111 protein-coding genes, 2 tRNA genes, 1 pseudogene, 2 riboswitches and 3 other annotated features (1 of these 119 running past the window's edge) are annotated in these 115,343 nt (G+C 33.1%); of the genes and pseudogenes, 92 read left to right on the plus strand and 22 right to left on the minus strand.

Annotated features, from left to right (window positions below; genetic code table 11):
• The 6 genes and pseudogenes from ACX6U0_RS17520 to ACX6U0_RS17545 all read left to right on the plus strand — a co-directional run.
• A pseudogene (locus tag ACX6U0_RS17520) lies at nt 1-816 on the plus strand (collagen-like protein); the annotation flags it as partial.
• 230 nt (nt 817-1,046) lie between these two features.
• Nucleotides 1,047-1,928 (plus strand): glucose-1-phosphate thymidylyltransferase RfbA, encoded by an 882-nt coding sequence (rfbA, locus tag ACX6U0_RS17525; protein ID WP_464961162.1) that lies wholly within the window; start codon nt 1,047-1,049, stop codon nt 1,926-1,928.
• Between the two features lie 66 nt (nt 1,929-1,994).
• The gene (rfbB, locus tag ACX6U0_RS17530) at nt 1,995-2,951 is read left to right on the plus strand and encodes a dTDP-glucose 4,6-dehydratase (RefSeq protein WP_464961163.1); all 957 of its coding nucleotides are present in this window, start codon (nt 1,995-1,997) and stop codon (nt 2,949-2,951) included.
• On the plus strand, nt 2,948-3,790 hold the full coding sequence (gene rfbD, locus ACX6U0_RS17535; RefSeq protein WP_464961164.1) for a dTDP-4-dehydrorhamnose reductase: 843 nt from the start codon (nt 2,948-2,950) through the stop codon (nt 3,788-3,790). Before rfbB ends, rfbD begins: the two co-directional genes overlap by 4 nt.
• Entirely contained in the window at nt 3,790-4,248 is a 459-nt protein-coding gene (locus tag ACX6U0_RS17540) for a dTDP-4-dehydrorhamnose 3,5-epimerase family protein (protein WP_464961165.1), read from the plus strand. The genes rfbD and ACX6U0_RS17540 overlap by 1 nt, the downstream gene beginning before the upstream one ends.
• 62 nt (nt 4,249-4,310) lie before the next feature.
• Nucleotides 4,311-5,687, plus strand: a complete 1,377-nt coding sequence (locus tag ACX6U0_RS17545) for a glycosyltransferase (RefSeq protein ID WP_464961166.1) — start codon at nt 4,311-4,313, stop codon at nt 5,685-5,687.
• 32 nt (nt 5,688-5,719) lie between these two features.
• Here the strand turns inward: ACX6U0_RS17545 and ACX6U0_RS17550 are convergent, their stop codons facing one another.
• Nucleotides 5,720-6,781: a glycosyltransferase gene (locus ACX6U0_RS17550; protein ID WP_464961167.1), complete on the minus strand. Its 1,062-nt coding sequence runs from the start codon at nt 6,779-6,781 to the stop codon at nt 5,720-5,722.
• An 87-nt stretch (nt 6,782-6,868) separates the two neighbouring features.
• Nucleotides 6,869-7,957 (minus strand): glycosyltransferase, encoded by a 1,089-nt coding sequence (locus tag ACX6U0_RS17555; protein ID WP_464961168.1) that lies wholly within the window; start codon nt 7,955-7,957, stop codon nt 6,869-6,871.
• Nucleotides 7,958-8,080: 123 nt separating this feature from the next.
• Nucleotides 8,081-8,301 (plus strand) — a binding site (T-box leader).
• A gap of 45 nt (nt 8,302-8,346) precedes the next feature.
• Between ACX6U0_RS17555 and argS the strand changes: the two genes are divergently transcribed.
• Entirely contained in the window at nt 8,347-10,035 is a 1,689-nt protein-coding gene (gene argS, locus ACX6U0_RS17560) for an arginine--tRNA ligase (RefSeq protein WP_464961169.1), read from the plus strand.
• A gap of 411 nt (nt 10,036-10,446) precedes the next feature.
• Entirely contained in the window at nt 10,447-11,043 is a 597-nt protein-coding gene (locus tag ACX6U0_RS17565) for a nitroreductase family protein (RefSeq protein ID WP_464961170.1), read from the plus strand.
• 93 nt (nt 11,044-11,136) lie between these two features.
• Here the strand turns inward: ACX6U0_RS17565 and ACX6U0_RS17570 are convergent, their stop codons facing one another.
• On the minus strand, nt 11,137-12,693 hold the full coding sequence (locus ACX6U0_RS17570; protein WP_464961171.1) for an ABC-F family ATP-binding cassette domain-containing protein: 1,557 nt from the start codon (nt 12,691-12,693) through the stop codon (nt 11,137-11,139).
• 275 nt (nt 12,694-12,968) lie between these two features.
• On the opposite strand from ACX6U0_RS17570, the gene ACX6U0_RS17575 reads away from it, so the two are divergent.
• Both ACX6U0_RS17575 and ACX6U0_RS17580 read left to right on the plus strand, forming a co-directional pair.
• Nucleotides 12,969-13,586, plus strand: coding sequence for a hypothetical protein (locus ACX6U0_RS17575; protein ID WP_464961172.1), 618 nt, complete (start codon nt 12,969-12,971; stop codon nt 13,584-13,586).
• A 76-nt stretch (nt 13,587-13,662) separates the two neighbouring features.
• The gene (locus tag ACX6U0_RS17580; RefSeq protein WP_464961173.1) at nt 13,663-14,277 is read left to right on the plus strand and encodes a PH domain-containing protein; all 615 of its coding nucleotides are present in this window, start codon (nt 13,663-13,665) and stop codon (nt 14,275-14,277) included.
• Nucleotides 14,278-14,659: 382 nt separating this feature from the next.
• Here the strand turns inward: ACX6U0_RS17580 and ACX6U0_RS17585 are convergent, their stop codons facing one another.
• Entirely contained in the window at nt 14,660-15,109 is a 450-nt protein-coding gene (locus ACX6U0_RS17585) for a PH domain-containing protein (RefSeq protein ID WP_464961174.1), read from the minus strand.
• 9 nt (nt 15,110-15,118) lie between these two features.
• Entirely contained in the window at nt 15,119-15,559 is a 441-nt protein-coding gene (locus ACX6U0_RS17590) for a DinB family protein (protein ID WP_464961175.1), read from the minus strand.
• 124 nt (nt 15,560-15,683) lie between these two features.
• On the opposite strand from ACX6U0_RS17590, the gene ACX6U0_RS17595 reads away from it, so the two are divergent.
• Nucleotides 15,684-15,956 (plus strand): hypothetical protein, encoded by a 273-nt coding sequence (locus ACX6U0_RS17595; protein ID WP_464961176.1) that lies wholly within the window; start codon nt 15,684-15,686, stop codon nt 15,954-15,956.
• Between the two features lie 59 nt (nt 15,957-16,015).
• On the opposite strand, the gene rnhC is transcribed toward ACX6U0_RS17595, so the two are convergent.
• Nucleotides 16,016-16,945, minus strand: coding sequence for a ribonuclease HIII (gene rnhC, locus ACX6U0_RS17600; RefSeq protein WP_464961177.1), 930 nt, complete (start codon nt 16,943-16,945; stop codon nt 16,016-16,018).
• Nucleotides 16,946-17,019: 74 nt separating this feature from the next.
• On the opposite strand from rnhC, the gene zapA reads away from it, so the two are divergent.
• From zapA to ACX6U0_RS17630, 6 genes are all read left to right on the plus strand, one after another.
• Complete coding sequence (zapA, locus tag ACX6U0_RS17605) at nt 17,020-17,328, plus strand: cell division protein ZapA (RefSeq protein WP_464961178.1); 309 nt, start codon at nt 17,020-17,022, stop codon at nt 17,326-17,328.
• Complete coding sequence (locus ACX6U0_RS17610) at nt 17,321-17,848, plus strand: CvpA family protein (protein ID WP_464961179.1); 528 nt, start codon at nt 17,321-17,323, stop codon at nt 17,846-17,848. The genes zapA and ACX6U0_RS17610 overlap by 8 nt, the downstream gene beginning before the upstream one ends.
• A 41-nt stretch (nt 17,849-17,889) precedes the next feature.
• On the plus strand, nt 17,890-19,623 hold the full coding sequence (gene polX, locus ACX6U0_RS17615; protein WP_464961180.1) for a DNA polymerase/3'-5' exonuclease PolX: 1,734 nt from the start codon (nt 17,890-17,892) through the stop codon (nt 19,621-19,623).
• Nucleotides 19,624-19,635: 12 nt separating this feature from the next.
• Nucleotides 19,636-21,990, plus strand: coding sequence for an endonuclease MutS2 (locus ACX6U0_RS17620; RefSeq protein WP_464961181.1), 2,355 nt, complete (start codon nt 19,636-19,638; stop codon nt 21,988-21,990).
• 661 nt (nt 21,991-22,651) lie between these two features.
• Nucleotides 22,652-23,524, plus strand: a complete 873-nt coding sequence (locus ACX6U0_RS17625; RefSeq protein WP_464961182.1) for an alpha/beta hydrolase fold domain-containing protein — start codon at nt 22,652-22,654, stop codon at nt 23,522-23,524.
• Between the two features lie 14 nt (nt 23,525-23,538).
• On the plus strand, nt 23,539-23,997 hold the full coding sequence (locus ACX6U0_RS17630) for a GNAT family N-acetyltransferase (protein ID WP_464961183.1): 459 nt from the start codon (nt 23,539-23,541) through the stop codon (nt 23,995-23,997).
• A 54-nt stretch (nt 23,998-24,051) separates the two neighbouring features.
• On the opposite strand, the gene ACX6U0_RS17635 is transcribed toward ACX6U0_RS17630, so the two are convergent.
• Nucleotides 24,052-24,501: a hypothetical protein gene (locus ACX6U0_RS17635; RefSeq protein ID WP_464961184.1), complete on the minus strand. Its 450-nt coding sequence runs from the start codon at nt 24,499-24,501 to the stop codon at nt 24,052-24,054.
• Between the two features lie 91 nt (nt 24,502-24,592).
• Here ACX6U0_RS17635 and ACX6U0_RS17640 point away from each other — a divergent pair, with 91 nt between their 5' ends.
• The 5 genes from ACX6U0_RS17640 to ACX6U0_RS17660 all read left to right on the plus strand — a co-directional run bounded on the left by ACX6U0_RS17640 (nt 24,593) and on the right by ACX6U0_RS17660 (nt 27,997).
• Entirely contained in the window at nt 24,593-25,132 is a 540-nt protein-coding gene (locus tag ACX6U0_RS17640; protein WP_464961185.1) for a hypothetical protein, read from the plus strand.
• Between the two features lie 120 nt (nt 25,133-25,252).
• Nucleotides 25,253-25,609: a hypothetical protein gene (locus tag ACX6U0_RS17645; RefSeq protein ID WP_464961186.1), complete on the plus strand. Its 357-nt coding sequence runs from the start codon at nt 25,253-25,255 to the stop codon at nt 25,607-25,609.
• 2 nt (nt 25,610-25,611) lie between these two features.
• Complete coding sequence (locus tag ACX6U0_RS17650; RefSeq protein ID WP_464961187.1) at nt 25,612-26,862, plus strand: glutathionylspermidine synthase family protein; 1,251 nt, start codon at nt 25,612-25,614, stop codon at nt 26,860-26,862.
• Nucleotides 26,863-26,895: 33 nt separating this feature from the next.
• The gene (locus ACX6U0_RS17655; RefSeq protein ID WP_464961188.1) at nt 26,896-27,297 is read left to right on the plus strand and encodes a DUF350 domain-containing protein; all 402 of its coding nucleotides are present in this window, start codon (nt 26,896-26,898) and stop codon (nt 27,295-27,297) included.
• 169 nt (nt 27,298-27,466) lie between these two features.
• Complete coding sequence (locus ACX6U0_RS17660; RefSeq protein ID WP_464961189.1) at nt 27,467-27,997, plus strand: GNAT family N-acetyltransferase; 531 nt, start codon at nt 27,467-27,469, stop codon at nt 27,995-27,997.
• A 222-nt stretch (nt 27,998-28,219) separates the two neighbouring features.
• On the opposite strand, the gene ACX6U0_RS17665 is transcribed toward ACX6U0_RS17660, so the two are convergent.
• Nucleotides 28,220-28,543, minus strand: a complete 324-nt coding sequence (locus ACX6U0_RS17665) for a MazG nucleotide pyrophosphohydrolase domain-containing protein (RefSeq protein WP_464961190.1) — start codon at nt 28,541-28,543, stop codon at nt 28,220-28,222.
• A gap of 274 nt (nt 28,544-28,817) precedes the next feature.
• Between ACX6U0_RS17665 and ACX6U0_RS17670 the strand changes: the two genes are divergently transcribed.
• Both ACX6U0_RS17670 and ACX6U0_RS17675 read left to right on the plus strand, forming a co-directional pair.
• Nucleotides 28,818-29,702, plus strand: coding sequence for an ABC transporter ATP-binding protein (locus ACX6U0_RS17670; protein WP_464961191.1), 885 nt, complete (start codon nt 28,818-28,820; stop codon nt 29,700-29,702).
• The gene (locus ACX6U0_RS17675) at nt 29,703-30,929 is read left to right on the plus strand and encodes an ABC transporter permease (protein WP_464961192.1); all 1,227 of its coding nucleotides are present in this window, start codon (nt 29,703-29,705) and stop codon (nt 30,927-30,929) included.
• A gap of 185 nt (nt 30,930-31,114) precedes the next feature.
• Here the strand turns inward: ACX6U0_RS17675 and dat are convergent, their stop codons facing one another.
• Nucleotides 31,115-31,999 carry a D-amino-acid transaminase gene (gene dat, locus ACX6U0_RS17680; protein ID WP_464961193.1) on the minus strand — a complete coding sequence of 295 codons (885 nt, stop codon included), beginning with the start codon at nt 31,997-31,999 and terminating at the stop codon, nt 31,115-31,117.
• A gap of 133 nt (nt 32,000-32,132) precedes the next feature.
• Here dat and ACX6U0_RS17685 point away from each other — a divergent pair, with 133 nt between their 5' ends.
• The 6 genes from ACX6U0_RS17685 to ACX6U0_RS17710 all read left to right on the plus strand — a co-directional run bounded on the left by ACX6U0_RS17685 (nt 32,133) and on the right by ACX6U0_RS17710 (nt 38,458).
• Nucleotides 32,133-32,939 (plus strand): sugar nucleotide-binding protein, encoded by an 807-nt coding sequence (locus ACX6U0_RS17685; protein WP_464961194.1) that lies wholly within the window; start codon nt 32,133-32,135, stop codon nt 32,937-32,939.
• Nucleotides 32,940-33,080: 141 nt separating this feature from the next.
• Nucleotides 33,081-34,784 (plus strand): AMP-binding protein, encoded by a 1,704-nt coding sequence (locus ACX6U0_RS17690; protein ID WP_464961195.1) that lies wholly within the window; start codon nt 33,081-33,083, stop codon nt 34,782-34,784.
• Between the two features lie 414 nt (nt 34,785-35,198).
• On the plus strand, nt 35,199-35,810 hold the full coding sequence (locus ACX6U0_RS17695; RefSeq protein ID WP_464961196.1) for a TetR/AcrR family transcriptional regulator: 612 nt from the start codon (nt 35,199-35,201) through the stop codon (nt 35,808-35,810).
• Between the two features lie 12 nt (nt 35,811-35,822).
• Nucleotides 35,823-36,593: an enoyl-CoA hydratase gene (locus ACX6U0_RS17700; protein WP_464961197.1), complete on the plus strand. Its 771-nt coding sequence runs from the start codon at nt 35,823-35,825 to the stop codon at nt 36,591-36,593.
• A gap of 56 nt (nt 36,594-36,649) precedes the next feature.
• Nucleotides 36,650-37,423 carry an electron transfer flavoprotein subunit beta/FixA family protein gene (locus ACX6U0_RS17705; protein WP_464961198.1) on the plus strand — a complete coding sequence of 258 codons (774 nt, stop codon included), beginning with the start codon at nt 36,650-36,652 and terminating at the stop codon, nt 37,421-37,423.
• Between the two features lie 57 nt (nt 37,424-37,480).
• On the plus strand, nt 37,481-38,458 hold the full coding sequence (locus ACX6U0_RS17710) for an electron transfer flavoprotein subunit alpha/FixB family protein (RefSeq protein WP_464961199.1): 978 nt from the start codon (nt 37,481-37,483) through the stop codon (nt 38,456-38,458).
• Between the two features lie 90 nt (nt 38,459-38,548).
• Here ACX6U0_RS17710 and ACX6U0_RS17715 read toward each other — a convergent pair whose 3' ends face one another.
• The 3 genes from ACX6U0_RS17715 to ACX6U0_RS17725 form a co-directional block, all read right to left on the minus strand.
• Nucleotides 38,549-38,767, minus strand: coding sequence for a hypothetical protein (locus ACX6U0_RS17715; protein WP_464961200.1), 219 nt, complete (start codon nt 38,765-38,767; stop codon nt 38,549-38,551).
• A 428-nt stretch (nt 38,768-39,195) separates the two neighbouring features.
• The gene (locus ACX6U0_RS17720) at nt 39,196-39,354 is read right to left on the minus strand and encodes an FbpB family small basic protein (protein ID WP_464961201.1); all 159 of its coding nucleotides are present in this window, start codon (nt 39,352-39,354) and stop codon (nt 39,196-39,198) included.
• A gap of 152 nt (nt 39,355-39,506) precedes the next feature.
• The gene (locus ACX6U0_RS17725; protein ID WP_464961202.1) at nt 39,507-39,989 is read right to left on the minus strand and encodes an N-acetyltransferase family protein; all 483 of its coding nucleotides are present in this window, start codon (nt 39,987-39,989) and stop codon (nt 39,507-39,509) included.
• A gap of 168 nt (nt 39,990-40,157) precedes the next feature.
• Between ACX6U0_RS17725 and trxA the strand changes: the two genes are divergently transcribed.
• The 3 genes from trxA to ACX6U0_RS17740 all read left to right on the plus strand — a co-directional run bounded on the left by trxA (nt 40,158) and on the right by ACX6U0_RS17740 (nt 42,793).
• Nucleotides 40,158-40,475, plus strand: coding sequence for a thioredoxin (gene trxA / locus ACX6U0_RS17730; protein ID WP_088003600.1), 318 nt, complete (start codon nt 40,158-40,160; stop codon nt 40,473-40,475).
• A gap of 201 nt (nt 40,476-40,676) precedes the next feature.
• Nucleotides 40,677-41,117, plus strand: coding sequence for a MarR family winged helix-turn-helix transcriptional regulator (locus ACX6U0_RS17735; protein WP_464961203.1), 441 nt, complete (start codon nt 40,677-40,679; stop codon nt 41,115-41,117).
• 68 nt (nt 41,118-41,185) lie between these two features.
• Nucleotides 41,186-42,793 carry an MDR family MFS transporter gene (locus ACX6U0_RS17740; protein WP_464961270.1) on the plus strand — a complete coding sequence of 536 codons (1,608 nt, stop codon included), beginning with the start codon at nt 41,186-41,188 and terminating at the stop codon, nt 42,791-42,793.
• Nucleotides 42,794-43,435: 642 nt separating this feature from the next.
• On the opposite strand, the gene ACX6U0_RS17745 is transcribed toward ACX6U0_RS17740, so the two are convergent.
• Nucleotides 43,436-43,849: a hypothetical protein gene (locus ACX6U0_RS17745; RefSeq protein WP_464961204.1), complete on the minus strand. Its 414-nt coding sequence runs from the start codon at nt 43,847-43,849 to the stop codon at nt 43,436-43,438.
• A gap of 149 nt (nt 43,850-43,998) precedes the next feature.
• Between ACX6U0_RS17745 and uvrC the strand changes: the two genes are divergently transcribed.
• From uvrC to ACX6U0_RS17760, 3 genes are all read left to right on the plus strand, one after another.
• Nucleotides 43,999-45,771: an excinuclease ABC subunit UvrC gene (uvrC, locus tag ACX6U0_RS17750; protein ID WP_464961205.1), complete on the plus strand. Its 1,773-nt coding sequence runs from the start codon at nt 43,999-44,001 to the stop codon at nt 45,769-45,771.
• 141 nt (nt 45,772-45,912) lie between these two features.
• Nucleotides 45,913-46,086, plus strand: a riboswitch (Lysine riboswitch).
• A gap of 111 nt (nt 46,087-46,197) precedes the next feature.
• The gene (locus ACX6U0_RS17755; RefSeq protein WP_464961206.1) at nt 46,198-47,439 is read left to right on the plus strand and encodes an aspartate kinase; all 1,242 of its coding nucleotides are present in this window, start codon (nt 46,198-46,200) and stop codon (nt 47,437-47,439) included.
• A 124-nt stretch (nt 47,440-47,563) separates the two neighbouring features.
• Nucleotides 47,564-47,764, plus strand: a complete 201-nt coding sequence (locus tag ACX6U0_RS17760) for a DUF4083 family protein (RefSeq protein WP_464961207.1) — start codon at nt 47,564-47,566, stop codon at nt 47,762-47,764.
• 30 nt (nt 47,765-47,794) lie between these two features.
• Here the strand turns inward: ACX6U0_RS17760 and ACX6U0_RS17765 are convergent, their stop codons facing one another.
• Nucleotides 47,795-48,241: a YslB family protein gene (locus ACX6U0_RS17765; RefSeq protein ID WP_464961208.1), complete on the minus strand. Its 447-nt coding sequence runs from the start codon at nt 48,239-48,241 to the stop codon at nt 47,795-47,797.
• A 303-nt stretch (nt 48,242-48,544) separates the two neighbouring features.
• On the opposite strand from ACX6U0_RS17765, the gene ACX6U0_RS17770 reads away from it, so the two are divergent.
• From ACX6U0_RS17770 to ACX6U0_RS17800, 7 genes are all read left to right on the plus strand, one after another.
• Entirely contained in the window at nt 48,545-49,180 is a 636-nt protein-coding gene (locus tag ACX6U0_RS17770) for a succinate dehydrogenase cytochrome b558 subunit (RefSeq protein ID WP_464961209.1), read from the plus strand.
• 12 nt (nt 49,181-49,192) lie between these two features.
• Nucleotides 49,193-50,959, plus strand: a complete 1,767-nt coding sequence (gene sdhA / locus ACX6U0_RS17775; protein WP_464961210.1) for a succinate dehydrogenase flavoprotein subunit — start codon at nt 49,193-49,195, stop codon at nt 50,957-50,959.
• A 7-nt stretch (nt 50,960-50,966) separates the two neighbouring features.
• On the plus strand, nt 50,967-51,728 hold the full coding sequence (gene sdhB / locus ACX6U0_RS17780) for a succinate dehydrogenase iron-sulfur subunit (protein WP_464961271.1): 762 nt from the start codon (nt 50,967-50,969) through the stop codon (nt 51,726-51,728).
• A gap of 184 nt (nt 51,729-51,912) precedes the next feature.
• Nucleotides 51,913-52,362 carry an acyl-CoA thioesterase gene (locus tag ACX6U0_RS17785; protein ID WP_464961211.1) on the plus strand — a complete coding sequence of 150 codons (450 nt, stop codon included), beginning with the start codon at nt 51,913-51,915 and terminating at the stop codon, nt 52,360-52,362.
• A 427-nt stretch (nt 52,363-52,789) separates the two neighbouring features.
• Nucleotides 52,790-54,706, plus strand: coding sequence for a threonine--tRNA ligase (thrS, locus tag ACX6U0_RS17790; RefSeq protein ID WP_464961212.1), 1,917 nt, complete (start codon nt 52,790-52,792; stop codon nt 54,704-54,706).
• A gap of 275 nt (nt 54,707-54,981) precedes the next feature.
• The gene (locus tag ACX6U0_RS17795) at nt 54,982-56,640 is read left to right on the plus strand and encodes a DUF2339 domain-containing protein (protein WP_464961213.1); all 1,659 of its coding nucleotides are present in this window, start codon (nt 54,982-54,984) and stop codon (nt 56,638-56,640) included.
• Nucleotides 56,641-56,657: 17 nt separating this feature from the next.
• Complete coding sequence (locus tag ACX6U0_RS17800) at nt 56,658-57,164, plus strand: GNAT family N-acetyltransferase (protein WP_464961214.1); 507 nt, start codon at nt 56,658-56,660, stop codon at nt 57,162-57,164.
• A 264-nt stretch (nt 57,165-57,428) separates the two neighbouring features.
• On the opposite strand, the gene hmpA is transcribed toward ACX6U0_RS17800, so the two are convergent.
• Nucleotides 57,429-58,646 (minus strand): NO-inducible flavohemoprotein, encoded by a 1,218-nt coding sequence (gene hmpA / locus ACX6U0_RS17805; RefSeq protein ID WP_464961215.1) that lies wholly within the window; start codon nt 58,644-58,646, stop codon nt 57,429-57,431.
• A 172-nt stretch (nt 58,647-58,818) separates the two neighbouring features.
• On the opposite strand from hmpA, the gene ACX6U0_RS17810 reads away from it, so the two are divergent.
• The 6 genes from ACX6U0_RS17810 (at nt 58,819) to ACX6U0_RS17835 (ending at nt 63,329) form a co-directional block, all read left to right on the plus strand.
• Complete coding sequence (locus ACX6U0_RS17810; RefSeq protein WP_464961216.1) at nt 58,819-59,259, plus strand: RrF2 family transcriptional regulator; 441 nt, start codon at nt 58,819-58,821, stop codon at nt 59,257-59,259.
• A gap of 256 nt (nt 59,260-59,515) precedes the next feature.
• Nucleotides 59,516-59,625: riboswitch (TPP riboswitch) on the plus strand.
• A 128-nt stretch (nt 59,626-59,753) separates the two neighbouring features.
• A complete protein-coding gene (locus ACX6U0_RS17815; RefSeq protein ID WP_464961217.1) occupies nt 59,754-60,743 on the plus strand; it encodes an ABC transporter substrate-binding protein in 990 nt (329 codons plus the stop codon).
• Nucleotides 60,744-60,768: 25 nt separating this feature from the next.
• Nucleotides 60,769-61,059 (plus strand): thiamine-binding protein, encoded by a 291-nt coding sequence (locus ACX6U0_RS17820; RefSeq protein WP_464961218.1) that lies wholly within the window; start codon nt 60,769-60,771, stop codon nt 61,057-61,059.
• Nucleotides 61,059-61,820, plus strand: coding sequence for an ABC transporter permease (locus tag ACX6U0_RS17825; protein WP_464961219.1), 762 nt, complete (start codon nt 61,059-61,061; stop codon nt 61,818-61,820). Before ACX6U0_RS17820 ends, ACX6U0_RS17825 begins: the two co-directional genes overlap by 1 nt.
• A gap of 2 nt (nt 61,821-61,822) precedes the next feature.
• A complete protein-coding gene (locus ACX6U0_RS17830; protein ID WP_464961220.1) occupies nt 61,823-62,593 on the plus strand; it encodes an ABC transporter ATP-binding protein in 771 nt (256 codons plus the stop codon).
• The gene (locus ACX6U0_RS17835) at nt 62,562-63,329 is read left to right on the plus strand and encodes a TatD family hydrolase (RefSeq protein WP_464961221.1); all 768 of its coding nucleotides are present in this window, start codon (nt 62,562-62,564) and stop codon (nt 63,327-63,329) included. The genes ACX6U0_RS17830 and ACX6U0_RS17835 overlap by 32 nt, the downstream gene beginning before the upstream one ends.
• Before the next feature lie 516 nt (nt 63,330-63,845).
• On the opposite strand, the gene ACX6U0_RS17840 is transcribed toward ACX6U0_RS17835, so the two are convergent.
• On the minus strand, nt 63,846-64,070 hold the full coding sequence (locus ACX6U0_RS17840) for a helix-turn-helix domain-containing protein (protein WP_088003658.1): 225 nt from the start codon (nt 64,068-64,070) through the stop codon (nt 63,846-63,848).
• A gap of 201 nt (nt 64,071-64,271) precedes the next feature.
• Here ACX6U0_RS17840 and ACX6U0_RS17845 point away from each other — a divergent pair, with 201 nt between their 5' ends.
• The 14 genes from ACX6U0_RS17845 (at nt 64,272) to yihA (ending at nt 79,398) form a co-directional block, all read left to right on the plus strand.
• Entirely contained in the window at nt 64,272-65,324 is a 1,053-nt protein-coding gene (locus tag ACX6U0_RS17845) for a GerMN domain-containing protein (RefSeq protein WP_464961222.1), read from the plus strand.
• Between the two features lie 151 nt (nt 65,325-65,475).
• Nucleotides 65,476-66,213, plus strand: a complete 738-nt coding sequence (gene rph / locus ACX6U0_RS17850) for a ribonuclease PH (protein ID WP_464961223.1) — start codon at nt 65,476-65,478, stop codon at nt 66,211-66,213.
• Between the two features lie 30 nt (nt 66,214-66,243).
• Nucleotides 66,244-66,861 (plus strand): XTP/dITP diphosphatase, encoded by a 618-nt coding sequence (locus ACX6U0_RS17855; RefSeq protein ID WP_464961224.1) that lies wholly within the window; start codon nt 66,244-66,246, stop codon nt 66,859-66,861.
• A gap of 2 nt (nt 66,862-66,863) precedes the next feature.
• The gene (locus tag ACX6U0_RS17860) at nt 66,864-67,373 is read left to right on the plus strand and encodes a metallophosphoesterase (protein ID WP_464961225.1); all 510 of its coding nucleotides are present in this window, start codon (nt 66,864-66,866) and stop codon (nt 67,371-67,373) included.
• 215 nt (nt 67,374-67,588) lie between these two features.
• Nucleotides 67,589-67,662, plus strand: a tRNA-Gly gene (locus ACX6U0_RS17865).
• Nucleotides 67,663-67,665: 3 nt separating this feature from the next.
• Nucleotides 67,666-67,739: transfer RNA gene (locus ACX6U0_RS17870), tRNA-Arg, on the plus strand.
• 253 nt (nt 67,740-67,992) lie between these two features.
• The gene (locus ACX6U0_RS17875) at nt 67,993-69,291 is read left to right on the plus strand and encodes a protoglobin domain-containing protein (RefSeq protein ID WP_464961226.1); all 1,299 of its coding nucleotides are present in this window, start codon (nt 67,993-67,995) and stop codon (nt 69,289-69,291) included.
• A 141-nt stretch (nt 69,292-69,432) separates the two neighbouring features.
• Nucleotides 69,433-69,987, plus strand: a complete 555-nt coding sequence (locus tag ACX6U0_RS17880; RefSeq protein WP_464961227.1) for a DUF4240 domain-containing protein — start codon at nt 69,433-69,435, stop codon at nt 69,985-69,987.
• Between the two features lie 143 nt (nt 69,988-70,130).
• Complete coding sequence (locus tag ACX6U0_RS17885) at nt 70,131-71,114, plus strand: hypothetical protein (RefSeq protein ID WP_464961228.1); 984 nt, start codon at nt 70,131-70,133, stop codon at nt 71,112-71,114.
• 286 nt (nt 71,115-71,400) lie between these two features.
• On the plus strand, nt 71,401-72,681 hold the full coding sequence (tig, locus tag ACX6U0_RS17890) for a trigger factor (RefSeq protein WP_464961229.1): 1,281 nt from the start codon (nt 71,401-71,403) through the stop codon (nt 72,679-72,681).
• A 356-nt stretch (nt 72,682-73,037) separates the two neighbouring features.
• Nucleotides 73,038-74,315, plus strand: a complete 1,278-nt coding sequence (gene clpX / locus ACX6U0_RS17895) for an ATP-dependent protease ATP-binding subunit ClpX (protein WP_464961230.1) — start codon at nt 73,038-73,040, stop codon at nt 74,313-74,315.
• Nucleotides 74,316-74,536: 221 nt separating this feature from the next.
• On the plus strand, nt 74,537-76,237 hold the full coding sequence (gene lonB / locus ACX6U0_RS17900; RefSeq protein WP_464961231.1) for an ATP-dependent protease LonB: 1,701 nt from the start codon (nt 74,537-74,539) through the stop codon (nt 76,235-76,237).
• Nucleotides 76,238-76,492: 255 nt separating this feature from the next.
• Nucleotides 76,493-78,817: an endopeptidase La gene (lon, locus tag ACX6U0_RS17905; RefSeq protein WP_464961232.1), complete on the plus strand. Its 2,325-nt coding sequence runs from the start codon at nt 76,493-76,495 to the stop codon at nt 78,815-78,817.
• Nucleotides 78,814-79,398: a ribosome biogenesis GTP-binding protein YihA/YsxC gene (gene yihA / locus ACX6U0_RS17910; protein ID WP_464961233.1), complete on the plus strand. Its 585-nt coding sequence runs from the start codon at nt 78,814-78,816 to the stop codon at nt 79,396-79,398. Before lon ends, yihA begins: the two co-directional genes overlap by 4 nt.
• Nucleotides 79,399-79,444: 46 nt before the next feature.
• On the opposite strand, the gene ACX6U0_RS17915 is transcribed toward yihA, so the two are convergent.
• A complete protein-coding gene (locus tag ACX6U0_RS17915; protein ID WP_464961234.1) occupies nt 79,445-80,476 on the minus strand; it encodes an ion channel in 1,032 nt (343 codons plus the stop codon).
• Nucleotides 80,477-80,529: 53 nt separating this feature from the next.
• On the minus strand, nt 80,530-81,012 hold the full coding sequence (locus ACX6U0_RS17920) for a LiaF transmembrane domain-containing protein (protein WP_464961235.1): 483 nt from the start codon (nt 81,010-81,012) through the stop codon (nt 80,530-80,532).
• Between the two features lie 224 nt (nt 81,013-81,236).
• Here ACX6U0_RS17920 and hemA point away from each other — a divergent pair, with 224 nt between their 5' ends.
• The 8 genes from hemA to ysxE all read left to right on the plus strand — a co-directional run bounded on the left by hemA (nt 81,237) and on the right by ysxE (nt 90,617).
• The gene (gene hemA / locus ACX6U0_RS17925) at nt 81,237-82,589 is read left to right on the plus strand and encodes a glutamyl-tRNA reductase (protein ID WP_464961236.1); all 1,353 of its coding nucleotides are present in this window, start codon (nt 81,237-81,239) and stop codon (nt 82,587-82,589) included.
• A 9-nt stretch (nt 82,590-82,598) separates the two neighbouring features.
• On the plus strand, nt 82,599-83,432 hold the full coding sequence (gene ccsA, locus ACX6U0_RS17930; RefSeq protein ID WP_464961237.1) for a cytochrome c biogenesis protein CcsA: 834 nt from the start codon (nt 82,599-82,601) through the stop codon (nt 83,430-83,432).
• Between the two features lie 13 nt (nt 83,433-83,445).
• Entirely contained in the window at nt 83,446-84,378 is a 933-nt protein-coding gene (hemC, locus tag ACX6U0_RS17935) for a hydroxymethylbilane synthase (RefSeq protein WP_464961238.1), read from the plus strand.
• Entirely contained in the window at nt 84,371-85,138 is a 768-nt protein-coding gene (locus ACX6U0_RS17940) for a uroporphyrinogen-III synthase (protein WP_464961239.1), read from the plus strand. The genes hemC and ACX6U0_RS17940 overlap by 8 nt, the downstream gene beginning before the upstream one ends.
• Before the next feature lie 29 nt (nt 85,139-85,167).
• Nucleotides 85,168-86,154 (plus strand): porphobilinogen synthase, encoded by a 987-nt coding sequence (hemB, locus tag ACX6U0_RS17945; protein ID WP_464961240.1) that lies wholly within the window; start codon nt 85,168-85,170, stop codon nt 86,152-86,154.
• Between the two features lie 6 nt (nt 86,155-86,160).
• Nucleotides 86,161-87,450 (plus strand): glutamate-1-semialdehyde 2,1-aminomutase, encoded by a 1,290-nt coding sequence (gene hemL / locus ACX6U0_RS17950; protein WP_464961241.1) that lies wholly within the window; start codon nt 86,161-86,163, stop codon nt 87,448-87,450.
• Between the two features lie 294 nt (nt 87,451-87,744).
• Complete coding sequence (locus ACX6U0_RS17955; protein ID WP_464961242.1) at nt 87,745-89,502, plus strand: LysM peptidoglycan-binding domain-containing protein; 1,758 nt, start codon at nt 87,745-87,747, stop codon at nt 89,500-89,502.
• A gap of 86 nt (nt 89,503-89,588) precedes the next feature.
• Complete coding sequence (ysxE, locus tag ACX6U0_RS17960) at nt 89,589-90,617, plus strand: spore coat protein YsxE (protein ID WP_464961243.1); 1,029 nt, start codon at nt 89,589-89,591, stop codon at nt 90,615-90,617.
• Nucleotides 90,618-90,785: 168 nt separating this feature from the next.
• Here the strand turns inward: ysxE and ACX6U0_RS17965 are convergent, their stop codons facing one another.
• Nucleotides 90,786-91,532: a sporulation protein gene (locus tag ACX6U0_RS17965; protein WP_464961244.1), complete on the minus strand. Its 747-nt coding sequence runs from the start codon at nt 91,530-91,532 to the stop codon at nt 90,786-90,788.
• 228 nt (nt 91,533-91,760) lie between these two features.
• Nucleotides 91,761-92,004 (plus strand) — a binding site (T-box leader).
• Nucleotides 92,005-92,055: 51 nt separating this feature from the next.
• On the opposite strand from ACX6U0_RS17965, the gene ACX6U0_RS17970 reads away from it, so the two are divergent.
• From ACX6U0_RS17970 to ACX6U0_RS18030, 13 genes are all read left to right on the plus strand, one after another.
• Entirely contained in the window at nt 92,056-94,698 is a 2,643-nt protein-coding gene (locus ACX6U0_RS17970) for a valine--tRNA ligase (RefSeq protein WP_464961245.1), read from the plus strand.
• Nucleotides 94,699-94,772: 74 nt separating this feature from the next.
• The gene (locus ACX6U0_RS17975) at nt 94,773-96,074 is read left to right on the plus strand and encodes a bifunctional folylpolyglutamate synthase/dihydrofolate synthase (RefSeq protein WP_464961246.1); all 1,302 of its coding nucleotides are present in this window, start codon (nt 94,773-94,775) and stop codon (nt 96,072-96,074) included.
• A gap of 28 nt (nt 96,075-96,102) precedes the next feature.
• On the plus strand, nt 96,103-97,821 hold the full coding sequence (locus ACX6U0_RS17980) for a sensor domain-containing diguanylate cyclase (protein ID WP_464961247.1): 1,719 nt from the start codon (nt 96,103-96,105) through the stop codon (nt 97,819-97,821).
• Nucleotides 97,822-97,982: 161 nt separating this feature from the next.
• Nucleotides 97,983-98,936, plus strand: coding sequence for a hypothetical protein (locus ACX6U0_RS17985; protein WP_464961248.1), 954 nt, complete (start codon nt 97,983-97,985; stop codon nt 98,934-98,936).
• A 339-nt stretch (nt 98,937-99,275) separates the two neighbouring features.
• The gene (locus ACX6U0_RS17990) at nt 99,276-99,836 is read left to right on the plus strand and encodes a Maf family protein (protein WP_464961249.1); all 561 of its coding nucleotides are present in this window, start codon (nt 99,276-99,278) and stop codon (nt 99,834-99,836) included.
• Between the two features lie 21 nt (nt 99,837-99,857).
• On the plus strand, nt 99,858-100,544 hold the full coding sequence (gene radC / locus ACX6U0_RS17995) for a RadC family protein (protein ID WP_464961250.1): 687 nt from the start codon (nt 99,858-99,860) through the stop codon (nt 100,542-100,544).
• A gap of 133 nt (nt 100,545-100,677) precedes the next feature.
• Complete coding sequence (locus ACX6U0_RS18000) at nt 100,678-101,709, plus strand: rod shape-determining protein (protein WP_464961251.1); 1,032 nt, start codon at nt 100,678-100,680, stop codon at nt 101,707-101,709.
• 154 nt (nt 101,710-101,863) lie between these two features.
• Complete coding sequence (gene mreC, locus ACX6U0_RS18005; protein ID WP_464961252.1) at nt 101,864-102,715, plus strand: rod shape-determining protein MreC; 852 nt, start codon at nt 101,864-101,866, stop codon at nt 102,713-102,715.
• 7 nt (nt 102,716-102,722) lie between these two features.
• Nucleotides 102,723-103,241, plus strand: coding sequence for a rod shape-determining protein MreD (mreD, locus tag ACX6U0_RS18010; protein WP_464961253.1), 519 nt, complete (start codon nt 102,723-102,725; stop codon nt 103,239-103,241).
• A 47-nt stretch (nt 103,242-103,288) separates the two neighbouring features.
• Nucleotides 103,289-103,975 (plus strand): septum site-determining protein MinC, encoded by a 687-nt coding sequence (gene minC / locus ACX6U0_RS18015; RefSeq protein ID WP_464961272.1) that lies wholly within the window; start codon nt 103,289-103,291, stop codon nt 103,973-103,975.
• Nucleotides 103,976-103,977: 2 nt separating this feature from the next.
• Nucleotides 103,978-104,772: a septum site-determining protein MinD gene (gene minD / locus ACX6U0_RS18020; RefSeq protein ID WP_464961254.1), complete on the plus strand. Its 795-nt coding sequence runs from the start codon at nt 103,978-103,980 to the stop codon at nt 104,770-104,772.
• Between the two features lie 98 nt (nt 104,773-104,870).
• The gene (locus ACX6U0_RS18025; RefSeq protein WP_464961255.1) at nt 104,871-105,641 is read left to right on the plus strand and encodes a peptidoglycan DD-metalloendopeptidase family protein; all 771 of its coding nucleotides are present in this window, start codon (nt 104,871-104,873) and stop codon (nt 105,639-105,641) included.
• On the plus strand, nt 105,634-106,494 hold the full coding sequence (locus tag ACX6U0_RS18030; protein WP_464961256.1) for a site-2 protease family protein: 861 nt from the start codon (nt 105,634-105,636) through the stop codon (nt 106,492-106,494). The genes ACX6U0_RS18025 and ACX6U0_RS18030 overlap by 8 nt, the downstream gene beginning before the upstream one ends.
• A gap of 248 nt (nt 106,495-106,742) precedes the next feature.
• Here the strand turns inward: ACX6U0_RS18030 and ACX6U0_RS18035 are convergent, their stop codons facing one another.
• Nucleotides 106,743-106,898: a hypothetical protein gene (locus ACX6U0_RS18035; RefSeq protein ID WP_464961257.1), complete on the minus strand. Its 156-nt coding sequence runs from the start codon at nt 106,896-106,898 to the stop codon at nt 106,743-106,745.
• 526 nt (nt 106,899-107,424) lie between these two features.
• Between ACX6U0_RS18035 and ACX6U0_RS18040 the strand changes: the two genes are divergently transcribed.
• From ACX6U0_RS18040 to obgE, 7 genes are all read left to right on the plus strand, one after another.
• On the plus strand, nt 107,425-107,727 hold the full coding sequence (locus ACX6U0_RS18040; protein ID WP_464961258.1) for a hypothetical protein: 303 nt from the start codon (nt 107,425-107,427) through the stop codon (nt 107,725-107,727).
• Between the two features lie 133 nt (nt 107,728-107,860).
• Nucleotides 107,861-109,300 (plus strand): Rne/Rng family ribonuclease, encoded by a 1,440-nt coding sequence (locus ACX6U0_RS18045; RefSeq protein WP_464961259.1) that lies wholly within the window; start codon nt 107,861-107,863, stop codon nt 109,298-109,300.
• Nucleotides 109,301-109,377: 77 nt separating this feature from the next.
• Nucleotides 109,378-109,451 (plus strand) — a sequence feature (ribosomal protein L21 leader region).
• 14 nt (nt 109,452-109,465) lie between these two features.
• Nucleotides 109,466-109,774 carry a 50S ribosomal protein L21 gene (rplU, locus tag ACX6U0_RS18050; protein ID WP_088004124.1) on the plus strand — a complete coding sequence of 103 codons (309 nt, stop codon included), beginning with the start codon at nt 109,466-109,468 and terminating at the stop codon, nt 109,772-109,774.
• 9 nt (nt 109,775-109,783) lie between these two features.
• Nucleotides 109,784-110,119 (plus strand): ribosomal-processing cysteine protease Prp, encoded by a 336-nt coding sequence (locus ACX6U0_RS18055; protein ID WP_464961260.1) that lies wholly within the window; start codon nt 109,784-109,786, stop codon nt 110,117-110,119.
• Between the two features lie 16 nt (nt 110,120-110,135).
• Nucleotides 110,136-110,426 carry a 50S ribosomal protein L27 gene (rpmA, locus tag ACX6U0_RS18060; RefSeq protein WP_464961261.1) on the plus strand — a complete coding sequence of 97 codons (291 nt, stop codon included), beginning with the start codon at nt 110,136-110,138 and terminating at the stop codon, nt 110,424-110,426.
• A 238-nt stretch (nt 110,427-110,664) separates the two neighbouring features.
• Nucleotides 110,665-111,207 carry a Spo0B C-terminal domain-containing protein gene (locus tag ACX6U0_RS18065; RefSeq protein WP_464961262.1) on the plus strand — a complete coding sequence of 181 codons (543 nt, stop codon included), beginning with the start codon at nt 110,665-110,667 and terminating at the stop codon, nt 111,205-111,207.
• Nucleotides 111,208-111,221: 14 nt separating this feature from the next.
• Nucleotides 111,222-112,508 (plus strand): GTPase ObgE, encoded by a 1,287-nt coding sequence (gene obgE / locus ACX6U0_RS18070; RefSeq protein WP_464961263.1) that lies wholly within the window; start codon nt 111,222-111,224, stop codon nt 112,506-112,508.
• Nucleotides 112,509-112,543: 35 nt separating this feature from the next.
• Here obgE and ACX6U0_RS18075 read toward each other — a convergent pair whose 3' ends face one another.
• Both ACX6U0_RS18075 and ACX6U0_RS18080 read right to left on the minus strand, forming a co-directional pair.
• Nucleotides 112,544-113,083, minus strand: a complete 540-nt coding sequence (locus ACX6U0_RS18075; RefSeq protein ID WP_464961264.1) for a 3H domain-containing protein — start codon at nt 113,081-113,083, stop codon at nt 112,544-112,546.
• Nucleotides 113,080-114,231 carry an IscS subfamily cysteine desulfurase gene (locus ACX6U0_RS18080; RefSeq protein ID WP_464961265.1) on the minus strand — a complete coding sequence of 384 codons (1,152 nt, stop codon included), beginning with the start codon at nt 114,229-114,231 and terminating at the stop codon, nt 113,080-113,082. The genes ACX6U0_RS18075 and ACX6U0_RS18080 overlap by 4 nt, the downstream gene beginning before the upstream one ends.
• Before the next feature lie 139 nt (nt 114,232-114,370).
• Here ACX6U0_RS18080 and nadB point away from each other — a divergent pair, with 139 nt between their 5' ends.
• Nucleotides 114,371-115,343: the 5' portion of an L-aspartate oxidase gene (nadB, locus tag ACX6U0_RS18085; RefSeq protein ID WP_464961266.1), read on the plus strand. Its footprint extends 509 nt past the window's final position; 973 of the gene's 1,482 nt are visible here — the first part of the coding sequence; the start codon lies at nt 114,371-114,373; the stop codon falls past the right edge of the window.

Below are 115,343 nucleotides of genomic sequence, written 5' to 3' on the forward strand. Positions count from 1 at the left end.
GCAACAGGAGCAACAGGAGCAACAGGAGCAACAGGAGCAACAGGAGCAACAGGAGCAACAGGAGCAACAGGAGCAACAGGAGCAACAGGAGCAACAGGAGCAACAGGAGCAACAGGAGCAACAGGAGTAACAGGAGCAACAGGAGCAACAGGAGCAACAGGAGCAACAGGAGCAACAGGTGAAACAGGAGCAACAGGGGTAACAGGAGCAACAGGAGCAACAGGAGCAACAGGGGTAACAGGAGCAACAGGAGCAACAGGTGAAACAGGAGCAACAGGGGTAACAGGAGCAACAGGAGTAACAGGAGCAACTGGAGCAACAGGGCCAAGTGTCCTTGCTGAAGGTTTCTCTGCCTTTATTCCAACAGTTAATACTGCTGCTAGTACGCAATTAACTAACTGGAGTGTAGCTAATCCTCATTTCAATGCAACTACATTTGATCCTACAACAGGTAATTTTACTGTACCTGCAACAGGTAGATATGTTTTTGAAGCAACGATTAACTATTCTACAACTGCTACTTTATCTGTAGCAACTGGACCAGGTGTTAACCCGTCATTTGTCATTAGAAGAACTTCACCTACTACAACGGATTTAATTGGTGGTTTAGTACCAATTTTAGACGTAAATATTGCTTTAGTTCTAACTTTAAGAGCAATTCTTGGAGATGGTACAGTGACAATAACTGGTGATCTAGAACTTACTGCTGGGGATGTTATTGGTCTCTTCTATGAAGCAGATGGATTAACAGTACCACTTACTCTTGGAGGAAATAATACAGCAGGTATCACTTGGTCAGTTCATCGTATTGTTTAATATTAAATTTTAGAAAGAAATAGTACAAGCCTCATATTTTAATAATCCTCATTTATTATTCCTATAGTTATCTATTTGAATAATAATGAGGATTTCTTTTTTTATAAAGTTTTTGATTGAAATTTATGAAAGTAAGCTTTTAATACTAACAATATAATCTGATTGTGAATATGTTAAATAATGTTATTTATTCAAATTTTAGAAGAAGTATTTTAGGGATGTGTTGTTTATTGAAAGGAATCATTCTAGCTGGAGGAAATGGAACCAGATTGTTTCCGTTAACAAGAGTCATATCAAAACAGCTGTTACCTATTTATGATAAGCCTTTAATTTATTATCCACTTTCGATTTTAATGCTTGCTGGCATTAAGGAAATATTAATTATTTCTACACCACAAGATGTTCCTCGGTTTGAGGAACTATTAGGGGATGGCTCTAATCTTGGCATTACTTTATCGTATATTGCTCAAGAAAAACCTGAGGGTATTGCACAGGCATTTATTATAGGAGAAGAATTTATTGGTGATGAATCGGTTGCTTTAATTTTGGGTGACAATATATTTTATGGTCATGATTTTACGAAGATACTAGAGCGAGTAGCCACATTAAACGAAGGGGCAACGGTATTTGGCTATAACGTTAAGGATCCACAAAGATTTGGCGTTATCGAGTTTGATGATGATGGAAATGTCATTTCAATAGAAGAGAAACCTATAAATCCAAAGTCGACCTATGCTGTTACTGGATTATATTTTTATGATAATAAAGTAATCGATTTTGCTAAGCAAATTAAACCCTCTGATAGAGGAGAGTATGAGATTACTGATTTGAATGAAATGTATTTAAAAAAGGGCCAATTAAAGGTAGAGATACTAGGTAGAGGTTTTGCTTGGTTAGATACTGGTACACATGAATCACTAATTCAAGCGTCTACTTTTATAGAAATGATTCAAAAAAGACAAAGCTTACGAATATCTTGTATTGAAGAAATCGCATTTAGAAAAGGCTATATAACAATTGGACAATTAGAAAAACTTACGGAGCCTTTAGCTAATAGTGATTACGGTAAGTATTTATTAAGTGTCATTTCAAATGTTAAAAAAAGTAAATAAACGTTCGAAAGTGAGACTGTAAATTGTGGGAAATCTGTTTGGAGTCTTTGTAAAGGAGGGTATTGATTGAACATTTTAATTACAGGTGGTGCGGGGTTCATAGGGTTAAATTTTGTAAACTTCATATTAAAAAATACTGATTACGATATTACGATATTAGATGCATTAACTTACGCAAGTCATCCTGAAGAAATAAATAATTTAGTTAAAAATCCAAGAGTACGGTTTATTCAGGCAAATATTATCAATAGGGAAGAGATAAAGCCGGCTTTAGATCGGGTATATGAGGTACTTGTTCATTTTGCTGCAGAATCTCATGTTGACAGAAGTATTAAGGATGGAGAAATATTTATTCAAACAAATGTAATTGGTACGTTTAACATGATCCAAATTGTCATGGATGGATTTGCAAAGAAAATGATTCATGTTTCTACGGACGAGGTTTATGGAACACTTGAAAAAAATGAGAAACCTTTTACTGAATATTCTCCTATCGCTCCTAATAATCCTTATTCCGCATCAAAAGCAAGCTCGGATTTAATTGTACGTTCATACTATCAGACGTTTGGTTTACCACTTATCACAACTAGATGTAGTAACAATTTCGGTCCATTTCAAAATAAGGAGAAATACATTCCAACCATCATTTATCATGCACTACAAGAAAAGAAAATTCCAGTTTATGGAGATGGCTTGCAAATTAGAGATTGGTTATTTGTAGAAGACCACTGTAGAGCAATTGCAAAAATAATTGAAAATGGAAAATATGGTGAAGTATATAATATTGGCGGTGGCAATGAGAAAACAAATATTGAGGTAGTTAAGCAAGTATTAGCAATTATGGGCAAATCAGAGAGTTTAATAGATTATGTAACAGACAGAGTTGGTCATGATCGTAGATACGCAATTGATTCCAGTAAACTTCAATTAGAATTAGGGTGGATACAGCAACATACTTTTCAAGAATCTTTAGAAGAAACGGTGAAGTGGTATATTGAAAAGTTTGGTGACAAGAAAATATGAAAATATTAATCACTGGCGCTGACGGTCAGCTTGGTAAAGAACTTCAGAATCTATTTGTTGAAGATGGAATTGAAATCATTCCATATGGCAAGAAGAACTTAGATATTACGAATAGGAAAGAAATTAATGCCGTATTAAATCAACATCAACCGAATGTAATGATAAATGCAGCTGCTTTTACAAAAGTTGATTTATGTGAAGTAGAGGTTGAAAAGGCTTATCTAGTAAACGCAATAGGACCATTTAATCTTGCATTTGAAGCAAAAAAAATGAATTGTCGATTTTTTCATATTAGTACAGACTATGTTTTTAATGGTGAAAAAAATATTCCATATGAAGTGAATGATATCAAGTCTCCAAATACAATGTATGGCAAAAGTAAGAAAATTGGAGAAGAGCTGGTACTGGCGATTAATGATGAAAGTACCATTATTCGTACATCTTGGTTATATGGACATAAAGCGGATAATTTTGTGAGTACAATCGTAAATTTATCAAATAAATTAGATGAGATCAGAGTCGTTGATGATCAAATAGGGTGCCCAACATATACGAAAGATTTAGTCCTAATTCTTAAGTCACTCTTATATGAGAAACCAGGTATATATCATGTGACAAATTTAGGGGAATGTAGTTGGTATGAGTTTGCATGTGAAATTCTCCATTTTTTAAATCGTAAAACAAAAATCACTCCGGTAACAACGAAAGAATATGGTACTAAAACGCCAAGACCAATGTATTCAGTATTAAGTAATAAGAAGCTTGTTGATTTACAAATTCAGCAAAGAGATTGGAAAGAAGCATTACACGAGTTTTTAAGAAAGGAGTTTGGTAATTAATGCAAATTGAAGGTGTCATAACGAAAAAACTAACCAAACATTGTGACGATCGAGGTTTTTTTGCTGAAGTTTTAAGGGATGATGATGAGTTATTGACAAATTTTGGACAATTGTCATGGTCAACAACATATCCAGGTGTGATTAAAGCTTTTCATTACCATGAAGAACAAGATGATATTTGGTTTTTTCCATCAGGGAATGCACAAGTAGTTTTATATGACTTAAGAGAAAATTCAACAACAAAAGGCAAAACAAATGTGTTTTATATGGGAGAAAATAATCCTATGATATTACTAATACCTAAAGGAGTAGCACATGGATACCGGGTAATCGGTGATCAGTCTGCAACAATTATATATTGTACAACAAAATCATATAATCCAAATCTACCGGATGAAAAAAGAATTCCTTGGAATGATGAGACAATCGGATTTAATTGGGAAACTCAAAATAGGTAAATATAAACTACGATTAATGTTTTTTATTGTGGGGACTTAAGCAAAGGATAAGTAGGTGTAAAATGAAAACTAGCATTATTCTGTTAACATATAATCAGCTAGATGTTTCTAAAAAATGCTTTGAAAGTCTTGAAAAATATACAAAAAATGACCAAGTTGAAATTATTGTTGTAGATAACGGTTCTACTGATGGGACACGTGAATATTTAAAAAGTAAATCTTCGTTTATCACAATTTTAAATGAAAAAAATATGGGGTTTGCTGGTGGCTGTAATCAAGGGATTGAGGTTGCTACTGGAGATAATTTATTATTTTTAAATAATGATACAATTGTTACTGATAATTGGCTAGATGCAATGATCAATCTATTATATAGTAATGATCGTATTGGTATGGTTGGTCCAGTTAGTAATTATGTAAGTGGACTGCAAAGAATTGATGTAGATTATCAATCGGATGATGAGATAAACGAGTTTGCGTTAAAATATTGTGAAACAGTCAAAGGAAAATCCAAGCAGGTACTACGATTAGTGGGTTTTTGTTTATTAGTCAAACGCGAGGTAATAGAAAAGCTAAAAGGTTTTGATGAAAGATTTAAATTCGGTTCATTCGAGGATGATGATATCTGTTTAAGAACGGTTCTAGAAGGCTATGAGTTGCATATTGCATTAGATTCATTTGTACATCATTATGGTCATGTAACTTTTAAAGGAAATAGTGATATTAATATTACCCAGCTTTATATAGAAAATCGATTTCGTTATATAGAAAAATGGGGCAATCATTTAATAGATACTGCTTATCCAAAACTGGATATAATTGATATGGTACCAAGTAATGTGAAAAAAGTATTGGAGATTGGCTGTTCGGCCGGCGCAACAGGATTAGAGATTAAAAATAGGTATTCTTGTGAGCTATATGGTACTGAAAAGAATCCAGCATTGGCATCAATTGCTTCACAATTTTACGAAAAAGTTGATATTGTCAGTTGTGATGAGACGAATTTATCCTATGCAAATGATTTTTTTGATTTAATTATTCTTGATCAAACAATCGAACATATTTTTGACCCTTGGAACTATATAATTGAAATTAGTAAACTATTAAAACCATCTGGAAATATTATTTGTAGAGTTCCAAATGTATCTCATGGTGAAGTACTTTACCAATTGTTAAATGGTAGTTGGAATTATCTAAATGCGGGAATATTGGATAAAGAGCATGTAAGATTTTTTACGCCTAAAACAATGAACTTACTATTTCCTGCTCATATGTTTGATATCATTTTTAACAAGAATGAAAATATCGATGTGAATATAAATATAAAATTATTTTTTGAAGAAGTAGTTCACTTAGCACATAAATTTGGTATAACACTAGATGAGTTAATGACAAATTTGGAAATCTACCAAATGCTTGTACTCGTAAAGAAAAAATAATAAAAACGGCGGTTGAGAACTTCAACCGCCGTTTATTTATTTAATAAATTTGAGAAATACTGTCTATTTGATAATATGCTAGCATGAGTTGGATGATAGCCATATGCCAATTCATTATGTTCATTTGCTAATTGGTGTTTACCAATTCGATCATAGCATACGGCTAATTGAAGATGTGGCATCCATGTTGAATATGAATATTGAATGTTAGATAGTTGCTCTTTATTTTTATATGAAGTAGCTTCTTCATACCAGAAAATCGCTGAGTCATAATTATTGTTTTCTAAAAAATAATAACCAATCCTACAACATGTTTCGGGCTGAGGTTTCTCAAATTGAAGTGAGTGAAGTAGCCAATTTTTTTCTAATTCAAATAAATGTAGGTGATGATAATTATCGGCTAAATAATAACAAGCTAGTATATTATGCTCACTAAATGGTTGTTTTTGTCTTAAAAACTTAAGAAAATATTGAATCGATTTATCATATTGATGATTTTCACTTAATTCCTTTGCATAATAAAATAAATCTCTCGGTGAAAAGTCGATATTCTCTTCAATCATTTTTTCAATTATTTTTAGGTTATTATGTGGATCATTTGTGTATGGTAGGGAGTGGATTACTATTTCTGAATCTACCACCACACCAGAAACATTAATTTGAAAATCTTTGGATTCACCACTAATGGAATATGAACTATTCCTTCTAACTAATCTTGTGGTCATCTTTTGATTACTTTCATTCAAATTCGTTAGCAGTTTCATTGAAATTCCATCAATATTTGAATTGATTGACTTCTTTAGTTGTACGAATTTTTTACTCTCGTTTTCGAACAAAATATCATTAGGGGTTAAGAATAGAATAAATTGTTTTGTAGAGAGGTCAAATAAGTAACTTAATGCATCTTTTTCATGCTGATCTGCTTCAAAGGAGTAAATATTTTGGGTAAACGTGCTTGCAAGCTCTCTCGTTCTATCCGTGGATCCTAAATCAACAATGATCACTTCATCTACCAAGTCGGATACTGATTTTAGACATCTTTCAATAACCGCCTCATCATTTTTAACAATCATACATAAGCTAACGGTAGTCAAAATATCACTCTTTTCTAATGTAATCGCATGCTAAGAAATCTATTTTAGATATTACAAATTAAACAATGAGGGGACACCGAAGTGGTATTATTGCTCATTTAATAATGAGTTAAAATACGCTTGATTATGCTTAACCGAAGGGTTATTTGGAGAAAAACTAGCTGCAATGTCATTATGTTTTTTAGCTGTCACTTGGTCTCCTAAAAGACTATAGGATAGGCATAATTGTAAATGTGGAAGCCAAGTATAACACGCAGTATTAATAAATGGGCTTTTTTGTTCGGGAATATCAACGAAAGTAGCTATTTTATACCATGAGATTGCACGATGATAATCTTCTTGTTGAAGATAGATATAACCTAATCTGCAACAATTTTCTCCACGAGGACCATCGTAGGTGAATGATTTTAGACAACTACTTATTGCTAATTCCCATTCTCCTAAATTTAAATAACAATCAGCCATTTTACCGCAAGCTTGAATATTATCTTCAGACCAACCTTTTCCTTCATCTAAAAATTTGTTATACCATTCAATTGCAGTTTCATACTTCCCGTGATCTAAACATTCATTAGCATAATAATATTTATCTCTTGGATTTAATTCTTTACCTGAAGCAATTGCTTCTTCATAAATTGTTAAATTTCGAGTAGAGGAGTCTTTATCTTTATGATGGATGACGGCAGCATCTGAATGAATAATATTTCCATATACTTCTAAATATTCATGTACGAAACCAATCCATTTAAAATTATTTATACGTTTAACAATCCGATTCCGTATAGAGCTGAATGTTGGATTTCCATCTACATCAAAAGAAAGATGATATTTCATTGCTACAGCATCGACTTCATTTGTTAAAGTTTTCTTTAGTTCAATTAATTTTTTTGCATTTTCTTCTGTGATTACATCATCTGCATCCAACCACATAATATAGTCCTTAGTTGCTTTCGAAAATGCAAAGTTCCGAGCCGCAGAAAAATCATTGATCCATTTAAAATCATAAACACAATTTGTAAATTTTTTTGCTATTTCTTTTGTTTGATCGGTTGAACCTGTATCAATTATGACGATTTCATCTACAATAGTAGAAACGGAAGAAAGACATCTTTCAAGTACATTTTCTTCATTTTTTACAATCATACAAAGACTGAAAGTAATTGAATCTTTTTTCATTAATTCCACCTCAAATTTATGTTATTAAGGTTGTCAATAAAACGTTCATCCAAATATTGAAATTTTTTTATAAGAAGGTTGTTATTCAGTTTTGTATATGTTTAAATATGTAAAAGGAATATTGGAAATTTTATGATAAAGAGAGTAGTCTTATATAGTTTTTAAGCGAGTTAGGGATGGTGGAAGCCTAATAAAACGAATAAGATGAAGCGCACTTTGGAGAAGTAAATCCGAAATAATAGTAGGGTTTACCGGGGATTGAACCTCGTTAATAAACTTAAAGCTGGTTCAATATAATTTGAACAATTAGAGTGGTACCGCGGAACTTAAACCCCGTCTCTTTTTTTAGAGGCGGGGTTATATTTATTTTAGGAAGGGAATGAAGGAAGATGAACTATGAATTATTGTATAGTGAGTATTTAGAAAAAGCATTAAATGGTGCATTAAATAAAGTAGAAATTAATGCGCTGATTGAAAAACCGCATTATGCAGATCAAGGTGATTTAGCATTCCCTTGTTTTCAGCTAGCAAAGTCATTAAGAAAGTCCCCAGTTAGTATTGCGCAAGAAATTGCACCGCTAATTCAACATGAATTATTTGAAAAGGTTGAGGCGAATGGGCCATATGTAAACTGCTTCTTAAATAAGAAAATTGTCAGTAAACATATTATAGAGACTGTTTTAAGCGAAGGAAAAGATTTTGGAAATCATATTACTGACGAAGAAAAAACAATTGTGATTGATTGTTCATCACCTAATATTGCCAAACCTTTTTCAATGGGGCATATTCGTTCAACAATGATTGGAAATGCAATTGGAAACATTGCTCAAAAAAATGGTTATAAAGCAATTAAAATCAATCATCTCGGAGATTGGGGAACACAGTTCGGGAAATTGATTGTGGCCTATAAACGTTGGGGTATAGAAGAAAAAGTAAAATTAAATCCAATCAAAGAATTACTAACACTATATGTTAAATTTCACGAAGAAGTTGAGAAGGAACCACAGCTTGAAGAAGAAGCAAGAAGCTGGTTTAAGAAATTAGAAGAGAAAAATGAAGAAGCGCAAGAATTATGGGATTGGTTCCGTGAAGAATCACTGAAAGAATTTATGATGGTGTATGATTTACTAGGTGTTAGCTTTGATAGCTTTAATGGTGAAGCTTTTTATAATGACAAAATGGATCGAATAATTACCATACTTGAAGAGAAAAAATTATTAGTTGAATCTGAAGGAGCTGAAGTTGTAGACCTTTCAGAAATAGAATTACCTCCGTGTTTAATTAGAAAATCGGATGGAGCTACTTTATATGCAACCCGCGATTTGGCAGCTGCAATCTACCGTAAAGAAACATACGATTTTGATAAAGCTGTATATGTCGTAGGTGGAGAACAGGCACTACATTTCACGCAAGTATTTACTGTTTTAAATAAGATGGGATATGAATGGTCTAAGAATATGGAACATGTACCATTTGGTCTGATTCTTCAAAACGGTAAAAAAATGTCAACTCGAAAAGGGAAAATTGTATTACTTGAAAAAGTTATTGAAGAAGCAATTAGTTTAGCTAATAAAAATATTACTGACAAAAACCCTAATTTAAAAAATAAAGATGAAGTTGCAGAAATGGTAGGAGTTGGAGCGATCATATTCCAGGATTTAAAGAATGATCGTATGAATAATTTCGAGTTTTCTCTAGAGCAAATGTTAAAATTTGAAGGAGAAACTGGACCATATGTGCAGTATTCAATTGTTAGAACGAATTCAATCTTAGAAAAAGCGAATGTAAAAGAATTCCATCATCAAGATGGCTTACATGATGAGTATAGTTGGGAAATTATAAAAAACATTCAAGCTTTTCCAGACAAAGTAAAACGTAGCTTTGAGCAAAATGAACCGTCAGTAATAGCGAAATATACAATTGATTTGGCGCAAGCGTTCAATAAATATTATGGAAATACACATATCCTTACTGATGATCAGCAGTTAATTAGTAGATTAGCCTTAATCAAAGCTGTTTCAATTGTATTAGAAGAAGGACTTAGATTATTGGGTATTCGCGCACCAAAAGAAATGTAATCAAAAAAGTATGAAAAGAACTTTTTCTTTTCATACTTTTTTTTTCTAAAGGCTCATTTTCAAAGTGATTATAGCTTTAAAACGAAATAGATAGAACTTGAGGTGCGAAGACCATTGGAGATGCAGGAAGGCTAAAAACCCCCAGTAGGCACACAGGATATAGGGGCACGCATGCGTTACAACAGACGGCGTGTTTTAGGGTGGATCAGATTTCGCCCCACAGAAAGGGAGCATCCTGTAGTTGTGAACAACTTTCGCATTCTAAAATAATAAAGATGGATAAAATGATTATAATTTTCTTCTTAGTAAATCTTAAAGTTTACTAAGAATACTTATTTTTATTGAAAATGATTATCAATTACATTTATAATAATAGATGAATTGATTCCAATTAAGGAGATTGACAAATAAATGACAATTTTAAATACAATCAAAAATAGAAGAACTGTAAGAGATACAAAAAAAGACCCGATTTCTGAAGGAATTTTGATGGAACTTCTTGAAGTAGCTTCATATGCTCCATTTCATAGCAAAGAAGAGCCTTGGCAATTTATCATGATTTCAGAAGAAAATGAAAAAGCATTTTATGCTTCAAAAATCGTCGATAGTTATGAAAGAATGGAGTTAACAGAAACCTATACAGTTGAAAAAATAAAAAAATCTGTAGAGTTTTTTAAATCATATATTATTGATACACCAATGCATTTAATTATAACAACAGATCATTCTGATAATGAAAAAAAGAATTTAGAAGCAATTGGTGCAACTTGTTCATTTGTTCAAAATCTACAATTAGCTGCTTGGGAAAAAAATATTGGGATGGTTTGGCGTACAAATCCATACATTTTTGACCAACAATTTTACAAAGAAATGGGCATCCCAGTAAACAGAAAAATATTGGGCGCACTTCATATCGGTTATATTAAAACAATGCCAAAAGTTTCTAAGAAACGAAAAAATCCTAGAGAATGGACGACTAAACTAGGTCAAAACATTACAATTTCTTAATTAAATAATAAAAAAGGGAGCTAATTAACAAATTACGTTATTAGCTCCCTTTTTATGTTTATCTAGTTTAGAAATTCAGTTTAGCTACTCTAATTAAAATACTTTCGTAGTCCAATTTTCACCATTCCATACGTCTGTTACTAATCCTTGGTAAAATTCAGGTTCGTGACAGATAATTAAAATACTACCTTTATATTCTTTCAGTGCTCGTTTTAATTCTTCTTTTGCATCAACGTCTAAGTGGTTTGTCGGCTCATCTAGTACAAGTAAGTTTGATTCATTATTCATTAGTTTACATAAACGAACTTTGGCCTTTTCGCCACCACTTAAAACAGTTACTTTACTTTCAATATGCTTTGTTGTTAAACCGCATCTCGCAAGCGCAGCGCGAACTTCGTATTGTGTAAATGAAGGGAATTCATCCCAAACTTCATCAATACATGTTTTATTGTTATCACTTTTCACTTCTTGTTCAAAGTATCCAATATGAAGGAATTCACCGCGTTCAACTTCACCTGAAATTGGTTTAATATCACCAAGTAAACTACGCATTAAAGTTGTTTTACCGATACCATTCGCACCAACTAAAGCGACTTTTTGACCGCGCTCCATTCGAAGGTTTAAAGGCTGTGAAAGTGGCTCGTCATAACCAATCACAAGATTTTTAGCTTCAAATATTAGTTTTCCAGAAGTACGAGCTGGTTTGAAATCGAACTCTGGTTTTGGCTTTTCCCTTGCAAGCTCGATAATGTCCATTTTATCAAGTTTCTTTTGGCGTGACATCGCCATGTTACGTGTAGAAACACGAGCTTTATTTCGAGCAACAAAGTCTTTTAACTCTGAAATTTCTTGCTGTTGACGTTTGTAAGCTGATTCAAGTTGTGATTTTTTCATTTCATGAATGCTCATGAAATTATTGTAATCTCCAACGTAACGGTTTAATTCCTGATTTTCCATGTGATAAATTAAATTAATTACACTATTTAAGAATGGAATATCATGTGAAATCAAAATAAATGCATTTTCATATTCATTTAAATATCGTTTTAACCATTCAATATGTTGCTCATCTAAATAGTTCGTTGGCTCATCAAGTAATAAGATATCTGGTTTTTCTAAAAGAAGCTTAGCTAAAAGAACTTTTGTTCTTTGACCACCAGATAATTCAGTTACATCACGTTCAAGACCAATATCTTCTAGACCTAAACCACGAGCAATTTCTTCTACTTTCGCATCGATAATATAAAAATCGTTATTTGTTAATGTGTCTTGTAGTACGCCAACGTCTTCAAGCATTTTCTCCATTTCCTCTGGAGTAGCATCGGCCATTTTCACATATAAATCATTAATTTCATTTTCCATATCAAACATATATTGGAACGCACTTTTTAAAACGTCACGAATTGTCATTCCTGCTTGCAATACTGCATGTTGATCTAAATAACCAACACGAACTTTTTTAGACCATTCAACTTTACCTTCATCAGGTTGAAGCTTTCCTGTTACTATATTCATGAAAGTTGATTTACCTTCACCATTTGCACCAATTAGACCGATATGTTCTCCCTTTAATAATCGGAAAGACACATCATTAAATATTGCACGATCACCAAAGCCGTGGCTTAAGTTTTTTACAGTTAATATACTCATTGATCTACACCTTTTCTATTTTTTTCGTTATATTAAATGTTCTAATTAGAACGTAATTTAAACAGTCACTTATTAATTATAGTCTGCAACTAGGTAAGTGTTCAATGGTAAATTAATGTGCTGACAGAAAAGAAGGGATCACATGATGAAGTGAGGAAAATTCAGTCATCAGTCATTACGAAAGGACTTTATGAAAACATGTCTAAAAGAGGAATACTTAAAGCTTTATTGAATAACCATATTTTAGTTAATGAAAGTTTAGAGGTGGGGAAAAAGTGAGGAAAATCACTTATCTATTATTAGTAGTTATTTTTTTAGTAGGTTGCAACAAAGATGAAAATTTTAAAATAGTAAATGAAAAAAAGAGTATTGTGGAAAATTATAAAATGAACAAGTCTGAAATGAATACACTGCAAATGCTTGGTGAGGATCGTCAAAAATTAGCGATTTATAAATTGAAGCTAAATGATTCAACAGATATACAGTCATTGGAAGCAAAAATTAAAGTATACTCTAAAGGTAAATTAGTACATACAATAGGTGGTATTACAATCACTATTCTAAAAGATGATGATAAAACTTACTATCTTACATTTAAACGTCAACTTCAGCTTGAAACGAAAAATACATATGAATGGGACATCATTTTTACAAATAATAATGGTCATTATACCGGTCAATCATTATATAAACAACCAGATCAAACCAATATGTCACTTATTGAACATATTGAAGGCAAACATGAAATAGTAAAAGGAAAAGAAATGGCACTTGGAGCATTTGTGGAAGGGAACGATTCGATGGAATCAGCTAGTATCTCCCCAAATATAAAAGATAATGAAAGACTAATAAAAAATAAATATGTATACTTATTATGTCTAGAAACTAAATAAAGTAATAAGGTAGGATAGCGGAGAAAACACTCATTCTCCTAATTTCACTAATCTTATCTTTTGAGGAGGAAATTACATGTTTGGTAAAGTTGCAGCAGATATGCTTGGTTTAAGTGATGTAGGTAGTGTCATTGAGCCTAAAAACTATGACAAGGTCGATTCTGATGATTACGTAATGCATGAAGATGATGAGAAAATCTTTTTTTTAATTAAGTCAAAAACGGATGAGTACTGTTTTACAAATAAAGCATTAATTCATTTAGACGGAACTAGTGCGATTAGTAAAAAACGTACACTTCATCGATACAATTATCATACTTATAAAATTTCTCAAGTTGTTCTAGAAACTGCTGGTACAATTGATTTAGATGTTGAAATTAAATTCAATATCGGTGGTAAAGAGTTCTCGATTGATGTACATAAAAAACATATTGAAGAGTTAAAAGATTTATATAAAGCATTATTAATGATTGCTGAGATTTGTCATGAAAACGAAATTAAACTAGGTTTCGCTAAAGAAAGTATTGAATTAGCATCTACTACACTAAGTCGTGTAGCAAGTAATGAAAACAGTGTAGTAAATAATTTTAAAGAAATTAATGAAGCGGCATTTGAGTGGCTAATGAAATCTAGAGAGCAATATAAAGTTAAAGATTTTGGTTATGTTTTTGAGAAGTATATTAATAACTAAAAAAAGAACCCACAGAGTTTGTGGGTTCTTTTTTATTGTGTGGCAGTTCAAAAAAAGATTGTTATTATTTAAGAATGTGTTAGCTGATTTTCACTCCAGGATGCTCCCTTTCCGTGGGGCGGAGCTGAGCATCCTCGGCAGGCCTGCGGGGTCTCAGCCTTCCAGCAACTCCCACAGGAGTCTCGCACCTTCCATTTTAATCAACCTCTGTCTTAATGTTTATAAATTCTTAAAGTAACAATCTTAAGGAAAAGAGACTATTTAAATAAGGTATGAAAAAAATAAACGATGATATCTCGAGTTCAGTCTAAAAAAGAGATAACTTTTAAAATTTTCTAATGAGTTTAACTGTGTAATTTTATTAAACTTAGGTTTCATTTACTTATATAGAATACAGATTACCATTACGATCATAAATTTCCGCTTGTGGACATCGTTTTTGGAGCACGCTTAAGAATAGTTCTTCATCCTTTGGGAGTGATAACAATATGAATTCAAATCTTTTATATTCGATTTTCAAACGTTTAAATGTCCAAGCTGGAGATGACATTGGGTTTAATGAAAATGCTACTTTTTTAATTTCATGAAATGGAATCCTTATTTTGATAAAGCCAAAAATTGAAATAAACTCAGTATCCGAAAATTCATGGTAAGAATGAAATAACGCCCAACCCAGTACGATGATGACTGGAGAAATGAGAATAAAAATAACGATGCTCATTATTTCTCCATCACCTTCTATGAAACTTCCAATTGGGACCAGGAGAATAATTGGGATTAAACAAAGGATTAGTGCGACTAAAAATGGGTTTTTCTTTATCTGAAATTTCATATTTACACCTTATTTCTGATTAAAGATTTGTTTTAAATGATGCTTTAAGTGTTCTACATAATCCGAATATAACCATTCTAACGTCACTTTCTCATTTTCGGTGACGATATATTTTAATGCCAATTTTTCAGTAGTTATGTTTTTCATTGTTTTTACAATCCGACTATTTAAGGAAATCCAAAGAGATAAAACTTCATCTATCGAATAAGAATGTTGATAGTCGTTACACTCGACCCAATGATTTTGTTTGTAAAGTTCAAGTTTAATATCTTCATTTGAATAAAGTCTGTCAATAAATCTTTTATGGTTCATTGTTGCAGAATCGCATAAATGTCCAAGAATTTCTTTTTTAGACCATTTTGAAGAATTCGGTTTATCGTCAGGATTATGTAAAGCTAAAATATCCTGAGAAACGGTTTGTATAAGACTTTCTAATTCGCTAGTAATCATTCCTAGCATCAACTCCTTAATCTATTTATTTATGTAATGCATATGAATGAAGATTTTTCATTATGTGTCCTTAGACAAGCAGTATATGAATAGTTTAATAGTAGGACAATCTTGGAGGTGGAAGATGTTTCTTTTTCTACTGTATATTGGATTACTAATTGGTTTATTAGTCGTTTACAAAGAGGCAATTAAAAGAGATGTAAATAATCTAGGTTTTCAAATGATTGGATATTATGTAATATCTTCATTACCATTTCGCCTGTTTTGGCTACCGATTCCATTTGGATTTCTAATTTGTTTATATTTTTTATCAAGACCTTCTCTTCGATATAAGAAGCAAAAACAACTAGCTAGTTTACTAGGGTTTATTTTCTTTATCGTAGATGCTGTATTCTAAGTGAAATCATCATTTAGAATACAGCTTTTTTGTTTTTTTGTTTTGGCTATAAACAGAGCCTATTTTTTAGCAATTTTCAATGCTTTCTCAGTGTTGGCGAAATGTAGCTTTGTAAAGCTTCTTAATGCTTCAAAGCCTTTTGAACGTATGAATTTGGCAGCTGCTTGATCAACCTTTGCCCCTGCACCCTTTGGTAGTGTCATACCAGCTTTTTCACTTAGTTGATCCATTTGTTGTAAAAAAGAATAACGTGCAAGAATTGATGAAACAGCGACGGATAGATGAATCCCTTCTGCTTTCGTTGCAAATTGAACTTTGTCTCGAATCACTTCTTTTGTACCTTTTAAGTATCCAAAATATAAGTTAGGTGGCGTAAATTGATCAATCAATATCGCATCATAATGTTGGTTTTCTAATTTACTGATAATATTTCTAATTGCTTGATTATGTAGAAGGGCTTTTAATTTATTCATATTGTAGCCTTTTTCTTGCATATCATTGTATTTTTCATTGTGTAAAACTAAAAGACTATAAGTCACAACATGGATTATTTTTTTAGCAATTTTACAAATTTCATCATCGTTTAGTTCCTTCGAATCTTTAACCCCAAGTTCCTTTAATAACTCAAATTGGCTAGGTTCTACGAAGGAAGCTACAACTGTCATTGGACCAAAATAATCTCCGGTACCTACTTCATCACTTCCGATTACTGAAAGGCTTGAAAAGTTACTAGGTAAGTTATGTTGATTCGAAGGCATTTTTTTTGCAGCGGTTGGGACGGCTGATTTACCTTGCCATTTACTTACTTCTGTCTCGCAATTTGAACCTTGGAACATGACCTTTCCAGATTTATAGGCTGTAATTGTGCATCCATTCGTTTTTGCTAAAAAAACACCACCTTGTGGTACTTTTGGTTGAATACCATCTTTGTAATGTTCCTGCATCTTTAATAGAGTTTCTCCTGAAACTGTAAGAACAGTGTTTGCCATATATTTCTCCTTTATCTTGTAATATTGCCAAAACTTTCACTTGCACATGAGTTCATGTTATAGTTTAAGTTAGAATGTTTAACAGAAATGGAGGTAAGAAGTTGTCCAATTCTTCATCAAAACAAAAACTGAATGTAACAATTTATGGGCAACAATATTTAATTACTGGTGACGAATCAACAGAACATATTCGTCATGTTGCCTCAATTGTAGATGAAAAAATGAAAGAAATAAATCATAAAAATCCATTTTTGGATACAAATAAATTAGCTGTATTAACAGCAGTTAATATAGTAAGTGATTATGTTAAATTAAGAGAAAGAGCGGAACATCTCGAAACATTACTTAAAGAAGCTAAAAGTGAGAAGGAAAACAATGATTGATATTATTTTAATTGTATTATTTATACTCGGCATATTTACAGGCTGGAGAAGAGGATTTATTAGTAGTCTAATTAGATTATTAGGTTTTTTATTATCATTATACATAGCTTATCATTATTACGAGCAGACTGCTATCACACTAAAAAAATTATTTCCTATTAATATAACTAGTAATCAAATCGTTAATTTTGAACAATTCATATATGAAATTGTTGCGTTTGCATTACTGTTTATTGGAACCCGCTTAGTCATTTCTTTCTTAGGTTCATTATTAAATGGGGTATTCCAATTACCATTATTAAAACAAGTAAATTCTCTTTTAGGCGGTATTTTAGGCTTGATCGAAGTCTATTTATTTTCAGTACTAGCACTTTTTATTGCGCTCATTGTACCCGTTGAAGCGCTACATACTTTATTACACAATTCAAAGATAGCTTATTTTATCGTTCAAAATACGCCTTTTGTTTCTACACAATTAATGGATCTTTGGAATGGAATGACTAATACGATGATTTATTAAATGAATGAAGTTAGTTAAGATTGCATTAAAAAATTAAGTAGGTGAATGGGATGCACAAAAAAGAACTGATAAAGTTATTAGAACAAATTGCAACTTATTTAGAATTAAAAGGTGAAAATGCCTTTAAAATATCAGCCTTCCGTAAAGCGGCGAATGCTTTAGAAACAGATGAAAGAAGCTTAGAACAGATTGATGATTTTACAGCGATAAAAGGAATTGGAAAAGGAACATCAGCGGTTATTGAGGAGTACATAAAAACTGGAAAAAGCACAGTACTAGAAGAGCTACAAGAATCACTTCCAAAAACATTATTACCATTATTAAAACTGCCTGGTTTAGGTGGGAAAAAAGTAGCCAAGCTTTATCAAGAGTTGAAAATTGAAAGCATGGAGCAATTAAAGGAAGCTTGTGTAAATGGTAAGCTTCAAGGACTTGCTGGATTCGGGAAAAAAACAGAAAAAAATATTTTAGACTCTATTGAAGAGTTCGGAAAACAACCTGAAAGATTGCCACTAGCAGATGTATTACCAATCGCAGATAAAATTGAAGCATACTTATCAAAGATGAACGATGTAGACAAATTCTCTCGTGCTGGTAGTTTACGAAGAGTTCGTGAGACAGTTAAGGACTTGGATTTCATTATTGCTTCAAATCATCCAGAAAACGTAAGAGAACAATTATTAGCGATGCCAGAAATTGTTCGCGTAATTGCAGCTGGAGATACAAAAGTATCGCTCGTCTTAAAAGGCGTTGAATATGAAATCTCAGTTGATTTCCGAATTATTCAACCGAAAGAGTTTGCTACAACATTACACCATTTTACTGGATCAAAGGATCATAATGTTGCCATGCGCCAATTAGCAAAAGAACGTGATGAAAAAATAAGTGAATATGGTGTTGAAGACGTAAACACTGGAGAGGTTCGGACATTCGAGAATGAAGAAGACTTCTACGCTCACTTTCATTTACCTTGTTTTCCACCAGAGATTAGAGAAGATGGTAAAGAGGTAGCAAATTTTACAAAAGACTATCCTTTAATAAAATTGGAACATATCAGATCAGATATTCATATGCATTCTACTTGGAGTGACGGTGGTTTTTCAATTGAGGAAATGGCTGAAGCTTGTAGAGCAAAGGGCTATAAATATATTGCAATTACTGACCATTCTCAATATTTAAAAGTAGCCAATGGATTAACACCTGAACGCCTATGGAAACAAAAGGAAGAGATTCAACGTTTAAATGAGAAATACACTGACTTTACGATTCTTCATGGGGTTGAGATGGATATTTTGCCTGACGGATCTTTAGATTACGAGGATGATGTGTTACGTTCAATGGATTTTGTCATTGCTTCCATACACTCAAGTTTTAGTCAAGATGAAGAAACAATCATGATGCGATTAAAAAATGCAATGAGAAATCCTTATGTAAGTATGATTGGGCATCCAACAGGTAGAAAAATTGGTAGAAGAGCTGGTTATAAGGTGAATGCTGAAGAATTAATTTCAGTCGCAAAAGAAACAGGTACTATTTTGGAGCTAAATGCAAATCCAAATCGCTTAGATTTAAATAAAGACATGTTAATCATGGCCCAAGAGGCTGGCGTTAAAATCTCGATTAATACAGATGCACATAACATCGATATGTTAGAGCATATGACGATTGGAGTAAGCGCGGCTAAAAAAGCTTGGTTGAAAAAAGAGAATATAGTAAATACATTTGAATTACATGAACTTTTGCGTTTAATTGAAGGGAAACGTAATCGTATGTAAGGAGGTTACCTTATGCAACGAACATTACGAGTATTAGAGTACGATAAAATAAAAGAACAATTATTAAAACACGCATCTTCTTCACTTGGTAAGGAACGAATTCGGAATTTAATGCCAAGTACTGATTACGAGGAAGTCGTAGAATTACATGAATCAACGGATGAAGCAGTAAAAGTTATTCGATTACGTGGAAATGTACCGCTTGGTGGATTATCTGATATAAGAATGCAGGTAAAAAGAGCGGAAATTGGTGGTACTTTATCACCTTCTGAATTAATTGCCATATCAGGTGTAACGTATGCTGGAAGACAAATGATTCGTTTTATAGAGGGTTTATTAGAGAATGAAGTAGACATTCCTTATTTAGAATCATTAAGTAATCAAATCATTCCACTATTAGAGCTTGATAAAAACATTAAAGCAGCGATTGGCGATAATGGAGAAGTGTTAGACGATGCAAGTGTAACGCTACGATTAATACGCCAGCAAGTTCGAACTGCTGAAAGTCGTATTCGTGAAAAATTAGAAAGTTTAACTAGAGGAAATAACGCGCAAAAAATGTTATCAGATTCAATTGTGACAATTCGTAACGATCGTTTTGTTATTCCGGTTAAACAAGAGTATAGACATGTTTATGGTGGAATCGTTCACGATCAGTCATCCTCTGGGCAAACATTATTTATTGAGCCACAAGCTGTCGTTACATTAAATAATAGTCTTCAAGAAGCAAAAGTAAAAGAAGAGCAAGAGATTGAAAAAATCTTGATGCAGCTTACAGGTGAAGTTGCAGAAGCTTCAACGGATCTATTACAAAATGTTGAAATTTTAGCTGAAATGGACTTTTTATTCGCAAAAGCGAATTACTCTCACCACATAAAGGCTAGTAAACCAATTTTAAATAATGACAGATATTTTAAATTGAAAAAAGCACGTCATCCGCTAATACCTAGAGATGTTGTCGTAGCCAATGACATTGAATTAGGTAAGGATTTTACAACAATAGTGATAACAGGACCAAATACAGGTGGTAAGACGGTTACCTTAAAGACGATTGGTATTTGCGTATTAATGGCACAATCCGGTTTACAAATTCCAACGCTTGATGGTTCAGAGATTTGTGTATTTGAACAGGTATTTGCTGATATTGGTGATGAACAGTCAATTGAGCAAAGCTTAAGTACGTTCTCATCTCATATGGTAAATATTGTTGATATTTTAAAACATGTTAATCATAATAGCTTAGTTTTATTTGACGAGCTTGGAGCTGGAACTGATCCCGGGGAAGGTGCTGCTTTAGCAATTTCAATTCTTGACGAAGTAAGCGATTATGAGGCAAGAGTTGTTGCAACTACCCACTATCCAGAACTAAAAGCCTATAGTTATAATAGAGAACATGTAATGAATGCTAGTGTAGAATTTGATGTAGAGACGTTAAGTCCAACATATCGATTATTAATTGGCGTTCCTGGTAGAAGTAATGCTTTTGAAATTTCAAGAAGATTAGGGCTATCAAATCATGTAATTGATAAAGCTAGAAATCATGTAAGTGAAGAAAGTAATGAAGTTGAAAATATGATTGCGTCACTAGAAACGAGCCGAAAAGGTGCAGAATCCGAGTGGAAAGAAGCGGAAGACTACCGTAAAGAATCGGAACGTATTTTCAAGGATTTACAAAAGCAAATGATGGATTTCTATGAGCATCGTGATGATTTATATCGTGAAGCACAGGAAGAAGCGAAAAAGAGAATTAGAACTGCTCAACAAGAAGCTGAAGATATTATAAAAGAGCTTAGAGAGCTTAAAAACCTTGAATTATCTTCAATTAAGGATCATGAATTAATTCAAGCTAGAACTCGTTTAGAAGGTGCAATTCCTTATGCTCCTAAGAAATCTGTCCCACAAGCTACACCAAAAAAACAAAGAAAACTTCGTGAAGGTGATGAAGTAAAAGTAATCAGCTTTAATCAAAAAGGTACACTACTTGATCAAATAAGTGATGGTGAATGGCAAGTTCAACTTGGTATCATTAAAATGAAAGTAAAAGAAAGTGATATTGAGTTTGTCAGCTCGCCAAAAGTTGTTAAAGAACGTACAGTTACAGCTGTTAAAGGAAAAGATTTTCACGTGAATCTTGAACTGGACTTAAGAGGCGAGCGTTATGAAGACGCATTAATCCGTGTAGAAAAATATATTGATGATGCATTACTTGCTGGTTATCCACGAATAAATATTATTCATGGAAAAGGAACAGGTGCATTAAGACAAGGTGTACAAGACTATCTAAAAAATCATCGATCCGTAAAATCCTATCGTTATGGTGCTGCATCTGAAGGCGGTATCGGAGTAACAGTAGTAGACTTAAAATAAATACAAGATTTATTCAGATTTAAAAGGGGATCAAAGATGGAAAAGTTGGCGAAAATATTATTTGTTGTATGTGGGATATTTCTACTAGTGGGAATTTTATATCTTACAGTAATTAAATAAATAAACAATGAGGTTTGCTTAATGATGTTCTCTCAGGTGTATTATGTAGATGATTAATTAAATGAACTACATAATATGGTGAGTAAAGGCATGGTTGAGTTAGCCTCTTTTTATTTTATGGCTCTGTTAAAAAGGAATGTTGATTTCCATTCCAAGTACTTCGCTTTCCATGGGGCGTGACTTGAGCCTCCTGGGTCCACACGATGTGGATCATGCATGCGTTACGACAGGACGTCGTGGTTTTAGCATGCCCTCCTTACTTGGCCTCCGGGGTCTCAAGTTTCCCGCATTTCTCATAGGAGTCTTCGTACCTTCCATTTCAATTAGTCTCGAATTTAACTAAAATCAACAATTAAAATTAACAGAGCCTATTTTATTAAAAAGCTTGTGATTAAATTTAGTAAAATTCATTGTCATTTTTAAGCGGATGAACTGAGTTTTCTTAGCCGAACACTAGGTTTTTTGAACGGACGGTATATAAGTAAAAGTTTTTTGGGTTTTTCTTGAGCCTTTAAGAAAAATGAGAAGGGTGAATAGAAGTTTGAAGAAAGCTACAATTTTTGGCATCATCTTTGCGATCACTTTCGTATGTATAAGAATGTTTCAAGATGAATCGATGAAACATCCAAAAAATAAAATAGAATATACAGTGCAGAAAGATATTCTGTATACAGATCCTGCCCGACTTCCTCAAACCTTTGATTTATACAAGTCAGTCAATCAGCGTGGTCCATCACCTGCATTGATTTTTGTTCATGGCGGTTCGTGGAAGCATGGTAGTAAGGAATTAAATAAAAGATGGAAAACTGTTTTTGAAGAAATTGTAAAAGAAGGTTATAACGCTATTAGTATTGATTATACGCTCTATTCACCAAAGGATTATTCTTATAATGATCCTGTCCGTGATGTAGAAACAGCTATTAACTTTGTTTATAAAAATGCGAAAAAGCTTGGGATTGATCGGTCACGAATTGGTTTAGCGGGAGCTTCGGCAGGCGGTCATTTGGCGTTGTTAACAGGGCTCAAATCTGATATACAGCCAAAACTTAACTATATCATTGCTTGGTATCCAATATCTGATTTAACAACGATGAATCAATCACCTTCTTCAAGGAGCACAGAGATTGTTGAACGATTTATGAATAGTACAGCGGGGCAAATGGCCGATGAATATAATAGGATGAGTCCTATTCAATACGTGAAACATGCAAAAATTCCAATCTTTATCGTTCATGGTACAGGAGATACACTTGTTCCATTTAGCCAATCTGAGGAATTTGCACGCAAAAATCCAAAGATGGTCACATTAATCGCCTTAGAGCATGGTAATCATGGCTTTACAAATCTGTCAATTCAAGCATCAACTAATGATACCATTAACTATTTAAAAGCAAGGTTGAAAGAAAAAAAATAAAGTAGGTACGATCGATGGTCAACTTTTCTGAAATAAAAACTGTTACTGAGGAACATTGGAAGCTGTTATTATTAGCCGATCCATCAATAGAAATGGTGGAACGTTATATAATAAACGGAAAAGTTTATATATTAATGGAGCATCTAAACATTGTAGGCATTATTGTATTAGTTGAAACTAGTCCGTATGAAATAGAAATTAAGAACATCGCAGTAGACCCAAAATATCAAGGAAAAGGGTATGGAAAGAAGTTCATTCAGTTTGCTATTTCGAATTCAAAGATGCTTGGTTATAAGAGACTTGTAATATGTACAGGTAATTCCAGTATCTATCAATTAACTTTATATCAAAATTGTGGTTTCCAAATAGTTGACACGATTATTGACTTTTTTGTACATAACTATGAGGAAGAAATTTGGGAGAATGGCATTCAATGTAGGGATTTAATTAAGCTTGAACAAAGCCTACTTTAAAAAAGGAGCTACCAATATAAAATGGTTGCTCCTTTTTTGTCTTCATTTACTTCTTTATTCTACTTCTTCAATAAATGGTTTCACATACATTACATATGTATCTCGATCTTGGTCTACCTCGTTTGAAGTTTGCTCATAAACCTTACCATTAATTGTAATATAAGTTGATTGTAGCCAAGAAAATAAATCTAACTCATCTCCACTTTCATAAAAGTGAATTTCATCAAATGAATCGACATCTCTAATTTCAATACCTAATGGTCTTTTTAAATGATAATATGGCGTATTTTCTAAATCAGATTCAATGACTTCAATTACATATCGATCATCTTCATGGTAGGAGCCCTTATTTTCATACACAAACCCATTTAGTATAAAGTAATCGCAATGTCTTCTTGTAAAGATTTGGACCTTTGATAAAAAAGGAAAGTGATAAATTGGTCGTGTAAAATCACCATCAAGTAATCGATATTCAAGAACAAATAGGTTGTTTGTTTTAAACATTGTTCAAACTCCTTCATACTTTGTATATACATAAGATATAACACAGTTTAGGATATAAGAATACGAATTTATTTCTGAATAGGAGAACAATATGTCAAAAACGAAAGAATTAATGAAAAAAGTTAGTATTGCACTAACAGGTGGAATTGCCATCAGTACGTTAGCAAGCTGTGGTTCTCAACCATCGTTTGAACCAACTGAAGAAGTTTATTATGAAACTAGTCATTCTAATAATGAATATGAACAATCAACCGACTCTAATGAAGAAGTTTATGAAGAAGAGGTCTATGATGAGGAAGTTTACGAAGAAGACGTATATGAAGATGAGATTTATGAAGAAGACGTATATGAAGATTATACATATTCTCCAGAAGAAATGCCTTATGACGAGAATTGTGTTGATTGGTCATTAGACGAGGAAGAGAATGTATGGATGTGTAATGATCATTCTAGTTCTTATTATGGAAATTACTTCTTTTTGGGTACGTACTTTGCGACTAAAAATATGTTATACAGTAATAATCAATTTAAGGAATATCAATCAACTGGTTTTGTAAGTGGAACAGGAACTTCGTCATCATCCAAAAAAAGTGGGTTTGGAAGTGGGGTATCAGGTGGGTTCGGTGGATAATACAGACTTTCGTTAAAAGTTAAGATTTCGTTAAAATTAATCATATATTTTGTATACTTTGAGCGTATAGATAGATTAGTATAAGAGAGAATGATTATATTTCACGAAGAGGAGATCCGTATGTCAAAAACATCAGTATTAATGAAAAAAGTTAGTATTGCACTAACTGGAGGACTAGCAGCAAGTACGTTGGCTGGCTGTGGTTCTACACAAACTGTGAATATACCTGATCGACCGCAAGATGAGAATTGCCGTGATTGGGAATTTGATGATGACGAAGGTGTTTGGGTTTGTGATGATAATGATAGTTCTTACTATCGTAGTTATTATCATGGTGGAACATTTTATAAGTCGAAAAAATTATTGCATGGTAGTAGTTCTTATAAAAGTTATAAATCTTCTAGCAGTTACGCAGGTGGAGGTTCTTCATCAAAAGGTGGGTTTGGTAAAGGCTCATCTGGAGGCTTTGGTGGTTAAGAATGGACAATGCAGATTTAATAAAACATCAGCGCCTTCGTCATGAATTGTTTCAAAAATTGCCAGATTTTTGGGCGGATTTACAAAGTTCCTATTATGCACTTCTTGACATTTACAAGTTTACTAAAAAAGAAGTAGATGAGATTCATATAATTACAGAGCAAATTGGTGGGATTTATGATAAAACAGCTCGTCTAATGAGGCAACTTCCTGATGATGTTTTTTCTATGCTCGGTTATTCAAAGCAGGTCATTCCTTACTTACGTCAGAAGACGATTCAAAGTGAAGGGATTATCAGAAGGATTGATCTTGTTCAGACAAAAAATGGTTGGAAACATTATGAGTGTAATAGTGATACACCAACATTTATTATGGAAACCCATCGTGTTAACGGGTTGGTAGCGGATTATTTTAAAGTAAAGGATCCAAATAGTGAGAGTGAATTACAGTTATCTCAAGTTATGAATCAAGTAATAAACAATTCGATTAAAGGACTTGAAAAACCAATCATTGTTTTTACAGCGCATGGTGATCATGAGGAAGATTGGAAAACAGCCAAGTATATTCAATCACTTTATAATGGAGAAAGCCAACTAATCAGTTTAGATAAACTACAAATTATAGAGAATGACGGACTATATACTCCGAATGGAGAAAGAATCCATATTCTTTATCGTCAAACATATCCTATTGAGTATATGGAACTTGATAAATCAGTAGATGGGACTATGATTGGTCTTGCGTTACTTGAGCTTGTTGAAACTGGAAAATTAATTATGTTCAATCCAATTTCTGCATTTTTACTTCAATCGAAAGCCGTTCAAGCACTTATATGGAATTTACATGTCGACAATTCTGATGTGTTTACTGAAGATGAACATGACATAATTGAAAAATATTTTTTACCAACTTATTTAGAGCCGGATTATTTTATTGAACACTATATCTCGTATGTAGAGAAACCGTCATTTGGTCGAGAAGGGGATACAATTAAAATAATTGATGGTGAACAAAATCAACATAGTCTACAGAATACTTACCTGGATCAGGTTATGGTTTATCAAGAATTTTCACCATTACCTAAGAAAAAGGTAATGACGCCTGAAGGACCATTAGAATTGCATATTTTAGTAGGTAGCTTTTTAATAAAAGAACAACATGGTGCAATTGGTATTCGAGCGGGAAATATCATTACAGGTAATGAGAGCTGTTTCTTAGCGGTAGGAATGATAGATGATCTGGAAGAGAAATAAATAATAAATATCAATTGGGAGATGAGAAATTTAATGGAAAGTATAGTAAGTACATTACTTTATTTAGGATCAGGACTTTTAATTTTATTTATTGGATTTTTAGCATTTACTTTTACAACTAAAATGAACGAACAAAAATTAATTTTAGAAGATGGAAATATTGCTGTTGCACTTAAATTAGCTGGTAAGTTAGTCGGTTTAGCAATCGTCATTATGTCGGCTGCAAAATACTCTGTTGATATTAGTGATTTCATTATTTGGAGCTTTATCGGAGTGATTGCGCAAATGATTACATATTGGATTGCAGAATTTCTTTTATTTCCAAGAATATCTTTTGCTAAAAAGGTGGAAGAAGGAAATATCGCAGTTGCAATCTTGTTATTTACATTAAGTGTAACTGTTGGTTTATTAATTTCAGGAAGTATTTCATTTTAATTTACGATAAAAAGGAAAAACAACGAGTCATCCTTCGTAGTTTTTCCTTTTTTTATACCACAATAGATAATAAAATAGAGTGGCTCTTTTGTGGATGAAGTTTCACACAATAAGTCTATTACACAACTAAAATAAGAAATTTCTTATTTTATTATAGGGGGAGCTTATATTGATAAATGGTGAAAGAATCTTTTTACGTGATATAAATGAAAACGATTGGTCTGATGTCCATCAATATGCTTCCCAAGCAATTGTATGTAAATATCAACCTTGGGGTCCTAATACAATCAAAGAATCTCAAACATTTGTGAATGAGGCAATAGTTGATTTGAAAAAAAATCCTAGAACAAGATTTGTGTTTGCCATTATTGTGAAACAATCAGAAAAGATGATTGGTGTCGTAGAACTGAATATTAGAGATGGAGTCAATAGAAAGGGCGAAGTCGGATATATTATTCATCCCGAATACTGGGGACAAGGTTTTGCAACTGAAGCTGCTAAACTCATTGTTAATTATAGTTTTACTCAATTAAACATGCATAGGATCTATGCAACCTGTGACCCAAGAAATTTAGGGTCATCAAAGGTATTACAAAAAATAGGGATGAGCTTAGAAGGAACTATGAGACAAGACCTATTATTAAAAGATGGCTGGCGTGATTCGCTTTTATACAGTATTTTAAAACACGAATGGCAATAATTTAATACACTACTTCTAGTTTGTAAACCAAATTCCAAAAACTAAGAGATCAAGACTGACTGAAAACGCTTGTCTTTCGAGGCGCAAGCCGGATGAGGGAGTTATTAGACGGTAATGAGTACCGCAAGCAACGAAGAAAGCGAGCGTTTGGCTGGCAGTCTGACACTACTTCTATATTGAAGTAGTGTCAGTTTTGTAGACAAAATACAAAAACCAAGAGGTTTAGTCTGTGTTTGAATAACGTTTAGAAAGCTTTTCTTTATGGCTTTTGAATACATCCTCTAATGGAATCTCATATTTATTTGCAATGACAATTAAGTTTCCAAGCACATCGCCTAATTCTTCTGTTAACTCTTGTTTATTTTCCTCAAATGAACTAGTAGTTTCATCAGGTCGATCTCTACCAATTTCTAATGCTCGTATCGCACGTGCAACCTCACCTGTTTCTTCAGCTAAAAAACCTATCCGAATAAATATATCTAAATCGGACCAACCTCTAGTTTTATAATAATCTTTTATCCAATCCTGGAATTCATTTACGTTCATAGTCTCCCACCTTTTAAGTGTTATCATTTACATTTTAACAAAACAAGATAAAAAGAATATATTTCAAAATACCTAGTGCATATGCTAGTAGATAGTGGAAGTTATAATATTTTTAAAGGAAGAAGAATATCGTAAATGTTTCATACTTATTTCAGAAAACTTACATATTTTACCTTTTATTAAAAGAAGATTAAAGGTATGCTTAAGATGTACATTATAACTAGATACATAGAAATAAAGAAAAATGGAGTCGAATGTTAAGGGAGGAAAATGTATGACATTAGAAGTAAAACAGCTGTCTAAATCGTTTGGTGAGACAAATGCAGTTAATCAATTGTCATTAAATTTGCCAACAGGTAGAGTACTAGGCTTATTAGGAAGAAATGGTGCGGGTAAAACGACTACAATTAAAATGCTTTTAGGATTACTAACGCCTACAAGTGGTGAAATGACTTGGAATGGCACAACATTCCATTCTTCAAAAGTAAGAATTGGTTATTTACCAGAAGAAAGAGGTTTATATACAAAAAGTAAGGTAGTTGATCAACTTAGATATTTTGGTAAATTAGAAGGAATGTCGCAAAAAGAGGTTGATGAAGCGATAACTTATTGGTTAGAACGTTTAGAAATTCCACAGTATCGTCATAAAAAAGCGGGAGAGCTTTCAAAAGGTAATCAGCAAAAAATTCAGTTAATCGTTACATTGTTGCATAACCCTGAATTAATTATTTTAGATGAACCATTCAGTGGATTAGATCCTGTAAATGCTGAATTAATGGCCTCTATTATCACTGAAGAAATTAATAAAGGAAAGACAATTGTATTATCTAGCCATCGAATGGATCAAGTTGAAGCATTCTGTGAATATGTTTGTATTTTGAAAAATGGAGATGTCGTTGCAGAAGGTAACTTAAATAAATTAAAAGAAGAGTACGGATATCGTAATTTAATCATTGAGGATACGGAAGCGAATAGAACGGTATTGGATACAAATCAGATTGATTTTGAGAAAAAACAACATGGAATCTACGTAAAAGTAAAAACAGAAGATGAAGCCTTTACGATATTAAATCGAATTAAGTCAGAAACAGGTTCGATTCGTAAGTTTCAATTATTAGAGCCGACACTAAACGATATCTTTATTGAGAGGGCGAGATAAATGAATAAATTTAAAACTGTCTTTTTCTTTCATTTACGTGAAGGGCTACTTGCAAAAGCAACACTCATTATGAGTGCGATTCTTTTTGTATTAGTCGTAGGGATGTTTGGTTTACAAAAATATATTGCTTCTTCAGAACAAAATGAAGAAAAAGATAAAATTGTCATCATGAATGATTCCACACAATACTCAATAGACGAAACAATATTAAACCAGTCACTAAAAACAGCAACATTAAAACAAGTTAGTTCATCAAAATTTGAAGAAGTAAAAAAGCAAGTGAATGATGAAACAAAAGACGGATTAATTGTTATTTCCGAAAAGAATAATATACCTGTTATCAATTATACATATAAGAATTTTGCTAACAATGAAGTTCTATCAATCGTTAGTAGTACTATGCAGCAAAATTACTTAAATAAAACATCTCAAGATCTTAAGCTATCTTTAGAAGAAGCTACAAAATTACTACAAAATGTTGAAGTAAATGAAGAAGTAATGAAAGATCCTATGGCAACGTTCGGAATCGCGTACTTTTTCGGATTTTTACTGTACCTATTTTTAATCGTATATGGTAATTCAATTGCTACTGGAATCGTTGCAGAAAAATCTTCTAGAGTAATGGAAGTACTATTGCCTAAGGTAAATCCAGTTATGACATTATATGGAAGAGTATTTGCTGTATTTTGCGTAGCATTCGTTCAATTAGTTGTTATAGGATTAGGGTTCTTATTTGCGTATCTTGTAGGATTCGTAAATCTTGATTCTCTATCATTGTTTGGAATGGAGATTGATTTAGACTCTCTAAGCATTACGACGATTGTCGCGTTCATTGTTTATTTCCTACTAGGTTATTTAATTTATGGTTTACTGTATGCTGCAATCGGCTCTGTTGTTTCAAGAACAGAAGAACTTCAAACAGTCTTGATGCCAGTTACATTTTTACTGATTGGTGCATTCTTCATTAGCATTAATGCATTAGTGAATCCGGATGGTACTTTTGTACAAATCAGTTCATACATTCCATTCTTTGCACCACTTGTTGCATTTTCTCGATTTGTATCAGGTGAAATGAATTTTATGGAAGTAAGCACAAGTATTTTAATCTTAATCGTTACAGTCTTCATTTTAACGAAAATCGCAAGTCGTATTTACGTAAACGGAGTAATGTACTACAGCGATAAAGTGAAATGGAAAGACGTTGCTCGTCTCTTAAAAAGACAATAATGTAGATTGTTAAAAGATTAATCATATACTCCTCATTTGTGGTAAGCTTTCACAATAAAATGAGGAGTATTATTTTGTATGATCTATAAATTGAATATGTATTTAATCTTAAAAAAACTCGTTTAGAACGAGGGCATTTCAAACAAAAACGACTGTCAAACCAATGACAGTCGTTTTTGATTTAATTATATAGTTGATTGATCATGTGGGATTTTGGCAATTAGATCTGTATATGCGTCTTGTATTTTCTGAGTGATCACACCACGTTTTCCAGTTCCTAGAGCATATGTTTTTTCGTCAAGTAGAACTGAAACGATTGGCATAATTTCTGCTGTCGTTGAAGATGTAAATGCTTCATCAGCATGAAGGAATTCATCTATTGTAAATGCCTTTTCTTGAATTGAAATTCCTTCTTTTTTAGCAATATCTATGATGACTCTTCTAGTGATTCCATTTAAGATTAAGTTATTTGCCGGATGAGTATATAAAGTTCCATCTTTTACGACAAATACATTTGTCGAAGAGCCTTCTGTGATGATTCCATCTCTATGCAAAACCGCTTCTTTTGCACCTTTTTCATGTGCTTTATTTTTAGCAAGTACACTACCTAATAAGTTTAAGCTTTTAATATCGCATAGTAACCATCTAATATCTTCTGTTACATGCACAGTAATTCCTTGCTCCATAAGTTTTAATGGGCGTTTTTCTTCCTTAACTGTATAAGCAACTAATTGAGGTTTTAAATCAGGTTGGTCTCGGTATATATGATTTCTGTCCATTACACCTCTAGTAATCTGTATATATACATAACCAGTACTGTAATCACATGTGTTCATTAAATACACTAGGTCACTTTCAAGCTTCTTTAAATGCATTTTGAAAGGGATATTGATTTTCTCACAGCTTTCTTTCAAGCGAATTAAATGTGCTTCTAATTCAAAATAAGACTGATCGTAAAAACGAACGACTTCATAAACACCATCACCAAACTGATAACCGCGATCTAAAATATTTACATTAGCAGACTTTAAATCGACAATTCGGTTATTTAATAAAACTTTCGTCTTCATTGGTTTGCACTCCTTTGTAATTGAAAATCTAGAATTCTACAATTCAAAATTATTTTTTAAATAGTTAGATATTTTATGTTACATTCAATATAACATATGTTCATAAAATATTTTGTAAAAAGGAGAGAGAACGATGAAAATATTAGTTTTAGGAGCAAGCGGGTTAGTAGGCAAGGCTTTATTGAAAGAATTATCGTCTAGCTTCGCTGTATATGGTACATATCATCAATCAAAATTAAGCTTAAAAAACGACCAGCAGCTTCAATGGAATATAACGGATTGTAAGAGAATACTAGATTGGATTGAAGAAATAAATCCCCAAATAATTATTTCATGCTTAAGAGGCGCATTTGACATACAGTTAGAAGTACACTATCAAATCATTCAAAAGATTAAATCCACAAAAACAAAGCTATTATTTTGTTCAACAACAAATGTGTTTGATGGAGAAATTACAAAGCATCATGCCGAAGACGATACACCTCTAGCCACATCAGATTATGGTCAATTTAAAATTCAATGTGAAAAATTAATACAAAGCGAGTTAGGCGGGCAAGGTGTTATTTTGAGATTACCAATGGTATGGGGGAAAAATTCTCCTAGACTAAAAGAGATTAAGGATAAAATTTCAAGTAGTATTGAAATTGAAGCTTATGAAAATATTTATTTGAACCATGCATCAGATCAGAGAATCGCAAAACAAATCCGTTCAATTATAGAAAATGATTTGACAGGCATTTTTCATTTAGCTACTACTGATATCGATTCACAGTTTTCTTTTATTAGTAAACTAGTACAATCTCTTGGTACAGATGTAAAAATGAAAGCGATAAAAGTTGAAGATGTAGAGAAATACAATTTTGGATTGTTAATTAATCGATCAGATCTACCTTCAGGATTTACATATGACAATGATCAATTGATTAGTGAAATCGTTTAGGAGCTTGGTTTTAAAATGAATAAACTAAGTAGGTAGGGAAGAAAAGATTAAATTTTCTTAATATTTTGATTGTATAGCGATAATATGTATCATATACTAATTTTAGTATGAACCTACTATAAAATACTGGTGGTGAATGGTATGGAGGAACTAAAAGCAAAACCTTGGGTGAGTCAATATCCAGAGCAGATACCTACTACATTAGATAGTGATTTTGAACTTCTTCCTATATATTTAAAAAAGACAGCCACTAAATACCCAAATAAGAAAGCGCTTAACTTCCTAGGGAAAGAGATGACATTTAAAGAAATTTATGTGCAATCTCTTAGATTTGCAAATTATTTGAGGAATTTAGGAATTAAAAAAGGTGACCGGGTAGCAATTATGTTACCAAATAGTCCACAGGCAGTAATTGCATATTATGGCATATTGTTTGCAGATGCCATTATTGTTCAAACGAATCCACTTTATACTGAACGCGAGCTTGAATATCAAATGAATGATAGTGGTGCTTCAGCTATTATTTGCTTAGATTTATTGATTAATAGAGTCCATTCAGTCAAAAATAATACGAAACTTAAACATATCTTTGTAACCTCAGTTAGAGATTATTTGCCAATCATAAAAAAAGTATTATACCCACTATCAAAGCAACCAAAAGCACCTGAAATGCCAACAGATCCATCAATCCATCAATTTAATTATATTATGAAAATATCTGCACCCGTCGAAATAGAGTTAACAAACAGTAGTGTAGATGACGTAGCAATTCTTCAATACACAGGTGGCACGACTGGTTTTCCAAAAGGTGTAATGCTTACGCATAAAAATTTAGCTTCGAACACGTTAATGTCAGAAAAGTGGTTATATAAGAGTCGTAAAGGGGAAGAAAAAATCCTTACTGTACTACCATTTTTCCATGTTTATGGCATGACTGCTTGTATGAATTTATCAATTATGTGTGCGTATGAAATGATTATTATTCCGAGGTTTGACCCCTCACTAATGTTAGAAGCAATTAAGAAATATCGTCCAACACTGTTTCCGGGTGCACCGACAATGTATATTGCATTATTAAATCATCCTGATCTATCAAAATATGATATTTCATGTATCCATTCATGTTTAAGTGGCTCAGCTGCCTTACCTGTAGAAGTTCAGGAACAATTTGAGAAAGTTACTGGTGGTAAATTGGTAGAAGGTTACGGATTATCAGAAGCTTCACCAATTACGCATAGTAATTTTTTATGGGACAGACGAGTTTCAGGAAGTATTGGTGTTCCTTGGCCAAGTACTGATGCCAAAATCGTATCATTGGAAACAGGGGAAGAATTACCTGTTCGAGAAATTGGTGAATTAATTGTTTCCGGTCCACAAGTTATGAAAGGATATTGGAATAGACCTGAGGAAACTGCTGCAACATTAAAAGACGGATGGTTATATACTGGTGATTTAGGCTATATGGATGAAGAAGGATTCTTCTATATTGTTGATCGCAAAAAAGATATGATTATTGCAGGTGGATTTAATGTATATCCAAGAGATGTAGAAGAAGTTTTATACGAACATGAAGCAATTCAAGAAACTGTCGTAATTGGCGTACCTGACCCATACAGAGGTGAAACTGTAAAAGCATTTATTGTTTTAAAAGAAGGTAAATCAGTTACAGAAAGTGAATTAGATGAATTTTCGCGTAAATACTTGGCTGCATATAAAGTGCCGAGACAATACGAATTTAGAACAGAACTGCCAAAGACTGCAATTGGTAAGATTTTAAGAAGAACACTAGTTGAAGAAGAAAAACAAAAAAATGCGAAAGAAAACACAGAAGAGAAACTTTCTTAATTCATGATAAAGGGATGTAGAACCTACATCCCTTAGATTGTATACAACACTCAGAGAAGACGATTTATGTACTTTATCTACATACTTTTTTATTTTTATTGTCTTTATTCTAAAGATTGTTACTTTTTGGATCATCAACTAACGCATTTTTATTTAGTAACAATGTATAAGAAAACAGGCTACTTTTTAGATGATTCAAGAATTGTGAATTCGGACGAATTTGTCAGTGAAAACATGGTAAACTACTTGTATGGAAATTTTTAGAATTTAATTAAAAACTGAAGGATATCGTAACGGAAATCTTCAGTCAAATAAATGATAAAAATTATTAAAGGATAATTGACAATTTTCTGATAAGTTAGTATTATGAAAATATGAATGATTATTCATTCACTGTACAAAGGAGTAATAAAAATGAAAAGAGATAAACCAAAATTTAAACAAATAATAGATGCTGCTGTAGTGGTTATTGCTGAAAACGGTTACCACCAAGCACAAGTTTCAAAGATTGCGAAAAAAGCAGGAGTAGCTGATGGAACAATCTATTTATATTTTAAAAATAAAGAATCTATATTAATTACATTGTTTGAAGAAAAGATGGGTGTCTTTGCTGAAAAAATTCGTGAAGAAATTGCAGGTAATCGCGACGCAGTATCGAAGTTATTAACGTTGGTGAAAACACATTTTCGTGAAATGTCGAATGATTTAAATTTAGCCATCGTAATGCAATTAGAAGTTAGACAAACAAATCTTGATCTTCGTGTGAAAATTAATGAAGTACTAAAAGAGTATTTACACATCATTGATTCGATCTTAATCGAAGGCGTTAAGGAAGGTTTGTTTGATGAACATTTAGATATTAGAATGGCTAGAAAAATGATTTTTGGCACGATAGATGAAGTTATGACGCATTGGGTAATGACTGGCCAAAACCAGGATTTGGAGGCAAATGCCGAGAAAGTTCACCAATTGTTAATAAGAGGATGCGGATATCAAAAAGAACGTTCTAGTACTTTAGGACAATAGGGAGGAAAAGTTGTGGGCTTACTTCAATGTTCAGTATCGAATGGTGTTGCATTTTTAACAATTCAAAATCCACCAGCAAATGCAATGTCTTCTGTGGTCTTTGCAGAAATGGTACAGCATCTAGAAGCATTAGAAAAAAATGATGATGTACGAGTACTAGTATTCCATGGTGAAGGCAGATTTTTTTCTGCAGGAGCTGATATTAAAGAATTTACCTCATTTAAAAGCGCCGATGATGCAGCAGCTGTTGCAAGAAAAGGTCAGCTAGTATTTGAGCGTGTTGAAAATTATTCTAAACCGATCATTGCCGCAATTCATGGTGCTGCATTAGGCGGAGGACTTGAATTTGCAATGAGTTGTCATATTCGAGTAGTAGCGCAGAATGCAAAGCTAGGATTACCTGAATTAAACTTAGGTATTATTCCAGGGTTTGCAGGTACACAACGATTACCAAGATATGTAGGTAGAGACAAAGCCTTATTAATGATGGCGACAGCAGAACCAATTTCTGGTGTAGAAGCTGGTAAATATGGTCTAGCAACTATTGTAGTCCCTGAAGAACAATTATTAGAAGAAACAACTACTTTAGCGTTAAAAATTGCACATAAAAGTAAACAATCAATTGAATATGTACTACAGCTACTATCTTCTACAAGAACGACTTCATATCATGAGGGCGTTGAAGAAGAATCTAGATTATTTGGAGATATTTTTACTTCTGAAGGTGCGAAGGAAGGAATTTCTGCATTTTTAGAAAAAAGAAAACCTGTGTTTCATAAATAAGTAGTTTACTATTTAAAAAAATAGATGTAGTTAACATTTCCTAGGAGGGTTTAAAGATGAATATTTATGTACTATTAAAAAGAACATTTGACACTGAAGAAAAAATTACGATTTCAAATGGTGCGATTCAAGAAGATGGCGCTGAGTTTATTATAAATCCATACGATGAGTATGCAGTAGAAGAAGCAATTCAAATCCGTGATACACATGGCGGTGAAGTAACGGTCGTTACGATTGGCAATGAAGACAGTGAAAAAGAACTTCGCACTGCATTAGCAATGGGTGCTGATAAAGCTGTTTTAATTAATGTTGAAGATGATATTGTAAGCGCTGACCAATTTACAACATCTACACTTTTAGCTAAGTATTTAGAAGATAAAGATCCTTCTATTATTCTAGCTGGTAATGTTGCAATTGACGGTGGTACAGGTCAAGTAGGTCCTCGCGTAGCTGAATTATTAAATATACCTTACGTGACAACAATCACTAAACTTGAAATTAGTGGTTCAACTGCAAAAATTGAGCGTGATGTAGAAGGAGATACAGAAATTATCGAAACATCTCTGCCATTACTAATTACTGCTCAACAAGGTTTAAATGAACCTAGATACCCTTCATTACCAGGTATCATGAAAGCGAAAAAGAAACCTTTAGATGAACTAGAATTAGATGATTTAGATTTAGAAGAAGATGATGTTAAAGCTAAAACGAAGACAATTGAAATTTACCTACCTGCAAAGAAGGAAGCTGGTAAAGTATTATCTGGTGACTTACAAGACCAAGTAAAAGAATTAGTATCATTATTACGTTCTGAAGCGAAAGTAATTTAATCTAATAATGAATTGAACTAAATAATAGAGTAATAGAAAATTTTGGAGGGAAATAACATGTCACGTAAAGTATTAGTATTAGGCGAAGTTCGTGAAGGATCATTACGTAATGTATCATTCGAGGCAGTAAGTACGGCTAAGACAATTGCTGAAGGCGGAGAAGTGGTAGCTGTATTAGTAGGTCAATCAGTAGCTGGATTAGCTAGTGAAATGATTCAATTTGGTGCAGATCGTGCGGTTGTAGTTGAAGATGAAAAATTAGCTTCATATACATCTGATGGATTTTCTCAAGCATTACTTGCAGTAGTTGATCAAGAAAAACCGGACGGACTAGTATTAGGTCATACTGCTTTAGGTAAAGATTTATCTCCTAAACTTGCAGCTCGCTTGCAAAGTGGATTAATTTCTGACGTAACTGCAATTGAAGTAGCAGGTGGAAATATTGTATTCACTCGTCCAATATACTCTGGTAAAGCTTTCGAGAAAAAAGTAATGGTAGATCCTTTCGTATTTGCGACAATTCGTCCAAATAATATCGCACCATTAGAAAAAGATACTACTCGTAGTGGGGACGTTGCATCACTATCTGTAGAAATTAAAGATTTACGTTCTATCGTAAAAGATGTGGTACGTAAAGCAAGTGAAGGTGTAGATCTTTCAGAAGCTAAAATTATTGTAGCAGGTGGACGTGGAGTTAAAAGCGAAGACGGCTTTAATCCATTAAAAGAACTAGCAACAGTATTAGGCGCAGCTGTTGGAGCATCTCGTGGTGCGTGTGATGCTAATTACTGTGATTACTCACTTCAAATTGGTCAAACTGGTAAAGTTGTCACACCAGATTTATATATTGCATGTGGTATCTCTGGTGCAATCCAACATTTAGCTGGAATGTCAAACTCTAAAGTGATTGTTGCAATAAATAAAGATCCAGAAGCGAATATCTTCAAAGTTGCAGACTACGGAATCGTAGGAGACTTATTTGAAGTATTACCATTATTAACTGAAGAATTTAAAGCAGTATTAGTAAATTCATAAGATAAATTGCTTATTTTAAGCAAAAGGAAAAGGACTTCATCTTCTAGATGCGGTCCTTTTTTGTGTTCTAGTAAGAGAGAACTATGTTTTTTACATTCTTACAATAACAGATCCGCCACCACTCGTAATAACTTGATTTTGTTTCTGTTCAATTGACCGAAGCAATTCATTGTTTGCTTCAATTGCCTTAACAAGGTTTTGTATTTGATTTTCAAGATTTACGATTGATTGCATCATCTGGTGATTATCCATATAAGTATGATCATTTCTAGTAGGGTATTGTGGATAATGATTCCAAAAAGGGTGCATACATTCTTCTCCTCCTTTTACTAGACTCATGTACTATATAGTACGATTATCTAAAGTAAGAGTTCGCCTATTTTTCATGATTAGGGAACAGAACGAAATCAACAGTTCAATAAAAGCTGTTTAGTATACTTGTAGCTATTTAAGAATACGTTAGTTGATACAACTCCAGGTCGCTAGGTCGCTCCCTTTCTGTGAGATGGGAGCTGAAGCCAATGGTATAGGCATTTTAAAATCACTACGTCCTGTCGTAACGCATACATCACCCACATCCAGTGGACCTCCTGAGGATCTCAGCCTTCCAATAGGAGTCTTACCTTCCATTATTATTTAATTCTATTTTCATAGTTCAAAGCTATTAAGCAAAAATTTTTTAGAAGAGAGTAAAAAAAATAATCCCCGAACGAATTCAAGGATTACGATATATGTCATTATGAAATTGCTTTTTCTAGTTTATTGGCCATTTCTTCGACTTCGTGGCGTTTTTCAATTTTTCTTTCAATCTTTTCAATTTCTTCTTTATTTCTAAGAAGAGATTGTTTATTTTCATTTACTAATTGATTAAACGATTTACGAAATGTTTTTCTCATGTTTGCCACTCCTATCTTAATAAATTTCTGAATATTTATTTATATTCGAAAATATCTTAACATAAAAATCTAAGCACAAACTCTTGGAATTATTACAATATTGTGTCCTTGAAAATGAGAAGCCATTAAATGTTTAAAAGGAAAAGTACAGTTTAATTAATGTTTGTATAATCTTTTTCGTAAACTTCTACTTCAATGCCATCAGTATTTGTTTTATTTTCTACATATGCAAATCCGTGTGACTTCCAAAATTGCTTTGCTTTTTGATTATCTAATAAAACACCTAATCTTAAAGCATGGATATTTTCTAGACTTTTTATTCTTTCTTCAAATAACACAAATGCATTCGTACCAAATCCGTATCCTTGGTAATCGCCGTGAATCATTAATAATCCAAGCCAAGGAAATCCATCTCTAGGGTTATGTTTTAAAAAGTCGATTAAACCAATATATGTATCATCTAATTTAATAAAATAAGTTTCACTTTGATTTGTAGATTGGAAATACTCTTTAAAAAGCTCTTCTTTTGTTCGAGTAAGAGCTCCATTTTCCATGACATTATAATTTTGATTTGAATTGGTAATTTCGACGATTACGTCAATATATTCTTTTGTAATTTTTTCAAATGTAATCATTTTTTTAATCCTTTCATTGGTATATCAACAATTTGTTTGGAAATAGTAAGTTTGAGCAAATTAATAGATAGTGCTATTTCTCGTATGGTATACTTACTTTAAAATTATAACAAATTAAGTCAAACTACATAATGTACTTATGTAGAGAGGCGATAGGAGGAAATAAATATGGCAATTGTAAATGCATCTAATGCAACGTTCGCAGAAGAAACAAAAGAAGGTGTAGTATTAGTTGATTTTTGGGCAACTTGGTGTGGTCCTTGTAAAATGATCGCTCCAGTTTTAGAAGAATTAGCTTCTGAATATGGTGATAAAGTTAAAATCGTTAAAGTTGATGTTGATGAAAACCAAGAAACAGCAGCTAAATTTGAAGTTATGAGTATCCCTTCATTATTCGTTCTTAAAGATGGTGAAGTAGTAGAGAAAACTTTAGGCTTCAAACCAAAAGAAGCTTTAGAAGAATTAATTACACCACATCTTGGTTAATATTAATTTGTAGGAAATGCACTCAATTTATGAGTGCATTTCTTTTTTTTTGTTCAATATTATCTGTAAGCGTTTTATTAAAAAGATTTAATAATTCTCTTGTTGCGAAACATGTTTTGGAGGTATATATTTAATAAGCGTTAATAGTTAATACACATTAAATATTTATATAAATTAAATAAAAAGTTAGGAGGTTAAGTGTTGGGTAATACAAATGAATATATTGAACGAATTCAAATCGCACTTCAACAATCAATTCATAAAATGCAGCCTGAGATGACTGAAAATATGAATAAGCATGGAGTAACGCCTACTCAATTTTTTGTACTAATGTTATTAAAGAAAAAAGAAAGTGCAAAAAGCTCTGAAATCGCAGAATTTATGGGTGTGAAACCAAGCGCAGTTTCATTTATGATTGATCGTCTTGAACATAATAATTATGTTTACCGAGAGCATGATAAAAAAGATAGAAGAGTAGTGAATATCATGTTAAGCGATTTTGGTAAAGAGAAACTAGACCAAGTTATAACTGAGCGAAAAGCAATCGTGGACAGATATTTATTAAAACTAACCGAAGAAGAGCTTTTACAATTTGCCAAAATTACAGAGAGACTTGCAGAAATTGTAACTTCATACGATTAATACACATTTCTAAAGCATAATGAAAGATAGAGATAAGGGGGAAATACATTTTGAGTACAAATACAACGATTCAAAACGAAGGGAATAAAAAGTTATTACTTATTGGTCTAATCATTGCAATGTTCTTCTCAGCACTTGATGGAACGATCGTAGGAACAGCAATGCCAAAAATTGTAGGAGATTTGGGTGGACTTAGCTTAATGACATGGCTTACTACGTCCTATCTTCTGACTTCAACAGCCGTTGTACCTATTGCTGGTAAGCTAGCTGATCTTTTAGGTCGTAGAAGCGTATATGTTGCTGGTTTAATTATATTTATGGCGGCATCAGCACTTTGTGGTATTGCAAATAACATGACAGAATTAATTATTTATCGCGGTATTCAAGGTATCGGTGGTGGTGTAATGATGCCGATGGCGATGATCGTAATTGGTGATATGTTCACTGGTAAAGAGCGAGCGAAATTCCAAGGTATTTTTGGTGGACTTTATGGTTTAGCATCTGTAATTGGACCACAAATTGGTGGATGGATCGTCGATTCTTTAAATTGGAAATGGGTATTCTACATTAACCTTCCAGTTGGTATTATTGCAACAATCTTTATTGCACTTGGTTTAAAAGGACGTAAAAATACAGGACCAATTAATTTTGATATAGCTGGTATGGTAACAATGATAGTTGGTGTTGTTAGTTTACTTCTTGCTTTAAGCCTTGGTGGTGTTGATTATGCTTGGGATTCTTGGCAAATCATTGGTTTATTTGTTTTAGCAGTAGTAGGTATTGTAAGCTTTGTTATTGTAGAAACAAAAGCAAAAGAACCAATTCTACCGATGCATTTCTTCAAGAACAGAACATTTGTTACATTAAACTTAATTGGTTTCTTCATGACAATCGCAATGTTTGGCGCGATTATGTTTGTACCATTTTTCATGCAAGGAATTGTTGGAGTGAGTGCGACTGAGTCTGGGACAATTATGACTCCTATGATGATTACTATGATTATTACTAGTATAATTGGTGGTCAGCTAGTCTTCAAAATCGGAATTAAACCACAAATTATCGCTGGAATGTTTGTAATGGCAATTGGATTATTTTTATTATCAACACTTGATATGGATTCAAGTAAATTAATTGCGACAACTTTTATGGGTGTAATTGGTTTAGGTCTGGGATTAGTAATGCCAACAATCACCTTAGCACTTCAAGAATCATTCGATAAATCGGAACTTGGGGTCGTAACCTCATCAAGTCAGTTCTTCCGTTCAATTGGTGGTACTTTTGGTGTAACAGTACTTGGTGCTGTAATGAATAGTAAATCAGGTGATCTTTTATCAAAAGAATTAGTTCCAGTTTTAAATAAATTACCTGAACAAGCAGCTCCAATTGCAGATAAATTTAAAGATATGATCGATACAAACCCTCAAGGTTTATTCCAAATGCTATTTAGCCCTGAGGCAATGAAACAAATTCCATCTCAAATTTTGGACCCTATGTTTCCTATTATTAAAACATCATTGATGGAATCATTACACAGCGTGTTTTTAACAGGGTTGATTTTCATCGTGATTGGCGCGTTTATTACGTTTTTCTTAAAACAAATCAAATTATCAAACCGTAAAGCAGGTACGGATTCAGAAGAAAATGAAGAAGTTAAGGTAGAAACAGCAACTTCATAAACAAAATAAAAACCTAGGGCTAACCATAACGGGTTCTCCTTTGGGAGAGAAAAGTAGAAATTAAATTGCCTAATGACAGACCAATTTACAAAAAAATGGTCTGTCTATTTTATTGTTAAATCAAGGTTTTCGTTAAATAAGAATTAAAAATAGCAGTAAATTAGCATATTAATTAACATTGTCTCTGCTGATTTATGTGTTATTTTTAAGATAAATAGTCTGTTGAAAACTATGCTATTTTTTAATTAAAAGCTCTGTTAATATTAATTGTTGATTTTAGCAAATGCCATTAGAGTATGAAAAGAGAATCGTACACTAGAGAGTGATTGGAATGGAAGGTACGAAGACTCCTATGGGAGATGCGGGAAACTTGAGACCCCGCAGGCTTGCCGAGGAGGCTCAAGTCACGCCCCATGGAAAGCGAAGTACCCGGAATGGAAATCAACAGTCTTCTTTAACAGAGCCAAATAAAAAAAGAGCATTGACTGTTATATCAATTCTCTTTCAGTGTTATTTATAGTGTTAATTTGTCACGAAATATATTGCAATTTATACCGTGAAAAATTGTTTTCCCTCCTAGAAGAGAACCCGTTAGGCTAACCAAGGGTTTTTTATTTTTACTTTTTATTTCAGACATATATATTATATTGCCTCAGATAATTTTCTGCTTTTACTTTTACGTTTATTTCTCACTATGATAAAAGACAAGATTAAACCAGTCCCAGTTAAAATAAATATCCCAATTCCACTTATTAATCCTATCATACCAGTATGTAAACTTTTTATTGAGAATGCAGATTGAGCAGGAGGGGTTTGTCCGAAATTTGGCAAATTTTCACTGCTTATAGACGAACTATCATTTAATTGATTCCCTAACTGGCTACTCTGTTGTTGACTATTATTATCTTGAGTTCCAGGAAATTGACCTTGCATAGAGAAACCAGATCTATCTGCACCTTTATTAAAATACATGATAATCCCGGTTGTAGATTCTATAAATAGAAATATTGATACAATGACTCCAATCCAAAAATGAACTTTTCTTATTTTTTTCATTTTATTTTTCTCCCTTTACTGTTTTGAATAGCAAGTTATACAATAATGGGAGTTCCTTAAATTAAACTTAATGGATGAAAATATTTTCAGTTTTTATAAATGCAGATTATAATTAAATTAACAAATTACCTTAGAAGGAGGGTAGGACATTGGACAATCATTTGAAAGAAAAATTAAGTCTTTTACCTGATCAACCGGGATGTTATTTAATGAAGGACATTCAAGGAACAATTATTTATGTAGGAAAAGCAAAAGTATTAAAAAATCGTGTTCGGTCATATTTTACGGGATCTCATGATGGGAAAACGTATCGCTTAGTCCAAGAGATTGTAGATTTTGAATATATTGTTACTTCTTCTAATATGGAAGCACTCATTCTAGAGATGAATTTGATTAAAAAATATGATCCGAAATATAACATTATGTTGAAGGATGATAAAACTTATCCTTTTATTAAAGTAACTGCAGAGAAACATCCGAGATTGATCATTACTCGTAACGTAAAGAAAGACAAAGGGAAATACTTCGGACCATTTCCTAATGTAACAGCTGCGACGGAAACGAAAAAATTATTAGATCGTTTATATCCATTGCGTAAGTGTTCCACTTTGCCTGATAAAGTTTGCTTATATTATCATATTGGACAATGTCTTGCACCTTGTATAAAAGATATAACTGATGAGCAAAACCAAGAACTAGTAAATGAAATCATAAGATTTTTAAATGGCGGGGAAGACCAGGTACGAAAAGAGCTTGAAGCAAAGATGATGGCAGCTTCAGAAGCATTAGATTTCGAACGAGCGAAAGAGTACCGAGATCAAATTATCTCTATCGAAGCAACAATGGAAAAGCAGAAAATGATGAACAGTGACCTAGTTGATCGTGATGTATTTGGTTATGCTGTAGATAAAGGCTGGATGTGTGTACAGGTTTTCTTTGTTAGAAGAGGAAAATTGATTGAGAGAGATGTATCTTATTTTCCAATTTATGACGAACCTGAAGAAGCATTTTTATCATTTGTTGGCCAATTTTATGAGAAGACACATAATATAAAGCCAAAAGAAATTTTTGTACCAGATAAAGTAGATAATGATCTGTTAAAAGAATTACTAAAGGTTCCAGTTCTCCAACCTAAAAGAGGACAGAAAAAAGAATTAGTTGTATTAGCAAATAAGAATGCGAAAATCGGATTACAAGAAAAATTCAAGTTGATTGAAAGAGATGAAGAGAGAACGATTAAAGCAATCGAAAAGCTTGGAGAAATATTAAATATCGAAACTCCTTATCGAATCGAAGCATTTGATAATTCTAATATTCAAGGTACTAATCCAGTATCTGCAATGATTGTATTTATTGATGGAAAGCCTTCTAAAAAGGATTATAGAAAATATAAAATTAAAACTGTAATCGGTCCAGATGATTATGATTCAATGCGTGAAGTAGTAAGAAGAAGATATTCAAGAGCACTGAAAGAAAACCTACCTCTTCCGAATTTAATTATCGTTGATGGGGGTAAAGGACACTTATCAGCAGTTGAAGATGTGTTGCAAAATGAGCTAGGGTTGTTTATTCCAACAGCAGGTTTAGTAAAAGATGAAAAACATCGTACATCTGAATTATTAATAGGGCAACCACCTCAAATTGTGCAATTAGGTAGACAGAGTCAGGAATTCTTTTTATTACAACGTATTCAAGATGAGGTTCATCGTTTTGCAATTGAATTTTATCGTCAGCTTCATAGTAAATCTATGGTTCAATCAGCTTTAGATGGCATTACTGGAGTTGGAGGAACTAGAAAGAAAGCATTATTAAAACATTTCGGATCTGTTAAAAAAATTAAAGAGGCAACAATTGAAGAGCTTATTCAAGCAAAAATTCCGAAAAATGTTGCGGAAGAAATCTATCAACACTTTAGAAAGTGATAGGGTATTTTTCATCCTTAAAAAGTCTTAGTTTGAAAATGTGTTAGAAAAGCATAGAATCAGTGAACTAGTCATAAGGACAAAAATTCCTTGACACTATTTTCAAAATAATTTATATTAAGTTAAAAATATAATATTTTCTCTCGTAATAGAGGTGCAAAACTTAAGAGTATGCTGTCATAGACGTGTGGCGTTGATATGGACAGTTGAAAGGAAGTTTTGCCGAAATGAAATGAATCCACAATTCTTTTCGTTGGGACTGCATTTAATAGGTGTAGTACTGTCGCATACTAAATGCGGGGAGCTATTGAAGAGATGTTGATGATTTGTCTATTTTATTACAATTTTGTAAATTAGGCGCGTGAACATTGCTTCACGCGCTTTTTTGTATTCTTTTTTATGAAAAATAGGTGAGGATGAGAAAAAATGGGAATTATTGTTCAAAAATTTGGAGGGACTTCAGTCGGTTCAATCGAGCGAATAAAACATGTTGCTGATACAGTAACAAAAGCCTATAAAGAAGGTAATAGTGTAGTTACAGTTGTCTCTGCAATGGGACATCATACTGATGAACTCGTTAATCTTGCACAGCAAATTAGTCCACAAAATAGTAAGCGTGAAATGGATATGCTTTTAACAACTGGTGAGCAAGTCTCAATTTCTTTATTAGCTATGGCAATTCAGGCTAAAGGATTTAAGGCAATCTCATTAACTGGTTGGCAAGCAGGAATCCATACAGAATCTATTCATGGTAATGCTCGCATTGAAACAATTCAAACAGAAAGAATACAGCAATTGATCAATGAAGGGTATATTGTGATTGTCGCAGGTTTCCAAGGGTTAAGTAATGAAGATGAAATTACAACTTTAGGTCGTGGTGGTTCGGATACTACTGCAGTAGCGTTAGCGGCTGCATTACAGGCAGAACGTTGTGATATTTATACTGATGTTTTAGGGGTTTATACAACGGATCCAAGAATCGAGCCAGAAGCTACTAAATTGAGTCATGTTTCATATGATGAAATGCTAGAGCTTGCTGCTTTAGGTGCAGCTGTTTTACACCCTAGGGCAGTAGAATTTGCAAAAAATTATGGATTAGTTATACAAGTAAGATCAAGCCAACATGATGAAATTGGTACGTTTATTGGGGAGGAAAATCAAATGGAACAACAATCAGTCGTAAGAGGAATCGCTTTTGAATCAAATGTCACAAGAATGACTTTAAATGGTTTACATAACCAAGTCGATCTTTTACCGAATATCTTTACAATACTTGCAACAGAGGGAATTGACGTAGACATTATTATTCAAAGTGTTACATCAGATAATTTAGTGAATCTTTCATTTTCTATTAAATCAGAAAATATGTTAGAAACTATCACAATTCTAGAATCTAAAAAAGAATATTTAGGATATGTTTCATTTGATTTTGAGAGCGAGCTTGCGAAAGTTTCGATTGTTGGAAGTGGTATGGTTTCAAATCCAGGTGTTGCGGCAAATATGTTTAAATTTTTAGCTGAAGCTAGTATACCGGTAAAAATGGTCAGTACGTCTGAAATTAAAGTTTCAACTGTTATTCCAAAGTCGCAATTACAAAATGCTGTTCATGCTCTGCATAAAGGTTATGAGCTAGATCGAGTTCAAGAAGAAGTAGTTGTAGAAGGATAAAATAAAAAATCCCCTTTAATCATCATTTTCCTTTCAATAGGAACTAGGATTAGAGGGGTTTTATAACATTTTAGCGAAATATTACCATATAATAGAAGTAGTAATTGGTAATGGAGGTTTTGATTTGATAAATGCAGGGATTGCTTATGGGGATATAGTTTTTCAATTAATATTATTAATACTTCTTATTCTATTATTCGTTTTTATTAGTTTATTTCTCATGAATTATATTATTAAAGGTGTTAAGAAAAATAAACAATTAGATGAAATGAATCGCAAACTAGATGAACTAATAAAGAAAAGCGAAAAAGATAATATGAAATAAGCCTGATCAATTAAATGAACAGGCTTATTTTTATTTTTTTGTAACTGGATCTTTTAGATCCCATTTTACTTGAAATTTTACTTTATCAGAACGTTTACTTTGCTCTTCATATGTTTCTGCAATTACATCGATTTGTTGTTGAATTTGCATTGCAAGAAAGCCTGCTTCCAATTGATAAGATACGTCTTTTTTATGTTGATTTCTGTATGTAACTAGTTCAGAAGTTAAGACAAAATGTACTTCTTGTTTTTTTTCATCTACAACCGTTAAAGTTCCCCAACCTGCAGTTTCAAAAAATTCAATAATTTCTTCAAATGTTGCTAATGGATATTTTCTAGCAATCATTTTTCCCGCCCAATATAATATATCATGTTGCTCTTTCCCTAATAATTCTGTAAGTAAATCATTTCGTAAGAGTTCGTAGCCGAAACCAGAAATATTCCCTGGAGTTTTTAAAATTTCATTGCCGTTCATCATGGTCGAATAGCTCTCCCTTTCCTTAAAAAACATGTATTTATTATATACAATAAACAATAATAAAAACAATAATTGAAAACCTGATTATTTGTAGATTTACCAATATAATTGAGAAGTTTTTTCAGTAAAGAAAAATGTACGCGTTTTCTTGACCTGTTATATTAACAGGAGTAAAATGAACTTTAGATAAATCTCATAAAAATTTAGATTTTTATGGAAATTACATTATTTTCTATTTTTCTAGAATAATAGAAGCAGTAATTTTATTTTCATGTTCACAAACTAAAGGGGGCAGGGTTTTACATGAGCAACAAGAATGGCCAGGAGTTTTTCCTTAGAAAACTTCATTCATTGTTAGGAGTAATTCCAGTAGGAATATTCTTAATGCAGCACTTAGTTGTCAATCATTTTGCAACGAATGGAGCAGAATCATTTAACAAAGCTGCTGAATTTATGGCGAATTTACCATTCCGCTATTTATTAGAAATTTTTATTATCTTATTACCGATCTTATACCATGCTATTTATGGACTATACATTGCTTTTACAGGCACTAGCAATGTGAAAAATTATGGTTATTTACGAAACTGGTTATACTTATTCCAACGCATTTCTGGAGTTATTACTTTAATCTTTATAACATGGCATGTGTGGCAAACCCGTATTGCGGCTCAATTAGGTGCAGAAGTAGATTATGATATGATGGCTAATATTTTTAGCTCGAAATTCATGATTGCGTTCTATATTGTAGGTGTTATTTCAACAATTTTCCACTTTGCTAATGGATTATGGTCATTCTTCATTTCTTGGGGAATTACTGTAACACCTAAATCGCAACGTATTTCGACATATGTTACTTTAGGAATTTTCGTTGCTCTATCAATCGTTGGATTACGTGCGATTTTTGCATTCATTGATCCGCAGTTAGCAAACATGTAAGGAGAGAGAGACATGAGTGGAAAAGTAATTATTGTTGGCGGTGGATTAGCTGGATTAATGGCTACAATTAAAGCCGCTGAAGCTGGTACAAAAGTAGATTTATTCTCATTAGTTCCTGTTAAACGTTCACATTCGGTTTGTGCACAAGGTGGAATTAATGGTGCAGTTAATACAAAAGGTGAAGGTGACTCTCCATGGGAGCACTTTGATGATACGATTTATGGTGGAGATTTCTTAGCAAACCAACCACCAGTTCAAGCAATGGCGGAAGCAGCACCTGGAATCATCCACATGATGGACCGTATGGGTGTAATGTTTAACCGTACACCAGAAGGACTGTTAGATTTCCGTCGTTTTGGTGGAACTCAGCATCACCGTACAGCATTTGCTGGTGCAACGACTGGCCAACAATTATTGTACGCATTAGATGAGCAAGTTCGTCGTTATGAATCAGAAGGTCTTGTTCAAAAGTTTGAGGGTTGGGAATTTTTAAGAGTTATCGTTGACGACGAAGGAGTTTGTCGTGGTATCGTAGGACAAAACTTATCATCAATGGAAATTGTTAGCTTCCCTGCTGACGCAGTAATTATGGCTACAGGTGGACCTGGAATTATCTTTGGTAAATCAACAAATTCAATTATCAATACAGGTTCAGCAGCAGCAGCAGTTTACCGTCAAGGTGCAACATACTCAAATGGTGAATTTATTCAAATCCATCCTACTGCTATCCCTGGAGATGACAAAAACCGTTTAATGAGTGAAAGTGCTCGTGGTGAAGGTGGACGAGTTTGGACATATAAAGATGGTAAGCCATGGTATTTCTTAGAAGAGAAATATCCTGCATATGGAAACCTTGTGCCAAGGGATATTGCTACACGTGAAATTTTCTCTGTATGTGTTGACCAAAAACTTGGTATCAACGGAGAAAACATGGTGTACCTAGATCTTTCTCATAAGGATCCAAAAGAGTTAGATATTAAACTTGGTGGAATCATTGAGATTTATGAGAAATTTACTGGTGATGATCCGAAAAAGGTACCAATGAAAATTTTCCCAGCAGTTCACTATTCAATGGGTGGATTATGGGTTGATTATGATCAAATGACAGCTATTCCTGGATTATTTGCTGCAGGTGAGTGTGATTATTCAATGCACGGTGCAAACCGTTTAGGTGCAAACTCACTATTATCAGCTATTTATGGTGGAATGGTTGCTGGACCAAATGCAGTTAGATACGTAAATGGTTTAGCTAAGTCTGCTGATGATGTTTCATCTTCAGTATTTGATCGTAATGTTTCTGAAGAAAATGAAAAAATGAATCGTATTCTATCTATGGATGGAACTGAAAACGCCTACCTTCTTCATAAAGAGCTTGGAGAATGGATGACTGACAATGTAACAGTTGTTCGATTCAATGATAGACTATTAAAAACTGATGATAAAATTCAAGAGCTTCTTGAGCGTTATCAAAATATTAATATTAACGATACTGCTAAATGGAGTAATCAAGGTGCTACGTTTACACGTCAACTTGAGAACATGCTTCATTTATCACGTGTTATTACATTAGGTGCTTACCACCGAAATGAAAGTCGTGGAGCACACTATAAACCAGAATTCCCAGAACGTAACGATGAGGAATTCTTAAAAACAACAATGGCAAAATTCGATGAAAAGTTAAAAACACCGATTTTCCATTACGAAGAAGTAGATACTTCATTAATTCAACCAAGAAAACGTGACTATTCTAAGAAGAAAGGGGATAAACAAAATGCATAATGGGACAATGACTGCTGAAAAGACAATTACATTTATTGTAAAACGTCAAGATTCACCAAATTCAACACCTTATGAAGAAACTTTTCACATCCCTTATCGTCCGAATATGAACGTAATCTCGGCTTTAATGGAAATTCGTAAAAATCCTAAAAACGCTAAGGGTCAGGAAACTACAGCAATCACTTGGGATATGAACTGTCTTGAGGAAGTTTGTGGTGCATGTTCGATGGTAATTAACGGGAAACCACGTCAGTCATGTACTGCGCTAGTTGACCAATTAGAACAACCAATTCGTCTTGAACCAATGAGTACGTTCCCAGTAGTACGTGACTTACAAGTTGACCGTAGCCGTATGTTTGACTCTTTAAAACGTGTTAAAGCTTGGATTCCAATTGATGGAACACATGATTTAGGACCAGGACCAAGAATGCCAGAAAAGAAACGTCAATGGGCTTATGAGTTATCTAAATGTATGACTTGTGGCGTTTGCTTAGAAGCTTGTCCAAACGTTAATAGTAAATCTAACTTTATTGGACCAGCACCACTTTCGCAAGTTCGTTTATTCAATGCTCATCCAACTGGTGAAATGAATAAAGAAGAACGTCTACATGCGATTATGGGCGATGGTGGACTTGCAAACTGTGGTAACTCACAAAACTGTGTTCAATCTTGTCCAAAAGGAATTCCTTTAACAACTTCAATTGCAGCATTAAACCGTGCTACAACAATCCAATCTTTCAAAGATTTCTTTGGTAGCGACGAAATTTAATAAAACAAAAGACATGTCCATATGTGGGCATGTCTTTTTTCGTTCGGACTTAGTTATTATCTTAATAAAGAAATTTAAATATTAAATGATCGCATCCAAAGTAGTATGAAAAAATGAGTGAATATTCATTCTTTTTTTGAAGAAACATATGTATAATAGAATTAATATAATAAGGAGTGATCGTATGGGGAAAATGAGTTATATTTCAAACTTAGAGGAATGGCAGACAAGTTTTTCTTTTAATATAACGATTAAGGTTCGTTTCAATGAAACTGATATGTTTGGGCATATGAATAATACTGTGCCTTTTACGTATTTTGAAGAAGCTCGTATTGAATACTTAAAACACTTAGGTTTTATGCAAGAATGGATTGCATTTGATAGTGAAGTCATTCCAGTGGTAGCAGATTTACAGTGTGATTTTTTACAACAAGTCTATTTTGATGATAAAATCGATGTTTTTGTAAAGGTTAATAGCATTGGGAATTCATCAATAGATGTCCATTATATGGGCGTTAATGAAAATGGAATGGTTTGTTTTACGGGGCGAAATTCACTCGTAAATCTGAATCGTAGAACTGGAAGAAGCGAAAAATGGAAAACTGAGTGGAAAGAAAAATTAGAAAATGATTAAATATTGTCCAAAAGGTTTAAATTAGGTAATAATGTCACATACTTTATAAAAGTTGAATAGAATAATATAACATTTTGACTATTCTCTAGATGAGTACTTGAAGAATTCAATAACTTTTTATATAATACTTTTATATGAATAATTGATAAGCATTGATCAAGGACAAGAGCGTTCAAAACGATAGTAAGAGAGGAATTCACATGGTGCGAGAATTCTCTATACGTTGAATGACTTACCACCTTGTAGCTATAGTGGGGAACGTATGTCGTATACAATTAACTGCTATCGGTGTAGACCGTTAAAACATTGAGAGTAATGTATACTTTTTTAGTGTACAACAAATTAGGGTGGAACCACGAGCACATTCGTCCCTACGAGTGTGCTCTTTTTTATTTGCAAAAATTTATTATTAAAAGGAGTGAACTAAATGATTTCAGTTAAATTACCAGATGGATCTATTCGCGAGGTGGAGCAAAACACAACAGTAGAAGATTTCGCTGGTTCAATCTCCATTAGCTTAAAGAAAAAAGCACTTGGTGGAAAAATAAATGGAAAATTAGTTGATTTAAATACACAAATTACAGAAGAGTGTGAAGTACAAATCATCACACAAGATGATCAAGAAGGATTAGAAATGATGCGTCATAGTTCTGCGCACATTTTAGCTCAAGCAGTTAAACGTTTATACAAAGATCAAAAAACTGCATTTGGTGTAGGACCAGTAACAACAGATGGTTTCTATTATGACATCGATCTTCCTGTTTCAATTAAAGTAGAAGACCTACCGAAAATTGAAAAAGAGATGGAAAAAATTATTAAAGAAAATTTACCAATCACTCGTTCAGAAGTTAGTCGTGAAGAAGCGATTAAATTCTTTGCAGAATTAGATGATGAGTTTAAATTAGAATTAATCCGCGACCTACCAGAAGATGCTGTCATTTCTATGTATACTCAAGGTGAGTTCGTTGATTTATGTCGTGGACCACACGTACCTTCAACTGGTCGTGTAAAAGCAATTAAATTATTATCAGTTGCAGGTGCATATTGGAGAGGCGATGCAAACAATAAAATGCTTCAACGTGTGTATGGAACTGCATTCCAAAGTAAAAAAGAATTAGAAGAGCACTTACATTTATTAGAAGAGGCTAAAAAGCGTGATCACCGTAAATTAGGTAAAGAGCTTGAGTTATTCATGTTCTCAGAAGAAGCACCTGGTATGCCATTCTTCTTACCAAAAGGTACAATTATTCGTAATGAATTAGAGCAGTATGAGCGTGGTCTTCAAACTCGTAAAGATTACCAAGAAGTTCGTACTCCATTTATCATGAACCAGCGTTTATGGGAGCAATCAGGTCACTGGCACCATTACCATGAAAACATGTACTTTACAGAAGTTGATGAAACAAATTTCGCGTTAAAACCGATGAACTGTCCAGGTCACATGTTAATCTATAAAAATAAATTACATTCATATCGTGACTTACCAATCCGTATGTGTGAAAACGGTCAAGTACACCGTCATGAATTCTCTGGTGCATTAAACGGTATGATGCGTGTTCGTACATTTACTCAGGATGATGCACATATCTTCTGTCGCCCAGACCAAATTGAAGGCGAAATTATTGAAGTAATTAACTTAATTAAAGAAATCTATGGTGTATTTGGATTTACTTATAAAGTAGAATTATCAACTCGTCCAGAAGATTCAATGGGTTCTGAAGAATTATGGAACTCTGCTGAACAAGCATTAGAAAACGTTCTGAAATCAGAAAACCTTGATTTTAAATTAAATCCTGGTGATGGTGCATTCTATGGACCGAAAATTGATTTCCACATTCAAGATGCATTAAAACGTAGCTGGCAATGTGCTACAATTCAATTAGATTTCCAAATGCCAGAAAAATTTGATTTAACTTATGTTAATGAAGATAATCAAAAAGAACGTCCAGTTGTTATCCACCGTGCAATTTATGGATCAATTGATCGTTTCTTAGGAATTCTAACTGAACACTTCGCTGGAGCATTCCCATTATGGTTAGCACCAGTTCAAGTTGCAGTTTTACCAATTTCTAGCGTTCATAATGAATATGCACAAAAACTTGCTGATCAATTAAAAGATGCAGGAATTCGTGTTGAGGCAGACTTACGCGGTGAGAAAATTGGATACAAAATCCGTGAAGCACAGCTTCGTAAACTACCTTACATGTTAGTTGTTGGGGACCAAGAAGTTGAAAACAATGCTGTAGCGATTCGTAAGCGTGGCGAAGGCGATATTGGCACTCAATCATTTGATGCATTCTTAGAAATGGTTAAGCAACAAAAACAAGATAAAGTTTTATTCTAATATTAAAATCCTCTATCGATTGGTAGAGGATTTTTTTAGTTAAAAATGCTAGAAATTAAATGTTAACATGTATTAATAAAATGAATCCTATTAGAATATCGTAAATCCAAAATGAGTTTTGGATTGTAATTATTTTCTGGGAAATATGGCGAAAATTGTAATTTTTCAAATCTATATAGGAATGTAACTGAAATTGTAGAATTGAATCAAGATAGCTAATTCAATTTGGTTATTTAGATTACGAGAAATACATAGATATGATAGAGGTGATTTGGTTGGGAAATCAAAATGAGGAGCTTCAAAAGAAGGTTGAAAAACTTGAATTTGAAGTGAGTGAGATGAAGAAAAAACTTGATTTTCTACTCACTAGAGAAACGGTTTTGAAAGAAAATGAAACTCGACAAAAAGAAAAAGTTAGTGTGACTGCAGCGAAACCAGTTCAAAAAGTAGTAAAACAAAATACAATTTCACCTAAAGAAAAAATTGATTTTGAAGCACTTATTTTCCAAAAATGGTTACCTAGATTTTTTATCTTTATTTTTATCATTGGTATAATGTGGGGATTTAAAGCAGCATCCGATTATGGTGTTTTAAATGATTATGCCAAAGTTGGCATAGGATTCGCCTTTGCAATTCTTTTATTTTGGTATGGGAATCGACAAGTACAAGCAAAGCGAGTTACGCTTGGGCAAACATTATTAGGTGGAATATTGCCAGTGTTATTCTTAACAACTTTTGCAATGCATCATTTATATAATATGATTGGTTCGAATTTGGCATTTTTTCTGCAAGTTATTTGGGTTGGAATTGGCTTTTATTTTATGAATAAGTATAAATCTGAAGCAATTGGCTTAATTAGTATAATTGGAGCTGTTTTTATTCCATTCCTAATAAAAAGCACAACGCCTAATTATTTATTTTTTGCTTTTTATGAAACATCAATATACTTGTTATTTATGTTCTATGCTGCTTTCAAACAATATAAATACTTATATTCAACTTCAGCTATACTATTAAACTTAGTTTATGTAGTAATCGGACTTTTAAATTTTAATCTTAAAGGTTTTGAATACTTTGCTTTTAGTATGATCATTCAACATTTTGGATTACTTGTTATTTTATTAATCTCAAAGTTTTCTAAGAAAAAACAAATTTTAATGCTTCATACTAGCTTTGTCATCACGATTGCTTGGATTTTCAGTGGTTATGAAGGTAGTACAAGAACGATTATTCTCATCTTACTTTGTGTTTCATATTTATTCCTAAGTAATCTATATAAAAAGCAATCAGACTTGTTTTTTGCATTTTCAACAAATTTCCTATTAGCATTTTCGTTTTTATGCTTAGACAGTGTGACGATTCACTTACTAAATACTGTTTTAATCATACAAGCGATATTAACGTATTTATTTTATGTAAGATATAGAGATGTATTTAAATTAATGATTGCTTCTTTGACATTTGTTCCAGTCGGTATAAGGATTGTATCAGAACCGATCTCTTCGATGATTTCATTTAATTCTATGGATTGGATTGTTTTAATTATTGCTACTATCACAATAGCAATATTAGCTTATAAAAATGAGAAAGAGAAACATGTTATTTTGGTAAGTAGTTCATTAGTGACTACATTATTAATCATTGCTTATGTCACTCAAACAATACAAATTTTAACTTTAGATTTCACTGAAAATGTTAGTAGTCTAATGATTAATTTAAGTTGGATCATCATCTCCATTATTGCTATGATACTTGGCAGTTTGAAAAAGTTTAAAGTCTGGACCTATATTGGTATTGGTTTGTTATTACTTACTTTATGCAAGCTTGTTTTGGTAGATTTACCGAATATTACATTATTAGTTAGGGCAGGTCTATTTATATTACTCGGTTTAATTGGCTTAATTATTTCTAGAATATTTTTTAAAGGGAAATAGTGGACAGGAGAATACGAATGATGATTACTCAAACTGAAAATCTATTATTAGTACGATTTACTGCTGGAGCAATGTTAGACGTTTTAAACGGCGAAAAGGGGTTAGTATATGAAAATATGACATATAGTTTTGCGAAAGGATGGCCAATTAACGCCTACAAAAATTTGTTTCCATATAAGATATCTCGTTTTCAAAAACATCCTGAAGAGGAGGAATTCGAAGGGATCATTATTCATAAAAAAGACAAAATCATCATAGGGGATATGGGTTTTAAAGGTGGCCCAGATGAACATGGATTGATGGAAATAGGTTACAGTATGTCACCTCAGTACCAAGGGAAGGGCTATACTACTGAGATGGCTAAAGCATTTTGTCATTGGGGTATGCAAAAAGAAAACGTAGAAAAAATTATTGCAACATGTTCGATTTACAATTACTCTTCCATAAGAGTATTGGAGAAAATAGGGATGAAAAAAATGTACGAGGAATTAGAAAAATATTATTGGGAATTGCCAATCGAATAATTTCGTACTAAAGGTGGGCTTGGTCTGACAACTAGAAAATCATCAGTCGTATTTTTAGTCATCACTAAAGAAGATTTTGGCAGATTTGTATTATATGATATTTTCATCAGTAGTCTCGTTTTTGGTTGTATTAAAAAAACATTTTCAAGTGATTTGCTAGCAATATTAGGTAGTTTTATCATTCCTACCGCTCTAAAGAAAACTGCCTTATTGATAAAAAGTTAAAGAGGATGCTCAAAAAATAGAGCATCCTTTTTATCTATCCTATGCTTCTAGACTCATTGAAGGTCCAAAGAATTCAAAGTGAATATGTGTTTCTGGAACATTCAATTGTTTTAAGCTTGAAACAACTGCTTTTAAAAACGGCACTGGGCCACATACATAATAATGTGCATCAACAGATTGTATATTAGATGTTAACCAAGCAGCATCAATATAACCTTGCTTTTTAAAGTACGGATTTTTCAAATCATCCTCAGAAGGATTCTCATAAATAAATGATAAAGAAAAGTCATTTAATTGTTCTGATAGTGAGATTAACTCATTTTTGAATGGTTGAAGGTTAGCATTTCTTGAGGCACAAACCATTTCTACTTTACGGTTTGGCTGAGTATTAGCAATATATTTTACCATACTCATTAAAGGTGTAATTCCAACTCCACCACTAATGAACACAGCAGGTGATTCAAGATCATTGTTTATAGTGAAATCCCCAGCTGGAGCTGTTAATTCTAATGAATCGCCAATATTAACAAAGTCGTGAAGATAGTTTGAAAAAACTCCTTTAGGTTGTTGTTCTTCAGCTTCTCTTTTTACGGAAATTCTGTAGTGCTCTTTGCCAGGTACATCAGATAAACTATATTGTCTGTTTAATAAATATTCTTGTCCTTCTACTTTTGCTCGAACAGTTATATATTGACCTGGTAAAAATGTTGGTAATACGGAATGATCTTTTGGAAGTAAGTAGAAAGATGTAATTACTTCGCTTTCTTTAACCTTATCAATGACCTTGAACTCTTTAAAGTCACTCCATCCACCTTCTTGTGTAGCTGATTCATTATACATTTCTTTTTCAATATCGATAAATACTTGTGCAATAATACCATAGCTTTCAGCCCAAGCATTAATAATTTCATCGGTTGCAGCATCACCTAATACTTCTTTAATCGCACCTAATAAGTGTTCTCCAACGATAGGGTAGTGTTCAGGTTTTACTAAAAGACTGCGATGTTTTTGGGCAATTTGTTTTACAACAGGAAGAATTGTTTCAAGCTTATCAATGTTTTTTGCCGCAGCTAGGACTGTGTTGGCAAGTGCTGTTTGTTGTCTACCTTTTTGTTGATTTGTATGATTGAATATATTCAATAATTCAGGATGATTTGTAAACAAGTTTTTATAAAAAACTGATGTAATTTCAATCCCTTTTACTTCTAAAACTGGGATTGTTGATTTAATAATGTCGATTGTTTTTTGAGATAGCATGTTATACCCCTTCTTTTCTCTAAAGTAGTATTTCTAATACATCTTTATAGTAGACTTATATTTTCTTCAAAGCAATATGTAAAATACATCTTTTTAGCCTCAGTTTATAAAAGTTTAAAAAATGTTCACAATTATGCTATGATTAATCAAAATAAATGAGTGAGGGGAATTTATGCGGTTAACCAATTATTCAGATTACTCACTTCGGGTTTTAATATACTTGTCCACTGAACCAAATGAAAAACTGGTTAATATAAAGGATATTGCCGAGGCGTATGATATTTCAAAAAATCATTTAATGAAAATAATATATAACTTAGGGAAGATGGGGTATATTGAAACAATTCGAGGACGAAATGGTGGAATCCGACTTGCAAAACTACCATCTGATATAAATATAGGTGAATTAATTCGAAAAACTGAAGAGGACTTTCATATTGTTGAATGTTTCGAACATAACAATAACTGTGTGATTACTCCAGTTTGTTCTTTGAAGCATATATTTAATAAAGCGTTAGATCAGTTTTTACAAGTATTAGATCAATATACACTTGAAGATATTGTACAAAATAATTTTATGCTGAAAGAATATTTTGACTTAAATAAAAAATAAAAACACTCGAGCAGTAATTGTTTGAGTGTTTTAAAGTTTAATTTGTTATATATGCTCCGATGGTTCTCGAATTAATGATTGAGAAATATAAAGGATTTACTAGAGGTTAAAAAAGAGTGAGACACAGATTCCTTAGTGATTTTCCTATATTCATATTTTTCTATTTATACAGATTATTTAAATTATTAAAATGTGATGAAAATGTTTCGTAATTATGGGGTTTATCTGTTATATTTATCTTGAAAAGTTTATATGCGAGAAAATGTGGAGGAGCCAGTGTTGCTGGCTGAGATAGTATCCGTAAGATACTGACTCTTAGAACCTGATCTGGGTGATGCCAGCGTAGGGAACAGTATCTCTTTTGATATAGTTTTTTACAGTGCATTCACGTCCGGATATTTATTCGGGCGTTTTCTTTTTGTCTAGTTCGAGTGCCTTGCTAAGGTACTAACACATTTCATTTGTATAAACAAAACAAAAAGGAGAGTTATAGAATGAAAAGATTACTGATTTGCTTTTTTGCACTTTGCTTAACGTTAGCAGGATGTAGTGGACAAAATTCATCAACACCAAAGAAAGAAAAAGAGCTACAAAAGGTGACGGTTGTGCTAGACTGGACGCCTAATACAAATCATACAGGTTTATTCGTAGCAAAAGAAAATGGATATTTTAAAGAGCAAGGTTTGAATGTTGACATTATTAGTCCAGGGCAAACAGGAGCAGACCAATTAATTGCTTCTGGTAAAGCTGATTTTGGCGTATCATACCAAGAGTCAATTACACAAGCAAGAGTACAAAATGTTCCAATTGTGTCGATTGCTGCTGTTATTCAACATAATACTTCTGGTTTTGCTTCACCAGTTAGTAAAAATATTAAATCACCAAAAGATTTTGTAGGTAAAACTTATGGTGGATGGGGTTCTCCAGTTGAAAAAGCCATTTTAGATTCACTGATGAAGAAAGAAAATGCAGATGTTAATAAATTAAATATCGTTAATATGGGTGATGCTGATTTCTTCACAGCTGTAAAGCGTGATATTGATTTTGCTTGGATTTATCAAGGGTGGACAGGAATAGAAGCTGAGCTTCGCGATGAGAAATTAAATATGGTTTATTTAACTGATTACAGTGATAAATTAGATTACTACACACCTGTACTTGCAACGAATGAAAAAATGATTAAGGATCAACCAAAAGTCGTGAAAGCATTTATGAAGGCAGCGTCTAAAGGATATACTTATTCAATCGATCATCCAAAGGAAGCAGCAGATATTTTATTAAAAGATAATCCAGATTTAGATAAAGAGTTAGTCCAAAAAAGTCAGGAATGGCTTTCAACTAAATATCAAGACGATGCAAGTCGTTGGGGTGAACAGAAGTTAACAATTTGGAAAAACTATGCTGAGTGGTTAACTGAAAATAAATTGTTAGAAGGTAAATTTGATCCGGAAAAAGCTTTTACAAATGAGTTTTTACCAGAATAATAATTTTTATAAGGGGGAGCTTTAAATGTCTAATTCTTTGATTAGTGTACAAATTATACCAAAAACAAACAAAATTGAGGAAGTAATTCCAGCGGTAGATGCGGCGATAAAAGTAATCGATGAGTCTGGTGTAAAATACCAAGTTCAACCTTTAGAAACAACAATGGAAGGCGATTTAAATCAATTATTAAATATTGTCCAAAAAATGAATGAAAAAATGATCGAAATCGGCTGTCATAATGTCATTACGCAAATGAAAATACTATATCAGCCACAAGGTATTGCTATGGATGACTTGACGGAGAAATATCGTTAATGAAACGTAAACAAATAAAAGGATGGCAACCGATTCTTGTCATCCTTCTTTTTTTAATTTTTTGGCAGCTGTGTATCAAACTATTCAAAATAGAAGCTTGGCTCTTACCAGGGCCAATCGTAATACTGAAAGAAGGAATTAAGTCTTATGATTCATTAGTTCCACATGTACTCTCTACTGTACAATTAACTATCTTTGGTTTTTTGGTAGGTACTCTTTTAGGACTGATGATTGCTATCGTACTACATTTAATTCCAGGGTTTAAAGAAGCGTTTTATCCATTATTAATTTTGTCACAGAACGTACCAATTATTGTTTTAGCACCACTTTTGATTATTTGGTTTGGATTTGGAGTATTCCCGAAATTAATGATTATTTCACTAGTTTGCTTCTTTCCTGTTACCGTTTCTGCTCTTGATGGATTTAGGCAAACACCAACCAATTTGATTAATTATATGAAAATGGCAGGGGCAACTAAATCACAATTATTTTGGAAAATAGAATGTCCATACTCACTACCATCTATTTTTTCGGGATTAAAAATATCCGCGACATATAGTGTGATGGGTGCGGTGATTTCTGAGTGGCTAGGTGCAAAAACAGGTATAGGTGTATTTATGACGCTTGCTTCTTCTTCATTCCGTACCGATCGAGTTTTTGTCTCGATTTTTATCATTATGTTTTTAAGTATGTTCTTTTTCAGTGTAATAGTATTGCTAGAAAGAATGACGGTGAAATGGAAGTCTAAGGGAGTAAAATAAAAATGACATTAGAAATAAGAAATCTAGAAAAATCATTTGGAAAAAATCAACAAGTTTTAGCGGGCATTTCAATGCATGTAAATGAAGGTGAATTTGTTTCGATTTTAGGGCCATCGGGCAGCGGGAAAAGTACTTTATTTAACTTGATTGGTGGATTGATCAATCCTGATTCGGGCCAAATCATTTTAAATCGTTCCGTCATAAATGGGGAGCTAGGTCATATCAGCTTTATGCCACAAGAACATTCACTTCTTCCATGGCGCACTGTATTGAAAAATATACTATTATCAAGTGAACTTAAAGGTAAATCGGATGAATCATTAGCACGAGATTGGTTGAAGCGCACCGGACTTGCTGACTACGAAAATGCTTATCCACATGAATTGTCAGGTGGAATGAAACAACGAGTCTCATTTCTAAGATCATTACTTGCTCCACAATCATTCATGTGTATGGATGAACCATTTTCTGCTTTAGATGAATTTACGAGACTTGATATGCAGCAATGGCTTCTTTCAATCTGGGAGGAACAAAGACGATCAATTTTGCTAGTTACGCATAATATTGATGAGGCTTTGTTACTGTCTGATAGGATTTATATTTTCTCAGATAAACCAGCAAGGATTAAAGAAGAAATGATCGTACCATTTCAAAGACCTCGTCGCAAAGAATTACTATTGACTGATGAATTTACCGCGTGGAAACGTAAAATTTATTCTGCACTGGAAAAGGAGAAACCAGATGAAAGTGATAGATGCTCATATACATCTTGACTCATTTGAATCGAAACAAAGAGATGAGATACTTAATAGTTTAAAAGAAAATGAAGTAGAAGCGCTTATTTCGGTTTCCATGGATTTAGCTTCGTGTAAGAAAAATCTCGATTTTCATTTACAGTTTAAACAAGTCTACGCAGCATTTGGATTTCATCCTGAACAAGAGATTCCCTCCGAAGCAGAAACTCAAGCTTTGTTAAAATGGATAAGAGAACATCATGAACAAATGATAGCAATAGGTGAAGTAGGCTTGCCGTATTATCGAAATCAAGAACAAACGCTTGATTATAAACCTTATATAGAGCTGCTTGAAAAGTTTATTAAACTTGCATATGAGTTAAGTAAACCGATCGTACTTCATGCGGTTTATGAAGATGCTGAAATCGTTTGCTGTCTATTAGAAAAATATAACATCAAAAAAGCACATTTTCATTGGTTTAAAGGAAACAAACATACCATTGAGCGAATGATTGAAAAGGGTTATTATATATCCATTACGCCTGATGTGTTATATGAACATGAAATTCAAGAGCTTGTAAAAATCTATCCATTAAACCTGTTAATGGTGGAAACAGATGGCCCATGGCCGTTTGAAGGTCCTTTTAATGGAGAGTATACTCATCCAAGATTTGTTCATAAATCAGTACGCAAAATTGCTGAGATAAAAGAGTCAGAATTAGAAGAAGTTTATAAATGTCTTTACGAAAACACAAAAGAATTTTATGGTTTTTAATGATTGATTAAGCAATTACTAGTCTTTTTAGTAATTGCTTTTTTTCATTGAGATTAGTCTCGTTACTCATATGAAGATATTTTAATAGAATGAGATCGTGAATTTTTAGGTAATAGCAGCTGAATATCAGTATCTATTCAACCTTCAAATGTAATGAGATAAGTTTTTACTATGGAAGCGAGTAAGAAGAAATAAGATTCAGAGATAAACTCAACTTTTGATATGTATTTCATGAAATTAGATGAGAAATAATATTTGAACCATAGAATTTAACCCCATCTGAAAAAAAGGATGGGGTTTCTATTATTTACATGGAAAAAAATGTTGGTCCACAAATAACTAATATAATAAGTAATAGTAGAAAAATGAATTGCGTGCATTGGCTGCTATTTAATTACTTTGTTTTTTAATTAATGAAAAGCCAATTTGCTAGGTCATTATTATAAACCAAAACCGGCTTATCAAAAAGATAGCCGGCACTAGGTTGATGAGTAGATTTGTAAATCTACAAGAATGCTACAGTTCAAGCTCGCCCATGCGTAGTAGCTCGATAACTGCTTGTGATCGCCCCTTAACCCCAAGCTTCTGCATTGCATTTGAAATATGATTTCTCACAGTTTTTTCACTTATAAACAGTTCTTCAGCAATTTCTCTTGTAGTTTTATCTTGAACAAGAAGTTCAAATACTTCTTTTTCACGCTTAGTGAGTGTGTGCTTTGTTTGATATTCTCTATCCTTCAACTGTGCTAACCCTCCTTGCTTGACCGAGCTGTACTTCGGATGGGTATTCATTTAGTCTTTTTATCATATGACAGTTACGTATTTAAGGTGAATATTTCCAGTAAATTTAAAAGCCAGATTAAAATATTTATTTTTTTTGCCCATAGCTTGTTCTAAAAATTGTACATGCTCGTATAAATAGTAAAAAAGCGTGGGGGGAGTATGGCGATGAAAAAAAGATTATTAGTAACAACAGCGACACTTTGTGGACTTGCTACATTATCTGGTTGTGGTCTAATTCCGGTTAAAACTTCTAATGAAATCGATCCACCTAAAACGGTTACTTATAGAAGTGACCAACCATCTAAAGAAGTACAAGCAGGTAAGGTACAAGAACAAACTGCGAAAAGAGAATTATATTTAATTGATCGAAATGGTTATGTAGTACCGCAAACATTTCAATTACCTAAATCTACAAGCTTAGCAAAACAAGCCCTAGAGTATTTAGTCAAAGATGGTCCAGTAACAGATCAACTTCCAAACGGATTTCAAGCTGTTTTACCACCTAACACTGAAGTTTTAGGGGTAGAAACGCAAAAAGATGGTACAGTCATTGCTGATTTCTCTTCAGAGTTTAAACAGTACCATGACGAAGATGAGTTAAAAGTATTTCAAGCTGTAACGTGGACATTGACGCAGTTTGAGAATGTTAAAACAGTAAAAATTCGTGTGAATGGAAAAGACTTAACTGCTATGCCAATTAACAAAGCTCAAATAGGTGAGGGGTTAACTAGGCAAGATGGCATTAATTTTGATAAAGGCGACATTGTTGATGTAATGAATTCAAGACCAGTTACATTATATTATGTTTCACAAGATGAAATGGGTGAAACTTATTATGTACCTGTAACAAGAAGGATTTCAAATGCAGAAAAAGATTCGTATACTGCAATTGTAAATGAACTTGTTAAGGGGCCATCTGAGTATTCTGAACTTGTTTCAGATTTTGGTTCAGATACAAAATTAGTTGCTGAGCCAAAATATCAAAATGGTAAACTAACACTTAATTTTAATGAAGGAATTTACGGCAACATTGCTAAAAATATGATTAATGATGATGTATTACAACCACTTGTTTTATCGTTAACTGAACAAAAAGGTGTCAATTCAATTGAAATTCAAGTGGATGGTAAATTAACTGCACTAAATCAACAAGGTAAACCTTTAAGCCAACCGGTATCTAGACCTAAGGATGTAAATACAAAAGAATTATAAATATCATCAAAAAACCTTGAAACAAAGTCTAAATATGACCTTTGTTCAAGGTTTTTTGCATTTATCTTAAGAAATGCTTTTAATAAGTAGAAATGAAATCATATTTTTGTCTATACTAGTTATTGGAAGATTTATGTAGGAGGAAACAAACATGACTAGAACAGATGGAAGATTAAATAATGAATTAAGGCCAATTGAAATCATAACGAATTATACAAAACATGCTGAAGGATCTGTACTAATTAGTATAGGGGATACAAAAGTAATTTGTAATGCGACGGTTGAAGACCGTGTGCCACCTTTCTTAAGAAATAGTGGTAAAGGTTGGATTTCAGCTGAGTATTCTATGTTACCAAGAGCAACTCAAGATCGTACGATGCGTGAGTCGACAAAAGGTAAAGTTACAGGTCGTACAATGGAAATCCAACGATTAATCGGTAGAGCATTAAGAGCGGTTGTAGATTTAGAAGCACTTGGAGAAAAAACAATATGGATTGACTGTGATGTAATACAAGCGGATGGGGGAACTCGAACAACTTCCATTACAGGTGCATTCGTTGCAATGATGTTGGCGTTTGATAAATTAGTAAAACAAGATAAATTAAAATCTTATCCAGTTAAAGATTATTTGGCAGCTACTTCTGTAGGAATATTAGAGGACGCTGGTGCGGTTTTGGATTTATATTATATAGAAGATTCTGCAGCTAGCGTTGATATGAATATTATTATGACAGGTGAAGGACGCTTTGTAGAGCTGCAAGGAGCTGGTGAAGAAGCGACATTTACGAGAGAAGAGTTAAATGAAATGCTTTCTTTAGGTGAACTAGGAATTAAAAAACTGATTGAAAAACAAAAAGAAGTTCTATTAAATGAAGGAATTAAGTTTTAACTTTACATATATTGAGGAGAGACTTTAAGGATGGAAACAATTATTATTGCTACGAATAATAAAGGGAAAGTAAAAGACTTTGAAGCACTTTTTCACCCAATGGGATTTCAAATTAAATCCTTACGAGATTTCCCTGAAATTGAAGAGATTGAAGAAACAGGTACAACTTTTGAGGAAAATGCTATTTTAAAAGCAGAATACTTAGCAAAAGTGCTACAAACTCCAGTAATTGCAGATGATTCGGGGTTAATAGTGGATGCACTTGAAGGAAGACCTGGTGTATATTCAGCACGGTATGCAGGATTACATAAAAGTGATGAGGATAATTTACAAAAGGTATTAAGTGAGCTACATGATGTTTTTCCAGGTAAACGAACTGCAAGATTTTATTGTGCGCTTGCATTAGCTAACCCAGGTAAAAAAACGATTACTGTAAATGGGACAGTAGATGGCTATATTTCGAGTGAAAAACGAGGTACAAATGGATTTGGATATGATCCAATTTTCTTCTTGCCAGAGTTGGACAAGACGATGGCTGAATTAACGACAGATGAAAAAAGTGGCTTAAGTCATAGAGCAAATGCAATTAAATCATTAATGAACGTAATCGAAAAAGAAGGAAAAGAATTTTTTCTAAGGGGATCATGATGATGAAAGCATTGATTCTAAGTGATAGTCATGGTTTAACAGACCTTCTTGAAGTAATTTCTAAACGTCATCGTAAAGATGTTGATTTAATGATTCACTGTGGTGACTCTGAGTTAGAGATTGATGCAAAAGAATTACAAGGGTTTCATGTTGTTCGTGGGAATTGTGATTTTAGAGGGGAATTCCCAGAGGAGTTCATTCATCAGGAAAATGATGTAACGATTTATGCTACCCATGGACATTTGTATGGAATTAAACAAACACTTCAGAAGCTTCATTATCGATGCAGAGAATTAGGGGCAACCATCGCTTGCTTCGGACACTCTCACATGCTTGGTGCAGAAGTGTTTGACGGAATCCTTTTTATCAACCCAGGAAGTATACTTCTACCTCGCATGCGAAAAGAGAAAACATATGCAATCATAGATACCGATGGTAAATCTGCAAAGGTTATTTTTTACACGATTGATGGCAAAGAGTTATTATCATCTTCATTTGATTTAAAACAATAACATAAGTTAAAGGTTAGTAGTGTAATATAAATTTCTACTAACCTTTAAGTTCTTTAAAAAGTGATAATTTTCATACAAATAAAATATAATGAGTGTATAAATAGAAAAGAAATTTTTTCCTTTATTTTGGAAAAAAAGTTAAAATTATTGTTGACTTTATTTAGTGAAGTGACTATAATAAATTATGTCGACAGGTGATGTCGGTAAAAAAATATGCGGGTGTAGTTTAATGGTAAAATAGAAGCCTTCCAAGCTTCGGTCGTGGGTTCGATTCCCATCACCCGCTCCATATGTCCTGGTAGCTCAGCAGGATAGAGCAACGGCCTTCTAAGCCGTCGGTCGGGGGTTCGAATCCCTCCCAGGACGTCATAATTGGAAAAAGGTTTAAGAAATTAGGGTTAGCCCATTTCTTAAACCTATTTTTGTTTTTAATTCGATCTCTTCTTCTATTCTTGATTAGTCCCTTTGGACTAACACTTTACTCTCTACTTTTTAAATGCCTAAGTATGAACCTCCCCATTCATTTGTAGGAATCAATAGTAAAAATAGAATAGACAATTAACTAAACATTTATTATATTATTCCGACATAATTACAGATGAAGAAGGGAGCATATTTTATGTTTTTTAATAAGAAAGAGAAACAAAGTCATTTTTTAAAAGAAAGTAATCAATCAAATGTTTCAGTTTCAATTCAAGTAACAGATGAAGAAATAAAACAGCAGTTAGCGTTCATACGATTAAAAGAAGAAGAGTTAAAGATATTGAAAAGTTTACAGCCTATTGTTTCTGAAAATATAGAAAATTTAGTTTCGGCATTTTATGATGCAGTTTTAAAAGTTGATCATTTAAAAAATATAATTGAAAGTCACTCATCTGTTGAACGTTTGAGAAAAACGTTATCTTCCCATATACATTTACTTTTTCATGGTGAAATTAATGATGAATATGTGAATAAACGTTTAAAAGTGGCTCAAATCCATTTTAGAATTGGACTTCAACCTAAATGGTATTTAGCTGCTTTTCAAAATATATTAGAAGAATTGATTTTAGTTATTTCTAAAATTTCTAGTACGACTAGAGAAGAGCAAAGAAAGCTAATATCTGTTGCCTCTAAAATATTAAACTTTGAACAGCAATTAGTATTAGATCTATATGAAAAAGAAAATATCGGTGCCAAAGAGAAACAGCTACAAGTAGAAATCAATTTAAAGAAAAAAATTGGTGAAATTGCTGAGGAGTTGCTTGCTTTAGTTGAAGAAACAAATGCTGCTGTTGAATTATTAGTTGATAATAGTGTAAGGGTAAACGAATCGGTTATTTCAAATAATGAAATTGCTAGCACTACTCAGTCATTGGCTTATGAAGGTCAAGAGTTAATGAAAGTGTTGCATAGTAAAATTTCAACAATCTCAAATAGTACAGATGAAGTATCAGTATCAGTTGATGTACTAAATAACTCATTTAATGAGATATCACAAGTCATTTTAATCGTTCAAGATATTGCGAATCAAACTAACTTACTTGCGCTAAACTCAGCAATAGAGGCTGCTCGTGCAGGTGAGCATGGAAAAGGATTTGCGGTAGTCGCAAACGAAGTAAAGAAATTAGCTACACAGACAAAAACATCAACAGAACGAATTGAAGAGTTAATCTCACATGCAACCTTGTATATGAATAAAGTAGTAGATTCTATTCATGATGTGAAAGGTCTAGTAAATGATGGTCAACAAGAAGCAACGCAAACACATGATTCCTTTAATGGTATTGTTAGTTCAATGGACAATAGCTTATCCGGTAATCATGGTATTGAAAAGCAAATTGTTAATTTAGTTGATGTGATTAAGGAAATAGGTGGAGCAATCAGCAGTGTTGCAGCGTCTGCAAATGAACTAAATGATGCAGTGCATAAAGAGTAATATATTAGCTAAAAGAGAGGGGATTTCCTTCTCTTTTTTTGTTTTTTACAAAATTGTGAGAATATAACAAATTTGTTAAGAACCGAAATTTTATGTTGAGATATGTTATCCTAATATAAATAAGATAGTGGAGTGATTTTTATGACCGAAAAAGACTTTTGGGGACTCATTTCAAAAATGCATATTGTAGAAGAACCTTATGAATGGGTCATTAGTCATTTAGCAAAGCAAAGTGATGATGAAATTGCAGAATTTGAAATACAGTTCGAAACTGCTTTTTCAAGAGCATACAATTCTAGGTTATTAGCAGCGGCATGGGTAATAATGGATGGTTGCTCAGAAGATTCGTTTGCTTTTTTTAGAGCGTGGTTAATCGGTCAAGGTGAACAAGTATATAAAAAAGTTCTAGACGATCCAGATTATTTGGCAGAATATATATTTCCTGTTTATGAGGATGAAGGTTTAGTACCTGAATTAGAAGACATGTTAGATCTAGCCCTACAAGCATACACAATCAAACGTAAAGGCGACGATGATTGGGATGATCAGCTTTGGAATGAGTTTAATGCCTTAGTTGAAAGTAAAGGATATCATTATCCAGAATTACACTTAACAGCAGATTGGAAAACAAATGATGAGTTAAAAGAACTATATCCAAAATTATGGAAACGTTTTGGGCTAAAACCATTGCGTTAATTTAAAGAAGAACCTTGTTCTTCTTTTTTTTGTCGCGTAAAAAGGATAATTCATAGCGAAATATTTTATTTAATTTGTATTCATGTTAAAATTTTTCATTATGTATATGTTCAGGAGAAAACTCTTTGGTAAGGAGGGGTTAGATGGAAGACAATATTGTCTTTTTTCCTAAATTGAAGGATCGGATTATCAATCTAGGTAAAAAAGCACTAGAAGAAAAGAACTACAGTAAAGCATTAATGCTTTGTAACCAACTGAAAGAGATGGATGAACATAATTCTCAAACCGAGCTGGCGGCGGTTGCCTGCTTACTCGAAGGAAACAAAACATTAGAAGCAAAAATAAGATGTGAAGATTTAGTATTTGGACCATTTGAGAGTGATGAAGCTATTGAAGTATATATCAGTATTTTATTTCAATTAAAAGAGTATGAAGAATTACAAAAGTGTATCAAGAAATTACTTCAGCAAAAACGAATCGATGAACCTCAATTGGATAAATACCAGGCAATGCTATCTTTAACAAATAAGGTAGTGCCAGAACGAAATGATCTTCAAATGGTGAATTTACATAATTTAGTAGAAAATAACGTGTCGATTCATAAACAACTTGAAATCATCAATGAACTTAGAGTAATTGATAATAAATTGGTTATAGATCAAATAAAAGAAGTATTGAAAAGTTCTCGAGCAAATCCATTAATCCAAAGTTTTATTTTATTTATATTACAAGAGCAATCAATTGATCATGAATTTGAAATCAAAAAAATGAGTCAAGAAATGAATTGGAATGCTATCAGTGAAGCAAATGAGCATGATCTTTTTTCAGTAAAGGTTGTACAAAAGTTAAGTTTAGTACTTGAGAGTGAGGATCCCTCAGCATTTGAATTAGCGAAAACACATTTTCAACATTTTATGACAATCTATTTTCCATTCATTCCAGAACCAAGCAATGAGGATGTTTGGACTGCTTGTTTCTATAGTATTGTACAAGAATATTTCGACCGAACTGTAGATGAAGATGATTTGTTTGACTTGTTCAAGGTTGAATATGAAGAAGTTCAACGAGCAATTACATTAGTAAGACAATATGAAAAAGAAGGATACTTTGATTTGAACGGAGGATAAATCGATAGACAGATTAGACTCCGGTTGTGTGAATGTAACGATGCCAAATCGCGTACCTAGACCAATCATATAGTAGAAATCAACATTCTTTTTTTGTGGAGACCTAAATATAAAATAGGAAATATTGAAACAAAAAAGGAATGTGTTATAATAGAATGGTTGTAACGACTATTTACTTAATTATACATGTAATATTTCCTGTTTAATCATAAATTGGACATGCGTGTATAGTACGAAAATACGTAAGCACATATATATTTTTAGATAATCTTGGAGGGAACTAACAATGACTGCTAAATGGGAAAAATTAGAAGCTAACGTTGGTCTATTAACTGTAGAAGTTGAAGCTTCTGAAGTAGATAAAGGTTTAGACGCAGCTTTCAAAAAAGTTGTAAAAACAATTAATGTACCTGGATTCCGTAAAGGAAAATTACCTCGTCCAATTTTCGAACAAAAATTTGGTATCGAAGCACTTTACAATGATGCTTTAGATGTAATTTTACCAGAAGCATACAGCCAAGCGGTTCAAGAAGTTGGTATTGAGCCAGTTGATCGCCCAGAGGTTGATGTAGAACAAATGGAAAAAGGTAAAACTTTAATTTTCAAAGCTAAAGTAACTGTAAAGCCTGAAGTTAAATTAGGCGAATACAAAGGTTTAGAAGTTGAAGAAACTGATGCAACTGTAACTGAAGAAGATGTACAAGCTGAATTAACTAAATTACAAGAGCGTCAAGCTGAGTTAGTAGTTAAAGAAGACGGTACAGTAGCACAAGGCGATACAGCTGTAATCGATTTCGAAGGTTTCGTTGATGGCGTTGCTTTCGAAGGTGGAAAAGGTGAAAACTATGCATTAGAAATCGGTTCAGGTTCTTTCATTCCTGGATTTGAAGATGCTTTAGTTGGTGCAAAATCAGGTGTTGAAACTGATGTAAACGTAACATTCCCTGAAGAGTACCACAGTGCTGAATTAGCAGGAAAAGCTGCTACTTTCAAAGTAACTGTACATGAAATTAAATCTAAAGAACTACCTGAATTAAACGATGAGTTTGCTAAAGATGTAAACGATGAAGTTGAAACTTTAGATGCTCTTAAAGCAAAGATCAAAGCTGATTTAGAAGAGTCTAAAAAAGCTCAAGCTGAAGGTAGCTTACGTGATGCATTAGTACAAAAAGCTGCTGACAATGCTGAAGTTGAAATTCCTGATGTAATGTTCGAAAGCCAAGTTGACCGTATGGTTAAAGACTTTGAACAACGTATTGCACAACAAGGATTAAACTTAGATCTTTACTACCAATTCACTGGTACAAAAGAAGAAGATCTACGTGGCCAAATGCGTACAGATGCTGAAGCTCGTGTGAAAATCGACCTAACAATCGATGCAATCATTGAAGCTGAAAAAATCGAAGCAACTGAAGAAGAAGTTAACGAAGAATTAGGACGTTTATCTGAAATGTACAATATCCCTGCTGACCAATTAGTTGGAATGCTTGGTGGTACTGATGCAGTTCGTGATGATATCCAAATCCGTAAAGCTGTTGAATTATTAGTAGATAGCAGAAAAAAATAAGCGTTACTTATAAATATAGTGTATAAAACAAGGCGCGAATCTTTCGTGCCTTGTTTTTAAATAATGAAATATTTGGTAATATGAACTGATTCCTTTAAAATGCACATATACATATGTTAGAATCTGTTAATACAGTTTTTAAAAAAAGATTGTGGCTATACTAAAAATAATTCTTTAAAAAAAGGATTATCTACATTACATTAGAATATATATATTCTAAAAATTTAAACAACTTAAGAGAACTAAATAATTGCTTTGTTTATTTTGTGTGCTATCATATAGCTACAAGATACATATTTTTTCGTAATACATACATAATGAGTGACTTTTTAGAAATTTTTAGAGGGAGTGAACATATGTTCAAATTTAACGAAGAAAAAGGACAGCTAAAATGTTCGTTCTGTGGAAAATCTCAGTCTCAGGTAAGAAAGCTAGTTGCTGGACCTGGTGTGTACATTTGTGACGAGTGTATCGAATTATGTACTGAAATTGTTCAAGAGGAATTAGCAAAAGAAGAGGAAGTAGAGTTTAAAGATGTACCAAAGCCAAAAGAAATTTGTGAAATTCTTGATGAATACGTAATTGGTCAAGACAATGCAAAAAAGGCTTTATCAGTAGCTGTTTATAATCATTACAAACGAATTAATTCAAATAGTAAGATTGATGAAGTTGAATTATCGAAAAGTAATATTGCAATGATTGGACCGACTGGTAGTGGTAAAACATTATTAGCTCAAACATTAGCACGTATTTTAAATGTACCTTTTGCAATCGCTGATGCTACTTCATTAACTGAGGCTGGATATGTTGGAGAAGACGTAGAGAATATTCTTCTAAAACTAATCCAAGCAGCTGATTATGATGTAGAGCGTGCAGAAAAAGGTATTATCTATATTGATGAAATTGACAAGGTTGCTCGTAAATCTGAGAACCCATCAATTACTCGTGACGTATCAGGTGAAGGTGTACAACAAGCACTTTTAAAAATTCTTGAGGGAACAGTTGCTAGTGTACCGCCACAAGGTGGACGTAAACATCCTCATCAAGAATTTATTCAAATCGATACCACAAATATCTTATTTATTTGTGGTGGAGCATTTGATGGTATTGAACAGATCATTAAACGTCGTTTAGGTAAAAAAGTAATTGGATTTGGTGGAGACTCTGAAAAGAATGATTTAAGTTCAAAAGAGATCTTAAACCACGTATTACCGGAAGACTTATTACGATTTGGTTTAATTCCAGAGTTCATTGGTCGTTTACCAGTTTTAGCGAATTTAGAACAACTTGATGAAACATCATTGGTGGAAATTTTAACGAAACCAAAAAATGCGTTAATCAAGCAATATCAAAAATTGCTAGAGCTTGACCAAGTTGAACTTGAGTTCGAAGACAATGCGTTAACTGAAATTGCTAAAAAAGCAATTGAACGTAAAACGGGTGCTCGTGGTCTACGTTCAATTATCGAAGGAATTATGTTAGATATTATGTTTGAATTACCTTCTCGTGAGGATATTCAAAAATGCGTAATTTCTGCAGAAACTGTTAAGTCTGGTGCAGCTCCAAAGCTTGTATTAGAAGATGGTTCGGAATTAGAATTGAATAAAAAAGAAAAGAAAAATAAATTAGCTTAATCAAAAAACCAAATGTTCATAAGAGCATTTGGTTTTTTATTTTTTGATTGTATTCTATGCATTATATTCGCTAGATAAAAATTACTTTATTAAAATAATCTTACTTTGAATAAGCTTAAAAAGTAAAGTAAAGGTAAGTAAGTTAATTTTTAAAAATGGTTTATCCTTCCAATTAAGAGGCGATACTAGAATTAATTTCTACTTCAGTGGAGGGGTATAAAATGAACTTAACAACTATTATTTTATTAGCACAGCTCGCTTTAGGTACAATTGTCGCATTGTATTTTATTCATTTATTAAAAGGTCAACGAACAACAAAAGTTTCAATTGACCGTGAATCTAAAAAAGAAATGGAACAATTAAGGAAGTTAAAAGCAATATCTTTAACTGTTCCGTTAGCTGAAAGAGTCAGACCGACTACTTTTAATGATATTGTTGGACAAGAGGATGGCATTAAAGCATTACAAGCATCTTTATGCAGTGCCAATCCACAGCATGTCATTATATATGGACCACCTGGTATTGGGAAAACTGCAGCTGCAAGACTTGTATTAGAGGAAGCTAAAAAAAATCCTCAAACACCTTTTAAAAACGATGCTGTCTTTATTGAATTAGATGCAACTACTGCTAGATTTGATGAGAGAGGTATTGCAGATCCACTAATCGGTTCAGTTCACGACCCGATTTACCAAGGAGCAGGTGCTATGGGGCAAGCAGGTGTTCCTCAACCGAAAAAAGGTGCTGTAACGGATGCGCATGGCGGAATACTATTTATTGATGAAATTGGAGAACTTCATCCAATTCAGATGAATAAAATGCTTAAGGTATTAGAGGATCGAAAAGTAAAGTTTGAAAGTGCTTATTACCAAGAAGAGAATCCATCTATTCCTGCACATATTCATGAGATATTTAAAAATGGATTACCGGCAGATTTTAGATTAGTAGGAGCAACAACACGATCTCCTGAAGAAATACCACCTGCTATTCGTTCACGTTGTTTAGAAATATTTTTTAGAGAGCTAGAACAAGATGAGATTCAAGCAGTCGCAAAAAGATCTGCTGAAAAAATTGATTTAACTATTTCTGAAAAAGCACTAGAATTAGTCGGAAGATATGCAAAAAATGGTCGTGAAGCAATCAATTTAATTCAATTAGCTGGTGGGATGGTTTTAACTGCCGGACGTAACGAATTAGTGGAAGAAGATATTCAATGGGTTGTCTCAGTCAGTCGCCTATCGCCTAGACTGGTTAATAAAATACCAGAACTACCAACAGTTGGACTCGTAAATGGATTAGCTGTATATGGTGCAAATATCGGTGCGTTATTATCTATAGAAGTTAGTGCCATTCCTGCAAAAGAAGCGGGTAAAGGAACAATAACAATTACAGGTATTGTTGAAGAAGAAAGCCTTGGAAATCAAGGTAAATCAGTTCGAAGAAAAAGTATGGCTAAGGGTTCACTAGAAAATGTAACGACTATATTACGTAAAATTGGTGTCCCGATCGAAGACTTTACAATTCATATTAACTTTCCAAGTGGTGCTTTAACAGATGGTCCATCTGCTGGTATTGCAATGGTTGTTGGGATATTTTCTGCAGTTAATAATATACCAGTTGACAATACAATTGCATTAACTGGTGAAATGAGTATACAAGGTGACGTAAAACCTGTTGGTGGTGTACCGGAAAAAGTAAAAGCAGCAGTAAAGGCTGGGGCGAAAAAAATTATCATTCCAAAAGAAAACGATCAAGCGTCATTACATCAATATGAAAACGTTGAAATTTTAGCTGTTGATCGAATTGAAAAAGTATTACATGAAGTCTTTAAAGATAATTGGAAATTTGAACTAACAAAGAAATCAACAAAAGAAGACTTTACCCAATTAACATTATTTGAAGAAAGTCAATCGCAATCTATGTAAATAAAAAAAAGTGTTCGAATCAACTCATTTCGAATAAATAGAGAATAACACACATTTTTTCTCTATTTTCATTGAAGTTGAAGGAACACTTTTTTTATTGCTTGTAAAAAGTGCTTCCATGTATTCTACTTATGCTTGTCGGGTCAGAACGAGTCGCTTCCACATTTCTAAAAATACAAATTCATTTCATTGTAAATGATATGGATGTTAAGGTAAAATAACTAAATAGAATGAAATATATGGAGGTGTAACGAAATGAAAGTTACAAAAGAAAAAGTTGTACCCCTCCTACCTTTAAGAGGAATTAGTGTATTTCCTGCGACAATTGCACATCTCGATGTAGGAAGAACGAAGTCAATAAAAGCCATACAGGAAGCAAATGATTTAGATCATTTAATTTTTGTGGTTACGCAAATAGATGCAGATACTGAAAATCCAAAGCTTGAAGAATTATATCAATTTGGTACATTAGCGAAGTTAACGCAAAAGATTACGCTACCAAATGGTACAGTTCGCATTACAGTTGAGGGTTTACACAGAGGAAAGATTAAATCAATTATTGATCAAAATGAGTCCTTTTCTGCAAAGGTAGAAGAGTTTCCAGATGAACAAGATGATTCCAAAGAGCTTAGAGCTTTAATGAGAACTCTGTTACAACATTTTAAGCAATACAGTAAATTATCAAAACGTATTTTACCTGAAACAATCGCAACGATTGTAAAACAAGATCAACCTGGTAAGTTAGCTGATGCGATGATTGATGCTATTCCTTTAAAGGAAGAAGAAAAACAAAAAATATTAGCAACAGTTGATGTAACAGAAAGAATACATAGTATCTTGAATTTTCTTCAAGATGAAAAAGAATTACTTAAATTAGAAGAGAAAATTGGTCAACAAGTTAAGAAAAGTATCGATAAAACTCAAAAAGAGTATTTCTTAAGAGAGCAATTAAAAGTGATTCAACGTGAACTTGGTGATCGTGAAGGCAAAACAGAAGAAGTAGATAAATTTTTAACCAAAATAGAAGAAGCTGGGATGCCAGAAACTACAAAAGAGTTAGTTTTGAAGGAATTAGCTAGATATGAGAAGCTTCCTCCAAATGCTGCAGAAGCAGGAGTGGTTCGAACGTATTTAGATTGGATGGTGTCACTTCCATGGTCACTTGGAACAGAGGATACTTTAGATATTCATCGTTCTGAAAAGATTCTAAATAATGAACATGAAGGACTTGAAAAAGTTAAGGAACGTATTTTAGAATACTTAGCTGTTCAGCAATTAACAAATTCATTACGCGGTCCGATTTTATGTTTAGCAGGACCTCCAGGGGTTGGTAAAACTTCTTTAGCTCGTTCAATTGCGAATGCATTGTCACGAAAATTCGTTCGTGTATCTTTAGGGGGCGTTCGTGATGAATCAGAAATTAGAGGACATAGAAGAACGTATATCGGAGCAATGCCAGGTCGAATTATTCAAGGTATAAAGAAAGCTGGCTCTAATAATCCTGTTTTCTTACTTGATGAAATCGACAAAATGTCTAGTGATTTTAGAGGAGATCCTTCTTCGGCTATGCTAGAGGTGCTTGATCCTGAGCAGAACAATTCTTTCAGTGATCATTATATAGAAGAGCCTTTTGATCTTTCACAAGTGTTATTTGTAGCAACAGCTAACGATTTATCTACAATTCCGGGACCTTTACGTGATAGAATGGAAATCATAACTCTTTCTGGTTATACTGAGCTCGAAAAGATTAATATAGCGAAAAAGCATTTATTCCCAAAAAAATTAGCTGAACATGGTTTAAATAAATCAACTGTTCAAATTCGTGAGAGTGCATTAAGTTCAATTATCCGTCATTATACTCGTGAAGCAGGAGTACGATCATTAGAGCGAGTTCTTGCTACATTATGCCGTAAAGCAGCAAAATTAATTGTTTCAAACGAGAAACAAAAAATAATTTTTACTGATAAAAATATTGAAGAGTTTTTAGGTAAGAAGACTTTTTCATACGGACAAATGGAAAACGAAGACCAAATTGGCGTTGCAACTGGTTTAGCATACACTGCATTTGGTGGAGATACGCTATCTATTGAAGTATCACTGTATCCTGGTAAGGGCAAGCTAACTTTAACTGGTAAACTTGGGGATGTAATGAAGGAGTCTGCACAGGCTGCATTTAGCTATATACGCTCAAAAGCGGAAGGACTTGGTATTGATCCTGATTTCTATGAGAAATTTGATATTCATATCCATGTTCCAGAAGGTGCTGTTCCTAAGGATGGTCCTTCAGCTGGTATTACGATGGCAACTGCATTAATTTCTGCCCTAACTAATAAACCAATTCGTAAAGAGGTTGGAATGACTGGTGAAATTACATTACGTGGTCGAGTATTACCAATTGGTGGATTAAAGGAAAAAATGCTAAGTGCTCATCGAGCTGGATTAACAACAGTTATCATACCAAAAGAAAATGAAAAAGATTTAGAGGATGTACCACCTTTGGTTAAAGAAGGATTAACTGTTATCCCTGTTTCCCATTTAGATGAGGTTTTAGTGCATGCTATAGTAGGAGTGAAAAAATGAAAGTAACATCAGCGGATATTGTGATTAGTGCAGTTCGTCCTAATCAGTATCCAGATACACAGCTTCCCGAAATCGCATTGGCAGGCCGATCGAATGTAGGGAAATCATCGTTTATAAATAAAATGTTAAACCGTAAAGCGTTAGCCCGTACTTCTTCAAAACCTGGGAAGACACAAACTTTGAATTTCTTCTTAATTAATGAAAAGTTATTTTATGTGGACGTTCCTGGTTATGGATATGCGAAGGTTTCTAAAACTGAGCGTGAAGCATGGGGGAAAATGATTGAAACATATATCACGTCTCGTGAGCAATTAAGAGCTGTGGTGCTTTTAGTTGATTTACGTCATTCACCAACAAAAGACGATGTAATGATGTACGATTTTCTAAAGCATTACGAAATCCCTGTTATTATCGTTGCAACTAAAGCAGACAAAATTCCAAAAGGTAAATGGGATAAACATGCGAAAGTTGTTAGAGAAACAATGCAAATCGAAGAAGGCGATGAATTAGTTTTATTCTCTTCTGAGACTGGTATGGGAAAAGAAAAAGCTTGGTCTATTATTGATCGAGTTTGTAAATAAAAAAGAAGCTAGTAGCAATTTTTGTCTACTAGCTTCTTTTTTATTTTTAACGCTCATTTTGAATCGTTTTAAGCATATTTTCTTCACAATAAATATATAATCGATCAGTTGATTGCAAAGGTAAGTTCTTTAACTTCGGAATATTTAGTTGTTCATTTACTGCTAATAATGAAGCGCCTTTTTTAAATAATTCCAAATATGCATCTTCATACGTGATCCATTCTTTTAACGGTTTAATGACATGAATGTTACTACCATCAAATTTAGTGTTTAATAGATGTCTAAATATTGTTGATGTACCGGGATGTAAAGTCGTTTTTGCGATTAATCTTGAAACAGATTCATAAGATAATACGAAATCATCAACATTTACATGTTTAAAGTTAACAATATGACTTTCTTTTGATATTTCTACAATTGTATGAATCGGCTTTTGATGAGTTTTTGATAATGATTCTACTGCTGATGCGATCAGTAATGTTTTGCCATCCTTTAACACACTATCTTCAATTAATGAATCTGCAAAAATACATACTCTTTTTGCACCAAAAATATTTGCGTTCAACAGTGTACTTTCTATCGATGGATCACCTTGTATAAAGTGTACTTGCGGATGATCGTAAGGTGAAATGTCAATATTTTCTATTAAGACAACTTTTGCCGTTGGGGAAGAATCAAATAATTCTTCTATAGCATCTTTTGTTTTTTTAGACCAACCAATATAAATATAATGATGATTCTCTTTATACATAATTTTTCCCTCCAACTTTAACCGATGGTACTTTGAAAAGGAATCGACAGTTTTTGAAACTAGCAAACCGATAATACCTACACCAAATATAAATAAGAACATGCCTAAACATTTACCTGCCACGGTTTTTGGAAAATAGTCACCATAACCAACAGTTGTTAGGGTTGTCATCGTCCACCATAAGCCTTCAAATAAAGTTGGAAATGTCTCAGGTTCTAAAATATGTATAGTAATCGTCCCAAATGAGACAATGAGTATAGATAGAATTAATATTGATACATAATTAAATGAAACAAATTTTTTCCATAATGTAAGGAAGTATAGCAATGACAGTCCTCCCTCTAAGAATTGTTGTTAAATCCTTCTAAGTAACGATATGTTTATTTTTTTGAAAATAGAAGGTATAAACCAATAAGGGCAATCAATACAGGCCAATATTGCTGGAAATATGAAACTTGTGACTGTAGTGAGCTAAGCATTGTTGTAAGCTTTTCATTAAAAAGGAAAAATAAAGACATAATAAATAATAGAATTCCTGGAAGTAGGTCTCCTTTACCTCTTTGAGATTGAAATAGCATGCCAATGGATATGATGAATGTTAAGACAGACCAATGATTTGGCCATGAGTCAATATGTGAGATCGCATAAAAGTGTATGCCAAATCCAAGAACGATAAATCCAGGGAAAACATAATGAGTTTCCTTACCTTTAAAAGCTTGAACTAAAAGTGCAATTCCGGTAATTAAGATTGGCGTCGTCCAGTATGTAAATATGTTTAGTGATGGGATCTGCCATTTCGAAATAAAGTAATACAAACCAAAGCCGATTAATAGGATTCCAATAAATAAACGATTTTTTTTCATAGCAACTCCTGTTTAACATTTTTTGTAATCACTTTTATGTAAAAATTATTGTATAATAGAATTTGTGTATAATTTGTGTATAATTCATAAAATGTTCAAGATTAATCATTCTACAAATTACAACATTTATGATAGCATATTGAGGTAGAACATAGTTATCATATTTTACCTAATTGATATAGATAAATCGTCATTCTTAAGATAAATAGGGGGGCTTAAAGGGAATGCACATTATTACAATCGGACTTAATTATAAAACTGCCCCGATTGAAGTACGTGAAAAAGTAGCGTTTGCACCTAGTGAACTAGCGGAAGCGATGTGTTCTTTAAAAAATGAGAAAAGCATTTTAGAGAACATTATAGTATCAACTTGTAATCGTACAGAAATTTATGCAGTCGTTGATCAAATTCACACTGGACAATATTACATGAAGAGATTTCTTTTACAAAGATTCGGATTAAAGGATGAGGAATTGTCTCCATATTTAATTATTAAAACAGGTAATGATGCGATTGAGCATTTATTTACTGTTTCAAGTGGATTAGATTCAATGGTAATCGGTGAAACACAAATTCTAGGACAAGTAAAAGATAGTTACTTACTAGCACAAGAAGATCATGTGATTGGAACGATTTTTAATCAATTATTTAAACAAGCCATTACATTTGCAAAAAAAGTTCACTCTGAAACTGGAATCGGTGAAAATGCAGTATCAGTTAGCTATGCAGCAGTAGAACTTTCAAAGAAAATATTTAGTAATCTAAAAGGATGTAATGTTTTAATTGTTGGAGCAGGTAAAATGAGTAATCTTGCTTTGCAAAACCTTTATTCACAAGGTGTTGGCAAAGTTACTGTGATTAATCGTACAACTGAAAATGCAGTAAAGCTTGCATCACAATTTAATGGAGTAGGTAAAGGACTAGAATCTTTAGAAGACTCTTTAAAAGAAGCGGACATTGTTATTAGCTCAACAGGGTCAAAGGAATATGTCATAACAGAAAAGATGATTCAACGAATTGAAAAAGCTCGTAAAGGTAAACCATTATTTTTAGTAGATATTGCGGTGCCACGAGATATTGAACCTTCTATTCATAATATTAGCAGTGCATTCTTATATGATATAGATGATTTGCAAGGTATTGTAGCTGAGAATTTAGCTGAACGTGAAAAAGAAGCAGTAAAAATTAAACAATCTATTACAGAGGAAATTGATAATTTCCAATCATGGTTATCTTTATTAGGCGTTGTACCAGTTATTTCAGCTTTACGTGAAAAAGCATTAGACATTCAATCAGATACGATGACGAGTTTAGAACGTAAACTTCCACACTTATCTGAAAGAGATTTAAAAGTCATTCAAAAGCATACGAAGAGTATCGTAAACCAGTTGCTACGTGATCCTATTATGAAAGCAAAAGAGATGGGCTCATCTAAGCAATCCGAAGCTCAAATTGCCTTATTTAAAGAAATCTTTAAGTTGGATGAATTATTGAATGAATCGAATGATGAAAAACACATGCAAACTGCTAAAGAAAAAGATACGTTACGTGTAAAACAAGAATTAGGATATTTGTAGGATTGCATAGTGGAGCTATTGGAAAGTAGTTTTGTATACCACTTGATCATCCTATTGTTTGCATGGAGTATTGTTTTTTCGTTTATCGATTTTATTGATACAAATAGACTGGCCAGTAGAGTTGCCTTTTATTTGTTAGCAATTGTTTGGGGATTTTCTACAGTTTTAATGATTTACTCTGTCAGTCAATATAGTTTATTTTCCTTCATTACATCTAGAGAAGGTTTATATGTATATGTATGGATAATCATTTCTTTATCAATGATTATTAACTGGCTTGTAAAGCTCGATTATTTAGTATTCTTTACGAATGTTGTTTCATTCTTAGTATTTTCACTGTCCATTTTAATTCCGAAGGCTGGTAAAACGGCTACACTTGTTGATCAGTTAAAATCTGAGTTACTGTACGTTCATATTGGACTTGCATTTTTAGCGTATGGAGCATTTACGCTATCGTTTATTTTCTCAGTGATGTACATTTTCCAATACTTTTTATTAAAAAAGAAAAAGTGGTCAAATCACTTAAAGAAATTAGGAAGTTTGGGTAAGTTGGAAAAAATGGTTAATACTTTTAATCTATTTGGCGTACCCCTTATGTTTACTTCCCTGTTTCTAGGAGTGATTTGGGCGAGTCTTAGATTACACTCATTTGTCTGGTATGACATGAAGGTACTTGGATCGTTTTTTGTATTAATCATGTTTAGTACATTTATTTATCTAAAAGTAAGCAACCGTTTATTTGGTAAATCTCTTTGCCTATTTAACATATGTTGCTTTTTAGTATTGTTCGGAAATTATGTTGTCTCAAATCTATATTCATCGTTTCATTTATGGAGTACGTAAGGAGCTGTAAACTATGCGTAAAATAGTTGTTGGTACAAGGAGAAGTAAATTAGCTTTAACACAAACTAAATGGTTTGTAGAAAAACTAAAAGAAGTAGCCCCAGATTATGAATTCGAACTGAAAGAAATTGTCACAAAAGGTGATGTGATTCTTGATGTTACACTTTCTAAGGTTGGCGGAAAAGGATTATTTGTAAAAGAAATTGAGCATGCAATGCTAACGAACGAAATCGATTTGGCTGTACATAGTATGAAGGATATGCCAGCTATTTTACCTGAAGGGTTAATGATTGGTTGTACACCAAAACGTGTCGATCCAAGGGATGCACTTCTGTCTAATAGTGGAAAAGGATTAATGGATCTTGCACCTGGTTCGATTGTTGGTACAAGTAGTTTAAGAAGAAGTGCACAAATTAAAGCAGTAAGACCGGATTTAGAAATCAAATGGATTCGTGGAAACATTGATACACGTATACAAAAATTAAGAGATAATGAATATGATGCTATTATTTTGGCAGCTGCAGGACTTACTAGAATGGGTTGGGCTGAAGAGAGTATCAATGAATATATTGATGAAACAATCTGTGTTCCAGCAGTTGGGCAAGGATCATTAGCAATTGAGTGTCGTGAAAATGATAGTGAAATACGTGAACTATTAAATAGATTAAATGATGAACTAACTTATACCACTGTTGAAGCTGAGCGTGCATTCCTTCATAAAATGGAAGGAGGCTGCCAGGTACCAATAGCAGGATTTGCAACAATGAATGAACAGAATGAAATTTCATTAACTGCATTAGTTGCAAAACCTGACGGAACTACAATCTTAAAAGAAACTGTAGTTGGATCAGATCCAATAGAAATTGGTGAAGAGGCTGCAAATCTATTAATTAAACGTGGCGCAAAAGAGATCATTGATTCTGTAAAAGAGGCAGCGGATGAATAATTCCTTAAATGGAATGAACATCTTAGTAACTAGGGCAGAACATCAAGCAGCTGAATTAAATCAATTAATTCAGCGGTTTGGTGGTTGCCCAATTAATTTACCACTTCAAAAAGTTCAACAGGCCTCAGTTTTACCTATGAAGCTTTATAAATTAGTAGAAGAAACAGATTGGCTTTTGTTTACTAGTGTTAACGCTGTCATATACTTTGTGCAAAATAGTACAAAAGAATTGATAGAGTTGGTAAATATGAAAAAAATTGGTGCTGTAGGAGAAAAAACAAAAAAATTCCTAGAAGAAAGTGGCATTCAAGTAACTTTTATACCAAGTCAATTTACTGGAAAAACATTAGCAACTGAGTTAAGTTCAATCTTAGGGGATAAATCTAAATTTTTATTTATCCGTGGATCACTAGCTAGTGAAACTGTTCCAAATATACTAGGAAAAAATGGACATCATGTTACTTTACTAACTGTATACGAAACCATTCCAAATACAAATGTGAGAGAGAATCTTATTACATTACTGTTGGAAAAAAAAGTAGATGTCATTACATTTTTAAACCCGTTCAGTGTAAGACAATTTTGTGATTTAATTGACGGAACAATTGATTTGAAAGAACTAGAGCACGTATGTATTGCATGTATTGGTGATGTTACTGCTTTAGAGGCTAATCAAAGAGGGTTTAAAAATATTTTAGTTCCTAGTAAATTTACGATTGATTCATTAATCAAAAAAATAGTAGAAGACGTTTCAAAATAACGTGTTCTTTGTAAAAAAGGAGAAAAATAATGACTTATTCTATTCCGTTTGATCGCCATCGTCGTTTACGAAAAACACCTGCATTACGTTCAATGGTGAGAGAGACACATTTACATAAAGAAGACTTTATTTATCCACTTTTTGTCGTTGAAGGAAAAGGGATTAAAAATCCAATTAATTCAATGCCAGGTGTCTACCAATTTTCATTAGATGAGTTAAAGAAAGAAATGGACGAAATCGCATCACTTGGTATTCGTTCTGTTATTTTCTTTGGTATTCCTGATGTGAAGGATGCAGTAGGTTCTGAAGCTTATTGTGCTACTGGTATTGTACAAAGAGCTATTACACAAACTAAAGAACAATATCCTGAAATGGTTGTAATAGCTGATACATGTTTATGTGAATATACGGATCATGGACATTGTGGTGTATTAGAAGACGGTTATGTTAACAATGACGAGTCATTAATACTTTTAGCAAAAACAGCGGTTAGCCAAGCAAAAGCAGGAGCAGATATTATTGCCCCTTCAAATATGATGGATGGATTTGTTGCAACAATCCGTCACGCTTTAGATGAGGCAGGTTTTGAAAATACGCCAATTATGTCTTATGCAGTTAAATATGCATCTGCGTTTTATGGACCATTCCGTGAAGCCGCTCAAAGTGCACCAGGTCAAGGGGATCGTAAGGCATACCAAATGGACCCAGCTAATCGTTTAGAAGCGTTCCGTGAGGCAGAATCTGATACGGTTGAGGGCGCAGACTTTTTAATTATTAAACCAGCACTTTCGTATTTAGATATCATTCGAGATATTCGCAATCATTATCACCAACCAATTGTTGCTTATAATGTAAGTGGGGAATATGCAATGGTGAAAGCAGCTGCTTTAAATGGTTGGGTTGAAGAAGAGAAGATTGTAATGGAAAAACTAATCAGTATGAAACGTGCAGGTGCAGATATGATTATGACATACCACGCAAAAGATGCTTGCAGATGGATGTCTGAAGGGAAGTAATCGAAAATGAGATCTTATAACAAATCTATTGAAGCTTTTGAAGAAGCAAAACAAGTTCTTCCAGGTGGTGTTAACAGTCCAGTACGTGCATTTAAAAGTGTAAATATGGCTCCTATTTTTATGAGCCACGGAAAAGGCTCTAAGATTTATGATATTGATGGTAATGAATATATTGACTATGTACTTTCATGGGGACCATTAATTTTAGGTCATTCTAATGAGCGAGTAGTTGAAGGATTAAAACGTACAGCTGAAACAGGTACTAGCTTTGGTGCTCCAACACTTAAAGAAACAGAACTTGCGAAGCTTGTAATTGACCGAGTGCCTTCAATTGAGGTTGTTCGAATGGTAAACTCAGGTACTGAAGCAACAATGAGTGCATTGCGTTTAGCACGTGGGTTCACTGGTCGCAATAAAATATTAAAGTTTGAAGGATGCTATCACGGGCACGGTGATTCATTACTAATTAAAGCAGGTTCAGGCGTTGCTACGCTTGGATTACCAGATAGTCCTGGTGTTCCAGCCGGTGTAGCAGCTAATACGATTACTGTACCTTATAATGATCTAGAAAGTGTTCGCTTTGCATTTGAACAATTTGGAGATGATTTAGCAGCAATTATTGTTGAACCAGTTGCAGGTAATATGGGGGTAGTTCCACCAGTTGAAGGCTTTTTAGAAGGTCTACGTGACATTACAACGCAATATGGTACATTATTAATCTTTGATGAAGTGATGACTGGTTTCCGTGTAGGATATAATTGTGCACAAGGTCATTTTGGTGTAACACCTGATATAACATGTTTAGGTAAAGTAATAGGTGGTGGATTACCTGTAGGTGCATACGGTGGTAAAGCCGAAATTATGAATCAAATTGCGCCAAGTGGTCCAATTTATCAAGCAGGTACACTGTCAGGAAACCCATTAGCAATGACTGCAGGATTTGAAACATTAAGTCAATTAACTGAAGAAGATTATCATGAATTTAATCGTAAAGCAGATTTATTAGAAGCTGGTTACAAAGCAGCAGCAGAAAAATACAATATTCCACATTGTATCAACCGTGCAGGTTCAATGGTAGGATTCTTCTTTACGAATGAAAAAGTTGAAAATTATGAAGCTGCAAAAACATCTAATTTAGAAATGTTTGCAAAATATTATCAACTGATGGCTGAACAGGGTGTGTTCTTACCACCTTCACAATTTGAAGGATTGTTCTTATCTACTTCACATACTGATGAGGATATTCAAAAAACGATCGCAGCTGCAGAATATGCTTTTTCGCAATTAAATAATTAATGTAAATAGATCCCATACAATATAACTGTATGGGGTTTTTTTATGGTTTTTGCGGCCTGCACTTCAAAGTAAGATAGAAATTACGTGAAATCATTAAATACTTAAATGGCAACAAAGATTGTGGATACTAATGATAATAAAATTTTTAGCTCTGGATATTTCCAATACTGAGAATAGTATCTTAAAGATTCATTTTTTGTACAAAATATGAATCTTTTTTTCATAATTTTTTCTTTCCTCTCATAAAGATGTATTGTCATAGACCAAAATGGACGATGAGAGGAGGACATTAACGTGTCTTCAGAAAATCAAACAAATATTCGTTTTTCATTGAAAGAAACTGTCTGGTTCCAAAAAGGACAGGAAGTTAAAGAGGTAAGGTCACTCTCGCTAAATCCAGACATTACTATACAGCAATTCGATGAATATGTTCAAGTGAAGGGTGTCTTAACCTTAGAAGGTAATTATACGCCTGATCAGGTGACGCAAGGTGATTACTTCTCCTTAAGAGAATTAGCACCTTCAAGACTAGTAGAGGACGTTAGATCCTTAGATGATGGAAGCTGTGAATTACGTCATCAATTTCCGGTAGATATTTCAATTCCATTAACAAGAATTACAGACTTGGAAAATCTTTGTGTTTCAGTTGAAACCTTTGATTATCAGTTAACTGAAAGAGGATGCATACAAATTACTGCTGATTTATGTATTTCTGGCCTTCATGATAATCGTGCTGTTGAGTATTATCAAGAGCAGAGAGAACAAAATCAGTATAATCATTATCATTACGGTAATGATTATCGTAGTAGTAATGAATCTGAAGCAGAAGAACAACAAGAGGATAGAGAGTTTGAAGAACAATTCCAATTTTTTAACCAACAGCCTGTATCGTCTGAAGTGAATGATAAGGAAGATTTATATGGTAGTGATTGGATCCAGTCATTGGAAGCTAACGAGCAACATGAGGAAGATCCAACATTCCCAAGACAACCAACTTATCTTGAGGTTTTCCAAACTCAATCAAGTGAAACAGTTGAAAATCAAGATGAGCAAGAGTCTTATCAAACAGAACTACAAGAGGAAACTTATACATTTGGAGCGCAAGCTGTTGAAAACGTAGAGGAACAATCAGAGGAACAGTATGAAGAAGTTTACAGGGAATCTGATGAGAATTTTGAAAGTGAAGAAGTGTATGGAGACGAAGTAAGCTATGAGAATGAAGAAGTTCATCTTTCTAGCGAAGAAAGTAATGAAAACCAAGAAGTATATTTAGACGCAAGAGAAAACAATGTATATGAAACAAAACAAAATGAAGCGACTAGTGAATTCACGCTTCAACCAAGCTTTCTAAATAATGAAGTGAATCCAAGACAAAGCTTTTTAAATAATGAATTTACGACACAGCAACCAAGCTTTTTAAATAATGAAGTTGTTCAGAAACCAAGTTTTCTAAATAATGATGTTACTGGACAACAAAACAATTCTTATAATGCATACAACACTCAGCAAAATAATCCTTTTAATGTACAAAATGACATTCAAAGCTATGAAGAACAGTATAGACGTGCAGTTGAACAAAGCTATCAACCTTATGTAAATAATCAATATCAACAACCACCTTTTACTTATAACCAGCAGCCACAATACCAAAATCCATATACACAGGTTAATCCTGCACACCTGAATGCAAATGATGTTCGTCAAACACCACCATACTATGCAGAATATTATCAAGCTCAAGTAGCTGGAGAGGCTTCAGGTGAAGTCTCAGAAGAGGCTCAAAATGAAGATTCTACTGCACAAGAAGAAGCTAATGAAGCTAGAAGTGTAAAATCTGACAATCTGCTCTCAAGTTTATTCACGGGTGAAGGTAAAGAAGAGTCATATTCAAAATTGAAACTATATCTAGCCCAAAATGGTGACACAATTGAAACGGTTGCTAAAAAATATAATTTGCAGACGCAACAGTTAAATAGAGTTAATAATTTAAATGACGAATTTTTATCAGAGGGTCAAATTATCTACATTCCAGTCACGGCAATAAAACAATAATAATATAGTATGAGCTTTGTATTAGTCTAGATACTTGTCTACTAATACAAGGCTTTTACTCATTTAGAAAGTGAGAGTGACGCGCATTGTATACTAAGCCTAAGGATGAAATAAGCGTCATTTTAGCGCAATATCATATAGTACCAAATTACTTTGAAACTGTAGGAAAAGTAGTGAAAGTTTATACTAACCAAGGGGTATTTGCTTTAAAAGAAGCAAATCCAAGTAGAATTTATCGTAATAATTTAGTTGAAAACGTTCGTTCCTTACAAGAGCGAGGTTTTCGCAATGTTGTTCCAATATATCACACTCAAAATGGCGATTATGTTGTTGAATATAACACAAAGCATTATTATCTAATGCCATGGATTGAAAGTGTAGATTCTAGATCTGATGAAAATTTACACTTTCAAAGGATGTTTACTGCATTAGGGAAGATGCATAACCGAACACAAAAAGAAAAGAAAGTTGATAAAGATCAGTTACAAAGTCATTATGATACTTTAACAAAGAGATGGAGTAAAGAAAAAGAAGTTTTAGAGAATTTTATTGAAGCAGCTGAAGGTAATTGGTATATGTCACCATATGAATTAAGCTACTGCACATATTTTCATAAAATATTAAGCGCTCATCAATTTGCTAACGATCAATTAGGAGAATGGTTTAAAAAAATGAAGGAAACAGAAAACACAAGAATTGTGATGAATCATGGTAGTCTATCGATTTCTCATTTCTTAGTAAATGAAAGAGGCGAGGGAGTATTTATTAACTTAGAAAATGCTCAAGAAACGACACCAATTCAAGATTTATCAAATTACTATAAGAATTCATTTAAAACCTATCCGATACAGCAGCCTGATCGAAATAATTGGTTGAAAATGTATGAAAAGAACTTTTCATTGAGGGAAGAAGAAAAACTATTATTCATGAGTTATATGGCTTATCCTGTACAAACTGCAACTAAAATAACGTCCTATACAAAACGGACCGGAAATTTGAATGAAAAAGATCGAGTGAAAGAGTTATTACATTCTTATTGGCATATGAATAATATTGAATTTTTTGTATCAAAAATCCAAGAAGATATTGAGGCTGCGAAAATGATCATGGATTAAGTGCATCTAGTTTCATAGCTAGATGTATTTTTAGTAGTTCAACTAGAAAGTTAAAATTAAAAAAACTAAGCTGGTTGTCCAATCTAGGCTACCAGCTTAGTTTTTATTATCAATTCTATTACCTATATAAACATAATGATTGCAAACTATTTTTATAAAATGAAGTGTTTATTTACAGTATCTTTTAATAGCATTCATTAGACTACTACGTACATATTGTTTATCAGTTATCTGGTCTTTTGAGAATGAAATTCTAACATTCATTTCATCTGAATCAGAAAATAAGCCTGTAGTTTTACGATCGACTTGAAGAACGATGTCTACAGTTTTATCGAAGCTTAAATAATTAACTTCTAATTCGTCTAATTTACCTCTAAAATCACCATTCATAGGATAAAATTCGAATTCCTGGATAATCTTACCGAATTTTTTCTTGTTTTCACTTTCTCTTAAGACAAACCCTTCCTCTTGAAGAGCTTGTATAACAGTTTTTAATCCAATAGAAGGAATGACTTGGATACCATCCGCATCATATTGATCAACTGCTTTATCTATTTCTAAATGTGTTTTAATCCAAATATGAGATTTGTGCAGCGAAACTGGTGTATTCTCTGAAAGAGTAAAGAAAAAAGGAATGACAACTTCTTCATTCGCATTGATTACTCGATCAACTGACACGATTACTTTTTGTAATGTACCATTTTGATGGTAAGTTTTATCATTCGTCTCAACTTCATAATCAGTCATTACATGTAAGAAAACAGATTCAAGTTCTTGTTTCACTTTCCCGCCTTTTATATGTAATTCACCTTTTACACGTTCGCCAGCTTGGTATTCAGTTTTTTCAAGCTTTGTATCAATTCTCGTTCCTCCAATTCCAAGAACACGAGCTAATGTATTTTTAAATAAACCCATGGTTATCCCCCTTAAACATTATATCTGGATATTATATAATTATCGCATAATTAAATAAGTACTAGTATATGTGAATGTTAAAAATTCATTACAATTCCTTTTCTTATTTAATTTATCCATTAAAAATGTTGGTACAATATTGACACATTAGGAATATTCTAGAAAGAAAATAGAAATACTGTTGACTAAAGTTACGAAAATTTTGTAGACTATAAAATATATTCATATTGAAATGCGTTGATAGGGAAGAGTACAACAAACTAGTTCTTCAGAGAGGAAACCATTTGGTGGGAGGTTTCTAGAAAAAAGAGTTGGAATGTCGCCCTTGAGCAGTGACTTTGAAAGCTTTATGCGACTAGAAGTTTCCGGATGATCCGTTATCTTTTTAAGTGTGTCAGAAATGTTTTTATTTTTTTCTGTTTTTCTGACAAAAAAAGGTGGTACCGCGAATCAAACTCCATTCGTCCTTTTCTAGGATAAATGGAGTTTTTTATTTTTCAAAAAGCAAAGAGGAGATGTAATCATGGAAACAAAACAACAATCATTACCAACAAAATATGATCCAAGTTTAGTTGAAAAAGATCGTTACCAATTTTGGTTAGATGGAAAGTTTTTCGAAGCACAAGTAGAATCGGAGAAACCAAAATATACAATCGTAATTCCACCACCTAACGTAACTGGAAAATTACATTTAGGTCATGCTTGGGATACTACATTACAAGATATCTTAACTCGTACAAAACGTATGCAAGGTTATGATGTATTGTATCTACCAGGAATGGATCACGCTGGAATCGCTACTCAAGCCAAGGTAGAAGGTAAACTACGTGAAGAAGGCTTAACAAGATACGATTTAGGACGCGAAAAGTTTTTAGAAAAAGCTTGGGAATGGAAGGAAGAATATGCTTCTCACATTCGTTCTCAATGGGAGAAAATTGGTCTTGGGTTAGATTATAGTCGTGAGCGCTTTACGCTAGATGAAGGCCTTTCTGATGCAGTTAAGGAAGTATTCGTAAAACTATATAATAAAGGTTTAATTTATCGCGGAGAGTATATCATTAACTGGGATCCTGCGACAAAAACAGCTTTATCTGATATTGAAGTAATTTACAAGGATGTTCAAGGTGCTTTCTATCATATGCAATATCCTTTAACAGATGGATCTGGAAGCATTCAAATTGCAACAACAAGACCAGAAACAATGTTAGGGGATACTGCAATTGCAGTTCATCCAGAAGATGAAAGATATCAATCAATGATTGGTAAGACTGTAATGCTACCTATCGTTAACCGCGAAATTCCAATAATTGCAGACGATTATGTTGACATGGAATTTGGTACTGGGGTAGTAAAAATTACACCTGCTCATGATCCAAATGATTTTGAAGTAGGTAACCGTCATGACTTACCACGAATTCTAGTTATGAATGAAGATGGTACGATGAATGAAAAAGCTGGAAAATACAATGGTATGGATCGCTTTGAATGCCGTAAACAAATCGTTAAAGATTTACAGGAGAATGGCGTTCTTGTAGAAATCGAGGAGCACATGCACTCTGTAGGACATAGTGAACGAAGTGGAGCGGTAGTTGAGCCATATTTATCTACTCAATGGTTTGTTAAAATGCAACCATTAGCTGATGCTGCTGTTGCATTACAAAACTCTGATGATAGTGTAAAATTCGTACCGGATCGTTTTGAAAAAACGTATCTTCGTTGGATGGAAAACATTCGTGACTGGTGTATCTCTCGTCAATTATGGTGGGGACATCGTATTCCAGCTTGGTATCATAAAGAAACAGGGGAAATCTATGTAAATCAAGAGCCACCAGCTGATATTGAAAATTGGAACCAAGATAATGATGTATTAGACACTTGGTTTAGTTCAGCATTATGGCCATTCTCAACATTAGGTTGGCCAAATGAAGAAAGTAAAGATTTCCAAGCTTACTTCCCTACAAACGTATTAGTAACTGGTTATGATATTATCTTCTTCTGGGTATCTCGTATGATTTTCCAAGGAATCGAGTTTACAGGTAAGCGTCCATTCAATGATGTACTAATCCACGGATTAGTAAGAGATGAACAAGGTCGCAAAATGAGTAAATCTCTTGGTAACGGCGTTGATCCAATGGATGTTATTGAAAAATATGGAGCGGATTCACTACGCTACTTCTTAACAACAGGTAGTGCACCTGGTCAAGATTTACGTTTTAGTATTGAAAAGGTTGAAGCGACTTGGAACTTTGTTAATAAAATTTGGAATGCTTCTCGATTTGCGTTAATGAATATGGAAGGATTCACATATGATCAAATTGATTTAACGAAAGAAAAATCTGTTGCTGATGAATGGATTCTAACTCGTTTAAATGAAACGATTGAAAGTGTTACTTCATTAATTGATCGTTACGAATTTGGTGAAGTTGGCCGTGTACTATACAATTTCATCTGGGATGATGTTTGTGACTGGTATATTGAAATGGCTAAGATTCCTTTATACGGTGAAAATGAAGATGCAAAAAACATGACTCGTTCTGTTTTAGCTCATGTTTTAGAAAGTACGATGAAGCTTTTACATCCGTTTATGCCGTTTGTAACTGAAGAAATTTGGCAGTCACTTCCACATAAGGGTGAGTCAATTACAGTTTCAGCTTGGCCAACTGTAAATGCTGATTTAACAAATAAAAAAGCATCTGAAACAATGAAAATGTTAGTTGAATTAATTCGCTCAGTTCGTAATATTCGTGCCGAAGTAAATACACCAATGAGTAAAAAGGTACAACTGATGATTGCTGCGAAAGATGAAGCAATTGCAGCAGCATTAGAAGAAAATCGTTCATATATCGAACGTTTCTGTAATCCTGAAGAATTAACAATTTCTACGAACTTAACTGCACCAGAAAAATGTATGTCTGCAGTAATAAGCGGTGCAGAAATTTATTTACCACTTGAGGGATTAATAAACTTAGATGAAGAGAAAAAACGTTTAGAAAAAGAATTAGAAAAATGGACGAGTGAAGTAGAACGTGTTCAAAAGAAACTAAGTAATCAAGGTTTCGTTGCGAAAGCACCTGAATCAGTAATTGAGGAAGAGCGTCGCAAAGAAAAAGATTATTTAGAAAAACAAGCTGCAGTTACATTACGTATTGCTGAATTAAGTAAATAATATAGTGAAAAGTAACAAAACGACGAATAAAGAGCCATCTTATTCGTCGTTTTTTACGAAAAGGGTGATTGAAAATGGTAAGCACTTATAATGAAGCATTAAATTGGATGTTAAACCGAACAAAATTTGGAATTGTACCGGGTTTACAGAGAATGGAAGAAATGTTACTTCGATTGGACCATCCACACCATCATATAAAAGCAATTCATGTTGCAGGTACAAATGGGAAAGGTTCAACAATATCTTACCTTCAAAGTATTTTAATAGAGGCTGACTATAAGATTGGAGCTTTTACTTCACCTTATATCATTGATTACAGAGAACAAATTATGTTCAATGGAGAAATGATCGGAAAAGAAGACTTTATTATGTTAGTAAATAAAATGATTCCAATCGTAGAAGAGGTTGAGAAACTTCCATGTGGAGCACCAACAGAATTTGAAATTCTGACAACTATGGCATTTTATTATTTTGGAAAAGTCAAAGAACACGATCTGTTTCTTGTAGAAGTAGGGTTAGGTGGTTTAGAGGATTGTACGAATGTAATAAAGCCGTTAATTAGTATCATTACAAGCATCGGACATGACCATCATCAAATACTAGGTGATACAATCGAGGAAATTACAGTGCAAAAAGCTGGAATAATTAAAAAAGGTATTCCAACGATTACGGCTGAATTAAAAGAAGAAGCACTTAACATTATTCAAAATATGGCGATAAAGAATGAGTCAACACTCTATGAATATGATAAACATTTTAGAGCAATCGATCAAAAAAGTAAGAATCATGAGCGCTTTACCTATATTGGTTTACAAAACAGATTTGAGCAAATAGAAATTTCTATGCTCGGGCAACATCAAATTAGGAATGCATCATGTGCAATAATGGCAATAGAAATACTAACAGATACATACGGTTTTCAAGTAACAGATTATGAATTAAAATCAGGTTTAAAAAAAGCTAATAGAGAAGGTAGACTAGAAAAAATTTCAACAGAGCCGATGATATTAATTGATGGAGCCCATAATACTGAGGGAATACAAAGTCTCGTTCAAACGATGAAAGCTCATTTTAATCAACATGATATTACAATTGTTTTCTCTGCATTAAGAGATAAAGATGTAATTGAAATGGTAGAATTGTTACAAAAAATAACGAAGAATATCATTATGACAACCTTTGATTTTCCAAGAGCAATGTCACATGAAGAATTAATTCATACTGCACAAACATTAAATGTAGACTACGAAATAGATTTCAACGAAGCATTAGAGAAAAATGTTAAAAAAATTCAAAAAAATGGGATTTTATTACTAACTGGTTCTTTATATTTTATTTCAGATGTGAGAAAATATTTAGTAAATAAACACTATTAGAAAATTTCGTAAGGAGGGATAACTAATCATGATCAGTAAGCATAATAATAGACTTATTTGGATTTCTTGGGCAGTCGTAATGCCTATATTATTTTATTATGCTCACTTGGTTAGTCCTCTTGGTCACATAGAAAAAGCGAACTTCTTTATCATCTTCTGCTTATTTTTAGTCGTTGCAAATATGCCAATTCAAATAAATGATGCTACATTTTCGTTTATATTGGGTATTTCTATATTAGTTTTTTTAAAGTATGGTCTCTTTGCAGAATTACTCATAACCCAAATGGGATATGCATTCCTATATATAAGACTAAGTCTTACGAGGAAAACATTGTATCGGATGCCTCTTAATTCTTTAATGTTTGCGATTTGTTCTGTTGGAAGCGCGGTATTATATAAACTTTTTGGTGGAACAATTGGATTTAGTGGAACAAAAGAAATGATTGATAATTTAGTTCCTTTATTGATTTATACGCTCGTATCTTTTTGGATCAATCAAATCATTTTGTATGTGATCACTACAAAATTGTTTAAAAAGGACGCTAAATTATATAATCGTGAGTTTAGATGGGATCTTTTCATCAGTCTATTAATGTATCCTATTGGTATCAGCTTGTATTTAATGTTAGAAACAAAAGGTTATTTAACATTATTTTATATCGCAATTTATTATATTATTTTAATGGTCATACTCAATTCATTGTCATCTGCTTTAAATATGAATAAATATTTAAAACAAACGATGAAAATAAGCCAAAAAATGACGCAAAGAATGGAAGAAGATAATGTTATAGATGAATTTTTTGATCAGTTAACAAATCTAATTCCGGTAACTTATGGAAGTTTATATTTAATGAAAGATGATCAATTAAAATTAAAACGTTTTTTTCAAAATAATACTGAAGACAAAGATTTTAGTACATCGAACTTAAAAAGTATATTTGAGGGGTCTATTACTGAAAAAGTGTTCTCGGAGAAAAAAGAATATATTTTTAACAGAAGATCACAATGGTTCACGAATGACCATCAGCAATATATAAATGCAGAAAGTTTACTTTCAATACCAATCATTAAAAATAAGCAAGTGATTGGTGTGCTAACCCTTGCTTCTGAACAGAAAAATGCTTATAAACGATATCAAGTTGTTATGGTTGAGATCCTTGCGTTATATCTTGCTATTGCAATAGAAAATGCACGTTTTTATTTAGAAACAAAAATGAAAAGTGAAACGGATTCTTTGACTGGTTTATATAATTTTCAATATCTAGAAGCATTGATTAAAAGTGAATTTATCCGTTTAAAAACATTCGAAATAAAATCAATTTCTTTGTTATTAATGGATTTAGATCATTTTAAAAGAGTAAATGACCTCTATGGTCATCAAGCTGGAAATGAAGTTTTATATGAGGTTGCTCAAAGAATTAAAAGTATTGTCCAAAAAAAGGGTATTGTTGCTCGTTTTGGTGGAGAAGAGTTTTCGGTATTACTTGTTAATCACGATGAAAACGAAACTTACTTAATCGCTGAAGAACTTAGGACAAGCCTAGAAAATGTCCCTTTTTATGTAACAGATCATATGAAAAATGAAAATCAAAAAATTAAGTTAACGATAACAGCTAGTATCGGTGCCGCAATTGCGCCGAATGTGGCAAATGAACCAACTGACTTAATTCGTTGTGCCGATCGTGCAATGTATTCAGATGCAAAAAATGCAGGAAGAAATAAAGTCGCATTATATAGTAAGTAGAAACTACCTTCTATTTTGGTGGTTTCTTTTTTTGTTTATGAATGTTTAAGCGAAATTTGTAGAGCGATACATTGTTGTTCTCGACAAATGTCGGCTAGTTTTTTTGATTTTGTATGTTAGTATTCTGTTACGTTATAAAATAAAATATTAGGAGGATTCAAATGGACAAGTCCTCAAAAATATCGATTAAAATTAACGGAGAGGAAAAAGAATATGAAGAAGACGTTGTGAATCCTCATGAAAATGTAGAGGATAAAACGGAATTTCAGTGGGTACTTCCAACTCCTGACGGATTAGGAAAAAAAGTAATTGTTTTAGATGATGTTAAAAAGAAAAAGAATGCAAAGAAAAAGCCGAAAATGAAAAATGAAAAAAGAAAGATTCCTTTTTTTCTTAAAAATTCTTCTTCCAAAAGTATCATCATCTCAATTATTAGTGCGAGTCTGATAGGCTTATGTTTTGGATTTGTATTTTTAGGTATATTTAAACAATCTAAGTCAGAACAACAAAATCCAGATATAGTTACAGTCGCTCCGACACAAGTTCAGATGAATGTTCCATCCATTTCCTTTGACCTAGCGCAAGTTGGAATGTTTAAAAATATGGATTCTGCTCAAAAAAATGTAGAAGAAATAGCTGAGCAGGGGTATGATGCAGTCATTTATGAAAAAAATAAAGCTTATTTTGTTGTAATCGCATTAAGTGGAAAAGAAAGCACTTTTTTAAAGGATGAAGTTAAGAAGAAACTTAACAGTGCTTATTTAAAAGAAGAATCTATTGGCGGAGGAGAATATACGGGTCCTAAACAATCGGTAGAAATGTATAAAGCAGAAATCGAGACTTTTGCATTTATTCTATCTTACTTAACAAGTAATAATTTCAATAATGAAAAGCAGTTAGAACAAATTAACTCAACGTTATTAATCTTAAATAATCAAAAAGATCTCATTAAAAATCAACAATTACTGACAGGACTTAAGCATTTACAAAATATAGAAAAAGAATTATCGAATAGCGAAGGACAAACTTTGAATCAAGTTACACAAAATGTTCAAAAAGATGTATTAGCCTTGTTTAAGTTATTGAAAGAGCAAAAAAATACACTAACAAATTAATTGTTAGTGTATTTTTTATTACAGTAATATAACAATATAATGAGTGTGTAAAGTTTGAAATGAAAAGATTTTAACCTTTTTAATGAAAATGAAGAGTTACCTCTATAATAGATAGGATAAGTACTTCAAAGAAATCTGTTTAAAATTAATCCGCTTACATATGAAAAATGAATTTTTTATGTTTAGGGTATTTTAATAAATAGCAATTCTTTCATTTTTATTACATTTTATTAACGAATGAAAGTCGAAAAGTGTTTTTTACTAATTTGTGTTATAGTGGGTATCTAGGTAGGATGGAGTTGTATCCTTCCTTTTAAAAACAAATAATAGGTGAATGAAATGAAAAAACTTATATTAGCCTCTGCATCTCCTCGAAGAAAAGAACTACTAAGTATGTTAAATATTCCATTTATCATTGAAACAAGTGATGTTGAAGAAGTTATGGAGCAACACTTGCATTCTTCGGAGTTAGTAATGAAATTAGCTGAGCAAAAGGCAGCAGACGTGTACAAAAAATTTCCTAATGCTATTGTTATTGGTGCTGATACAATTGTTACTTTTGCTGATCAGAAGCTTGGTAAACCCTCATCAAAAGAGGATGCATTTGCAATGCTTAAAATGCTATCCGGAAATACCCATGAAGTATTTACGGGTGTTTCAATAATAGATGAAGGGATTTCTTCAAACTTTTATCAGTGCACGAAAATCACATTTAGTGTGTTAAGTGATCAAGAAATCTTAGACTATATTGATACAAATGAACCGATGGATAAAGCTGGATCTTATGGTATTCAGGGGTTTGGTGGCACATTTGTAGAGAAAATAGACGGCGATTATTTCTCTGTAGTGGGGCTTCCTATCAATAAAGTGAAGAAAAAACTTTATGAGTTGTTTTTTTAATTAGGCAAATGAGGTGGTTATTTGCAAAATTCTCTACTTATTAGAGATTTTCCAAAAGATGACCGTCCGAGAGAACGGTTAATCAAAGAGGGTCCGAGTAGCTTGTCCACCCAAGAATTACTTGCTATTGTATTAAGAACTGGGACTAAGAATGAGTCTGTCTTACAAATTTCTAACCAATTATTGCACAAATTTGATGGACTTCGATTATTAATGAATGCTTCAATCGAAGAAATTTCAAATATTAATGGCATCGGTGAAGCAAAAGCTACACAATTATTAGCAGCTTTCGAATTAGGGAAGAGAATCAATCGATTACAGTTTGAGGAAAGATTTGTGATAAAGAGCCCTGATGATTGTGCCAAATTTATGATGGATGAAATGAGATTTCTTGAACAAGAACATTTTATTTGTCTATATTTAAATACAAAAAATCAAATTATTGCCCGCGAAACTATTTTTAAAGGTAGTTTGAATGCTTCAATTGTTCATCCACGAGAAGTTTTTAAAGAGGCTTTCAGAAGATCGGCTAGTTCAATAATTTGTTTACACAATCATCCAAGTGGAGACCCTACACCAAGTAGAGAAGATATAGAAGTCACAAAACGATTAGTTGGATGTGGAAAAATAATTGGAATTGAATTACTAGACCACATCATTATTGGTGAACATAAGTATATCAGTTTAAAAGAAAAAGGTTATGTTTAGGGTGTTCATTAAGTGCTAATTGTTTTATAATGTAAGTTATGGATAAAAACCTGTTATTTACTAACGATAAGAAAATATAATTAGATACATTAAATATAATGAAAAGTTGTACGTTTTAGAAAGGAAGATACATATGTTAGGATTAGGCGGATTTACACGTGATTTAGGAATAGACTTAGGTACTGCCAATACTTTAGTTTTTGTTAAAGGAAAAGGAATTGTGGTAAGAGAACCATCAGTTGTTGCTTTGCAAACAGATACAAAGCACATTGTTGCTGTAGGTAAAGATGCAAAAAATATGATTGGTCGTACACCAGGTAATGTAGTGGCAACAAGACCTATGAAAGATGGCGTAATTGCTGATTTTGAAACGACTGCTACGATGATGAAGCATTATATTCATCAAGCACAAAAAAGTAACGGATTCTTCTCACGTAAACCATATGTAATGGTATGTGTACCATCAGGGATTACGGCTGTTGAAAAAAGAGCGGTTATCGATGCAACAAGACAAGCAGGTGCACGTGATGCGTTCTTGATTGAGGAGCCATTTGCGGCAGCAATCGGAGCTAATCTGCCTGTAATGGAACCAACTGGTAGCATGGTTGTAGATATCGGTGGTGGTACAACTGAAGTTGCGATTATCTCTTTAGGTGGTATCGTTACTAGTCAATCGATTCGTACTGCTGGAGATGACATGGACGATGCGATTATGCAGTATATTAAGAAAAATTATAATCTGGCAATCGGTGAACGTACGGCAGAGCAATTAAAACTTGAAATTGGATCGGCAATTAAAACTGATAATGGTGAAAAAATGGATATTCGCGGAAGAGATTTAATTTCCGGTTTACCTAAAACAATTACAATTTATGGTGAAGAAATTGCTAGCGCATTAAGTGATACGGTTACAGCAATTGTAGAATCTGTAAAAAATACATTAGAAAAAACACCACCTGAATTAGCAGCTGATATTATTGACCGTGGTATTGTGTTAACAGGAGGAGGAGCCCTTCTACGTAATATTGATAAAGTTATTAGTCAAGAAACAAATATGCCTGTAATCGTTGCAGAAGATCCACTTGATTGTGTTGCAATTGGTACAGGTAAAGCATTAGACAACATAGATATTTTCAAAAAGAATTATTCTTCAAATTACAGATAATTTAATTTGAATAACAACTAATTTTGTCTAAAGATTGTAATTAAATAATAAGAAAAAGTATTAGTAATATGTGTAATCCTCACTGTTTTTGGTGAGGATTATACGCATGAAATCTTTTAAAAATGAAGCTGAATTGCTATAAGAGGGTGTCAGGATGCCACAATTTTTTCAAAATAAACGTTTAATGATTGTCTTGGCTGCTATTATATTATTGGTGGCACTTCTAGGTTATTCATTAAGAAATAACAGAAACCTTTCTATTCCCGAGCAGTTTATTAAAGATACAGTAAGTTTGACTGAAAAAGTATTTAATAAACCCGCACAATATATTGCGGGTTTCTTTAATAATATTTCGGATTTGAAAGATACATATAAAGAAAATCAAATATTAAAGAGTAAACTTGATAAGTATGTAGAACTGTCTGTTCGTGAGAAGGAATTAGAAAAAGAAAATAAAGAATTAAAAGAAATGATTGGTGCTACAAAAGATTTAAGTGATTACGAATCAATTCAAGCGACAGTAACAATTAGAGATCCTGATAAATGGCAGCAGATTATTACCATCGATAAAGGGTCAACTAATGGCGTTGAAAAAGAAATGGCGGTTGTTACAGCAAAAGGATTAATTGGAAAAATAAAAAACGTTTCAAAATTCTCTTCTACCGTCCAATTACTTAGTGCTTCTGATCGAACAAATCGTATTTCAGCAAAAATTCAACAGAAAAATACAGTGTTTGGTTTAATTGAAGGATATGATGTGGAAAAACAAACACTATTGTTTAAACGAATCCCTTCTAATGCAAAAGTTAAAAAAGGACAAACTGTGGTGACTTCTGGTCTTGGCGGAGTTTTTCCGAAAACTTTAGTCATCGGGAAAGTTGAAGAAGTTGAACCAGATGAACATGGGTTAACTCAGACTGCTTATATTAAACCACAGGCAGATTTTAATGATATTAACCATGTCATTGTCGTTAAACGCACCATTGACGTACAGAAAGGAGAGTAGAAAGTAGATGAGTAAGTATGTTTTACCTCTTCTTCTATCACTTCTTTTTATATTAGAAAATATTTATGTTTCAAACGTGTCCCCAACACTACTAGGTGAAAAGGGGATTATCGTACCACATTTTCTGTTTTTTGGATTATTATTTATGACATTATATTATAATCCGAAGAAAGCACTAATATATGGCGTTATATTTGGCGTAATCTATGATATTGTGTACACAGAAATTATTGGAATTTATTTAGCGGCTTTTCCTTTTTTTATATTTTTAATAAGCCAAGCAATGAAAATACTTTATGCTAATTTATTTATTAGAAGCATTTTAGTTCTGATTTGGACAATTGCTTTAGAATACTTAGTTTATGGATTAAATATTCTATTTGGATATACAAATATGTTAAATAGTTACTTCATAAACCATCGATTATTTCCGACATTATTACTGAATGCACTCTTTATATTAATTTTTGCATTTCCTCTGTCATCATTATTAAGAACAATTAGTGAAAATAATGAGGAAAAATAAAGGATTTTTTGAGTGCATGTCGAATTATACATTCGGGGTGAACACTTATCATGGAACAGAGGCAACAATATGTTACAATAAAAGGAACAAAAGATGGTCTAACACTGCACCTCGATGATACATGTTCTTTTCAGATTTTAGTAGATGAAATTGAAGAAAGACTGTCTACCCACTTGTTTGAGAGCAATGATCGTCCATTAATTGCAGTCCGATTAAAAATTGGAAATCGCTTCTTATCTCCCGAACAAGATGAAATCATACGATCTATCGTTCGTAAAAAGAAAAATCTTGTAGTTGAATCAATAGATAGTAATGTTGTTTCGAAACAGGAAGCGATTGAATGGTTAAAAAGGGAAGAAATTGTTCCTATTTGCAGAATGGTAAGATCTGGTCAAGTTCTCCAAGTAAAAGGTGATTTACTGTTAATCGGTGATGTTAATCCGGGTGGAACTGTTATTGCAGGTGGAAATATCTTTATTATGGGTGCGCTTCGAGGAACTGCTCATGCTGGTTATAATGGCAATAAAGAGGCAGTAATTGCAGCATCTATAATGAAACCAATGCAGTTGAGAATTTGCAGCATAATGAACAGAGCACCAGATCATTATGGTGAAGAAGGCAATGAAATGGAATGTGCATACATAAATGAAGATAACCATATCATTGTCGATCGTATTCAATTTCTCACTCATCTTAGACCTAGTTTGACAAGGTTAGAAAGGGGCATGATGTAACTGTGGGAGAGGCTATAGTAATTACATCTGGTAAAGGTGGAGTTGGTAAAACAACGACATCAGCAAATTTAGGAACAGCTTTAGCAATGTTTGGTAAAAAAGTATGTTTAATTGACACCGATATTGGCCTACGAAACTTAGATGTTGTCATGGGATTAGAAAATCGTATCGTCTATGATTTAGTTGACGTTGTAGAAGGTCGTTGTAAAACGCATCAAGCATTAATCAAAGACAAACGATTTGAGTGCTTATACTTATTACCTGCTGCTCAAACGAGTGATAAAACAGCTGTTACTCCTGAACAAATGAAAGTGCTAGTTGATGAACTCAAAAAAGACTATGATTATATATTGATAGACTGTCCTGCTGGAATTGAGCAAGGCTATAAAAATGCAGTTGCGGGAGCAGATAAAGCGATTGTTGTCACAACACCTGAAATTTCTTCAGTTAGAGATGCAGATCGTATTATTGGATTATTAGAACAAGAGGATATCGAACCTCCTAAACTAGTAATTAATCGTATTAGAAGCCATATGATGGAAAATGGTGATAGCTTGGATGTAGATGATATTACGTCTACATTAGCTGTTGATTTAATTGGAATTGTTCAAGATGACGAAAATGTCATTAAAGCCACAAATAGTGGTGAACCAGTCGCAATGAATCCAAACTCTAAAGCTTCTATTGCCTATAGAAATATAGCAAGAAGAGTGTTAGGTGAATCAGTACCATTACAATCACTAGAAGCAGAAAAGAGTATATTCTTTAAAGTTAAAAAATTATTCGGTATCCGTTAACACTTCGTTATTATAACGAAGTGTTTTTCTTTTTACTCATAAGTTGTCCATCATTCTCATATAGTTGAATTAACAAGACTGTGAAAAGAGGTGACACTTTGAGTAAGCGCGTAGATGATATTCGAAAAAGAATTGCTAAAAGGCGTGAACAAGAGGATAAATGGGGTCATCCAAATCAAATGATGACAAAATTCCCTCTAAATGAAGCACAAACCACTGAGGACGGGTACACGTATTCTTATGATGATTTAGTTGAGCAACAAGGTAAAAAAATAATGAATCATTCCACATTTTTATTTAGAAGCTTATTAAGTGCCGTTATTGTTTTAGGATTAGCAATCATCTTAAAAAGTAATTCACCAATTGCTTCTGAAGTAAGAACTGGACTATCTAAAGTGTATAATAGCGAATTTCAATTTGCTTCAATCCAAAAATGGTATGAAGATCGATTCGGGTCTCCTATTGCCTTCTTACCACAATTAAATAATAAAAAGGCAACGGTTGATAGTGTAGATTATGGTGTTCCAGCAAGTGGAAAAGTACTTCAAAGCTTTAAAACGGACGGACAAGGTATATTAATCCAAACTGAATTAAATCAAAAAGTAGAAGCGATTGAAGGTGGAAATGTAATTTTTGTTGGAGAAAAGGATGATTTAGGACAAACGGTTATTGTACAACATGCCGATGGATCTGAATCTTGGTACGGTAAATTAAGTTCAACTAATGTTAAGTATATGGAAAGAGTCGATAGTAAGAAGGTATTAGGTACTGTGACTCCAGATGAGGATGGTAATTTTGGGACATATTACTTCGCAATCAAAATGGGTGAAAAATTTATTGACCCGAAAAAGGTGATATCTTTTGAATAAATGGATAAAACTTGCTTCAAAGATTACACTACATCCACTTTATTTATTAATTGCATGTATTGGTATTCTAACTGCAAATTTTTGGTCGGTTTTATTTATATCAATTATTATCTTCTGCCATGAATTAGGACACGCAATCGCAGCAACTAGTTTTAATTGGAGAATTAATAAAATCACGTTATTACCATTTGGTGGTGTTGTTGATTTAGATGAACATGGAAATCGACCGATTTTAGAGGAGTTCATAGTAACCATTTCAGGTCCAATTCAACATGTAACATTATTTGTGATTGCAAAGATTTTATTTGAATTGAATTATATCCCTGAAAATTTATATTCACTTTTTATTGGTTATAATGTGAGTATTTTGTGTTTTAATTTATTACCTATTTGGCCGTTAGATGGTGGGAAATTTATGAATCAGTTGTTTTCTTTAATTTTCCCATTTGTTAAGGCACATCAATATAGTCTTTACTCTTCATTTTTATTTTTATCTATTGCTACGATTATAACGTTAGTGATCCAGCCAATTAATATTACAATCTGGGCTTGTTTGTTGTTTTTATATGTTTCTTTATGGATTGAGTGGAAGAATAGACATTTTGTTGCAATTCGTTTTCTTATGGAACGTTTTTATGGAAATGAACAGTATATCCAGAAAATTAAATCAATTTCGTTAACGAAGGAGACAAAGCTTTTTCAGGTGTTTTCTAATTTTCATAAAGGTTATAAGTATAATGTTGTTTTTAATGTTGATAAGAAAAACCAACAGATGCTTGATGAGAATGAGTTATTACATGCTTATTTTACGGAGAAAAAAGCAACTTATTCTCTTGAAGAGTTGATCAGTTAAAGAATAAGGCGATGATGAAAGTGTGTTTTAAAATCTTTTAAGAACAAATAATAAAAAAATTGCGCTTGATTTCCACTCCAGGATGCTCGCTTTCCATGGGGTGGGCACTGAGCCTCCTGGAAAAAGGTAGGCATGCTAAAATCACGACGTCCTGTCGTAACGCATGCATGACCCACATCCTGTGGGCCTCCTCCGGGGTCTCAGCTGTCCCATAGCTCCCATAGGAGTCGAGCATCCTTCCGTTGCAATCATGTTCTGATAATGAGGTTGCGTTTTAAAAAATTTTTAAGAACAAAAAAATAAAAAGAATTACGCTTGATTTCCTCTCCAAGATGCTTGCTTTCCATGGGGCAGGCTGAGGCTCCTTGGCGAGCTTCCGGGGTCAGCTGACCTGCAGCTCCCATAGGAGTCGAGCATCCTTGCGTTGCAATCATGTTCAGAAGATGAAAGTGCGTTTTAAAATCTTTTAAGAACAAAAAAATTCCGCTTGATTTCCACTGGGCGTGTGCATGGCCTCAATAAATGTTCGCGCTTCCGATGGTCTGAGCTTTAGATAGTTCCATAAAAATAAACAACCTTCCTTTGCAAACTTTTTCTTTAAAAGTAATAACCATTAGAAAAAAATATAAATTCGGAAAAATTATCAATAAGACCTTATAGGCTAACCTTATGCGTACTATCCTTGATCAATTTTTATAATCACAAAAGAGAACATGCCACTTATTTTAAGTGGCTTTTTTATTTCTCTAAAAACCTTTTTATACCAGTTCTTCCAAATGTATTTGGTACGAATAGGGGTACTTGAAATAGAGATAATAATTAATGCAATAAGGCGTTACTGCTTAAAGAATTTGTTTGTGAAAGGACATGATTATGAATAGAAAAATATATCTTGTTTTAACTAGTGCATTTTTATCTTCTGTGATTTTAATGGGTTGTAATGCAAATGATGATCGAGATGATGTAAATCGAAGAAACATGAATACTCCTGTAAATTACGAAAACGATATGAATGATGTGGATTTAAATAATGATGATGTATATAGAGACGATGATGTAAGAAATTTAAGAAATGATGTTAGAGATGATATAAGAGATAATGATATGAATGCACCAGGGGTAGATGAAGACGATAATCTACTGCGTGATGATGAAAATGATAATGATCCTGATCCAGAAGATATCATAGAAGATCCAAAAGATATGACTGATAAAGATAAACGTGATGAGTAATTGTTTTTAGATAAACACCACAAGTATGTGGTGTTTTTTCTTGTGGGATTTTAGAGCCAAATAATACTTAACTGGCTTTTTTTATAAGGAATGAATAAAATGAGAAGTATTATAGAACGTAAGGAAGATGAAATTGAAGAAAGTCATTATGAATGTTAAACATTCAGAAAAACGAATAGCAGTAGTTGAAGATGATCTATTGGTTGAGTGGTATTCATCAGCAGATACAAGTTCATTTGTAGGTAATATTTATATTGGTCAAGTACAGGATGTATTGCCAAAGTTAAATGCGATATTTGTTGATGTCGGCTTACAAAAAAATGGATTTATGAGGTTTGAAGATACATTTGAAGGAAAAGAAAATCCTGATCAATCAGGTGAAGCTCTTCGAAAAACATTTCAAAAAGGTCAGTATATTCTTGTTCAAGTCATAAAGGATGCCTTTGATGAAAAAGGACCTAAGCTAACAAATAATCTAGAATTTTCTGGTGACTATGTTGTTTATCTTCCGCTAACAAAACAAGTTGCGGTTTCAAATAAAATAAAAAAAGAAGCAATTCGTAATAAACTATATTCTTTAGGTAGAGAAAATACGAGTGGTAACGAAGGGGTAATTTTTAGATCTTCGAGTGAAAATACAAGTAATGAAGAGATTTTGAACGAGTTAAATCAATTTCAAACTCTGTATACTTCAATTGCAAAGCAAGGATCAAAAAAAGTGAATTGTGTTTGGGAAGCAAACTCTTTGTATACAAAGTTTTTTAAGCTTCACCCAGCAAATACAATAAACGAGATGATTGTTGATGACTTACTTTCAATAAAAAATTATTTGCCTGTGACAGTACCGACATCTGTCTACAAAGGCAAAGAAAATATTTTCGTCGCTTATCAAATTGAAGAGCAAATCGAAAAATCATATAAATCAATTGTTTGGTTAAAAAATGGTTCTTTTTTAATCATCGAACAAACTGAGGCAATGACTGTTATTGATGTGAATACTGGAAAATTCAGCGGTAAACAAAATCGAGAAGGGACTATTTTTCAAACAAACCAATTTGCTGCAACTGAAATCGCTCGTCAATTGAGACTAAGAGACATTGGTGGCATGGTCATTATTGACTTTATCAATATGCATTCTATAGAAAAACAGAAAAGAATATCTGAATTGTTAAAGGAAGCATTTCAAAATGATAGAGCATTTACGAAGTTATTTGGTTTTACAAGTCTAGGATTATTTGAACTAACAAGAAAGCGCACGACTCATTCACATATAGAAGCTACTCATCATAAGTGTTTGATATGCAATGGGACAGGACTAATCAAAAGTGCAGAACAAATTGCTTATGAATTAGAAAGAGCTCTTTGGGAAGCATCTTCTAGTGAATATGAAGCAATTCTTGTAGAATGTGATCGTGAGGTGGCAAATTACATAAGTGGGGAAAATAATCAGCATATCAAGAGACTTGAAAAAGCGTTATATATGAATATCTATCTAAAAATTACATCTTCTAAAGTCCATTACTATGAGATTGTCAGAGCAGGTTCTGAAAAAGAGGTACGAAGCTATTTATAATAGGTTTAACAGCGGAATAGTTGTTGACACGAACTATTCGCTCGTGGTAACATCATAATGTTATTGTTTGTAGCGCACCCGTGCTACAACCGCTCATAGCAGGTATTAAATGCTTTTTGCATGCCTGTCATTGGCGAGTCTTAGACTATTTGAGGAGGTGCAATTATGTACGCAATTATTGAAACTGGTGGAAAACAAATCAAAGTTGAAGAAGGTCAAGCAATCTACATTGAAAAGCTTGATACAAACGCAGGTGACACTGTTACATTCGACAAAGTTTTATTCGTAGGTGGCGAAAGCATCAAAGTTGGTAGCCCAACTGTTGAAGGAGCTACTGTAACTGCTAAAGTTGAAAAGAACGGTAAAGCTAAAAAGATTCTTGTATTCAAATACAAATCTAAAAAGAACTACCGTCGTAAACAAGGTCATCGTCAACCTTACACTAAAGTTGTTATCGAAAAAATCAACGCTTAATTATAAGTAATGACTAATATAACAATTGAACGTTTACAAGATGGACGTATTTGTTCCTTTATCATAAGTGGACATGCATTTTTTTCTGAATACGGTACAGACATTGTTTGTGCAGGTATTTCAGCTGTTTCAATCGGGACAGTAAATGCACTGGAAGCTCTTTGTAACATTGACGCAGAATCATTTACGCATATTGATGAAAAACAAGGTATCTTGAAATATCAATTGCCAATGAATTTGACCAATGAAGAAATGCAAAAAGCGCAACTTATTCTTGAAGCGATGCTTGTATCTTTACAATCGATCGCAACAAGTTACAGTGATTATGTCACTATAAACGAGTAAAACAGGAGGTGTAACCATGTTAAAATTAAATCTTCAATTATTTGCTTCTAAAAAGGGAGTAGGTAGTACAAAAAACGGTCGTGACTCAGCTTCTAAACGTCTAGGTGCGAAACGTGCTGATGGACAATTCGTATCTGGTGGTTCAATTCTTTACCGTCAACGCGGCACTAAGATTTACCCAGGTGTAAATGTTGGTCGTGGTGGAGATGACACATTATTTGCGAAAGTTGATGGCGTTGTTAAATTCGAACGTTTAGGCCGTGACCGCAAACAAGTAAGTGTATACCCTGTAGCTCAAGAAGCTTAAGAAACTAACTTAGAAACTCTAACCTTTTAGGTTAGAGTTTTTCTGTACATTTGACATATTTTCAAATTTTTGCTTTTTTGATAGAAAAGCAACCTCTAAACAATATGCTCCAAATAACTCGAGCATTTTATACAAGATAAACAACGGCTTAACATTCTAAGTGATTTATCAATGCCGAGTTTTCTTTATATGATCACCTTCTTATATACCAAAAAAGTAAACCAATAGGAGAAGTACAATGCAGGGAAAATGGGACGTTCTTGAGGTATTAAGACATTCACGTCATGATTGGTTAAATCGAATTCAATTAATTAAAGGTTATTTGGCTACAGGTCAAAAGGATATGCTAGAAGAAACGATGACAAAGATCGTTGCGGATTCCTTAAACGAAGCTAAAATATGTTCTTTACAGATTCCAGCTTTTGCTGAATTTATTATTACATATAATTGGAAACCTCGGACAATTGTGCTAGATTATGAAATTTTAGGAGATCCTTGTTCTCTTGAAAATTTAGATGAAATGATGACAGATTGGATTCGAAATTTTTTAAGCAAACTAGAATCATGGGTACATATTTATGAGGAGAATTATGTTAGCTTAACAATTGAAATAAATGATGAAACAGTTTGTTTCTTTTTTGACTTCAGAGGTAAACTAACAAGGAAAGAAGAAATGCTTAAATGGATTGTTTCGTCTTCAAGTGATCATTCAAAGATTCAAATGATGTCATATTTTTGTGAAACAGAAGAATGCAGTATAGAATTTAAAATGGAAAAATAAAGAGTGGTGGATATATGTTTATTGATCAAGTCAAGATATATGTAAAAGGTGGAGACGGCGGTAACGGTATGGTTGCTTTCCGTCGAGAAAAGTATGTTCCTAAAGGTGGTCCTGCTGGGGGCGATGGTGGTAAAGGTGCAAATGTCGTTTTCAGAGTAGATGAAGGACTTAGAACATTAATGGACTTCCGTTATAAGCGTCATTTTAAAGCAGATCGTGGTCAACACGGTATGTCAAAAAATCAACATGGTAAAAACGCTGAGGATATGATTGTTAAGGTACCACCTGGAACGATCGTTACTGATGCTGATACAGGTGAATTAATTGCCGATCTTACAATGGATGGCCAAACAGCAATCATTGCAAGAGGAGGACGTGGAGGTAGAGGAAACAGTCGTTTTGCTTCTCCAGCAAATCCTGCACCTGAAATTGCTGAAAATGGTGAGCCAGGTAAAGAACGTAATATTCAGCTTGAATTGAAAGTATTAGCCGATGTTGGTTTAGTTGGATTTCCAAGTGTTGGAAAATCGACTTTATTATCAGTTGTAAGTTCAGCTCGTCCAAAAATTGCTGAGTACCATTTTACAACAATTGTTCCAAATCTTGGCGTTGTTGAAACAGAAGATAATCGTAGTTTTGTTATGGCGGACTTACCTGGATTAATTGAAGGAGCTCACCAAGGTGTTGGTTTAGGACATCAATTCCTGCGACATATCGAAAGAACACGTGTAATTGTGCATGTAATTGATATGTCTGGTCTTGAAGGTCGTGACCCGTATGATGATTACTTAACAATTAATCAAGAGCTTAAAGAATATAATTTACGTTTAACAGAGCGACCACAAGTTGTTGTTGCAAATAAAATGGATATTCCGCAAAGTGAAGAAAACTTAGCAAAATTTAAAGAGCAAGTTGGAGATGAAGTGCAAATTTTCCCAATTTCTGCAGTTACTAGACAAGGTTTACGTGAATTATTATTTACGGTTGCAGATTTAGTGGAATCTACGCCTGAGTTCCCACTTCATGATGAAGCAGAAGACAAACCATTACGTGTTCTTTATAAGTATCAAAAAGAGGAACCAACGTTTGAAATTACACGTGAAAGTGATGGAACATTTGTTGTTAAAGGTGAGGAGCTTGAAAAACTATTCAAGATGACTAACTTTGAACGCGAAGAATCTATTCGCCGTTTTGCTCGTCAAATGCGTGGTATGGGTATTGATGAAGCATTACGTGAACGTGGTGCGAAAAACGGGGATATTGTTAAAATCTCTGAGTATGAATTTGAATTTATCGATTAATAAAAAAGGTAAGCAATCTAATTGCTTACCTTTTTTTATGAGGACATATCTACAAGAATTCCTTCTTTTTTTAATTCAGACAACGCCTTCTCAAGCTGCAATTCATTTTCAGCTTCTATTGTGTGAAGATGGATTCCATTTGTTAAATTAGCAAGTGGCAATGAATTAGTTTTTTCCATCTTTTGAAGAAAAATTGAAATATCATAGCGGTTTGTAATTTGTAATTGAGCAGTTATATAACCGTATACTGGGTGTTCAACCATTACATCTTTAACCGTTATGCCATGATCTACTAATATTTCTAATTCTTTTTTTGTTTCAGTATTAGAGTGACGACAAATAATCACTTTTTGAATTTTGTTTGATTCAATGTCAGGATGCATATAGACGTATCCTTGTGCTGTTGCTAAAATAGGTTCATTTTTTGCTTTTAGTAAAGTGATATCACCGACTACAACCTGGCGACTTACATTTGCACGTTTTGCCAATGAATTACCTGAAAGTGGACTCTTTGCTTCTTTTAACCACTGTAAGACTTTGTTCCTTCTCTCTTCACCTAAAAGTTTTTTATTCATTTTTCCAAATCCTCGGTTAGTAAATTTTGCTTCATGATTAATTTGAGAGTTGAAGCAAGTTTTGTTAAATCTTCTTCTTTCGTGTCTTTTCCAATTGAAATCCTGAAAAACTGTTTTGCTTCATGTTCAGTTCTTCCAATCGCTAACAGTGTCTCTGATGGTTTTTGCATGCCAATAGCACATGCACTACCAGTTGAAATAGCAAACTGATGTCTATTGCACTCTAACATCACAAATTGACCTTCAAGACCGATAATTCTCATTCCAATTATATTTGGAAGACAGTGATCATCAGAACCCTCAAAACGAACAAATTTTTGATGTTCCCTAAATTCATTACGAAATACTTGTTTTAATGATAGGTAACTTTGTTGATCAAGATTCTTTGAATGGATGATATGACCAGCTGCTGTTACAAAAGAAGCAATAGCAGGTACGTTAACAGTACCAGGTCTAATACCACTTTCATGAGATGTACCTGGATAAATTGGCTGACTAGTTAGTTTTGGGTTTATATAGAGTGCTCCAACACCTTTAGGACCATGAAGCTTATGGCTAGAAATACTTATACTTGAAACATCTAATTCCGAAACGTTAATCTCCAATTTTCCAAAAGATTGTACACAGTCACAGTGTAGCATAATATTTAATGGTTTAAATAAATTAGAAATTTCTACAATCGGTTGAATTGCACCAATTTCTGAGTTAACGTGCTGAAAAATCCCCAGTATTGTATCATCTCGAATTGCTTTTTTGATTAAATCGACGGAAACAATCCCATTTTTATCAACAGGTATATACGAAACTTCATAGCCTTGTTCTTCTAAAACTTTTACATAATTACTGATGGATGAATGTTCTAAAGTAGTCGTTACTATATGACGTCCAGTTTTTTTTGTGCTTTTAATAAGAGTTTGTATCCCAAGAATATTCGATTCAGTACCTCCACTAGTAAAGTAAATGCTAGCTGGACTAGCGTTAAAAAAACCAGCAAGTTGTTTTCGACACGCTTCAAGAAGAAGAGATGCATTGGATCCTATATCGTGTAAACTTCTTTCATTCCCAAAATAATGTTTAGAGGCAGATACAAATGTCTCGAGAGCTTCTTCACTCATTGGTGTTGTGGCAGCATAGTCTAAATAAATCATTTTGTAGCCCCTCTTTCTTCCAATTTAAAAAAATTTCTTGTCATTAGTTTAATTATATGTAAATATAGGTGTCAAGACAGCTTTTTTTTTAATAAGATAGATTTTAAATAGATGTATGTGTAAATGGAGGAGGACAACGATGCGAAAAGCAGATGTTGTCATTATTGGCAGTGGGATTGCTGCTTTAATGGCTGCTGAGGAAATTTGTCAGTCTAAAAATGTGATTCTATTCACAAAGAAAAAAATATTTGATAGTAATTCAATGCTAGCGCAAGGTGGAATTGCTGCAGTTATGACTGACGATGATTCGTGGGAGTTACATCAACAAGATACGCTTGAGGCAGGTTGTTATGTAAATAATAAGATAGCTGTAGAAGAGCTAGTAAAACGTGGAACAAAATCGATGGAAGATCTTGTTTCTTTTGGTATGAAATTCGATATGGATCCGAATGGGAAATTTCATCTAGGAAGAGAAGGTGCACATCGTAAAAATAGAATTCTTCATGCAGGTGGAGATGCGACTGGTAAACATCTTGTTGAAACAGTTTATAACCGAATAAAAGATAAAGTCACAATAATCGAAAATGAAATGGCGATTGATTTTATGATAAAAGATGATAAATGTGTTGGTGTTTATGCCTTAGCTGAAAATGGAGAGTTAAAAATGTATTATGCAAATGCAACTCTCTTAGCAACTGGCGGTATAGGCTCGATGTATCAATTCAGTTCAAATAATCAATGGATTACTGGCGATGGCATTGCAATGGCATACCGAGTAGGATGTGAAATGGCAGACTTAGAATTTGTTCAGTTTCATCCAACAATGTTATATGTAAATGGAGAATGTAAAGGTTTAGTTTCTGAAGCTGTTCGAGGTGAAGGTGCATACTTAGTAACTAAGAACGGTCGTCGTATTATGAAGGGCATGCATCCTTTCGAAGACTTAGCGCCAAGAGATGTTGTCAGTAGAGCCATTTATAATGAAATGAAAAATGGAGAAGAAATATACTTATGCATTAGCTCAATTAATAACTTTGAAGAACGCTTCCCAACAATTTCATCAAATATCATAAGAAATGGAATAGATCTAGCATATGGATACATTCCAGTCG

This window comes from Gottfriedia sp. ABJ_BB2_2, assembly GCF_055484705.1.

Coding starts and splice junctions, on each gene's coding strand:
- rfbD (WP_464961164.1), top strand. CDS start 2,948: ATGAAAATATTAATCACTGGCGCTGACGGTCAGCTTGGTAAAGAACTT.
- ACX6U0_RS17540 (WP_464961165.1), top strand. CDS start 3,790: ATGCAAATTGAAGGTGTCATAACGAAAAAACTAACCAAACATTGTGAC.
- ACX6U0_RS17545 (WP_464961166.1), top strand. CDS start 4,311: ATGAAAACTAGCATTATTCTGTTAACATATAATCAGCTAGATGTTTCT.
- ACX6U0_RS17555 (WP_464961168.1), bottom strand. CDS start 7,957: ATGAAAAAAGATTCAATTACTTTCAGTCTTTGTATGATTGTAAAAAAT.
- argS (WP_464961169.1), top strand. CDS start 8,347: ATGAACTATGAATTATTGTATAGTGAGTATTTAGAAAAAGCATTAAAT.
- ACX6U0_RS17565 (WP_464961170.1), top strand. CDS start 10,447: ATGACAATTTTAAATACAATCAAAAATAGAAGAACTGTAAGAGATACA.
- ACX6U0_RS17570 (WP_464961171.1), bottom strand. CDS start 12,693: ATGAGTATATTAACTGTAAAAAACTTAAGCCACGGCTTTGGTGATCGT.
- ACX6U0_RS17580 (WP_464961173.1), top strand. CDS start 13,663: ATGTTTGGTAAAGTTGCAGCAGATATGCTTGGTTTAAGTGATGTAGGT.
- ACX6U0_RS17585 (WP_464961174.1), bottom strand. CDS start 15,109: ATGAAATTTCAGATAAAGAAAAACCCATTTTTAGTCGCACTAATCCTT.
- ACX6U0_RS17590 (WP_464961175.1), bottom strand. CDS start 15,559: ATGATTACTAGCGAATTAGAAAGTCTTATACAAACCGTTTCTCAGGAT.
- ACX6U0_RS17595 (WP_464961176.1), top strand. CDS start 15,684: ATGTTTCTTTTTCTACTGTATATTGGATTACTAATTGGTTTATTAGTC.
- rnhC (WP_464961177.1), bottom strand. CDS start 16,945: ATGGCAAACACTGTTCTTACAGTTTCAGGAGAAACTCTATTAAAGATG.
- zapA (WP_464961178.1), top strand. CDS start 17,020: ATGTTTAACAGAAATGGAGGTAAGAAGTTGTCCAATTCTTCATCAAAA.
- ACX6U0_RS17610 (WP_464961179.1), top strand. CDS start 17,321: ATGATTGATATTATTTTAATTGTATTATTTATACTCGGCATATTTACA.
- ACX6U0_RS17620 (WP_464961181.1), top strand. CDS start 19,636: ATGCAACGAACATTACGAGTATTAGAGTACGATAAAATAAAAGAACAA.
- ACX6U0_RS17630 (WP_464961183.1), top strand. CDS start 23,539: ATGGTCAACTTTTCTGAAATAAAAACTGTTACTGAGGAACATTGGAAG.
- ACX6U0_RS17635 (WP_464961184.1), bottom strand. CDS start 24,501: ATGTTTAAAACAAACAACCTATTTGTTCTTGAATATCGATTACTTGAT.
- ACX6U0_RS17640 (WP_464961185.1), top strand. CDS start 24,593: ATGTCAAAAACGAAAGAATTAATGAAAAAAGTTAGTATTGCACTAACA.
- ACX6U0_RS17645 (WP_464961186.1), top strand. CDS start 25,253: ATGTCAAAAACATCAGTATTAATGAAAAAAGTTAGTATTGCACTAACT.
- ACX6U0_RS17650 (WP_464961187.1), top strand. CDS start 25,612: ATGGACAATGCAGATTTAATAAAACATCAGCGCCTTCGTCATGAATTG.
- ACX6U0_RS17655 (WP_464961188.1), top strand. CDS start 26,896: ATGGAAAGTATAGTAAGTACATTACTTTATTTAGGATCAGGACTTTTA.
- ACX6U0_RS17665 (WP_464961190.1), bottom strand. CDS start 28,543: ATGAACGTAAATGAATTCCAGGATTGGATAAAAGATTATTATAAAACT.
- ACX6U0_RS17670 (WP_464961191.1), top strand. CDS start 28,818: ATGACATTAGAAGTAAAACAGCTGTCTAAATCGTTTGGTGAGACAAAT.
- ACX6U0_RS17675 (WP_464961192.1), top strand. CDS start 29,703: ATGAATAAATTTAAAACTGTCTTTTTCTTTCATTTACGTGAAGGGCTA.
- dat (WP_464961193.1), bottom strand. CDS start 31,999: ATGAAGACGAAAGTTTTATTAAATAACCGAATTGTCGATTTAAAGTCT.
- ACX6U0_RS17685 (WP_464961194.1), top strand. CDS start 32,133: ATGAAAATATTAGTTTTAGGAGCAAGCGGGTTAGTAGGCAAGGCTTTA.
- ACX6U0_RS17690 (WP_464961195.1), top strand. CDS start 33,081: ATGGAGGAACTAAAAGCAAAACCTTGGGTGAGTCAATATCCAGAGCAG.
- ACX6U0_RS17695 (WP_464961196.1), top strand. CDS start 35,199: ATGAAAAGAGATAAACCAAAATTTAAACAAATAATAGATGCTGCTGTA.
- ACX6U0_RS17705 (WP_464961198.1), top strand. CDS start 36,650: ATGAATATTTATGTACTATTAAAAAGAACATTTGACACTGAAGAAAAA.
- ACX6U0_RS17710 (WP_464961199.1), top strand. CDS start 37,481: ATGTCACGTAAAGTATTAGTATTAGGCGAAGTTCGTGAAGGATCATTA.
- ACX6U0_RS17715 (WP_464961200.1), bottom strand. CDS start 38,767: ATGCACCCTTTTTGGAATCATTATCCACAATACCCTACTAGAAATGAT.
- ACX6U0_RS17720 (WP_464961201.1), bottom strand. CDS start 39,354: ATGAGAAAAACATTTCGTAAATCGTTTAATCAATTAGTAAATGAAAAT.
- ACX6U0_RS17725 (WP_464961202.1), bottom strand. CDS start 39,989: ATGATTACATTTGAAAAAATTACAAAAGAATATATTGACGTAATCGTC.
- trxA (WP_088003600.1), top strand. CDS start 40,158: ATGGCAATTGTAAATGCATCTAATGCAACGTTCGCAGAAGAAACAAAA.
- ACX6U0_RS17745 (WP_464961204.1), bottom strand. CDS start 43,849: ATGAAAAAAATAAGAAAAGTTCATTTTTGGATTGGAGTCATTGTATCA.
- ACX6U0_RS17755 (WP_464961206.1), top strand. CDS start 46,198: ATGGGAATTATTGTTCAAAAATTTGGAGGGACTTCAGTCGGTTCAATC.
- ACX6U0_RS17765 (WP_464961208.1), bottom strand. CDS start 48,241: ATGATGAACGGCAATGAAATTTTAAAAACTCCAGGGAATATTTCTGGT.
- ACX6U0_RS17770 (WP_464961209.1), top strand. CDS start 48,545: ATGAGCAACAAGAATGGCCAGGAGTTTTTCCTTAGAAAACTTCATTCA.
- sdhA (WP_464961210.1), top strand. CDS start 49,193: ATGAGTGGAAAAGTAATTATTGTTGGCGGTGGATTAGCTGGATTAATG.
- sdhB (WP_464961271.1), top strand. CDS start 50,967: ATGACTGCTGAAAAGACAATTACATTTATTGTAAAACGTCAAGATTCA.
- ACX6U0_RS17785 (WP_464961211.1), top strand. CDS start 51,913: ATGGGGAAAATGAGTTATATTTCAAACTTAGAGGAATGGCAGACAAGT.
- thrS (WP_464961212.1), top strand. CDS start 52,790: ATGATTTCAGTTAAATTACCAGATGGATCTATTCGCGAGGTGGAGCAA.
- ACX6U0_RS17800 (WP_464961214.1), top strand. CDS start 56,658: ATGATGATTACTCAAACTGAAAATCTATTATTAGTACGATTTACTGCT.
- hmpA (WP_464961215.1), bottom strand. CDS start 58,646: ATGCTATCTCAAAAAACAATCGACATTATTAAATCAACAATCCCAGTT.
- ACX6U0_RS17810 (WP_464961216.1), top strand. CDS start 58,819: ATGCGGTTAACCAATTATTCAGATTACTCACTTCGGGTTTTAATATAC.
- ACX6U0_RS17815 (WP_464961217.1), top strand. CDS start 59,754: ATGAAAAGATTACTGATTTGCTTTTTTGCACTTTGCTTAACGTTAGCA.
- ACX6U0_RS17820 (WP_464961218.1), top strand. CDS start 60,769: ATGTCTAATTCTTTGATTAGTGTACAAATTATACCAAAAACAAACAAA.
- ACX6U0_RS17825 (WP_464961219.1), top strand. CDS start 61,059: ATGAAACGTAAACAAATAAAAGGATGGCAACCGATTCTTGTCATCCTT.
- ACX6U0_RS17830 (WP_464961220.1), top strand. CDS start 61,823: ATGACATTAGAAATAAGAAATCTAGAAAAATCATTTGGAAAAAATCAA.
- ACX6U0_RS17835 (WP_464961221.1), top strand. CDS start 62,562: ATGAAAGTGATAGATGCTCATATACATCTTGACTCATTTGAATCGAAA.
- ACX6U0_RS17845 (WP_464961222.1), top strand. CDS start 64,272: ATGGCGATGAAAAAAAGATTATTAGTAACAACAGCGACACTTTGTGGA.
- rph (WP_464961223.1), top strand. CDS start 65,476: ATGACTAGAACAGATGGAAGATTAAATAATGAATTAAGGCCAATTGAA.
- ACX6U0_RS17855 (WP_464961224.1), top strand. CDS start 66,244: ATGGAAACAATTATTATTGCTACGAATAATAAAGGGAAAGTAAAAGAC.
- ACX6U0_RS17860 (WP_464961225.1), top strand. CDS start 66,864: ATGAAAGCATTGATTCTAAGTGATAGTCATGGTTTAACAGACCTTCTT.
- ACX6U0_RS17875 (WP_464961226.1), top strand. CDS start 67,993: ATGTTTTTTAATAAGAAAGAGAAACAAAGTCATTTTTTAAAAGAAAGT.
- ACX6U0_RS17880 (WP_464961227.1), top strand. CDS start 69,433: ATGACCGAAAAAGACTTTTGGGGACTCATTTCAAAAATGCATATTGTA.
- ACX6U0_RS17885 (WP_464961228.1), top strand. CDS start 70,131: ATGGAAGACAATATTGTCTTTTTTCCTAAATTGAAGGATCGGATTATC.
- tig (WP_464961229.1), top strand. CDS start 71,401: ATGACTGCTAAATGGGAAAAATTAGAAGCTAACGTTGGTCTATTAACT.
- clpX (WP_464961230.1), top strand. CDS start 73,038: ATGTTCAAATTTAACGAAGAAAAAGGACAGCTAAAATGTTCGTTCTGT.
- lonB (WP_464961231.1), top strand. CDS start 74,537: ATGAACTTAACAACTATTATTTTATTAGCACAGCTCGCTTTAGGTACA.
- lon (WP_464961232.1), top strand. CDS start 76,493: ATGAAAGTTACAAAAGAAAAAGTTGTACCCCTCCTACCTTTAAGAGGA.
- yihA (WP_464961233.1), top strand. CDS start 78,814: ATGAAAGTAACATCAGCGGATATTGTGATTAGTGCAGTTCGTCCTAAT.
- ACX6U0_RS17920 (WP_464961235.1), bottom strand. CDS start 81,012: ATGAAAAAAAATCGTTTATTTATTGGAATCCTATTAATCGGCTTTGGT.
- hemA (WP_464961236.1), top strand. CDS start 81,237: ATGCACATTATTACAATCGGACTTAATTATAAAACTGCCCCGATTGAA.
- hemC (WP_464961238.1), top strand. CDS start 83,446: ATGCGTAAAATAGTTGTTGGTACAAGGAGAAGTAAATTAGCTTTAACA.
- ACX6U0_RS17940 (WP_464961239.1), top strand. CDS start 84,371: ATGAATAATTCCTTAAATGGAATGAACATCTTAGTAACTAGGGCAGAA.
- hemB (WP_464961240.1), top strand. CDS start 85,168: ATGACTTATTCTATTCCGTTTGATCGCCATCGTCGTTTACGAAAAACA.
- hemL (WP_464961241.1), top strand. CDS start 86,161: ATGAGATCTTATAACAAATCTATTGAAGCTTTTGAAGAAGCAAAACAA.
- ACX6U0_RS17965 (WP_464961244.1), bottom strand. CDS start 91,532: ATGGGTTTATTTAAAAATACATTAGCTCGTGTTCTTGGAATTGGAGGA.
- ACX6U0_RS17970 (WP_464961245.1), top strand. CDS start 92,056: ATGGAAACAAAACAACAATCATTACCAACAAAATATGATCCAAGTTTA.
- ACX6U0_RS17975 (WP_464961246.1), top strand. CDS start 94,773: ATGGTAAGCACTTATAATGAAGCATTAAATTGGATGTTAAACCGAACA.
- ACX6U0_RS17980 (WP_464961247.1), top strand. CDS start 96,103: ATGATCAGTAAGCATAATAATAGACTTATTTGGATTTCTTGGGCAGTC.
- ACX6U0_RS17985 (WP_464961248.1), top strand. CDS start 97,983: ATGGACAAGTCCTCAAAAATATCGATTAAAATTAACGGAGAGGAAAAA.
- ACX6U0_RS17990 (WP_464961249.1), top strand. CDS start 99,276: ATGAAAAAACTTATATTAGCCTCTGCATCTCCTCGAAGAAAAGAACTA.
- ACX6U0_RS18000 (WP_464961251.1), top strand. CDS start 100,678: ATGTTAGGATTAGGCGGATTTACACGTGATTTAGGAATAGACTTAGGT.
- mreC (WP_464961252.1), top strand. CDS start 101,864: ATGCCACAATTTTTTCAAAATAAACGTTTAATGATTGTCTTGGCTGCT.
- mreD (WP_464961253.1), top strand. CDS start 102,723: ATGAGTAAGTATGTTTTACCTCTTCTTCTATCACTTCTTTTTATATTA.
- ACX6U0_RS18035 (WP_464961257.1), bottom strand. CDS start 106,898: ATGGGAGCTGCAGGTCAGCTGACCCCGGAAGCTCGCCAAGGAGCCTCA.
- ACX6U0_RS18040 (WP_464961258.1), top strand. CDS start 107,425: ATGGGTTGTAATGCAAATGATGATCGAGATGATGTAAATCGAAGAAAC.
- rplU (WP_088004124.1), top strand. CDS start 109,466: ATGTACGCAATTATTGAAACTGGTGGAAAACAAATCAAAGTTGAAGAA.
- ACX6U0_RS18055 (WP_464961260.1), top strand. CDS start 109,784: ATGACTAATATAACAATTGAACGTTTACAAGATGGACGTATTTGTTCC.
- rpmA (WP_464961261.1), top strand. CDS start 110,136: ATGTTAAAATTAAATCTTCAATTATTTGCTTCTAAAAAGGGAGTAGGT.
- ACX6U0_RS18065 (WP_464961262.1), top strand. CDS start 110,665: ATGCAGGGAAAATGGGACGTTCTTGAGGTATTAAGACATTCACGTCAT.
- obgE (WP_464961263.1), top strand. CDS start 111,222: ATGTTTATTGATCAAGTCAAGATATATGTAAAAGGTGGAGACGGCGGT.
- ACX6U0_RS18075 (WP_464961264.1), bottom strand. CDS start 113,083: ATGAATAAAAAACTTTTAGGTGAAGAGAGAAGGAACAAAGTCTTACAG.
- ACX6U0_RS18080 (WP_464961265.1), bottom strand. CDS start 114,231: ATGATTTATTTAGACTATGCTGCCACAACACCAATGAGTGAAGAAGCT.